Source organism: Actinomadura latina NBRC 106108, from assembly GCF_001552195.1.
GTDB lineage: Bacteria > Actinomycetota > Actinomycetes > Streptosporangiales > Streptosporangiaceae > Spirillospora > Spirillospora latina.
In genome coordinates, this window is the sequence record NZ_BCQS01000031.1 from 1 (window position 1) to 92,647 (window position 92,647).

At 74.5% G+C, this 92,647-nt stretch carries 87 protein-coding genes; 48 read left to right on the plus strand and 39 right to left on the minus strand.

Annotated features, from left to right (window positions below; all coding sequences use genetic code 11):
- Positions 1 to 87: 87 nt before the first annotated feature.
- The 4 genes from AL2_RS29755 to AL2_RS29770 all read right to left on the minus strand — a co-directional run bounded on the left by AL2_RS29755 (position 88) and on the right by AL2_RS29770 (position 3,850).
- A complete protein-coding gene (locus AL2_RS29755) occupies positions 88 to 1,281 on the minus strand; it encodes an acyl-CoA dehydrogenase family protein (RefSeq protein ID WP_067639460.1) in 1,194 nt (397 codons plus the stop codon).
- A gap of 143 nt (positions 1,282 to 1,424) precedes the next feature.
- Entirely contained in the window at positions 1,425 to 3,035 is a 1,611-nt protein-coding gene (gene mctP, locus AL2_RS29760; RefSeq protein WP_067639462.1) for a monocarboxylate uptake permease MctP, read from the minus strand.
- Between the two features lie 3 nt (positions 3,036 to 3,038).
- Positions 3,039 to 3,284 (minus strand): DUF3311 domain-containing protein, encoded by a 246-nt coding sequence (locus AL2_RS29765; RefSeq protein WP_067639463.1) that lies wholly within the window; start codon positions 3,282 to 3,284, stop codon positions 3,039 to 3,041.
- 266 nt (positions 3,285 to 3,550) lie between these two features.
- Positions 3,551 to 3,850 carry a VOC family protein gene (locus tag AL2_RS29770; protein WP_245667031.1) on the minus strand — a complete coding sequence of 100 codons (300 nt, stop codon included), beginning with the start codon at positions 3,848 to 3,850 and terminating at the stop codon, positions 3,551 to 3,553.
- 205 nt (positions 3,851 to 4,055) lie between these two features.
- Here AL2_RS29770 and AL2_RS29775 point away from each other — a divergent pair, with 205 nt between their 5' ends.
- The 4 genes from AL2_RS29775 to AL2_RS29785 all read left to right on the plus strand — a co-directional run bounded on the left by AL2_RS29775 (position 4,056) and on the right by AL2_RS29785 (position 8,117).
- On the plus strand, positions 4,056 to 6,236 hold the full coding sequence (locus AL2_RS29775) for an anthranilate synthase component I (RefSeq protein ID WP_083947024.1): 2,181 nt from the start codon (positions 4,056 to 4,058) through the stop codon (positions 6,234 to 6,236).
- A gap of 260 nt (positions 6,237 to 6,496) precedes the next feature.
- A complete protein-coding gene (locus tag AL2_RS38185; protein WP_165959128.1) occupies positions 6,497 to 6,643 on the plus strand; it encodes a GPGG-motif small membrane protein in 147 nt (48 codons plus the stop codon).
- 77 nt (positions 6,644 to 6,720) lie between these two features.
- Entirely contained in the window at positions 6,721 to 7,656 is a 936-nt protein-coding gene (locus tag AL2_RS29780; protein ID WP_067639465.1) for an SDR family oxidoreductase, read from the plus strand.
- Between the two features lie 56 nt (positions 7,657 to 7,712).
- Positions 7,713 to 8,117: a ChaB family protein gene (locus AL2_RS29785; RefSeq protein WP_067639467.1), complete on the plus strand. Its 405-nt coding sequence runs from the start codon at positions 7,713 to 7,715 to the stop codon at positions 8,115 to 8,117.
- On the opposite strand, the gene AL2_RS29790 is transcribed toward AL2_RS29785, so the two are convergent.
- On the minus strand, positions 8,114 to 9,097 hold the full coding sequence (locus AL2_RS29790; RefSeq protein WP_067639604.1) for a helix-turn-helix transcriptional regulator: 984 nt from the start codon (positions 9,095 to 9,097) through the stop codon (positions 8,114 to 8,116). The genes AL2_RS29785 and AL2_RS29790 overlap by 4 nt on opposite strands.
- A gap of 95 nt (positions 9,098 to 9,192) precedes the next feature.
- Between AL2_RS29790 and add the strand changes: the two genes are divergently transcribed.
- The gene (gene add / locus AL2_RS29795; protein ID WP_245667032.1) at positions 9,193 to 10,218 is read left to right on the plus strand and encodes an adenosine deaminase; all 1,026 of its coding nucleotides are present in this window, start codon (positions 9,193 to 9,195) and stop codon (positions 10,216 to 10,218) included.
- On the opposite strand, the gene AL2_RS29800 is transcribed toward add, so the two are convergent.
- A complete protein-coding gene (locus tag AL2_RS29800; protein WP_067639471.1) occupies positions 10,219 to 10,449 on the minus strand; it encodes a hypothetical protein in 231 nt (76 codons plus the stop codon).
- Positions 10,450 to 10,546: 97 nt separating this feature from the next.
- On the opposite strand from AL2_RS29800, the gene thyX reads away from it, so the two are divergent.
- Positions 10,547 to 11,278, plus strand: a complete 732-nt coding sequence (gene thyX / locus AL2_RS29805; protein WP_067639472.1) for an FAD-dependent thymidylate synthase — start codon at positions 10,547 to 10,549, stop codon at positions 11,276 to 11,278.
- A 598-nt stretch (positions 11,279 to 11,876) separates the two neighbouring features.
- Positions 11,877 to 12,218, plus strand: coding sequence for an LAGLIDADG family homing endonuclease (locus tag AL2_RS29810; RefSeq protein ID WP_157438443.1), 342 nt, complete (start codon positions 11,877 to 11,879; stop codon positions 12,216 to 12,218).
- Here AL2_RS29810 and AL2_RS29815 read toward each other — a convergent pair.
- Positions 12,209 to 12,589 (minus strand): VOC family protein, encoded by a 381-nt coding sequence (locus AL2_RS29815; RefSeq protein WP_067639476.1) that lies wholly within the window; start codon positions 12,587 to 12,589, stop codon positions 12,209 to 12,211. The two genes, AL2_RS29810 and AL2_RS29815, sit on opposite strands and share 10 nt — an antisense overlap.
- Positions 12,590 to 12,656: 67 nt before the next feature.
- Here AL2_RS29815 and AL2_RS29820 point away from each other — a divergent pair, with 67 nt between their 5' ends.
- Positions 12,657 to 13,379 carry a dienelactone hydrolase family protein gene (locus AL2_RS29820; protein ID WP_067639478.1) on the plus strand — a complete coding sequence of 241 codons (723 nt, stop codon included), beginning with the start codon at positions 12,657 to 12,659 and terminating at the stop codon, positions 13,377 to 13,379.
- A gap of 16 nt (positions 13,380 to 13,395) precedes the next feature.
- Here AL2_RS29820 and AL2_RS29825 read toward each other — a convergent pair whose 3' ends face one another.
- Positions 13,396 to 13,800 (minus strand): PaaI family thioesterase, encoded by a 405-nt coding sequence (locus tag AL2_RS29825; protein ID WP_067639480.1) that lies wholly within the window; start codon positions 13,798 to 13,800, stop codon positions 13,396 to 13,398.
- Between the two features lie 112 nt (positions 13,801 to 13,912).
- Here AL2_RS29825 and AL2_RS29830 point away from each other — a divergent pair, with 112 nt between their 5' ends.
- Positions 13,913 to 14,713 carry a helix-turn-helix domain-containing protein gene (locus AL2_RS29830; protein ID WP_067639482.1) on the plus strand — a complete coding sequence of 267 codons (801 nt, stop codon included), beginning with the start codon at positions 13,913 to 13,915 and terminating at the stop codon, positions 14,711 to 14,713.
- Here the strand turns inward: AL2_RS29830 and AL2_RS29835 are convergent.
- Complete coding sequence (locus AL2_RS29835; protein ID WP_083947032.1) at positions 14,628 to 15,827, minus strand: globin domain-containing protein; 1,200 nt, start codon at positions 15,825 to 15,827, stop codon at positions 14,628 to 14,630. The two genes, AL2_RS29830 and AL2_RS29835, sit on opposite strands and share 86 nt — an antisense overlap.
- A gap of 556 nt (positions 15,828 to 16,383) precedes the next feature.
- Here AL2_RS29835 and AL2_RS29840 point away from each other — a divergent pair.
- Together AL2_RS29840 and AL2_RS29845 are read left to right on the plus strand one after the other, a co-directional pair.
- Positions 16,384 to 17,133: a gamma-glutamyl-gamma-aminobutyrate hydrolase family protein gene (locus AL2_RS29840; RefSeq protein ID WP_067639486.1), complete on the plus strand. Its 750-nt coding sequence runs from the start codon at positions 16,384 to 16,386 to the stop codon at positions 17,131 to 17,133.
- Between the two features lie 72 nt (positions 17,134 to 17,205).
- On the plus strand, positions 17,206 to 18,180 hold the full coding sequence (locus tag AL2_RS29845; protein ID WP_067639488.1) for an alpha/beta hydrolase: 975 nt from the start codon (positions 17,206 to 17,208) through the stop codon (positions 18,178 to 18,180).
- Here the strand turns inward: AL2_RS29845 and AL2_RS29850 are convergent.
- Together AL2_RS29850 and AL2_RS29855 are read right to left on the minus strand one after the other, a co-directional pair.
- Entirely contained in the window at positions 18,138 to 18,572 is a 435-nt protein-coding gene (locus AL2_RS29850) for an SRPBCC family protein (RefSeq protein ID WP_067639490.1), read from the minus strand. The genes AL2_RS29845 and AL2_RS29850 overlap by 43 nt on opposite strands.
- Positions 18,573 to 18,728: 156 nt before the next feature.
- Positions 18,729 to 19,910 (minus strand): acyl-CoA dehydrogenase family protein, encoded by a 1,182-nt coding sequence (locus AL2_RS29855; RefSeq protein ID WP_067639491.1) that lies wholly within the window; start codon positions 19,908 to 19,910, stop codon positions 18,729 to 18,731.
- A 146-nt stretch (positions 19,911 to 20,056) separates the two neighbouring features.
- On the opposite strand from AL2_RS29855, the gene AL2_RS29860 reads away from it, so the two are divergent.
- A complete protein-coding gene (locus AL2_RS29860; RefSeq protein ID WP_218003725.1) occupies positions 20,057 to 21,490 on the plus strand; it encodes an aldehyde dehydrogenase family protein in 1,434 nt (477 codons plus the stop codon).
- A gap of 55 nt (positions 21,491 to 21,545) precedes the next feature.
- On the opposite strand, the gene AL2_RS29865 is transcribed toward AL2_RS29860, so the two are convergent.
- Together AL2_RS29865 and AL2_RS29870 are read right to left on the minus strand one after the other, a co-directional pair.
- A complete protein-coding gene (locus tag AL2_RS29865) occupies positions 21,546 to 22,139 on the minus strand; it encodes a TetR/AcrR family transcriptional regulator (RefSeq protein ID WP_067639493.1) in 594 nt (197 codons plus the stop codon).
- Positions 22,140 to 22,201: 62 nt separating this feature from the next.
- Complete coding sequence (locus tag AL2_RS29870) at positions 22,202 to 23,413, minus strand: ROK family transcriptional regulator (RefSeq protein ID WP_067639495.1); 1,212 nt, start codon at positions 23,411 to 23,413, stop codon at positions 22,202 to 22,204.
- A 121-nt stretch (positions 23,414 to 23,534) separates the two neighbouring features.
- Between AL2_RS29870 and AL2_RS29875 the strand changes: the two genes are divergently transcribed.
- From AL2_RS29875 to AL2_RS29895, 5 genes are all read left to right on the plus strand, one after another.
- Positions 23,535 to 24,887, plus strand: a complete 1,353-nt coding sequence (locus AL2_RS29875; RefSeq protein WP_210748686.1) for an ABC transporter substrate-binding protein — start codon at positions 23,535 to 23,537, stop codon at positions 24,885 to 24,887.
- A 4-nt stretch (positions 24,888 to 24,891) separates the two neighbouring features.
- A complete protein-coding gene (locus AL2_RS29880; RefSeq protein ID WP_067639497.1) occupies positions 24,892 to 25,890 on the plus strand; it encodes a carbohydrate ABC transporter permease in 999 nt (332 codons plus the stop codon).
- Positions 25,883 to 26,770, plus strand: coding sequence for a carbohydrate ABC transporter permease (locus AL2_RS29885; protein WP_067639498.1), 888 nt, complete (start codon positions 25,883 to 25,885; stop codon positions 26,768 to 26,770). Before AL2_RS29880 ends, AL2_RS29885 begins: the two co-directional genes overlap by 8 nt.
- A 28-nt stretch (positions 26,771 to 26,798) precedes the next feature.
- Entirely contained in the window at positions 26,799 to 28,175 is a 1,377-nt protein-coding gene (locus tag AL2_RS29890) for a GH1 family beta-glucosidase (RefSeq protein ID WP_245667033.1), read from the plus strand.
- 65 nt (positions 28,176 to 28,240) lie between these two features.
- Positions 28,241 to 31,453 carry an acetyl-CoA carboxylase family protein gene (locus AL2_RS29895; protein ID WP_067639500.1) on the plus strand — a complete coding sequence of 1,071 codons (3,213 nt, stop codon included), beginning with the start codon at positions 28,241 to 28,243 and terminating at the stop codon, positions 31,451 to 31,453.
- On the opposite strand, the gene AL2_RS29900 is transcribed toward AL2_RS29895, so the two are convergent.
- Entirely contained in the window at positions 31,386 to 32,249 is an 864-nt protein-coding gene (locus tag AL2_RS29900) for an ATP-binding cassette domain-containing protein (RefSeq protein WP_245667034.1), read from the minus strand. The genes AL2_RS29895 and AL2_RS29900 overlap by 68 nt on opposite strands.
- Positions 32,250 to 32,298: 49 nt before the next feature.
- Positions 32,299 to 33,066 (minus strand): SDR family NAD(P)-dependent oxidoreductase, encoded by a 768-nt coding sequence (locus tag AL2_RS29905; RefSeq protein ID WP_210748685.1) that lies wholly within the window; start codon positions 33,064 to 33,066, stop codon positions 32,299 to 32,301.
- 344 nt (positions 33,067 to 33,410) lie between these two features.
- Between AL2_RS29905 and AL2_RS38190 the strand changes: the two genes are divergently transcribed.
- On the plus strand, positions 33,411 to 33,614 hold the full coding sequence (locus AL2_RS38190; protein WP_067639506.1) for a hypothetical protein: 204 nt from the start codon (positions 33,411 to 33,413) through the stop codon (positions 33,612 to 33,614).
- A 22-nt stretch (positions 33,615 to 33,636) separates the two neighbouring features.
- Here AL2_RS38190 and AL2_RS29915 read toward each other — a convergent pair whose 3' ends face one another.
- A complete protein-coding gene (locus AL2_RS29915; RefSeq protein ID WP_067639510.1) occupies positions 33,637 to 34,230 on the minus strand; it encodes a TetR/AcrR family transcriptional regulator in 594 nt (197 codons plus the stop codon).
- 95 nt (positions 34,231 to 34,325) lie between these two features.
- Here AL2_RS29915 and AL2_RS29920 point away from each other — a divergent pair, with 95 nt between their 5' ends.
- The 3 genes from AL2_RS29920 (at position 34,326) to AL2_RS29930 (ending at position 37,127) form a co-directional block, all read left to right on the plus strand.
- Complete coding sequence (locus AL2_RS29920) at positions 34,326 to 34,736, plus strand: nuclear transport factor 2 family protein (protein ID WP_067639512.1); 411 nt, start codon at positions 34,326 to 34,328, stop codon at positions 34,734 to 34,736.
- 127 nt (positions 34,737 to 34,863) lie between these two features.
- Positions 34,864 to 36,057, plus strand: a complete 1,194-nt coding sequence (locus AL2_RS29925) for an acyl-CoA dehydrogenase family protein (RefSeq protein WP_067639514.1) — start codon at positions 34,864 to 34,866, stop codon at positions 36,055 to 36,057.
- Entirely contained in the window at positions 36,054 to 37,127 is a 1,074-nt protein-coding gene (locus AL2_RS29930; RefSeq protein ID WP_067639516.1) for an acyl-CoA dehydrogenase family protein, read from the plus strand. Before AL2_RS29925 ends, AL2_RS29930 begins: the two co-directional genes overlap by 4 nt.
- 39 nt (positions 37,128 to 37,166) lie before the next feature.
- On the opposite strand, the gene AL2_RS29935 is transcribed toward AL2_RS29930, so the two are convergent.
- Genes AL2_RS29935 through AL2_RS29945 form a run of 3 tightly spaced genes read right to left on the minus strand, consistent with a single transcriptional unit; the run spans position 37,167 to position 39,234 of the window.
- On the minus strand, positions 37,167 to 38,006 hold the full coding sequence (locus AL2_RS29935; protein WP_067639518.1) for a 1-aminocyclopropane-1-carboxylate deaminase/D-cysteine desulfhydrase: 840 nt from the start codon (positions 38,004 to 38,006) through the stop codon (positions 37,167 to 37,169).
- Positions 38,003 to 38,647 carry an adenylate kinase family protein gene (locus tag AL2_RS29940; RefSeq protein ID WP_067639520.1) on the minus strand — a complete coding sequence of 215 codons (645 nt, stop codon included), beginning with the start codon at positions 38,645 to 38,647 and terminating at the stop codon, positions 38,003 to 38,005. The genes AL2_RS29935 and AL2_RS29940 overlap by 4 nt, the downstream gene beginning before the upstream one ends.
- Positions 38,648 to 38,679: 32 nt before the next feature.
- Positions 38,680 to 39,234 carry a universal stress protein gene (locus tag AL2_RS29945; protein WP_168444828.1) on the minus strand — a complete coding sequence of 185 codons (555 nt, stop codon included), beginning with the start codon at positions 39,232 to 39,234 and terminating at the stop codon, positions 38,680 to 38,682.
- 139 nt (positions 39,235 to 39,373) lie between these two features.
- Between AL2_RS29945 and AL2_RS29950 the strand changes: the two genes are divergently transcribed.
- Both AL2_RS29950 and AL2_RS29955 read left to right on the plus strand, forming a co-directional pair.
- A complete protein-coding gene (locus AL2_RS29950; RefSeq protein ID WP_067639525.1) occupies positions 39,374 to 39,871 on the plus strand; it encodes an XdhC family protein in 498 nt (165 codons plus the stop codon).
- Entirely contained in the window at positions 39,871 to 40,965 is a 1,095-nt protein-coding gene (locus AL2_RS29955; protein ID WP_067639528.1) for a zinc-dependent alcohol dehydrogenase family protein, read from the plus strand. The genes AL2_RS29950 and AL2_RS29955 overlap by 1 nt, the downstream gene beginning before the upstream one ends.
- On the opposite strand, the gene AL2_RS29960 is transcribed toward AL2_RS29955, so the two are convergent.
- A complete protein-coding gene (locus AL2_RS29960) occupies positions 40,923 to 44,639 on the minus strand; it encodes an nSTAND1 domain-containing NTPase (RefSeq protein ID WP_083947026.1) in 3,717 nt (1,238 codons plus the stop codon). The genes AL2_RS29955 and AL2_RS29960 overlap by 43 nt on opposite strands.
- Before the next feature lie 272 nt (positions 44,640 to 44,911).
- Here AL2_RS29960 and AL2_RS29965 point away from each other — a divergent pair, with 272 nt between their 5' ends.
- The 10 genes from AL2_RS29965 (at position 44,912) to AL2_RS30010 (ending at position 57,361) form a co-directional block, all read left to right on the plus strand.
- On the plus strand, positions 44,912 to 49,429 hold the full coding sequence (locus tag AL2_RS29965) for a tetratricopeptide repeat protein (RefSeq protein ID WP_067639532.1): 4,518 nt from the start codon (positions 44,912 to 44,914) through the stop codon (positions 49,427 to 49,429).
- Positions 49,430 to 49,563: 134 nt separating this feature from the next.
- Positions 49,564 to 50,541 (plus strand): sigma-70 family RNA polymerase sigma factor, encoded by a 978-nt coding sequence (locus AL2_RS29970; RefSeq protein WP_067639612.1) that lies wholly within the window; start codon positions 49,564 to 49,566, stop codon positions 50,539 to 50,541.
- Between the two features lie 91 nt (positions 50,542 to 50,632).
- Positions 50,633 to 51,313, plus strand: a complete 681-nt coding sequence (gene pcaH, locus AL2_RS29975) for a protocatechuate 3,4-dioxygenase subunit beta (RefSeq protein ID WP_067639534.1) — start codon at positions 50,633 to 50,635, stop codon at positions 51,311 to 51,313.
- Entirely contained in the window at positions 51,313 to 51,876 is a 564-nt protein-coding gene (gene pcaG, locus AL2_RS29980; RefSeq protein WP_067639536.1) for a protocatechuate 3,4-dioxygenase subunit alpha, read from the plus strand. Before pcaH ends, pcaG begins: the two co-directional genes overlap by 1 nt.
- Entirely contained in the window at positions 51,866 to 53,041 is a 1,176-nt protein-coding gene (gene pcaB / locus AL2_RS29985) for a 3-carboxy-cis,cis-muconate cycloisomerase (RefSeq protein WP_067639538.1), read from the plus strand. Before pcaG ends, pcaB begins: the two co-directional genes overlap by 11 nt.
- Complete coding sequence (gene pcaD / locus AL2_RS38705) at positions 53,038 to 53,820, plus strand: 3-oxoadipate enol-lactonase (protein ID WP_067639540.1); 783 nt, start codon at positions 53,038 to 53,040, stop codon at positions 53,818 to 53,820. Before pcaB ends, pcaD begins: the two co-directional genes overlap by 4 nt.
- Positions 53,817 to 54,209, plus strand: a complete 393-nt coding sequence (pcaC, locus tag AL2_RS38710; RefSeq protein ID WP_067639542.1) for a 4-carboxymuconolactone decarboxylase — start codon at positions 53,817 to 53,819, stop codon at positions 54,207 to 54,209. Before pcaD ends, pcaC begins: the two co-directional genes overlap by 4 nt.
- A 39-nt stretch (positions 54,210 to 54,248) precedes the next feature.
- Entirely contained in the window at positions 54,249 to 55,049 is an 801-nt protein-coding gene (locus AL2_RS30000) for an IclR family transcriptional regulator (RefSeq protein ID WP_067639544.1), read from the plus strand.
- Positions 55,050 to 55,103: 54 nt separating this feature from the next.
- Entirely contained in the window at positions 55,104 to 56,261 is a 1,158-nt protein-coding gene (locus tag AL2_RS30005) for a 4-hydroxybenzoate 3-monooxygenase (RefSeq protein WP_067639546.1), read from the plus strand.
- A 269-nt stretch (positions 56,262 to 56,530) separates the two neighbouring features.
- A complete protein-coding gene (locus AL2_RS30010) occupies positions 56,531 to 57,361 on the plus strand; it encodes a phosphatase PAP2 family protein (RefSeq protein WP_067639548.1) in 831 nt (276 codons plus the stop codon).
- Here the strand turns inward: AL2_RS30010 and cphA are convergent.
- Together cphA and AL2_RS30020 are read right to left on the minus strand one after the other, a co-directional pair.
- Positions 57,358 to 59,997, minus strand: coding sequence for a cyanophycin synthetase (gene cphA, locus AL2_RS30015; protein WP_067639549.1), 2,640 nt, complete (start codon positions 59,995 to 59,997; stop codon positions 57,358 to 57,360). The genes AL2_RS30010 and cphA overlap by 4 nt on opposite strands.
- A gap of 3 nt (positions 59,998 to 60,000) precedes the next feature.
- Complete coding sequence (locus tag AL2_RS30020) at positions 60,001 to 60,837, minus strand: cyanophycinase (RefSeq protein ID WP_067639551.1); 837 nt, start codon at positions 60,835 to 60,837, stop codon at positions 60,001 to 60,003.
- 93 nt (positions 60,838 to 60,930) lie between these two features.
- Between AL2_RS30020 and AL2_RS30025 the strand changes: the two genes are divergently transcribed.
- Entirely contained in the window at positions 60,931 to 61,569 is a 639-nt protein-coding gene (locus AL2_RS30025) for a QsdR family transcriptional regulator (protein WP_083947028.1), read from the plus strand.
- Positions 61,570 to 61,661: 92 nt separating this feature from the next.
- Entirely contained in the window at positions 61,662 to 63,017 is a 1,356-nt protein-coding gene (locus tag AL2_RS30030) for an ABC1 kinase family protein (RefSeq protein WP_067639553.1), read from the plus strand.
- Between the two features lie 27 nt (positions 63,018 to 63,044).
- On the opposite strand, the gene AL2_RS30035 is transcribed toward AL2_RS30030, so the two are convergent.
- The gene (locus AL2_RS30035; RefSeq protein ID WP_067639555.1) at positions 63,045 to 63,890 is read right to left on the minus strand and encodes a siderophore-interacting protein; all 846 of its coding nucleotides are present in this window, start codon (positions 63,888 to 63,890) and stop codon (positions 63,045 to 63,047) included.
- Between the two features lie 140 nt (positions 63,891 to 64,030).
- Between AL2_RS30035 and AL2_RS30040 the strand changes: the two genes are divergently transcribed.
- The gene (locus AL2_RS30040) at positions 64,031 to 64,495 is read left to right on the plus strand and encodes a nuclear transport factor 2 family protein (protein WP_067639557.1); all 465 of its coding nucleotides are present in this window, start codon (positions 64,031 to 64,033) and stop codon (positions 64,493 to 64,495) included.
- Positions 64,496 to 64,498: 3 nt separating this feature from the next.
- Here AL2_RS30040 and AL2_RS30045 read toward each other — a convergent pair whose 3' ends face one another.
- Entirely contained in the window at positions 64,499 to 65,626 is a 1,128-nt protein-coding gene (locus AL2_RS30045; RefSeq protein WP_067639559.1) for a serine hydrolase domain-containing protein, read from the minus strand.
- A 219-nt stretch (positions 65,627 to 65,845) separates the two neighbouring features.
- Here AL2_RS30045 and AL2_RS30050 point away from each other — a divergent pair, with 219 nt between their 5' ends.
- From AL2_RS30050 to AL2_RS30070, 5 genes are all read left to right on the plus strand, one after another.
- Entirely contained in the window at positions 65,846 to 66,619 is a 774-nt protein-coding gene (locus tag AL2_RS30050; RefSeq protein WP_067639561.1) for a cyclase family protein, read from the plus strand.
- On the plus strand, positions 66,616 to 68,304 hold the full coding sequence (locus AL2_RS30055; RefSeq protein WP_067639563.1) for a thiamine pyrophosphate-binding protein: 1,689 nt from the start codon (positions 66,616 to 66,618) through the stop codon (positions 68,302 to 68,304). The genes AL2_RS30050 and AL2_RS30055 overlap by 4 nt, the downstream gene beginning before the upstream one ends.
- Before the next feature lie 195 nt (positions 68,305 to 68,499).
- Positions 68,500 to 69,345: an MIP/aquaporin family protein gene (locus AL2_RS30060; protein ID WP_067639565.1), complete on the plus strand. Its 846-nt coding sequence runs from the start codon at positions 68,500 to 68,502 to the stop codon at positions 69,343 to 69,345.
- A 35-nt stretch (positions 69,346 to 69,380) separates the two neighbouring features.
- The gene (gene glpK, locus AL2_RS30065) at positions 69,381 to 70,898 is read left to right on the plus strand and encodes a glycerol kinase GlpK (RefSeq protein WP_067639567.1); all 1,518 of its coding nucleotides are present in this window, start codon (positions 69,381 to 69,383) and stop codon (positions 70,896 to 70,898) included.
- A gap of 105 nt (positions 70,899 to 71,003) precedes the next feature.
- Complete coding sequence (locus AL2_RS30070; RefSeq protein ID WP_067639569.1) at positions 71,004 to 71,840, plus strand: trypsin-like serine peptidase; 837 nt, start codon at positions 71,004 to 71,006, stop codon at positions 71,838 to 71,840.
- 3 nt (positions 71,841 to 71,843) lie between these two features.
- Here the strand turns inward: AL2_RS30070 and AL2_RS30075 are convergent, their stop codons facing one another.
- Positions 71,844 to 72,629 (minus strand): SigB/SigF/SigG family RNA polymerase sigma factor, encoded by a 786-nt coding sequence (locus AL2_RS30075; protein ID WP_083947029.1) that lies wholly within the window; start codon positions 72,627 to 72,629, stop codon positions 71,844 to 71,846.
- Positions 72,630 to 72,790: 161 nt separating this feature from the next.
- On the opposite strand from AL2_RS30075, the gene AL2_RS30080 reads away from it, so the two are divergent.
- The 4 genes from AL2_RS30080 (at position 72,791) to AL2_RS30095 (ending at position 75,267) form a co-directional block, all read left to right on the plus strand.
- Positions 72,791 to 73,252 carry an SRPBCC family protein gene (locus AL2_RS30080; RefSeq protein WP_067639570.1) on the plus strand — a complete coding sequence of 154 codons (462 nt, stop codon included), beginning with the start codon at positions 72,791 to 72,793 and terminating at the stop codon, positions 73,250 to 73,252.
- A 22-nt stretch (positions 73,253 to 73,274) separates the two neighbouring features.
- Positions 73,275 to 73,751 carry a fluoride efflux transporter FluC gene (locus AL2_RS30085; RefSeq protein WP_067639572.1) on the plus strand — a complete coding sequence of 159 codons (477 nt, stop codon included), beginning with the start codon at positions 73,275 to 73,277 and terminating at the stop codon, positions 73,749 to 73,751.
- Positions 73,748 to 74,110 (plus strand): fluoride efflux transporter FluC, encoded by a 363-nt coding sequence (locus tag AL2_RS30090; protein WP_067639574.1) that lies wholly within the window; start codon positions 73,748 to 73,750, stop codon positions 74,108 to 74,110. The genes AL2_RS30085 and AL2_RS30090 overlap by 4 nt, the downstream gene beginning before the upstream one ends.
- A gap of 263 nt (positions 74,111 to 74,373) precedes the next feature.
- On the plus strand, positions 74,374 to 75,267 hold the full coding sequence (locus AL2_RS30095) for a polysaccharide pyruvyl transferase family protein (RefSeq protein ID WP_067639576.1): 894 nt from the start codon (positions 74,374 to 74,376) through the stop codon (positions 75,265 to 75,267).
- 52 nt (positions 75,268 to 75,319) lie between these two features.
- Here AL2_RS30095 and AL2_RS30100 read toward each other — a convergent pair whose 3' ends face one another.
- Genes AL2_RS30100 through AL2_RS30145 form a run of 10 tightly spaced genes read right to left on the minus strand, consistent with a single transcriptional unit; the run spans position 75,320 to position 86,270 of the window.
- Entirely contained in the window at positions 75,320 to 76,276 is a 957-nt protein-coding gene (locus AL2_RS30100; protein ID WP_067639578.1) for a UDP-glucuronic acid decarboxylase family protein, read from the minus strand.
- A gap of 9 nt (positions 76,277 to 76,285) precedes the next feature.
- Positions 76,286 to 77,245, minus strand: a complete 960-nt coding sequence (locus AL2_RS30105) for a glycosyltransferase family 9 protein (protein WP_245667035.1) — start codon at positions 77,243 to 77,245, stop codon at positions 76,286 to 76,288.
- Positions 77,236 to 77,913, minus strand: a complete 678-nt coding sequence (locus tag AL2_RS30110; RefSeq protein ID WP_067639580.1) for an SDR family NAD(P)-dependent oxidoreductase — start codon at positions 77,911 to 77,913, stop codon at positions 77,236 to 77,238. Before AL2_RS30110 ends, AL2_RS30105 begins: the two co-directional genes overlap by 10 nt.
- Positions 77,910 to 79,325: a PfkB family carbohydrate kinase gene (locus tag AL2_RS30115; RefSeq protein WP_067639582.1), complete on the minus strand. Its 1,416-nt coding sequence runs from the start codon at positions 79,323 to 79,325 to the stop codon at positions 77,910 to 77,912. Before AL2_RS30115 ends, AL2_RS30110 begins: the two co-directional genes overlap by 4 nt.
- Positions 79,322 to 79,921 (minus strand): D-sedoheptulose-7-phosphate isomerase, encoded by a 600-nt coding sequence (locus AL2_RS30120; protein WP_083947030.1) that lies wholly within the window; start codon positions 79,919 to 79,921, stop codon positions 79,322 to 79,324. The genes AL2_RS30115 and AL2_RS30120 overlap by 4 nt, the downstream gene beginning before the upstream one ends.
- Positions 79,918 to 81,138, minus strand: a complete 1,221-nt coding sequence (locus AL2_RS30125; protein WP_067639584.1) for a glycosyltransferase — start codon at positions 81,136 to 81,138, stop codon at positions 79,918 to 79,920. Before AL2_RS30125 ends, AL2_RS30120 begins: the two co-directional genes overlap by 4 nt.
- A complete protein-coding gene (locus AL2_RS30130) occupies positions 81,135 to 82,130 on the minus strand; it encodes a glycosyltransferase family 4 protein (RefSeq protein WP_067639586.1) in 996 nt (331 codons plus the stop codon). Before AL2_RS30130 ends, AL2_RS30125 begins: the two co-directional genes overlap by 4 nt.
- On the minus strand, positions 82,127 to 83,137 hold the full coding sequence (locus AL2_RS30135) for a glycosyltransferase family 9 protein (protein ID WP_067639588.1): 1,011 nt from the start codon (positions 83,135 to 83,137) through the stop codon (positions 82,127 to 82,129). Before AL2_RS30135 ends, AL2_RS30130 begins: the two co-directional genes overlap by 4 nt.
- Positions 83,134 to 84,633, minus strand: a complete 1,500-nt coding sequence (locus tag AL2_RS30140) for an HAD-IIIA family hydrolase (protein WP_067639590.1) — start codon at positions 84,631 to 84,633, stop codon at positions 83,134 to 83,136. The genes AL2_RS30135 and AL2_RS30140 overlap by 4 nt, the downstream gene beginning before the upstream one ends.
- On the minus strand, positions 84,633 to 86,270 hold the full coding sequence (locus AL2_RS30145; protein WP_067639592.1) for a carbamoyltransferase family protein: 1,638 nt from the start codon (positions 86,268 to 86,270) through the stop codon (positions 84,633 to 84,635). Before AL2_RS30145 ends, AL2_RS30140 begins: the two co-directional genes overlap by 1 nt.
- A 224-nt stretch (positions 86,271 to 86,494) precedes the next feature.
- Between AL2_RS30145 and AL2_RS30150 the strand changes: the two genes are divergently transcribed.
- Entirely contained in the window at positions 86,495 to 87,382 is an 888-nt protein-coding gene (locus tag AL2_RS30150) for a glycosyltransferase family 2 protein (RefSeq protein WP_067639594.1), read from the plus strand.
- An 8-nt stretch (positions 87,383 to 87,390) separates the two neighbouring features.
- The gene (locus AL2_RS30155) at positions 87,391 to 88,218 is read left to right on the plus strand and encodes a glycosyltransferase family 2 protein (protein ID WP_067639596.1); all 828 of its coding nucleotides are present in this window, start codon (positions 87,391 to 87,393) and stop codon (positions 88,216 to 88,218) included.
- 4 nt (positions 88,219 to 88,222) lie between these two features.
- On the opposite strand, the gene AL2_RS30160 is transcribed toward AL2_RS30155, so the two are convergent.
- Positions 88,223 to 89,662 carry an MFS transporter gene (locus AL2_RS30160; RefSeq protein ID WP_067639598.1) on the minus strand — a complete coding sequence of 480 codons (1,440 nt, stop codon included), beginning with the start codon at positions 89,660 to 89,662 and terminating at the stop codon, positions 88,223 to 88,225.
- 108 nt (positions 89,663 to 89,770) lie between these two features.
- On the opposite strand from AL2_RS30160, the gene AL2_RS30165 reads away from it, so the two are divergent.
- Complete coding sequence (locus AL2_RS30165) at positions 89,771 to 90,670, plus strand: helix-turn-helix transcriptional regulator (protein ID WP_067639621.1); 900 nt, start codon at positions 89,771 to 89,773, stop codon at positions 90,668 to 90,670.
- A gap of 3 nt (positions 90,671 to 90,673) precedes the next feature.
- Here AL2_RS30165 and AL2_RS38715 read toward each other — a convergent pair whose 3' ends face one another.
- From AL2_RS38715 to mgrA, 3 genes are read right to left on the minus strand one after another with little or no spacing between them, the layout of a single operon-like run.
- Entirely contained in the window at positions 90,674 to 91,003 is a 330-nt protein-coding gene (locus AL2_RS38715; protein ID WP_210748803.1) for a DUF6343 family protein, read from the minus strand.
- Between the two features lie 4 nt (positions 91,004 to 91,007).
- Positions 91,008 to 91,481 carry a YbhB/YbcL family Raf kinase inhibitor-like protein gene (locus AL2_RS30175; RefSeq protein WP_245667036.1) on the minus strand — a complete coding sequence of 158 codons (474 nt, stop codon included), beginning with the start codon at positions 91,479 to 91,481 and terminating at the stop codon, positions 91,008 to 91,010.
- 21 nt (positions 91,482 to 91,502) lie between these two features.
- Positions 91,503 to 92,528 carry an L-glyceraldehyde 3-phosphate reductase gene (gene mgrA, locus AL2_RS30180; protein ID WP_067639600.1) on the minus strand — a complete coding sequence of 342 codons (1,026 nt, stop codon included), beginning with the start codon at positions 92,526 to 92,528 and terminating at the stop codon, positions 91,503 to 91,505.
- Positions 92,529 to 92,647: the final 119 nt, after the last annotated feature.

Sequence of the window (92,647 nt, forward strand, 5' to 3'; positions counted from 1 at the left end):
CCCGGCCGCCCGCTGAGGAGGCGGCCGGGCCGCCGGCGGCCCGGGGCCGCTGGAGGAGGGTCCGGCGACCGCGGGCCGGCGCGCGGGTCAGCGCAGGCCGAACTCCCAGGTGCGGCCCTCGCCGTACTCCTTGAGGATGCGCCGGGCGGTCGTCGTCACGTGCACCTCGTCCGGGCCGTCGAAGATCCGCGCGGCGCGGGCGTGCCGGTACATGTCACCGAGCGGCGTGTCGTCGGTGAGGCCCTCGGCGCCGTGCACCTGGATGGCCCGGTCGAGGACGTTGTGCAGCATCCGCGCCGCGACCACCTTGATGACGCCGATCTCCACCCGCGCTTGGTCACCGGAGTCGATCTTGTGCGCGGCCTGGAGGGTGAGCAGGCGGGACGCCTGGATCTCGGCGTAGGAGTCGAACACGTGCTGCTGCAGGAGCTGCTTCTTGTGCAGCGGCTCGCCGAACGCCGTCCGGTCGTGCATCCGCGCGCACATCAGGTCGAACGCGCGCTGCGCCTGCCCGAGGAAGCGCATGCAGTGGAAGATGCGGCCCGGCCCGAGCCGCTCCTGCGCGATGACGAACCCGTGCCCGCGCGGGCCGAGCAGGTTCGACTCGGGGACGCGCACCTCGTCGTACAGCACCTCGCAGTGCCCGCCGTCCAGGCCGAGGACGGGAGTGTCGCGGACGATCGTGTACCCCGGCGTGTCCGTCGGCACGAGGATCATGCTGAACGACAGGTACGGCGAGGTGCCCTCGGGCTCCGTCCGGCACATCACGGTCGTGTAGGCGGCCCTGTCGGCGAGGGTGGTGAACCACTTGCGGCCCCGGACGACCCACTCGCCGTCCTCCAGCGTCGCGGTGGTGGTCAGCTGCGTGGGGTCGGAGCTGGAGATGCCCGGCTCGGTCATCGCGAAGCTCGGGTTGATCTCGGCCTGGACGAGCGGCTTGAGGAAGCGTTCGCGCTGTGCGTCGCTGGCGTGGCGGTGCAGCATCAGCGAGTCCTGGAGCGTGTAGGTGCCGAGCGCGGCCTGCCCGTACTCGCTGCGCCCCTGGACCTCGTTCACGTAGACGTAGTCGAGGAACGGCAGCCCGCCGCCGCCCAGCTCCGCCGGGTGCCCGAGCGCCCAGAGCCCCTCGGCCTTGGCCTCGCGCTGCAGGCCCGCCAGCAGCTCGGCCGCCTCGTCCCCGCCCGCGCGCAGCGCCGGCTCGGCGGGCTCGACGCGCTCGGTCATGAAGGCGTGGACGGCGTCGCGCACCGGGCGGACGGACGCGGGGACTTCGAAGCTCATGATCCCTCCCAGGTCACTAGAATCGCATTCTGTCGCGGAACGGGGACGGGTGCGCAAGGGCTTCGGGGCGGAAATCGCGCCGAAGCGGCCCGCGGCGGACGCTCGGGGAGCGCCGCCGCGGGCCGCCGCGGGACCCTGACGGATCAGGTGGTGCCGGTGAGGTCCAGCTCCTTGACCTTCGCGTCGCCCTCGTCGGCGAAGTAGTCGTCCGCGCGGGTGGCGTCCGCGCCGTCCGCCAGCTTGGCCGCCCGGCAGACCAGCGTGCCGATGACCGCGACCGCGGCGTTGACGGCCAGCGCCAGGATGCCGGTGTAGATCGTCATCTTCGTGTCGAGGCCGAGATCGCTCAGCGGGTACGCCGAGCCGCCGAAGTGCTCCTTGCCCTTCGCCGGGTTCGGGATCTGGTACAGCATCCACAGGCCCGCGACCATGCCGCCGGCCCAGCCCGCGATGAGCGCGCCGCGGTGGAACCAGCGCGTCATCAGGCCGAGCCCCACCGACGGGAGCGTCTGCAGGATGATGACGCCGCCGATGAGCTGCAGGTCGATGGAGAACTGCGGGTCCAGCGCCAGGATGCACGCCACCGCGCCGGCCTTGACGATCAGCGAGACCAGCTTGCTGACGGTGGCCTCCTGCTTCGCCGTGGCGTCCCGCTTCAGGTACTCCTTGTAGATGTTGCGGGTGAACAGGTTCGCCGCCGCGATCGACATGATCGCCGCGGGGACCAGCGCGCCGATGCCGACGGCGGCGAACGCCACGCCGGCGAACCAGTCCGGGAACATGTGGTCGAACAGCACCGGGACGGCGGTGTTGGCGTCCGGCTTGCCGTCGGTGGTGATCGGCTTCACCCCGGCCGCGATCGCCATGTAGCCGAGCAGCGCGATCAGGCCGAGGACGAAGCTGTAGGCGGGCAGCGCCGCCATGTTCCGCTTGATCACGTTGCGGTTCTTGCTGGCCAGCACGCCGGTGACGCTGTGCGGGTAGAGGAACAGCGCCATCGCCGAGCCGAGCGCGAGCATCGCGTAGTTCAGCTGCCCGGTGCCGGCGATCGTGATGCCGTCGCCCGGCGCGGGCGTCGCGTCGAACTTGGCCTTGGCCGCGTCGAAGATGTCGCCCCAGCCGCCGAGCTTCGCCGGGATGTACAGCACCGCGACGATGATGACCAGGTAGATCAGCGCGTCCTTGACGAAGGCGATCAGCGCCGGCGCCCGCAGCCCGGACTGGTAGGTGTAGGCCGCGAGGATCACGAACGCGATGATGAGCGGCCAGTGGCCGTTCACGCCCATCGCCTTCAGCACGGCCTCGATGCCGACGAGCTGCAGCGCGATGTAGGGCATCGTGGCGACGATGCCGGTGATCGCCACCAGCAGCGCCAGCGTCGGCGAGCCGAACCGGGCCCGGACGAAGTCGGCCGGCGTGACGAAGCCGTGCACGTGCGACACCGACCAGAGCCGGATCAGGAACAGGAACACCAGCGGGTACACGATGATCGTGTACGGGACGGCGAAGAAGCCCGCCGCGCCCGCGCCGAACACCAGCGCCGGGACGGCCACGAACGTGTAGGCGGTGTAGAGGTCGCCGCCGATGAGGAACCAGGTGACCCAGCTGCCGAAGCTGCGGCCGCCGAGGCCCCACTCGTCCAGGCTGTGCATGGTGTCCGGGCGCCGCCACCGGGCGGCGACGAAGCCCATCCCGCTGACCAGCAGGAAGAGCAGGGAGAAGACGACGATCTCGGTGATGTGGTCGCTCGCCACGGCTCAGCCCCGCTTCTTCGTCATCTGGTAGACGACGACCGTGCAGGCGACGCCGAGCGGGATGAAGGCGAGCTGGATCCAGTAGAAGGCGGGGAAGCCCGCCAGCCGCGGCGAGTCGCTGTTGAACACGAACGTCAGCAGCGGGACCGCGATGGGGACGATCAGCAGCCAGTTCCAGACGCTGCGGTCGGAGCGTGCGGCGGGCGGCGGTTCCGTCGAGGCCGGTTCCTTCGGGTTGTCGGGAGTCAAGGGGGTTCCTCCTCGTCGTGCGTCACGCGCACGGCCCGCGTCTGGGATGCCCTTCGGATCGCGAAACGGAGGCCGTGCCCGGTGGGCGGCCGGGTGAGAGTACACGTCCGATGATCACGACGTGATCTCGGTCACGGCACGACTCGGGTGGATCGTTCCAGTCCGGCGGGGAGCAGGTCAGGACCCATCCGACAGGGCGTCAGGGAACGGTCAGGCCGTCCGGTCGGCGGCGGTCCTCGGCTCGTGCCGGACGTCCGTCGGCAGGTTCAGCTCCCGCGTCCACGCCGCGAACTCCACCAGGATCCCGTCGGGGTCCTTGAAGTAGATGGACCGCACGACACGCCGCATGGCTCGGGCGCGTCCGGGAACCAGAAGAAGGCGAGGGCGTTGCCGCCGCCGCAGTCGAAGAAGAAGTGCTGGCCCCAGCCCATCGGCAGCTCGATGGTCTTGATCAGGGGCATGCCCAGCACGCCCTCGTAGAAGTCCACGGTCCGCTTCATGTCGCTGGAGACGAGCGCGAGATGGTTGACCCCGCGCAGTTCGAACTCGGTGTTCTTCCTGGTCATGGCCGCCGCTCCGGTGATGGTGGGCAAACCCCCGCGCCGGGGTCCATGGTAACCTCGCCGCATGCGAACCGCAGCCGCCCGGTGGTGGTGGCGCCGCTGAGGCGGCGCCGGTTCGTGCATGCTCTAGACCAGGCGACCGTCCTCACCGGCGGTCGCTTTCTCGTGTGCGCCGTCCGGTCGAGGGCCCGATAGAGGGGCCACCGCGGTGGAGACCGTCTCACAGCAGCCGCTGACCAGCGAGTTCGTCACGGCCGGGGGCGTACGGGTGACCCGTACCGCCGTCCCGGTCGACTCCGAGCGCAAGTCCGACGTGCTGAACGCCCTCGTCGCCGCCGTGGGCGAGCGGCGCGGCGGCGTGCTCAGCTCCGGCATGGAGTATCCGGGCCGCTACAGCCGCTGGCACATGGCCTACGTCGACCCGTGCCTGGAGATCGTCGCGCGGGGGCGGGCGGTCGCCGTGCGCGCCCTCAACGACCGCGGCCGGGTCGTCCTGCCCGCCGTCGCCGCCGTGCTCCGCGGCACCGGCGACGTCCGCGCGGACGAGGCCGGTCGCTTCGAGGTCTTCGTCCCGCCGGGGGAGGAGTTCTTCGCCGAGGAGGAGCGCAGCCGCCAGCCGACCGTCTTCACCGTCCTGCGCGCCGTCACCGGCCTGTTCGGCTGCGACGATCCGCACCTCGGCCTCTACGGGGCGTTCGGCTACGACCTGTCGCTGCAGTTCGAGCCGCTGCGGACCCGGCTGGAGCGGCCCGGCGACCAGCGCGACCTCGTCCTCCACCTCGCCGACGAGATGGTCGTCGTCGACCGCAAGCGGGAGACCTCGCACCGGATCTCCTACGAGTTCGAGGTGGAGGGCGGGGGGAGCACGGCCGGGCTGCCGCGCGCCACTGAGCCGACGCCCGTCCCGGCACGGGCGGCCGAACTGCCGGCGCAGCCCGTGCCCGGGGTGTACGCGCAGATGGTGCGGGACGCCAAGGAGAAGTTCGTCCGCGGCGACCTGTTCGAGGTCACGCCGGGCCACGCGATGTACGGGCGGTGCGACTCGCCCGCCGCGTTCTTCGAGCGGCTGCGGGAGAGCAACCCGGCCCCGTTCGAGTTCCTGTTCAACCTGGGCGACGGCGAGTACCTGGTCGGCGCGTCGCCCGAGATGTTCGTCCGGGTCACCGGCGACCGCGTCGAGACCTGCCCGATCGCCGGGACGATCAAGCGCGGCGACGACGCGCTGGAGGACGCCGAGCAGATCCGCACGATCCTGTCGTCCGCCAAGGACGAGTCCGAGCTGACCATGTGCACCGACGTCGACCGCAACGACAAGTCGCGCGTCTGCGTGCCCGGCAGCGTGCGCGTGCTCGGGCGCAGGCAGATCGAGATCTACTCACGGCTGATCCACACCGTCGACCACATCGAGGGCCGGCTGCGCCCCGGCTTCGACGCGCTCGACGCGTTCCTCACCCACATGTGGGCGGTCACCGTCACCGGTGCGCCGAAGGCGTGGGCGATGCAGTTCATCGAGGACCACGAGGACTCGCCGCGCCGCTGGTACGGAGGGGCCGTCGGCTGCGTCGGCTTCGACGGGTCGATGAACACCGGCCTGACGCTGCGGACGGCGCAGATCCGCGACGGCGTCGCGACCGTCCGGGCGGGGGCGACGCTGCTCTACGACTCCGACCCCGACGAGGAGGAGCGCGAGACGCACCTCAAGGCCAGCGCGCTGCTCGGCGCGCTCGCCGCGTCCCAGCAGGGCGCCGGCGCCGCGCCCGCGGAGGAGCCGCGGCCCGCGCCGCCCGGGGACGGCGTCAAGGTGCTGCTCGTCGACCACGAGGACTCGTTCGTCAACACGCTCGCCGACTACTTCCGCCAGGAGGGCGCCGCCGTGGTCACGCTCCGGCACGGGTTCCCGGTGCGGATGCTGGACGAGCACGCCCCCGACCTGGTGGTGCTGTCGCCCGGTCCCGGCCGTCCTGAGGATTTCGGAACCCGCGCGCTGCTGAGCGCCCTCGCCGAACGGGACCTCCCCGTCTTCGGCGTGTGCCTCGGCCTGCAGGCGATGGTGGAGCACGCCGGCGGTGAGCTGGCACTGCTGCCCGAGCCGTCCCATGGCAAGCCCGGCCAGGTGAAGGTCACGGCGCTCGAGCCGGGGGGAGGCCTGTTCGAGGGGCTCCCGGACGAGTTCACCGCGGCCCGCTACCACTCGCTGCACGCCACGCCGGACCGGGTGAAGGGCTTCCAGGTGACGGCGCTGACCGGTGACGTCGTGATGGCGATCGAGGACCCGGAGCGGCGGCGCTGGGCCGTCCAGTTCCACCCGGAGTCGATCCTCACCGCGGCGGGCGGCGCGGGCCGCCGGATCGTCGCCAACGTGCTCCGGTTGTGCCGTTCGCAGGGTTGAACCGTTCCGGATGCCGAGTGCCCCTACTTCCGAAGCACGAGGAACGGGCGCGCGGAACCGGCCCTGAGGCCGATGCCGCGGCCCGGCCGGGACGGAAGACTTGGTTCCGGCCACACCGCGCCGTGGCTTCCGCGACGTGGTGACCGCCGTTATCCAGGCGGAGAAGGAGAGACCTCTCCTTCTCCGCCCATAACGGAGATTTCGGTCACCCAAAACGAGATTGCGGTTTCTTGGCGTCCTGCGGGGGGAGGCCGGGGGTCATGATGACAATCCTGTGGCTTATCGCGGTGATTCTCGTGATCGCCGGTATCTACGTGATCCTCGCCCGTCGCGATCTCCTCTGGGGGATCGTCCTGATCGTCGTCGGGCTCCTGGTCGGCCCCGGCGGCGTGAGCATCTTCACCTGACCCCCCCGAAAACCCGCGCACGGCGGGGACGGAAACCCTGACGTGAGTTGTCAGGTTTCGGTGCCAGCATCGTCCCCATGAGCCGTGCACTGACAGCAAAGACCGCACTGACAGGAAAGACCGCACTGGTCGCGGGCGGCACACGCGGCGCGGGCCGCGGCATCGCCGTCGAGCTCGGCGCCGCGGGCGCGACCGTCTACGTGACGGGACGGTCCACCCGATCGCAGCGATCGGAAGTGGACCGTCCCGAGACCATCGAAGGGACCGCCGAGCTGGTGACGGCGGCGGGCGGCGAGGGCATCGCCGTCCGGGTCGACCACCTCGAACCCGGCCAGGTGGCCGCGCTCGTGCGCCGCATCGACGCCGAACGCGGCCGGCTGGACGTCCTCGTCAACGACGTCTGGGGATCGGACCACCTCTTCCAGTTCGGCAAGCGGCTGTGGGAGCAGTCCCTCGAGGACGGCCTGCGGATGTTCCGGCTGGCCCTCGACACCCACGCCGTCACCAGCCACCACGCCCTCCCGCTGCTGATCCGCGAGCCGGGCGGGCTCGTCGTCGAGATGACCGACGGGACCGCCGAGTACAACGCGAAGTACCGCAGGGAGTGCGGGTACTTCTACGACATCGTCAAGAACGCCGTGATCCGGATGGCGCTCGCCCAGGCCGAGGAGATCGCCCCGTTCGGGGCGACCGCCGTAGCGCTCACCCCGGGCTGGCTGCGCTCGGAGGCGATGCTGGAGCACTTCGGCGTCACCGAGGCCACCTGGCGGGACGGGGCCGCCAAGGACCCCCACTTCGCCATGTCCGAGTCGCCCGCCTTTGTGGGGCGTGCCGTCGCGGCCCTCGCCGCCGACCCGGACCGGGCCCGCTGGAACGGGCGGGCCCTCTCCAGCGGCGGGCTCGCCCAGGTCTACGGCTTCACCGACACCGACGGCAGCAGCCCCGACATGTGGCGCTACCTGACGGAGGTGGTGGACGCGGGCGGCCCGGCCGGCGTCACCGGTTACCGGTAGCGGTTTGGCGGCGCGCCGGCCGGTTATCGCGACCTCAGAGGCGAAAAGGAGGAGTCATGCCGAAGACGACCAAGAGCGGCAAACCGAAGAAGGACGAGCTTCCCGGCACGATCCAGCGCTCGCCGAAGGAGGCGCAGGAGACCTTCGCCAAGGCGCACGACTCGGCGGTCGAGACCTACGGCGAGGGCCAGCGCGCCCACCGCACCGCATACTCCGCGCTCAAGCACACGTTCGAGAAGCGCGGCGACCACTGGGAGCCGAAGGGGCGCAAGGGGCCGTCCGACCCGCGGGCCAAGAACCCCGACGCCCGCAAGGGCAAGGGCAGGAGCTTCGGCGGCGTGGACGTCGAGGGCAGCAGCAAGAAGGAGCTGTACGACCGCGCCGCCGGCCTCGACGTCCAGGGCCGCTCGAAGATGAGCAAGGAGGAGCTGGCCGAGGCGATCGCGCGCAAGCAGGACTAGGAGCCGCCGGCGGGCGGCGCGTACAACTCCGCCAGCCGGGCGGCGTCCCGCGCCATCCGCGCGCGCAGCTCCGGCGGGGCGAGGACCTCGGCCTCCGCGCCGAGCCGCATCAGCTGCGACGCCGCGACGTCCATCGACTCGACCGGCAGCGTCGTCACGACCCGGCCGTGCTCGTCGGGCTCCCCGGCGTCCTCGGCCGCCCGCCGGGCCGCGTGCGGCTCGACCGCGTGGCGCAGCAGCCGCACCCCGGCGGGCGAGAGGCGCACGGTGATCTCCTCGCGCAGCATCGAGCGCACGAACGCCGCCGCCTCCTCGCGCCAGTGCGCGGCGAGGTCGAACTCCTCGTCCCGGTCGAAGACGGTGCCGGTCGCGCGGATCCCGGCGACGCGGTCCGCGCGGTAGGTGCGGAAGCCGCCGCCGACCCGTGCGACCAGGTACCAGGCGCCGTTCTTCAGGACGAGCGCGTACGGCTCGGCCGTGCGCGTGACCTCGGTGTCCTTGCGGCGGTAGCGCAGCTCGACGGTCTCGTCCTGCCACACCGCGCGGGCCAGGTCGCGCAGCAGCGGCGGCGGGCCGGTCTCGCCGAACCAGCCCGGCGCGTCCAGCAGGAACCGCCGGCTCGCCCGCGCGGGCGCGTCCCGCAGCGCGGCGGGCAGCGCCGCGAGGACCTTCAGCTCGGCGGCGGCCAGCGCGCCGGCGCGGCCCATGTCCGCGGCCGGGCCGGGCAGCCCGGACAGGAACAGCGCCTCGGCCTCCTCGCGGGTGAGGCCGGTCAGCCGCGTCCGGTAACCGCCGACCAGGCGGTACCCGCCGCCGCGCCCCTGGTCGGCGTAGACCGGGACGCCGGCCGCCGACAGCGCCTCCATGTCCCGGTACACGGTCCGCTCCGAGACCTCCAGCTCGCGGGCCAGCTCGCCCGCCGTCATCGCCTCCCGCGACTGCAGGAGCAGGACCATGGAGATCAGCCGGGCCGCGCGCATGGACACCATCCTGCCGTCCCGTTCCTGACGTTTTCACGTTAGATTCGCCGTCTTCGCCTGTCATGGGGGGCGCGGTGGCTGTTAGCTTCGCGGACGTGCCTACCGAAACCACTGCGATCGGGGCGTTCATCGACGCCCTTCCGAAGGTCGAGCTGCACGTCCACCTCGTCGGCTCCGCCTCGGTCCCCACCGTCCTCGAACTCGCCCGCCGCCACCCGGACGGGCCCGTCCCCGCGGACGAGCGCGAGCTGCGCGCCTTCTACGCGTTCCGCGACTTCCCGCACTTCGCCGAGGTGTACGAGGCGGTGTCCGGCCTCGTCCGGACACCGGAGGACGTCGGCACGCTCGTCTTCGGCGTCGCCCGCGACCTCGCCGCGCAGAACGTCCGCTACGTCGAGCTGACCGTCACCCCGTACACCCACCAGCGGGCCGGGATGCCGATGCCCGCGATCACCGAGGCCCTGGACCACGCCGTGCGCGAGGCCCGCGACCGGCTCGGCATCCGCGTCGCCTACATCTTCGACATCCCCGGCGAGTTCGGCGCCGAGGGCGCGCGCGGCACCATCGACCACGCGCTCGCCCACCCGCCCGAGGCGCTCGTCGGGTTCGGCATCGGCGGCATCGAGCAGATGCGCCCGCCGCACCGGGACGCGTTCCGCGACGCGTTCGCCGCCGCCCGCGCCGCCGGGCTCCGCAGCCTCCCGCACGCCGGCGAGATGACCGGGCCGGAGACGATCTGGGAGGCCATCGAGGGCCTCGGCGCCGAGCGCATCGGGCACGGCATCAGCTGCCTGGACGACCCGCGCCTGATCGCGCACCTGCGCGAGACGCAGCTGCCCCTCGAAGTGTGCCCGACGTCCAACGTGTGCACGGGCCAGGTCTCCGACCTGTCCTCCCACCCCTTGCCGCGGATGCTGGAGGAGGGCCTGTTCGTCACGCTGAACAGCGACGACCCGCCGATGTTCGACACCACGCTGACCGGCGAGTACCGCGTCGCCGCCGAGGTGTTCGGGCTGGGCGCCGCCGACCTGGCGTCCCTGGCCCGCAACGCCGTGATCGCCTCGTCCCTGGACGAGGAGGGCCGCAAGGCGATCATCGCCGACATCGACGCCCTGTCTTGATCACCGGGCCCGGACGTGCACCGCCTGTGAGTCGAGCCCGGCCCGGATCTCGCCCGGCAGCGACGCGGCGCCCCGGTCGAGGGTGTCGAGGACCCTCTGCGCCTCGCCCAGATCCCCCGCGGCGGCGAGGGCCCGCGCGTACCCGGTCCCGGTGATCTCCAGCACGGTCCTGCTACCGGAATGAGTGGTGAGCGACGGTGTGACGCCGCTGATGTCGAGACAGGCGAGCAAGACGGGTCCGCTGCTCGCCGGCGTCCTCGACCGACGCTGTCGGCGGCCGAGACTAAGGTTGCGGAGGCGGCTCAGGCGACCTGAAGGGGGAGGCCCGATGACGGACGAAACGGCCATGGAGATCGAGTTCCGCAGCGACGTGGTGGTAGAGCTGATCAAGTCCGCCGCGTCGGACGCCGACGTGCTCTGGGCGGCACGCGTATCGACGAAGGGGGAGAACTCGCTCGCGGAACTGGAGGCCGACCCAGAACGCTCCAAAGGCCTCATCAACTACCTGATGCGCGACCGGCACGGCACCCCGTTCGAGCACTCGTCGATGACCTTTTACGTGAAGGCGCCGATCTTCGTGTTCCGCGAGCAGATGCGGCACCGGACGTTCTCCTTCAACGAGGAGAGCGGCCGCTACCGCAGGCTGGAACCGGTCTTCTACGTGCCTGGAGCAGATCGGAAGCTCGTCCAGGAGGGCAAGCCGGGCAAGTACGTGTTCGTGGACGGGACCCCCGAGCAGCGCAAGATCGTCGACGAGGTCACGAAGGAGAGTTACCGGCACGCCTACCGCGCCTACACCGAGATGCTGGACGCGGGCATCGCCCGTGAGGTGGCGAGGAGCGTCCTTCCGGTCGGGCTCTACTCCTCGATGTACGTGACCTGCAACGCACGTGCCTTGATGAACTTCCTCTCCCTGCGCGTCAAGAGGGAGGACGCCGCGTTCCCCTCGTTCCCGCAGCGGGAGATCGAGATGGTGGCCGAGCTGATGGAGGAGGAGTGGGCCAAGCTCATGCCGCTGACCCACGCCGCCTTCGAGGCCAACGGCCGCGTCTGCCCTTAGCGTCACCGCGACGCCCGCCCGCAGCCCCCGACGCGGGCGGGCCTGTTCTGTCGGCTCCCTGGGACGGACGTGCTGACGGCGGGCGGCTGGAAGCCATGGCCGCTGGTGGACGGGACGGAAACGTTCGCGACTGTCGACCCGTCCTCCGGCGTGCTGGGATACCGGGAGGCGACAGCCGTCCTTCACCGTGAGACCCGGGGCCCGATGTACAGGGTCAGGTCGGAGCAGATCGATCTGCTCGTCGGTATTGATCACCCGCTGTGGGTCCAACGGGTCGATACGCGCGCGGCACGCCGAGGGGAACAGCCGTTCGCGGTCGAAGCGCCGGGTGCGCTCGTGCACAAACGCATCCGCTACGCGAAGACGGCGCGGTGGCACTGCGGCACTGATGCGGACGTCCGGATCCCATCCACGATCCGGACCTGGACACGTCCCGACAATGGTGCCCAGTGCGTGCGCACTTATCCGGGCGCGGTCTTTCCGGCGTCTCCGGGCTTACCTGCCGGTCTCAAGCCACGGCTGCGTCCGAACCCAGTGCGTCGCGCTGCGGGACTTCCTGGCCGGGTTGGGGCGGGCGGTCGACAAGAGGTTGCCCCGAGTGGCGCATGGATGGACGCCGGAGATCATTCATCTCTTCATCGACGCGATGGTCGAAGGTGATGGCACCACGCACCCCAAGAACGGACACCGCGTGATCTACACCGCCTCGGCGGAGCTGGCCGGAGGTCTGCAGGTCCTCGCCATCAAGGCGGGGATCAGCGCCAACGTCCGTGTCGATGACCGGGTCGGGCTGTTGCGTGTGATGCCCAATGGGCAATCATTCCATAACCTTCGCCCGACATATGTCGTCTCATTGGTCGCCAAGCGCAACAGGCAAGGCCGTCATTTCGGGAGCGGCCCGCGTCTCGCGTGGCCGAACTCTGAGCGAGGTCACTCGTAGACGCTGAGTTCGATCAGGTTGTGGTCGGGGTCGCGGATGTAGACGCTCGTGATGGGCCCGGTGGCGCCGGTGCGCGCCACCGGGCCCTCCTCGACGTGGACGGCGTGCCGTTCCAGGTCGGCGAGCACCTCGTCCATGGAGCAGGCGGTGATCAGGCACAGGTCGGCGCTGCCCGGGGTCGGCCGCGCCGCCTTCGGTTCGAACTCGCGGCCGGCCTCGTGCAGGTTGATCTTGCCGGCGCCGAACGCCAGGGCGCGGCGGCCGGCGCCGAAGGTCACCGCCTCCATGCCGAGGACGCGCGTGTAGAACCAGATCGCGGCGTCGATGTCGGCGACGGTGAGGACGAGGTGGTCGAGGCGGTCGATGCGCATGCGACCACCGTAACCGCGCGGATCGGGGCTAGGCGTACGGTGTATGTCTGCGGCATTATTCGACGCTATGTCTGACATTGTGATTCCCGTGGGCGCGCGGGAGCTGCCGGGGTACCTCGCCGTTCCCGAGGGGGAGGGGCCCTGGCCGGGCGTCGTCATCCTGTTCGAGGCGATGGGCGCGAACGCCGACATGCGCGCCCAGGCCGACCGGTTCGCCGCGCAGGGGTACCTCGCCGTCCTGCCGGACCTCTACGGCGGAGCGCCGTGGGTGCGGTGCGTCACCAAGGCGATGCGCGACATGCGCGCTCAGCGCGGCCCTGCCTACGACCACATCGAGGCTGCGCGTGCGTGGCTCGCGGGACGCGATGACTGCACCGGTGACGTGGGCGTGTGCGGGTTCTGCATGGGCGGCGGGTTCGCGCTGGTCGCGGCGGCGAAGTACGACTTCAAGGCCGCCGCCGCCAACTACGGCATCCTGCCGCGGCGGCCGGAGGAGTCGCTGCGCGGCGCCTGCCCGATCGTCGGCAGCTACGGCGCCGCTGACCCGACGCTTCGCGGGGCGGCGGGCAAGCTGGAGCGCGCCCTGACGAGCGCCGGCGTCGCGCACGACGTGAAGGAGTACCCGGGGACCGGGCACGGTTTCCTCACCGGGCTCACGCCGCCGGCCCCGCTCGGCCCCCTAGCCAAGATCGTCTTCGGCCTGGGCAAGGGGCGCGAGAACGCCGCCGACGGCTGGGACCGGATCTTCGCCTTCTTCGGCGAGCACCTCACTAAGAAATCTACAACGTAAAGGCGACGGGGCCGGATCAAGGCCGCAGGACGGCCTGGGTCTGGGTCACCTGGGCCACGCGGCGGCCGGTCTCGTCGTAGAGGTCGGTCTGGACGACGATCGATGTGCGGCCGGTGTGCAGGGGGCGTGCGACGCCCCGGACGCAGCCCTCCTTGACGCCGCGGAAGAAGTTCGTCTTGGACTCCAGCGTCGTCGTGGACGTCCCCGCCGGCAGGTTGAGGAAGGCGCAGGCGGCGCCGAGGGTGTCGGCGAGCGCCATGAGGGCGCCGCCGTGCATCACGCCGCCGGCGGTGCAGCGCTCCGGGGCCCAGTCCAGCCGGCCGGTGACCTCGTCCGGTCCGGCGGTGTCGATGCGCACGCCGAGCGCGCGGGCGAACGGCATGGCGGCGGTCAGCTGGTCGGGGGTCGGCCCGGCGGTCATGGAGCCTCCTTGGTGGACGTCCTCGGGTCCACCCTGGCGGCCGGGCCCTCGCGGCGTCCATTACCCGGGACGTAATCGCGGGCGTGACCGGCGGGCCGGTAGCGTCCGGGACGTGACGACGGCGTTGAGCGATGTGCGGCCCATCGGGGACCAGCTGCGGGCCTGGCGGCAGCGGCGCAGGCTGAGCCAGCTGGAGCTGGCGTCGGAGGCGGACGTGTCGACCCGGCACCTGAGCTTCGTGGAGACGGGGCGGTCGGCGCCGAGCCGGGAGATGGTGCTGCGGCTCGCGGAGCACCTGGACGTGCCGCTGCGAGACCGCAACCTGCTGCTGGTGGCGGCGGGGTACGCGCCGGTCTTCGGCGAGACGCCGATCGAGGAGCCGAAGATGGACGCCGTCCGGGCGGCGCTGAAGCAGGTGCTGGCCGGGCACGAGCCGTATCCGGCCGTGGTCGTGGACCGGTTCTGGAACCTCATCGACGCCAACGAGGCCGCCGCGTTCTTCATGGAGGGCGCGCCGCCGGAGCTGCTGGAGCCGCCGCTGAACGTGCTGCGGCTGAGCATGCATCCGGACGGCATGGCGAAGAACATCCTGAACCTGGCCGAGTGGCGCGCCCACATGATCGACCGGGTGCGGCGGCACGTGGCGCTGACCGCGGACACCGCGCTCACCCAGCTCTACCGGGAGCTGCGGAGCTTCCCCGGGGACGTGGGGGAGGCGATGGCGCCGCCCGCGGACCACGACGTCTTCGTCCCGCTGCGGATGCGGGTGGACGGCCGCGAGCTGTCCTTCTTCAGCACGATCGCGACATTCGGCACGCCGGTCGACATCACGGTCGCGGAACTGGCGATCGAGTCGTTCTACCCGGCGGACGCGGCGACGACGGGGTTCCTGCGGGAGCGCGCGGGCTGGTGACCGGGTCGCCGGCGGTGAGCAGGTCGTGGTGGACGCGCCGCAGCGGCATGCCGAGCCGCTGCAGCGCGGTGACGGTTCCCCGGACGAGGGGGGCGGGCCCGGCGACGTAGGCGGTGAGGTCGCCGACGCCGTCCAGGAGGCCGGGCAGGACGTCGGGCACGCGACCGCTCAGCGCGCTGCTCCCCGGCGACCGCGACAGCACGGGCACGACGCGGAGGCGGGGGCAGGCCGTCTCCAGCAGCCGCAGGTCGGGCAGGTCGTAGAGGCCGCCGGCGGTGCGGGCGGCGACCAGCAGGCGGATGCCGCGGCCCGAGCCGGCGGCCTCCTCGGCCAGGGCCTTCATGGGAGCGAGCCCGGTGCCGCCGCCGATCAGGAGCAGGTCGCCGGAGCCGGGGTCGAGGGTCATGGCGCCCTCCGCCGGGCCGAGCAGCACGGTGTCGCCGGGGGCGGTGCCCCGGACCAGCGCGCCGCTCACCCACCCGCCGGGGCGGGCGCGCACGTGCAGGCGCAGCGTGCCGTCCGGGCGGGGCGCGTTCGCGATCGAGTAGCGGCGCCACACCCGCGGCCAGCGGGGGCTCTGCACGCTGACGTGCTGCCCGGCGGTGAACGGGAGCGGCCGCTCGGGGCGCAGCGTGAGCACCGCGAGGTCGGGGGCGCGGCGGTCGTGCCCGGCGACCTCCGCGGCCCACCACGGAGGGGCGTGCGCGGCGTCCCGCTCGGCGGCGCCGATCATGGCGTCGGCGGCGTGCCGGTAGGCGGCGGCCCACGCGTCCTCGGCCTCGGCCGTCCACAGCCCGGCGGCGTAGACGCGCAGCGTGGCGGTCAGCGCGGCGCCGACGGCGGCGTAGTGCTCGCGCCGCACCCCGTACTTGCGGTGGCCGCGGCCGAGCCGGGCGAGGTGCCCGGCGAGCTCGCCGGGGTTGTCCTGGCTCCACACGATCCGGACGAGCGCGTGGAAGAACCGGTCGTGCTGGTGCCCCATCGCGGGCGGGAAGAGGGCGCGCAACTGCGGCTCGGCCGCGAAGAGGCGGCCGTAGAAGTAGCTCATCGCGCCCGCCGGGTCGGCTTCGAGCCGGGCGAAGCACTCCTTGACGATGCGGGGTTCCGGTGACATCTGCCAGCTCACTCCCAGCCCATTCCCCGGCCTTGCGGGGGCCCGGCACCGGCGATCGCGGCAGGTCGGGTGCCCGGCTTTGTGAGATTCTCGCCCGTGAACCCTCAGGCCCTCAAGTCGGCCGCCGTGGGCGGTCGCCGAACGATGCACTCCGTGATCGGCCGCAAAGCATCGGTAACCGGTTGAGCTGCGGAAAGAGCACGCATACTGATCAGTATCGGAGCGGCCGGGCGGCTGGCGGACGCCGGCCGGACCGGGCATGGAGGAAGAAAGCACCCCCTGGTGGAAGATTTCGTGATTCTTCGAGGATTCCGCCCGGGGGACGCCCGAACCGGCGCGGCGGGACGCCGGCCGCCGGCGAAACGATCTGGGCGCTTCGGACTGCGAATATCCGTCACGTACGGCAAGCTGGCCGGGAGAGAGGCCGGGAGAGAGGCCGGGGGCGGGACGGCGCGAGGGGGCGGGTGAGGCACCGCGAGGTGCCGCCGGAAGCGGCAGATCACCCATATCGGCAGCCGTCCTGTGGCCAGTGCTCAGCAGAGGGGGAGACAGGCATATGTCAGAGGCCGTCCGCGGGGCTCCGGGCCCCGCCGCCGGGGGCGGCGCGCCGCCGCTCATCGGCATCACCACCTACCAGGAGCCCGCCCGCTGGGGGGTGTGGGTGCGCGAGGCCGCGCTCCTGCCGGTGCCGTACGTGCGCGCGGTGGAGCGCGCCGGCGGCGTCCCGCTGCTGCTGCCGCCGCCCGCGACCCTGCGCGGGCTGGAGGCCCTGGTCACGCGGCTGGACGGCATCGTCCTCGCCGGCGGCGGCGACCTCGATCCCGGCCTGTACGGCGCCGCCCGGCACTACGAGACCGGGCCGCCGCAGCCGCAGCGCGACCGGTTCGAGCTGGCGCTGGTCCGCGCGATCGTGGCCGCGGACCTGCCGTTCCTGGCGATCTGCCGGGGCATGCAGGTGCTGAACGTCGCGCGCGGCGGCGCCCTCATCCAGCATCTGCCGGAGGCCGTCGGGCACAGGGGCCACGCGCCGGAGACGGGCATCGTCGGCTCGCATCCGGTGCAGATCAGCGCGACCAGCCTGGTCGGCAAGATCCTGGGCGACGCGGCAGGCGTCCCGACCTACCACCACCAGGCGGTCGGGAGGCTCGGCAAGGGCCTGTCGGCCGTGGCCTGGGCCGAGGACCAGGTGGTGGAGGCAGTCGAGCTGCAGGGCCACCGCTTCGGCCTCGCCGTCCAGTGGCATCCCGAGGAGGGCGACGACCCGCGCCTGTTCGAGGCGCTGGTCGCGGAGGCCGCCGGCCGCTGACCGGGGATTGACGCCCCGGTTCCGGGGAAGCGATCTGGTGGAAACCACCGCATTCCTCCCGGAGGCCGCCGCATGCCCGTCCACCCGCAGACCGTGAGCTTCCTGGAGCTGCTCGCCGCCTGGACGGCCCCGCCGCCCGGGGAGGCGCCCGAGCCCACGATCGCGGAGATGCGGGAGCGGATCGGCGCGGCGTTCCCGGCCGTGCGGCGGGAGCTTCCGCGGGTCCGCGACATCGAGGTGCGCGGGCCCGGCGGGCCGGTGCCGGTGCGGCTGTACCGCCCGGAGCGGCCCGAGCGGGGGCCGCTGCCCGCGGTCGTCTACCTGCACGGCGGAGGCTGGGTGCTCGGCGGCGTCGACAACGTGGACGCGGCGTGCCGCGACCTCGCCGCGTCCGCCGGGTGCGTCGTCCTGAACGTCGGGTACCGGCTGGCTCCCGAGCACCCGTTCCCCGCGGCCGTGGACGACGCGTGGGCCGTCGTCGCGTCCGCGGCGCGGGAGCCGGGACGCTACGGCATCGTGCCCGGCGCCCTGGCGGTGGCCGGGGACAGCGCCGGCGGGAACATCGCCGCCGGCGTCGCGCTGCTGGCCCGGGACCGCGGGGTGGCGCTCGCCCACCAGCTGCTCGTCTACCCGGTGACCGACACGGCGATGGACACCCCGAGCTGGCGGGAGTACGGCACCGGGTACGGGCTGGACGCGGGCACGCTCGCCCGGTTCATGGAGCTGTACCGGGGCGGCGCCGACCCGTCCGACTTCCGGCTGGCCCCGCTGCGCGCCCCCCGCCTCGCGGGCGCCGCGCCCGCCACCGTCATCACCGCCGAGTGCGACATCCTGCGCGACGAGGCCGAGGCGTACGCCCGCCGGCTCGCCGCGGCCGGGGTGCCGGTCGAGCTGCGCCGCTACGACGGCGTCGTGCACTCCTTCTTCCTGCTGCCCGAGATCTTCGACGCCGGCGCCGAGGCGATGGAGTTCGCCGCGCGGCGGCTGCGCGCGGCGTTCGGCCGTCAGCCGAAGCGCTCGGCGAGGGCGCCGAGGCCCGTCGCGTAGATGCCCCGCGCGAGGGTCTTGGTCATCGCCTCCTCGTCGCCGGCGTCCGCGGAGAACTCGCCCCACCACTCGACGAACGCCTGGCCGGTCGCGGTGACCGGCGAGACGCGCAGGTGGCCGCGGGCGCCGCGCAGCGGCAGCGGGCACTCCATGATCTCGTAGGAGTAGCCGCGGCCGGCGTCGTCCAGCCCGGTGAGGCGCTCGCGGAACACCGAGTCGCCGGGGCCGATCAGCCGGCGGACGCAGCCGACGCGGTCGCCGGGGCCGCCGTCCTCGATCACGCCGGTCTCCACGCCCGGCATCCACTCGGCGAGGTTCCCGAAGTCCCGCAGGTAGGACCACACCTCGTCGGCGGTTGCGTCGAGCACGGCGCTGGCGTACGACCGGGGCATGGGCACTCCTCGCTGCGGGGCGGAAACCCTCATGCTGGCGTGCGCGGTGTGACCCGGGCAACAGGTCGACCGTCTCGAATGCAATTCGGGATGATCGGGTGGGCTGCGCGCCGCGCACGACCCGGGCACGGCGGTCCGCATCCCCGTGAGCGAGGGCTAGTACGACCTGGGCAGCCCCAGCTCGTGCTGCGCGATGTGGGCGAGGACGAGTTCCTCCGCGACCGGGATGTTCTTGGCGATGCGGGCGTCGCGGAACATCCGGGCGATCGGGTACTCCATCGAGTACGCCATGCCGCCGTAGGTCTGGAAGGCGCGGTCGGCCGCCTGCCAGGCCGCGTCCGCCGCGGTGAGCTTGGCGATGTTGGCCTCCGAGCCGCACGGGCGGCCCCGGTCCCACAGCCAGGCGGCCTTGTAGGCCATCAGCCGGGCCAGTTCCAGCTGCGCCTTGGCCTTGGCGAGCGGGAAGGCGATGGCCTGGTTCGACCCGATCGGCTTGCCGAACGGCGCCCGCTCGCCGGCGTACTCGCAGGCGAGCTTCAGCACGAGCCCGCCCGAGCCCACGCCGCCCGCCGCGGCCAGGATCCGCTCGGGGTTGAGGATGTCCCACAGGACGAGGAACCCCTGGTCGGCCTCGCCGAGGACCCGGTCCGCCGGGACGCGCACCTCGTCCAGGAACACCATGCTGGACGCGACGGTGTTGGTGCCCAGCTTCGGGATCGGCTGGTACGTGAGCGTGCCCTCGGCGACGGCCTGCCCGACGTCCACCAGCAGGACGGTGAAGCCGGACGTGCGGGGCCGCGCCTCGGACGCCGGGATCGTCCGGGTGACCAGCACGAGGAAGTCGGCGCGCTCGACGCCGGAGATCCAGATCTTCTGCCCGCTGACCAGGAAGTGGTCGCCGTCGCGGCGCGCCTGGGTGGAGATGTTGATGGCGTTGCTGCCCGCGTCCGGCTCGGTGATCGCGAAGCAGGTCTCGACCTCCCCGGACGCGATCTTCGGCAGGAACTCGCGCTTCTGCTCCGCGGTCCCGTGCCGGTCGATCGTGAGCCCGCCGAACGCGGGCGTCAGCAGGTACATGAACGACGCGGCGCCGCCCGCGCCGCCCTCGGCCAGCGCCTCCAGGGCCACCGCCAGCTCCAGCAGCCCCTGGCCGCCGCCGCCGTACTCCTCCGGGACCGCCAGCGCGTGCCAGCCGCCGGCGACCAGCTCCCGCCAGACCTCCTCGGGCCAGCGCTTCTCCGCGTCGCACCGGCCCCAGTACTCCTGGTCGTACTTCCCGGCGATCGCCAGCACGCCCTCGCGCACCGCCGCCGCGCTCTCCGGCAGGTCGAAGTCCACCGCGCCTCCCTCAATTCGCGTGCGCACCACGGTAGCCGACTTCAGTAAGTGGTCACTGACGCGGGGGCGCCGTCATTGAAGACCGCCTCACCGGGTAGGCGATCCGACGGACCCCGACACTGACGGCGACACGGGAGGGGGAGGCCATGCGGCCCCGGGACAGGTGGATGCTGGCCGGCGGACGGTGGAGCCAGGGCACCGGGGAGGACGTGTTCTCGGTGGACGATCCGGCGACCGGCGAGCCGCTGGGGGTGGTGGCGGTGTCCACGCGGGCGGACGTGGACGCGGCGGTGGCGGCGGCGTGCGACGCGGCGCCGGGCTGGGCGGCCACGCCGGCCGCCGGCCGGGGCGCGGCCCTGCACGCCGCCGCGCGGGCGGTCGAGGAGCGCATGGACGAGCTGGCCGCGCTGGTGACCGCCGAGATGGGCAAGCCTTCCGGCGACGCCCTCGGCGGCGTCGAGGCCGGGATCGGGACGCTGCGCCAGTACGCCGAGCTGGGCCCCCTGCACGGGGGCCGCAGCCTGCAGGGCGGCTGGGACGCCGCCGACTTCATGGTCCGCGAGCCGCGCGGCGTCGTCGCCGTGATCACGCCGTGGAACGACCCGGTCGCGATCGCCTGCGGGCTCATCGGCGCCGCCCTGGCCACCGGCAACACCGTCGTGCACAAGCCGTCCGAGCGGACCCCGCACACCGGCGCGCTGCTCGCCGAGCTGCTCGCGGGGTGCCTGCCCGACGGCGTCCTCAACATGGTCAGCGGCGGCGGCGAGACGGGCGAGGCCCTCGCCGGCAACCCGGACGCCGACGTCGTCGCGCACGTCGGCTCCACGGCGGCGGGGCGGCGCATCGCCGAACTGGCCCTGCGCACGGGTGCGAAGACCCTGCTGGAGAACGGCGGCTCCGACCCGCTGGTCGTCGACGCCGGCGTCGACCCGGTCTGGGCCGCCGGGCAGGCCGCCCTCGGCTGCTTCGCCAACGCCGGGCAGATCTGCACGTCCGTCGAGCGCGTCTACGTCCACGAGGCCGTGTCCGAGCCGTTCCTGGACGCGCTCGCCGATCGCGCCCGGAACCTGCGGATGGGGCCGGGCGCCGACGTGTCCACCGAGCTCGGCCCGCTCGTCGACGAGCGCCACCGTACCCACGTCCACCAGCAGGTCGAGAAGGCGATCGCGGACGGCGCGCGCCCCCTGGCGGGCGCGCAGATCCCCGGCGGCCCTGGCTCGTTCTACCCGGCGACCGTCCTCGCCGGCTGCACCGACCACATGCCGATCATGGCGGAGGAGGTCTTCGGGCCGGTCGCGCCCGTCCGCACCGCGCCGTCGTTCGACCAGGCCCTGGACGCGGCGCGCCGCTCCCGCTACGGCCTCGCCGCGACCGTCCTCACCCGCGACATGGCCCACGCGCAGGCGGCCTGGCGCACCCTGAACACCGGCACCGTGAAGATCAACGCCGTGTTCGGCGGCGCCCCGGGAGGCGCCGCCACCCCGCGCCGCGCCAGCGGCCACGGCTTCGGCTACGGCCCCGAGCTCCTGGACGAGATGACGACGGTGAAGGCCGTCCACGTCCAGACCGCCGTCCCCTGATGGAGGGAAGCGGCCGCGACGCCGGAAAGCCGGTGCCGGACCCGTCGCTCGCGGTTCACCCGGCGTCCGGGCCGGCGGTCCGCGCCGGGACCGACAGGTAGCGGGTCACCAGGCGGGCCACGAAGTGCGCGAACGCCTCCGGCGGGCCGGAGGGCAGCATGATGTGGCTCATCGTCAGCCGGACCGCGGCGTCGGCGACCTCGGTGAGCGCGTCGCGGTCGAGGTGCGGCCACTGCCGCAGCGCGTGCTCGGCGATGCGGGCGCTGGCGGTGAACAGCACCGGCTCGGCCTGCGTGGTGAGCAGCGGCAGCATCTCGTCGCCGCCCGCGCCGGTGAGCACCGCCTTCTTCAGCTGGTCGTCCGCCGACGTCTGCAGCGTGTACGTCACCGCGGCGACCACGGCGGAGTACACGTCGTCGTGCGCCGACAGGACCGCGTCGATGCCGTCGAGGTAGCGCTCGTTGTCGCGGACGACGACCGCCTGCGCCAGGCCCCACTTGTCGCCGAACTCGTTGTAGACGGTCTGCCGGCTCACCCCGGCGGCCTCCGCGACGTCCCGCATGCGGACGGCGCGGTAGCCGCGCTCCACGAGCAGGTCGGCGGCGGCGTCCAGCAGTGACTCGCGCACGGGACGTCCGGCGGTGCCCATGTGTCGTCGTTCCTCCGGGTGCTGGTCGGGCCTCCATTATCGCCCGTGCCCCGCCGGTACGGCTATCGCGCCGCCGGGCCGCCGCCGCTGTCGAGCAGGTGGGCGAGCGGGAGGGTGGCCGCGCCGACCGCGACCGCCTCCGGGCCGAGGTGGCAGAGTTCGATCGTGGTCTGCGCGAACGGCTGGCGCAGCGCGTACGCGGCGGTCGCCGCGACGATCCGGTCCAGCATCCGGCCGCCGATCAGCAGCCCCGCCCACCCGCCGATGATGATCTTCTCGGGGCTGAACAGGTTGACCAGGTCGGCGATGCCCGCGCCCAGGTACTCGGCGGTCTCGTCCCGCAGGTCCGCCGCCGCGCCGGACGGGTCGGCGAGCAGCCCGGCGAGGGCCGCCTCCTCGTCCGTCCCGGCCGGGCCGCCCGCCGCCCGGTACCGCTCCAGCAGCGCGGTCGCGCCGACGTAGGACTCCAGGCAGCCGCGCGACCCGCAGCGGCACCGCGCGCCGCCGACCCGCACCGTCGTGTGCCCCCACTCGCCGGCGCTGCCGGCCGCGCCCCGGTACGGCGAGCCGTCGATCATCACGGCGGCGCCGACGCCGGAGCCGATGAGGGCGACGACGGCGTTGCGGTTCCCGCGCCCCGCGCCGAACCACATCTCGGCCTGCCCGAGCGAGGTGGCGCCGTTGTCGACGAACAGCGGCAGCCCGGTGCCCGCGCGCAGCATCCGCTCCAGCGGCACGGCATCCCAGCCGACGGTCTGGCAGTGCACCACCGCCTCCGGGCCGTGCTCGGTCACGCTGTGCTCGACGACGCCGGGGACGCCCACGCCGACGCCGATGATGGACGCCGGGTCGACCGATGCGCCCTCGATGACGGCGGGCAGCCCGGCCAGGATGTACCGGACGACGGCGTGCTCGTCGTGGCCGCCGTCCCCGAGCGGGAAGTCGGCCTTGGCGAGCTGGGTCAACTCCAGGTCGAACAGCTCGACCATCACCCGCGTCTCGCCGACGTCCACCCCGATGAGGTGGCCGTAACCGGCCGCCGTCTTCAGCAGCACCCGCGGGCGGCCCCCGTCGGAGTCGACGCTGCCCGCCTCCACGACGAGCCCCGCCTCGATCAGCTCGGTGACCACGTTGCTGACCGACGCGGGGCTGAGGCCGGTCTCCCTGGCCAGGTCCTGGCGGCTGAGCGGCCCGTCGAAGTACAGCCGCCGCAGCAGCACCGACCGGTTGGTGCGGCGCAGGTCGCGCACGGTCCTCCGGCGCCGTTCCGGCATCGGGCCCCCTTCTCCCGCGGCCGCCGCGCGGCCGCGTCCCCCGCGGTTCTCAGGTCTTGACCCGGCCATTATGTCACTGCTTAGATCACGTCGTGAAATAAGGTGTGATCAAACTCGTGGAGTGACCCCCGTCACTCAGGACCGGAAGGCCGAGCCGATGCGCCAAACCACGTTCGCAGGACGGGCCGCGGCCGTCCTCACGGCAGGACTGCTGGTGACCACCGCGGCGGCGTGCGGCGGCGGCACCGCGTCCGGCGGCGGGGACGGCGACCCGAAGACGCTGACCTACTGGGCCAGCAACCAGGGCACCGACATCGCCGCCGACAAGAAGGTGCTGAAGCCGGAGCTGGCCAAGTTCGAGCAGCAGACCGGCATCAAGGTCGAGCTGGAGGTCGTCCCCTGGACCGACCTGCTCAACCGGATCCTCGCAGCCACCACCTCCGGCCAGGGACCGGACGTCCTCAACATCGGCAACACCTGGTCGGCGTCGCTGCAGGCGACCGGCGGGCTGCTGCCGTTCGACGACGCCGCCATGGCCGAGGTCGGCGGCGCCGGCCGGTTCGTGCCCGCCGCGCTCGCCTCCGCCGGAGCGAAGGGCAGGCCCCCGGCCGCGGTGCCGCTCTACTCCCTCGCCTACGGCCTCTACTACAACAAGAAGATGTTCGCGGACGCGAACCTGGAGCCGCCCAAGACCTGGCAGAAGATGATCGACGCCGGGCGCAGGCTCACCAAGGACGGCAAGCACGGCATCGCCGTCGAGGGCGCCAGCATCCCCGAGAACGTCCACGCGGCGTTCAACCTCGGCCAGATGTACGGGGCCGACTTCTTCACCGCCGACGGCAAGCCCCAGTTCGCCACCCCGCAGGCGGTGAAGGCGGTCAAGTCCTACGTCGACCTCATCGCCGCGGAGAAGATCGCCGCACCCGGCAACGCCGAGTACTCGGCGAACCAGTCGCTGAACGACTTCGCCACCGGCAAGGCCGCGATGCTGATGTGGCAGGCGACCACCAGCGGCCTGACCAACCTCGGCATGAAGCCGGGCGACTGGGGCGTCGTCCCGCTGCCGAAGCCGTCCCCGGCGCCGCCCGGCGGGCGCGACGTCACCTCGATGGTCGCCGGGATCAACATCGCGGTCTTCAAGAACTCGGGCAACCGCGCCGGCGCGCTGAAGTTCGTGAAGTTCATGACCGGCGACGCGGAGCAGAAGATCCTCAACAAGGCGTACGGGTCGCTGCCGGCCGTCACCGCCGCGCAGAACGACCCGGCGTTCGACACCGCCGACCTCAAGGTCTTCAAGAGCATCCTCGCCACCAGCGCGGCGCCGCTGCCGCAGGTCCCGGAGGAGAGCCAGTTCGAGACGGCCGTCGGCACCGCGATGAAGGAGCTGTTCGCCGACGCCGCCGCGGGCAAGCCGATCACGGAGGAGAAGGTCGGGGAGAAGCTCGCCGCCGCCCAGGAACAGATGGGCAAGTAGGCGGATGGCGACTGCGGACGTCTCGGCCGCCCGTGCGGGCGGCACCGAGAGGCCCCGGCCGGGACCCGCCGGCGCCCGGCCGGGGAGGCGGCCGCGCCTGCCGCCGAAGGCGCTGCCCTACCTGCTGCTGGCGCCGGCGGTCGTCGCGGAGCTGATCGTGCACCTGGTGCCGATCGCCGTCGGGATCTGGATGAGCTTCAAGGAGCTGACGCTCTTCTACATCCGCGAATGGTCGAAGGCGCCCGGCAACGGGGTCGAGAACTACCGGGTCGCGGTCGACTTCGACGGCGCGATCGGGGCGGGGCTGCTGCGCTCGTTCCTCGTCACGGTCGCCGTCACGGTGCTGGCGGTGGGCCTGTCGTGGCTGCTCGGCACCGCCGCCGCCGTCCTGATGCAGGAGCGGTTCCGGGGGCGCGGGCCGCTGCGCGCGATCTTCCTCGTCCCGTACGCGCTGCCCGTCTACACCGCGGTGATGACGTGGGCGTTCATGTTCCAGCGCGACACCGGCATGGTCAACCACATCCTCGCCGACCAGCTGCACGTCACCGGCGGCGACCGCCCGTTCTGGCTGATCGGCGACAACAGCTTCTGGGCCCTGGTCACCGTCATCGTGTGGCGGTCGTGGCCGTTCGCGTTCCTGGTGCTGATGGCGGGGCTGCAGAACATCTCCCGCGACCTGTACGAGGCGTCCGCGCTGGACGGCGCCGGGGTGTGGCAGCAGATCCGGCACATCACGCTGCCCGCGCTGCGGCCCATCAACCAGGTGCTCGTGCTGGTGCTGTTCCTGTGGACGTTCAACGACTTCAACACGCCGTTCGTCCTGTTCGGCAAGGCGGCGCCGGACGGCGGCGACCTGATCTCGGTGCACATCTACCACGCGTCGTTCGTCACCTGGAACTTCGGGACGGGCTCGGCGATGTCGGTGCTGCTCCTGCTGTTCCTGCTGCTGGTCACGGCGGCGTACCTGCTCGCCACGTCGAGGCGGAGGCCCGCGCATGGCTGAGGCCCGCACGTCCCGGCGAGGGGCCTCCCGGAGGGGGCCGGCCGGCCCGCCGAAGTCGTTCGTGTGGACGCGGCGCATCGTGCTGACGCTGCTGACCGTGTTCACCCTCCTGCCCGTCTACGCGATGGTCAGCTCGTCGCTGAAGCCGCTGCGGGACGTCCAGGGCGCGTTCCGGTGGATCCCGTCCGAGCCGACGATCCGGCCCTACATCGACATGTGGTCGACCGTCCCGCTGGCGCGGTACTTCGTGAACAGCGTGGTCGTCGCGGGCGGCGCCACGCTCGCGTCCGTCGCGATCGCGATCGGCGCGGCGTACGCGGTGAGCCGGTACCGGTTCGCCGGGCGCCGGGTGTTCACCGTGACGGTGCTGTCCACGCAGATGTTCCCGGGCATCCTGTTCCTGCTCCCGCTGTTCCTGATCTTCGTCAACGCCGGGAACGCGACCGGGATCGCCCTGTACGGCAGCCGCGGCGCGCTCATCCTGACGTACCTGACGTTCTCGCTGCCGTTCTCGATCTGGATGCTCGCCGGCTACTTCGAGTCGATCCCGCGCGAGCTGGACGAGGCGGCCCGGGTGGACGGCTGCGGCCCGATGGGCGCGCTGCTGCGGGTGATCGTCCCGGCGGCGCTGCCCGGCATCGTCGCGGTGACCGTCTACGCGTTCATGACCGCCTGGGGCGAGGTCCTGTTCGCCTCCGTCATGACCAACGACCAGACCCGGACCCTGGCGATCGGGCTGCAGGGCTACTCCACCCAGCACGAGGTCTACTGGAACCAGGTGATGGCCGCCTCCCTCGTGGTGAGCGTCCCCGTCGTCGCCGGGTTCCTGCTGCTCCAGCGCTTCCTGGTGGCCGGCCTGACCGCCGGCTCCGTCAAATGACCCGTCTCGACGACCCAGAGGGAGACCCGTGCCCATCGACGACGACCTGACCGCGTTCGGACCCGGCTTCGCCTGGGGGGCGGCGACCTCGGCCTACCAGGTGGAGGGGGCCGCCGCGGAGGACGGCCGCGGCCCCTCCATCTGGGACGCGTTCTGCCGCGTCCCGGGCGCGGTCGCCGGGGGCGACACCGGCGACGTCGCCTGCGACCACTACCACCGCTGGCCCGAGGACGTGGCGCTGATGAAGGCGCTCGGCCTGCGCGCCTACCGGTTCTCGATCGCGTGGCCCAGGGTGCTTCCCGCCGGGGACGGCCCGGTCAACCCGGCCGGCCTGGCGTTCTACGACCGGCTCGTGGACGCGCTGCTGGAGGCGGGTATCGAGCCGCACGCGACCCTCTACCACTGGGACCTCCCGCAGGCGCTCCAGGACCGGGGCGGCTGGCCGTCCCGCGACACCGCCGAGCGGTTCGCCGACTACGCGTCCGTCGTGGCCGGGGCGCTCGGCGACCGCGTCGCCTCGTGGGCGACGCTGAACGAGCCGATCTGCGCGGCGTGGATCGGCCACCTGCAGGGGACGATGGCGCCGGGCGTCGCCGACATCCGGGCGGCCGTGCCCGCGTCGTACCACCTGATGCTGGCCCACGGGCTCGGTCTGCGGGCCATCCGGGCGGCGGTCCCGGACGCCCGCGCCGGCATCGTCCACCTGCTCACCGACTGCGAGCCCGGCGGCGACCGGGACGAGGACGCCGCGGCGGCGCGCCGCGAGGACGGCCACCACAACCGCTGGTGGCTCGACCCGCTCTTCGGCCGCGGCCTGCCCGCCGACATGGTCGAGGAGTACGGGGTGGAGCCGCCGGTGCGGCCCGGCGACCTGGAGGCGATCGCCGCGCCGCTCGACTGGCTCGGCGTCAACTACTACCGCCGCTCGGTGAACGTCGCCGACCCCGGCGGGCCGCCGCCGCGCACCCGGCAGATCACCCCGGCGGGGACGCCGCGCACCGGCATGGACTGGGAGATCCACCCGGACCGGCTGGAGAAGGTCCTCCTGCGCGTCACGCGGGAGTACGCGCCGCCCAGCATCATGGTCACCGAGAACGGCTCCGCCTACGCCGACACGGTGACGCCCGGCGGCGCCGTCCACGACGCCGAGCGCACCGCCTACCTGGAGGCGCACCTGTCGGCGTGCGCGTCCGCGATCCGCGCGGGCGTCCCCCTGGACGGCTACTTCGCCTGGTCGCTGCTGGACAACTTCGAGTGGGCGTACGGGTACGCGCAGCGGTTCGGGCTCGTCCACGTCGACTTCGCCACCCAGAAGCGCGTCGTCAAGGACAGCGGCCACCGCTACGCCGAGATCATCCGCGCGCACCGGGACCTCGCGGCGGGCGCGGTCGCGACCGGCACGTAGGGCGGCGCGCACGCCCGCAGCCCGGCTCTCTAGAGTGTCGGCCAAGGCGAGGTGAGGAGGGCCGGGTGGGCGGGATCCTGGTGGCCAACCGGGGAGAGGTCGCGCTGCGGATCGTGCGGGCCGCGGCCGAGCTGGGCCTGCGGACGGTCGCCGTCCACACCCGCGACGACGCCGCCTCGGCGCACCTGCGCCGCGCCGACGAGGTGCGCGCGCTGCCCGGCGAGGGCGTCGCCGGCTACCTCGACGCGGACGCGCTGCTCGCCGCCGCGAAGGACGCCGGCGCCACCGCCGTCCACCCCGGCTACGGCTTCCTGAGCGAGAACGCCGGGTTCGCCGCGCGCTGCGCCGCCGCCGGGCTGGCGTTCGCCGGCCCGCGCCCCGAGCTGCTGGAGCTGTTCAGCGACAAGGCGCGGTCGCGGGAACTGGCGCGCGAGGCCGGCGTGCCGGTGACGCCCGGCACGGGCGGCGCGGTGAGCCCGGCCGGCGCCGAGGAGTTCGCCCGCGAGCACGGCCCCGTCATGCTCAAGGCGGTCGCGGGCGGCGGCGGTCGGGGCATGCGCGTCGTCGCGGATCCGGCGGAGACGGCCGCCGCGTACGAGCGCTGCCGGTCGGAGGCGCTCGCCTCGTTCGGCAGCGGCGACCTGTACGCCGAGAAGTACGTGCCGCGCGCCCGCCACATCGAGGTCCAGGCCGCCGGGGACGGGTCCGGCGCCGTCACGCACCTGTGGGAGCGCGACTGCAGCGTCCAGCGGCGCCACCAGAAGCTCATCGAGATCGCGCCCGCGCCCGCGCTGCCGGGCGGCGTCCGGGACGCGCTGCTGGACGCGGCGCTCCGCATGGCCGCCCGCGTCCGCTACGACAGCCTCGGCACGTTCGAGTTCCTCGTGGCCGGGGACGAGTTCTGGTTCCTGGAGGCCAACCCGCGGCTCCAGGTCGAGCACACCGTGACCGAGGAGATCACCGGCGTCGACCTGGTGAAGGCGCAGATCAGGCTCGCGCTGGGGGAGGACCTCGCCGGGGTGGGCCTGGCCGCGCCGCCGGCCGCGTCCGGCTGCGCCGTGCAGGTGCGGGTGAACACCGAGACGATCGACGCCGACGGCACGCCCCGGCCCCGCGCCGGGACGCTGACCGCGTTCGCGCCGCCGTCCGGCCCCGGCGTCCGCGTCGACACCTGCGGATACGCCGGATACCGCACCGGCCTGCGCTACGACCCGCTGCTCGCCAAGGTCATCGCCCGCGCGGAGGACCTGCCGTCCGCGGCCGCGCGGGCGCACGGCGCGCTCGGCGAGTTCGAGATCGCGGGCGTGGCCACGAGCATCCCGCTGCTCCAGGGCATCCTGCGGCATCCGGAGTTCACGTCCGGCGGCGTCGACACGTCCTTCATCGCCGACCACCTGCCCGAGCTCCTGGAGAGCGAGCACCGCCGCTACTACCCCGAGACCGCGCACGCGACGGAGCCGGAGGCCGCCGCCGCGGTGGACGCGCCGCCCGGCACCGTCGCGGTCGCCGCGCCCGTGCAGGGCACGGTCGTGAGCGTCGAGGCGGCCGAGGGCGACCTGGTCGGGACCGGTGCGCCGGTGCTGATCCTCGAGGCGATGAAGATGGAACACGTCGTCCGCGCCGGCCAGGCGGGCGTCGTCCGCGCCGTGGCCGCCGCGCCCGGCGACACCGTCGCCGAGGGCGCGCCGCTGCTGTTCGTCGAGCCCGCCGAGGCCGGCGGGGACCACGCCGCCGAGGAGGACGAGACCGACCTCGACGCGATCCGCGCCGACCTCGCCGAGACGCTGCGGCGGCACGGGACCGGGCTCGACGCGGCCCGTCCCGAGGCGGTCGCCAAGCGGCACGCGCGCGGCCACCGCACCGCCCGCGAGAACATCGCCGACCTGTGCGACCCCGGCACGTTCGCCGAGTACGGCGCCCTCGCCATCGCGGCGCAGCGGCAGCGGCGGTCCCTGGACGACCTCATCGAGCGCACCCCCGCCGACGGCATGGTGTGCGGCATCGGGGACGTGAACGGCGAGAAGGCCGTCGTCATGTCCTACGACTACATGGTCCTGGCCGGGACGCAGGGCCACCAGAACCACCGCAAGACCGACCGGATGCTCGACATCGCCCATCGCCGCCGCCTGCCGCTCGTCCTGTTCGCCGAGGGCGGCGGGGGACGGCCCGGCGACACCGACACCTCCTCGATCTCCGGCCTGGACGTGCCGACGTTCCACGCGATGGGGCGGCTCAGCGGCGTCGTCCCGTCCGTCGGGATCGCGTCCGGGCGCTGCTTCGCCGGGAACGCGGCCCTCCTCGGCTGCTGCGACGTCATCATCGCCACCCGCGACGCCAACATCGGGATGGGCGGGCCCGCCATGATCGAGGGCGGCGGCCTCGGCGTGTTCGCGCCCGAGGAGATCGGCCCGATCGGCGACCAGGAGCCCAACGGCGTCGTCGACATCGTCGTCGCGGACGAGGCGGAGGCCGTCGGCGCCGCCCGCCGCTACCTCTCCTATTTCCAGGGTCCGCGGGACGACTGGACGTGCGACGACCAGCGCGTCCTCCGCCATGTCGTCCCCGAGAACCGGATGCGCGCCTACGACGTCCGGCGCGCCGTCGCCCACCTCGCCGACACCGGGTCGGTGCTGGAGCTGCGCCGCGCCTTCGGGATCGGGATCATCACCGCGCTGGTGCGGATCGAGGGCCGCCCGATGGGCCTCATCGCCAGCAACCCGGCGCATCTCGGCGGCGCGATCGACCGCGACGCCGCCGACAAGGCCGCCCGGTTCCTGCAGCTGTGCGACGCTCACGGCCTGCCCGTGGTGTCCCTGTGCGACACCCCCGGGTTCATGGTCGGCCCGGACGCCGAGCGGACCGCGACCGTCCGGCACTTCAGCCGGCTGTTCGTCATCGGCGCGAACCTGCGCGTCCCGGTCATCACGATCGTGCTGCGCAAGGGCTACGGGCTCGGCGCGCAGGCCATGGCCGGCGGCGGGTTCAAGGCGCCGCTCGCGACCGTCGCGTGGCCCACCGGCGAGATCGGCGGCATGGGGCTGGAGGGCGCCGTCCGGCTCGGGTTCCGCAAGGAGCTGGCCGCCGCCGAGGACCCCGAGGCGCTGTTCGAGCGGATGGTCGCCGCCGCCTACGAGTACGGCAAGGCCCTGCACGCCGCCACGGTGTTCGAGCTGGACGACGTCATCGACCCCGCGGACACCCGCCGCTGGATCACCACGGTGTTCGCCGGAGCCCCGCCCGTCGAGGACCGCCCCCGGCCGTGGATCGACACGTGGTGACGCCCAGGTAGGCGGCGCGCACCCGGGGATCGGCGCGAACCTCCGCGGGCGCGCCCGCCGCTATCACCCTGCCGCCGTCCAGGACGTGCAGGACGTCGCAGACCCCCAGCACCGGCTCCAGCTCCCGCTCGACCACCAGCACCGCGAGCCCGTCGGCGGCCAGGTCGCGCAGCAGCACCTCCAGGGCGCGGGCCTGCCGCTCCAGGAGGCCCGCCCACGGCTCGTCCAGCACCAGCACCGCCGGTTCGGCGATGAGGGCCCGCGCCAGGCCGGTCAGCAGCGCCACACCGGGCGGCGCCGACCGCGCGCACCGCTCCGCGTACTCCTCGATGCCGACGCGGGCGATGGCCTCGTCGGCCCGGCGGGCCGCGGCCCGCCGGGCGTCGAGGCGGCGGCGCCACCGGTCCCGCGCCGTCCGGCCCGGCTGCTCCCGGGTCAGCGCGTGCCGCGCGGCGGCGGCCCGCACGGCCTCCCGCACGGTGCGCGAACCGGCCGGCCCGGGGATGGTGCGGGCGATGCCGCGCCGGGCCCGCTCGCGCGCCGCCTCGCCGGTCAGGTCGGCGTCGCCGAGGTGGACGGTGCCCGCCGCCGGGCGGCGCAGCCCGGTGATCACGTCGCACAGCGTCGTCTTGCCCGCGCCGTCCGGGCCGATGAGCCCGGTCACCGCGCCGGGCGGGGCGGTGAGCGCGGCGCCGTCCACGGCCGTCAGCCGGCCGAACCGGACCGTCACGTCGCGGACCCGGAGACCTGCTGGAGCGGCCATCGGCACCTCGCGGCTCACTGTGACGCGGATCACTGCGGATCCACACCCTACTGACGCGCGGGAAGGGCGGCAACGCCTCCGGTCAGGGGGCCGACCGGTCGCGGGCCCACTCCTTGACGCCGGCGATGAACGCGTCCACGTCGGCGGCCTTGCCGGACGCCATCTCGTCGAACCAGCCCGGCACGTACTGCTCGAACCTCCCGCTCTCCAGGACCTCCAGGAGGGCGTCGGCGACCTGCTGCGGCGGCAGCGCGTCGGACACGTCGCTCAGCGGCGGCTCGTTGCCGGGCAGCGTGAACAGCTCGGTGCCCGCGATGAGCGCGGGCTGGATCACGTGGACGCGCACGCCCGTGCCGTCCAGGTCGACCGCCATGCTCTCCCAGAACGCGGTCAGCGCCGCCTTGGACGCGCCGTAGGCGCCCTCGTGCGGCGGGCCCAGCCGCGCCGCGACCGACCCGACCGCCACCAGGTGACCGCGCCCCCGCTCGATCATGCCGGGCAGCAGCGCCAGCGTGAGCCGCACCGGGGAGGCGTAGTTCAGCCGCATGACGTCCTCGGCCTCGGCGGGGGACAGGTCCTGGACGCGGCGCCGCTTCGGCATCCCCGCGTTGTTGACCAGCACGTCCACGCCGCCGAACTCGCGCTCCACCGCCGCCGCCAGCTCGCCGATCCCGTCGAGCTCGCCGAGGTCGGCCGTCCACATCGCCGAACCGGGGGAGTGCTCGCGGCACCGGGCGAGGACCTGTTCGAGCCTGTCCTTGCGGCGCGCCACCAGCCCCACGCGGGCGCCGGCGGCGGCGAGGGCCTCCGCCACCACCGCGCCGATGCCGGACGACGCTCCCGTGACCAACGCGGACCGTCCCGTTAAAGACACCATGCGGCCCAACGTCACACACCCCCGCCCGGCCCGGCAAGGCGAAGCGCCGCCGGCCCTCCGCTCCGGCCGGTAAGGTTGTGGGTTTCGCCCTCACCCACCTCTCGCTGCCGGAGGTCTGCCCGCATGCCCGCCGAAGCCGGCGAACCGGAGATACTCGCCGCCGAACGCGCCCACCTCGCCGAGTCCCGCGCCGCGCTGCGCCGCATGCGCGAGCACGCCGAGCGCCTGTCCGCCGACGCCGCCGCCGGGAGCGGCTGTCGCGGTCCGGCGTCCTCATCGTCGGCCCGAACCGGGCGTTCCTCGCCTACATCTCGGCGGTGCTGCCCGCGCTCGGCGAGGTCAGGGTCGAGCAGGCCACCATCGACGACCTGCTCGGCGCGCCGCTGGGGGAGGAGCCCGCGGCGGTCTCCGCCGCCGAGGCGCGCGGTCTCGCCCGCCTGTACGTCGCGCTGACCCGCGCCGTGACGTCGCTGACCGTCCTGCACCGCGACGACCTTCCCGCCGAACTGGCGCTGCCGTAGCCGGTGGGGGCTGCTGAGCGCACTACCCGCGCGCGGCGGCCTGATCCCGGCAGGTGTGCGGGCGCAGCCCGTCCAGGGCGATCCGGAGGACGTCCTCGCGGGCCCCGGCGCGCCCGGCGGCGTAGGACATGCCGGCCAGCAGCGCCATGACCTCGCCCGCTCCGACGTCGGCGCGGACGGCCCCGGCCTCCTGCGCCCGCCGGAGGAGGACGCCCAGGGCCGCCTTCAGGCCGGGCCCGGCGCGCCCGGTGGCCTCGCGGGCGTCGATGCCGGCCTCTGCCAGCGCCTCGGTGACGGCCTGCTTCGCCGCCGCCTGCGAGACGACCCGCGAGAAGAACCCGAAGAACGCCTCGCCCGGGTCGGCGGCCGACCGCAACTCCTCCGCCTCGCCGGCCAGCCGCTCCAGCAGCGCGACGAGCACCGCCTCCAGCAGCGACTCCTTGGTCGGGAAGTGGCGGAACACCGTGCCGATCCCGACGCCCGCCTTCCGCGCGACCTCCTCGGTGGAGGCCGAGGTCCCCTGGACGGCGAAGACCTCCTCGGCCGCGGCGAGGACCTTGGCCCGGTTGCGGAGGGCGTCGGCGCGCAGCGGCCGGCCGGACGCGGGCGAGGTCATCGCGGCCTTTCCGTTGACGAGTGTCCGTTGACAAGTGGAGTCGTGACTCCGTATTTTCTCATACGGAGCACGGACTCCGATTGTAGGGGAGTGTCATGTCCGAGTTCGCCAGCCCCCGGGCCGTCTTCCAGCGGCTGCTCGACGGGGTCACCGAGCGGCGCCCCGAGGTGCTGCCGCGGCTGTACGCCGAGAACGCGGTGGTCGTCCACCCGTTCGCCCATCCCGCCTCGCGCCTGGAGGGCCGCGAGGCGCTGCGCGAGCACTTCGCCCGCCTGGAGACGCTGCCGCTGGAGATGAAGGCGCGCAACGTCGTCGTCCACCAGACCCCCGACCCGGAGGTGATCATCGCGGAGTACGAGTACGAGGGCCGCAACACCGAGACCGGGCGCGCGTTCGTCGTGCCCAACATCGTCGTCCTGCGCGTCCGCGACGGCCACATCGTCGAGTCCCGCGACTACCACGACCACGGGGGGCTCGCCCGCGCGCTGGGCGGCGCGGACGGGTGAGCCGGCGCGGGGGCGCTTGACCCGGCGTCCCGCCGGTTTCTAGGCTGGACCTGCCATACCGACCGGTTGGTATGTTCCGAGCGGGCGGCCCGGCCGCCGCCCGCTGCCCCGCGCGGAGGTTCGCCCTGTGAGCACAGCACCGCCCGACGCCGACGAGCTGAGCAGGCGGGTCGGCGAGTTCCTCGCCGCACACGACCCCTCGGCCATGGAGCCCCTGGAGTTCCTCCGCGCCCGGTTCGACGCCGGGCTCGCCTGGGTCCACTACCCCGCGGGCCTGGGCGGGCTCGGTGCCCCGCGGCACCTGCAACCCGCCGTCGACCGGGCGTTCGCCGAGGCCGGCGCGCCGACCAACCACCCCGAGCGCAACGGCATCGGGCTGGGCATGGCCGCGCCGACGATCCTGGCGTTCGGCACCGAGGAGCAGAAGCGCCGCTTCCTGCGCCCGCTGTGGACGGGCGAGGAGCTGTGGTGCCAGCTGTTCAGCGAGCCCGGCGCCGGCTCCGACCTCGCCGCGCTCGCCACCCGCGCCGTCCGCGACGGCGACGCCTGGACGGTCAACGGCCAGAAGGTCTGGACGTCCATGGCCCACGAGGCGCGCTGGGCGATCCTCGTCACCCGCACCGACCCGGACGTCCCCAAGCACCGCGGCATGACCTACTTCGTCTGCGACATGACCGCGCCGGGCGTCGAGGTCCGGCCGCTGCGGCAGATCACCGGCGAGGCCGAGTTCAACGAGGTGTTCCTCACCGACGTGCGGATCCCCGACGAGCACCGGCTCGGCGAGGTCGGGCAGGGCTGGCGGGTCTCCACCACCACGCTGATGAACGAGCGGGTCGCGATCGGCGGCAGCGCCGCGCCGCGCGAGAGCGGCATGATCGGCGTCGTCGCCGCGCTCTGGCGGGACCGTCCCGAACTGCGCACCCCCGGCCTGCACGACGCGCTGCTGCGCGCGTGGGTGCAGACCGAGGCGGCCCGGCTCACCGGGGCGCGGCTGCGCCAGCAGCTCACCGCCGGGCAGCCCGGCCCCGAGGGCTCCGGCGCCAAGCTCGCCTTCGCCCAGCTCAACCAGGAGGTCTCCGGCCTGGAACTGGAGATCCTCGGCGAGGATGGCCTGCGCTACGACGACTGGACGATGCGCCGCCCCACCGAGGTCGACTTCACCCGCCGCTCGCCCGGCTACCGCTACCTGCGCGCCAAGGGCAACTCCATCGAGGGCGGCACCTCGGAGATCCTGCGCAACATCATCGCCGAGCGCGTCCTCGGCCTGCCCGGTGAGATCCGCGTCGACAAGGACGTGGCGTGGAAGGACCTGCCCAAGTGAGCGACCTGCTGTACTCCGAGATCGAGAACGACCTGCGGGCGGGCGTCCGCGCGCTGCTCGACGACAAGGCGCCCTGGACCTCGGTCCTCGCGGGGACCGAGAAGGACGAGCCGTACGACGCGGGCCTGTGGCGGGCCGTCGCCGTCCAGCTCGGCTGCGCGGGGCTGCCCGTGCCCGAGGACCTCGGCGGCGCCGGCGCCACCTGGCGGGAGACCGCCGTGGTCATGGAGGAGCTGGGCCGGTCCGCCGCGCCCGTCCCCTTCCTGACCAGCTCGGTGGTCGCGACGGCCGCGCTGCTGGCCGCCGGGGAGCGCGACCTGCTCGCGGAACTGGCCGCCGGAGCGAAGATCGCGGTCCTGGCGGTGCCGTTCAGCGCCGGTCCCGGGGACGCGGCCCCGGCCGTGCGGGCCGCGGACGGGACGCTGACCGGCGAGGTCACCAGCGTCGCCGACGGCATGGCCGCGGACGTGCTCCTCGTCCCGGCGTCCGGCGCCCTGTACGCGGTGGACGCCGCCGACGCCCGGCGCACCGCCGTGACCTCGCTCGACATGACCCGGCGGCTCGCCGACGTCGCCTTCACCGGCGCGCCCGCCCGGCGCGTCGCCGAGGGGACGGACGCCGTCCGCGCCGCCCTGCTGACGGGTGCGGCGATGCTGGCGTCCGAGCAGCTCGGGCTGGCCGAACGCTGCCTGGACGACACCGTCGCCTACGTGAAGACGCGCTACCAGTTCGGCCGCCCGGTCGGCTCCTACCAGGGGCTCAAGCACCGCCTCGCCGACCTGTGGACGTCCATCACCCAGGCCCGCGCCGTGGCCCGGCACGCGGCGTCCTGCGTCGCGGCCGGCGACGACGACACGCCGATCGCGGTGGCCGTCGCGCAGGTGCACTGCTCGGCCGTCGCGGTCAAGGCCGCCGAGGAGTGCGTGCAGATGCACGGCGGCATCGGCTTCACCTGGGAGCACCCCGCGCACCTCTACCTGAAGCGCGCCAAGGCCGACTCGATCGCGCTCGGCACGCCCGGCCGGCACCGGGCCGCCCTCGCGACCCTGGTCGACCTGCCTCCGGCCTGACGCCCGCGCGGACGGCCCCGGATGCGCGGGGCCGTCCGGTCAGCCGGTGATGACGGCCAGGATCCGCGCGCCCTTAGAGAAGGCGCCTTGCTCGGCCAGCGCGAAGATGCCGAACATCATCTTCGCCGTGTAGATCCGGTCGAGGACGATGCCGTGCCGGTCGGCGAAATCGTCGATGAAGGCGTCCAGTTCCGGGGTGCGCCTGGCGTAGCCGCCGAAGTGGAAGCCGTTCTCGACACGCCAGCTTCCCCGGCGTTCGCCATAGGTTTCGCGCTGGAGCCGCTCTGCTTCGCCGTCCATGAAGTCGCCCTTGAGCGCGGAGAACCCGAGAGCCCGCTGACTCGGGGCCAGGCCCGCCGCCAGGCCGGCGAGCGTCCCGCCCGTCCCGCAGGGGCAGCAGATCACGTCGAAGCCCGGTACCTCCGCGCCCAGCTCCTCGCACCCCTTGACGGCCAGTGCGTTGCTGCCGCCCTCTGGCACCAGGTAGAAGTCGCCCCATCGCCCGTGCAGGGCGTCGATGACCTCGGGCTCGTTCTTGCGCCGGTACGTCGTGCGGTCCATGTAGGTGAGGCGCATGCCCATCCGCTCGGCGTAGGCCAGCGAATCGTTCAGCGGCCGGTGCTCCTCGCCCCTGATCACGCCGATCGTCCCGAACCCGAAGATCTTCCCGGCCGCCGCCGCCGCACGGATGTGGTTGGAGTAGGCCCCGCCGAACGTGAGGAGCGTCCCGTGCGCGCGGGCCGGTTCCAGGTTGTGCTTGAGCTTGCGCCACTTGTTGCCGGGCAGCTCCGGATGGATCAGGTCGTCCCGCTTCAGGAACAGCTCCAGACCCCGGCGCGCCGCACGGTCGTCGGCCAGGGCCACCACGGGGGACGTCATCGCGGCATCGGCAGGCCGAGCTTCCCGCGGAGCGTCCGCTGCACCTCGTCGATGCCCGGCCGCGCGTCCACGGTCACCACGTACTCCTTGCGGCTGAACAGCTCCAGGATGGGGTCGGTCTTCTCGTGGTAGTCGCGCAGCCGCTCGGCGAGCGCCTCCTCGGTGTCGTCCTCCCGGGTCACCAGCTCGCCGCCGCACACGTCGCAGCGGCCCTCCTGCGTGGGACGGTCCGCGATCAGGTTGTAGTCCATCCCGCACCGGGAGCAGAGCCGCCGGCCCAGCACCCGGCGGCGGACCTCCGCGTCCGGCAGGTCGAGGTGGATCACCCCGTCGATGTCGTAGCTCTCCAGGAAGAACTCGGTCTGCCGCCGGCTGCGCGGGAACCCGTCGACGACGAACCCGTAGTTCCAGTCGTGCTGGTCGAGGCGCTCCCGGACGACGTTCTCCGCGAGATCGTCGCCGACCAGCTCGCCGGCCGCCATGATCCGCCGCACCTGCGCGCCCAGCTTGGTGTGGTTCTTGACGTGCCAGCGGAAGACGTCGCCGACGCTGATGTGCACGATGTCCAGATCCCGCGCGAGCAGTCCCGACTGGGTCCCCTTGCCGCTGCCGATGGCCCCGATGATGACGTACTTGCGCATACCGCAAGCCTAAGCGGGACGAGCGGGGACGGTCAGAGCGGGAGCCGCAGCCGCCGCCCCAGCCTGCGGAAACGGGAGTCCGGGACGTGCTCGGGCGACTCGTCCCGGACGGCGAGGCCCTCCATCAGCGTCTCGAACGAGGGCTGCCGGACGCACACCAGCGTGGCGCGGGCCCGCCGGGCGCAGTGCAGCCGCACCGACGGCCGCAGCAGCCGGGAGAACGGGCCGCGCGTCCCGTGCCCGACGACCAGGATGTCGTCGTCGCCCGCCAGCCGCACCAGCGTGGCGCCCGGCTCCCCGACCAGCGCCAGCGCGGTCAGCCGCACCCCGTCCGGCGGGCCGCCGGACACCTCGGTGAGCAGCCGCGCGATGAGCTCGGCGCCGGAACCGCGCAGCGCCTCGGTGATGCCGCAGCCGAGCTGCCCGGCCGCCGACACGTGCGGCGGCAGCGGCGCCGCGTGCGCGACCAGCAGCGGCAGCCGGCGCAGCCGCGCCGCGCCGATCGCCCAGGAGAGCGCGCAGCGGGCGCCCGCGGAGTCGTCCACTCCCACCACCACGCGGGGGCCGCCCTCCGGTCTCGCGATCACGATCCCTCCTGTGCCGCCGGGTGCCAGGTAGTTTAGGCATACCCTTTCCGCGACGGGAGTGCCACGTTTGGGAAACCCCGGTTTCCGATAAAGGCGTGGCCCCTGGACCGGCCGCCGCCGCACGCGGCACACTTCGGATATGGCCGCACCGCACGAGACAGACCCGTCCTGCGCCGTCGCGCACGGCGACGCCCCGCCCGCCGCGGCGGAGCGCACGCTGGTCGCGGTGTTCGCCGGCGCGGTCGCCGACCACCTGCTGCGCTACGGCGCGGACCTCGGCTACCGGACGTTCCTCGTCGACCCCGACAAGGACCGCGCGGGCGCCGCCGACCTGCCGCCCCTCGACGGCACCGCGGACGTCGTCGTCACCGACCACCACCGTCCCGAACTGGGGCCGGTCCTGCGCGACGTGCTGACCCAGCCCGTCCGGTGGGTCGGCGTCATGGGCAACCCGCGGCACCCCGCCCCGCACATCCCGGCGCTCACCGAACTCGGCGTCCCCGCGAGCGAGATCGCCCGGGTGCACCGCCCCATCGGGCTGAACATCGGGTCCAGGTCCCCGGCGGAGATCGCCATCGCCGCCCTCGCCGGGCTGATCGCCGACCGCAACGGCCGTCCCGGCGGCTTCGAGTTCTAGTGCGGGCCGTCGCCTACGACGCCTTCGGGGCGCCGCCGTCCGTCCGCGAGCTGCCCGACCCGCCGGTCCCGCCGGCCGGCGCGGTGATCCGCGTCGAGGCCACCGGCGTCTGCCGCAGCGACTGGCACGGCTGGCAGGGCCATGACCCCGACATCCGCGTCTTCCCGCACGTCCCCGGCCACGAGCTGGCCGGCACGATCGAGGAGACCGGCGCCGGCGTCACCCGCCACCGCCCCGGCGACCGCGTGACCGTCCCGTTCGTCTGCGCGTGCGGCCGCTGCCCGTCGTGCGCCGCCGGACAGCAGCAGGTGTGCGAGGCCCAGACGCAGCCGGGCTTCACCCACTGGGGCTCGTTCGCCGACTACGTGGCGATCGAGAACGCCGACGTCAACCTGGTCGCCCTCCCGGACGAGATGTCGTACACGACCGCCGCCGGGCTCGGCTGCCGGTTCGCCACCGCGTTCCGGGCCGTCACGGCGCGGGGCGGCATCACCGCCGGCCAGTGGGCCGCCGTGCACGGCTGCGGCGGCGTCGGGCTGTCCGCCGTCATGATCGCCGCGGCGGCCGGCGCCCGCGTCGTCGCGGTCGACGTCTCACCGCAGGCCCTGGAGCTGGCGCGGCGCTGCGGCGCGTCCGCCGTCGTCGACGCGTCCGGCCACGAGGACGTCGCCGCGGCCGTCCGCGACGCCGCCGGCGGCGGCGCGCACGTCTCGCTGGACGCGCTCGGCAGCCCGGCGACCGCGCGCGCCTCGATCGAGTCGCTGCGCCGCCGCGGCCGGCACGTCCAAGTCGGCCTGCTGCCGCCCGGCGCGGGCCGCGCCGACCTCCCGATGGACCGGGTGATCGCCTGGGAACTGGAGATCGCCGGCAGCCACGGGATGGCCGCGCACGCCTACGGCCCGATGATGGAACTGGTCCGCGCCGGCGCCCTGCGCCCCGAGCTGCTGGTCGGCCGCGTCCTCACCCTCGACGACGCCCCCGCCGCCCTCACGGGGACGACCGGCCCCGGCATCACCATGATCGAACCCCGCCGCCGGGCCGCGCCGAAGCCTCAGGAGCGGCAGGGCGGGGCGAACGTGGTGGACGGGAGGTAGCGGCGCCATTCGGGCTCGGTGATCGGGGTGCCCGTGGTGGCGCAGATGTGGGCGGCCACCTCGTCCGGGTCCAGGTCCCACAGCTTGACCTCGCCTCCCACGCCGGCGGTGACGAGGAGGGGGCGGCTCTGGACGGCGACGTCGATATAGAGGGCCTCCCCGGAGCCCGTGAGGGTCGCCAGGGTTCGCGGATCGGACGGTGCGGACGTGTCCCACAGCCAGATGCTCCCGTCGCCGCCGGTCGCCGCGAGGACGCCGTCGGGGCCGTAGGCGAGGGAGTAGATGTAGTTGGCCGGCCCGCTCAGGCGGCGGGGCAGCGGACGCGGGTGCGCCCGGTCGCGGAGGTCCCACAGGATCACCGTGTTGTCGGCGCCGGCGGTGGCCAGCGTCTCGCCGTCCGCGCTGAACGCCACGGCGAACACGTAGCTGCCGTGACCGGTGAGCGGCGGGCCGAGCCTGGCCGGGTGCCGGGGGTCGGTGACGTCCCAGAGGAGGACGGTCTTGTCGGCGGTCCCGTAGGCGAGCGTCCGGCCGTCCGGGCTGAACGCGGCCTGGTAGGCGTAGTTGGTCGCGCCGGTGAGCTCGGTGACGCGCGCCGGGCGGTGCGGGTCGCTCACGTCCCACAGCCAGACCTTCTTGTCGTCGCCCGCGACCGCGAGGAGGCGGCCGTCCGGGCTGAACGTGAGCCCTTCGACGAGGGCGCCGGGGCCGGTGAGCCGGGCGGGGATCGCGACGGGACGCCCGGGGGAGCGGACGTCCCACAGCTGCGTCGCGCCGTCGGTGGCGCCGATCGCGAGCGCCCCGCCGTCCGGGCTCAGCGCGGCGGCCCCCGACGCCGTGCCGGGGCCCGCCGCCCGCTCGATCACCGGGCCGAGCGGGGACGGGCGGCGGGGGTCCGCCACCGACCACAGCCGCGCGGTGCCGCCGGCGCCCGCCAGCGCCAGGACCCGGCCGTCCCGGCTCAGCCCGGCGGCGAAGATCCCGCCGCCCGGCCCCTCGATGACCGGGCCGGGAACGTCCCATATCCGCGCCGCGCCGTCGGATGCGGCGGTCGCGAGCGTGCCCGGGCGCGGGAACGCCACGGCCGTCACCGGGCCCGGATGCGGCAGGGTCGCGGTGAGCGCCCGCGTTCCGATGTCCCAGATCCGGACCTTGCCGTCGGAGCTCGCCGCGGCGACCGACCGGCCGCCGGGCGCGAACGCCACCCCGTTGACCCAACTCTTCGGCCCGGTGAGGGGCTTGCCGGCGGGGGACCGGTCGGCCGTCCGCCAGAGCCGGACCTTCCCGTCGGCGCCGCCCGCCGCGAGCATCCGGCCGTCCGGGCTGAACACCAGCGCGTAGACGGTCCGCTCCCCGGCCGCGAGTGGACGGCCGAGCCGCTCGCGGCGGGCCGTGTCCACGAGCTGGATCGTTCCGTCGGCGAAGCCCACGGCGAGCGTCGAGCCGTCCGGGCTGAACGCCGCGCTGTGCGCGGGAACGGAGCCCTTGACCAGCACCCGGCCGCCCGCCTGCGGGGACGCGGTGTCCCAGGCACGGACGGTGTTGTCCGCGCTCGCCGCGACGAGCGTCCGGCCGTCGGGGCCGAACGCCACCGCGTAGACGGTGCTCTCCGGCCCGGCCAGCGCGCGCGGAGCCCCGCCGGGCGGCCACACCAGCACCGTGCCCCCGCCGCTCCCGGCGGCCAGCGTCCGGCCGTCCGGGCTGATCGCGACGCTGTACACGGTGTCGGGGAATCCGCGCACCGGTGCGCCGATCGGCACCGGACGGCCGCGGTCGGCGATGTTCCACAGCCGCACGGCCCGGTCGGCGCCGCCGGTGGCGAGCGTGCGGCCGTCCCCGCTCACGGCGACCGCCTGCAGCCCGCCCCGCGCGCTCGCGATCCGGGTCGCGGCGGGGCCCGAGTAGGCCTCCAGCAGGCTGGAGCGGGCCTCCGGAGTGCGCGCCACCCGGTACGCGGCCAGCGCGGTCTGCCCCGCGAGCGCGACGTCCTTGCCGCGCAGCTTCCCCGACTCGATCGCGACCTGCCGCGACACCGCGAGGTCGCGCTGCGTGTCGGCGGTGTGCCGCTGGTGCAGCGTGACCGACGCCAGCCCGAGCGCCAGCAGGGACACCGCCGACAGGACGGCGATCAGCCGCCGGCCGCGCCGGACCAGCCGCCGCGTCGCCCGCGCCTCGGCGTCCCGCTGCCGCACCGACGCGTCCAGGAACCGCCGTTCCTGCTCGTTCAGGGCGGCGCCCCGCCGCGGGTCGGCGGCCAGGTCCTCGGCCTCCGCGAGCCACGCCCCGCGCAGCAGCGCGCCGGGGTCGCGGCCCGACTCCTCCCACGCCCCGGCGCCCGCGGTGAGCCGTCGGTGCGTGCGCAGCCCCGCCCGGTCGGCGTCCAGCCAGGCGCGCAGCCTCGGCCAGGCGAACAGCAGCGCCTCGTGGGCGATCTCGACGCCGTCGGCGCGGGCGGTGACGAGGCGCTGCCCGACGAAGAGGTCGAGGACATCCCGGGCCTCGTCGCCGAACTCCCGCTCCGCCACCCGGCGCCGGGTCACGCCCGTGTCGTCGGCGATGTGCACGAGCCGCCCGAACAGCCGCCGGGCGACGAGTCGCTCCTCCTCGTCCAGCCCCTGGTACACCTCCTCGGCCGTGGTGCGCACCGCGCCCTCGATCCCGCCGCTCTCGCGGTAGCCGGCGATGGTGAGCACGCCCTGCCGCTGCCGCTCCCACGTCGACAGCAGCGCGTGCGACAGCAGCGGCAGCGTGCCCGTCTCGTGGGCGGCGCCGGGCCGCGCGTCCGGTGCCGGGCTCATCTCGCGCAGCAGCAGGTCGGCGAGGCCGGGTTCCAGCTCCAGCCCGGCGCGCTGAGCGGGCGCGACGATCGCGCGCCGCAGCTCGTCCTCGTTCATGGGGGTGACCACGACCTGGCCCGTCTGCAGGACCTCGGCGAGCCCCGGGTTCCGCAGCGCCCGCCCGTAGAAGTCGGCGCGCAGGGCGAGCACCACGGCGGCGGGCAGGCCCAGCAGAGCGGCGATGAGCTCCTCGCCGTCCGCCTCGGAACGGCCCGTGAAGACCTCCTCGAACTGGTCGACGATCACGACCGCGGGTCCGGCCCCGCAGAGCCCCGCGGCGTCGGCGGCCCGGATCTCGCCGGCCGTGCGGAGGACGACCTCGGCCTCCCCGCGCAGCGCCGGGACGAGACCGGCGCGCAGCAGCGACGACTTGCCCGCCCCGGACGGCCCGGCGACCACCAGCGCGCCCCGCCCCCCGAGGGCCCGCACGCGGCCGGCCAGCGCCGCGGTCAGCTCCTCCCGGCCGAAGTACCAGGCGGCGTCCTCCTGCTCGAAGCGGGCCAGCCCCCGGTACGGGACGACCGCGGGGCGGCGCCCGGGGCTCCGGCGGACCCGGCGCAGCGCCTCCAGCCACAGCGCGACCGTCCCGGCGTCGGTGACCCCGCACGCGCGCAGCAGCTCCGGCAGCCGCGGCGGCCGGAGCGGCGGGAGGTGCCGGCCGGCGAAGTAGTCGCCGGCGCTGCCGTCCGGCATGCCGGCCCTCCGCGCGACCTGCCGGACGGTCAGGTTCGCGCTCTCCCGCAGCAGCGTCAGCTCCCGCGCGAAGTCCTGCCGCGTGACGATCCGGTGCGGATCCGGCATCTCCGCACCATTACCGGACGGTTCGCTCAGTGCCATCTGAACCCCCCACACGTGCCCGAGGTCGTCTGACACTCCGAGTCAGGCACGTGATGACCGCGCTGAAAAGGTCAAATGACATAAATGCGGAGAATCCCGCCGATTCCCGGGTTTCCCCGGAGCTCCTCACCGTCCGTCGCGGTGCCGTGCCGCAGCGGGATCGAACGTGCGTACGGCCTTGTACGGGCATTGGACGGGCCGTTGCGCCGGCCCCCGCCCGGGGGTCTGCTGGGGAGGACCCCGATCATGACAGGTGAAGGCGGCACCCGGCCATGACGAGAGACGACCCATTCGGCGGAGAGGCGATCGGCGGGGACGCCGGTCCCGGCGGCGCGGCGCGTCCGGCCCGGCGCCGGCCGGTGGACCAGGCGGCGGCGCACTTCCACAACCCGGTGCACGCCGACGGCGACATCGTCGCCGGAGACAAGATCGTCCACCATGCGGCGGCCCGGTTCGCCCCGCCCGTCCGGCAGCTGCCCGCGGCGCCCCGCGACTTCGTCGGGCGGGAGCGGGAGCTCGCGGCGATGGACGCGGCGCTGGACGAGGTGACGGACGAGGCGACGGACGCGGCGACGGACGGGGCGCTCGGCTCGTCCGGCCGCCGCGGCTCGGCGACCGTGGTGCAGATCCACGGCATGGCCGGCGTCGGCAAGACGTCGCTGGTCCTGCACTGGGCCCACCGGAACGCGAGCCGTTTCGACGAGCACATCTTCCTCGACCTGCACGGCCTGTCCAGGCGGAACGCGGCGACGCCCGCGCAGGCGCTGTTCTCGCTGCTCGGCGACCTCGGCCTGGCGGCCGGCGACATCCCCGCCGACGAGGCCCGCCGCGCCGGGCTGTTCCGCTCCCTGGTCGCCGAGCGCCGCGTCCTCGTCGTGCTCGACAACGCCGCGGACGCCGGCCAGATCGTCCCGCTGGTGCCGGGCGGCCCCGGCTGCCTGGTCGTGGTGACCGGGCGCACCCGGCTGGAGGGCCTCGTCGCCCGGTTCGGCGCGGTCTCGATCCCCGTCGACCCGCTCACCACGGACGAGTCGTGCGAGCTCGTCGTGCGGCTGCTCGGCGGCGAGCGCGGCGCGCGGGAGCCGCAGGCGGTCGCCGACCTCGCCGACTCGTGCGCGCGGCTGCCGCTCGCCATCCGCATCGCGACGGTCGGGCTCGCCGCGGGGTCGTTCGACTCGGTGGCCGCCGTGGTGGACGAGCTGACCTGCGGCGGCAGGCTCGACGTGCTCGCCCTCGACGGCGACGCGGGCCTCGCCATCCGGCCCGCCTTCGACCTGTCCTACGACGGCCTGGCCCCGGCCGAGCAGGGCGTCTTCCGGATGCTCGGCCTCCTGCACGGCTACGACTTCGGCGCCGGGAGCCTCGCCGCGCTGCTCGGCGTGCCGGTCCCGGAGGCCCGCCGGCTGCTGCGCGGCCTCGTCCGCCGGCACCTCGTCGAACCGGGGACCGTCGGCCGGTTCCGCCTCCACGAGCTGCTCAGCGAGTACGCGGCGGAGCGGCTCGCCCGCGAGGACGGCGCGGCGGCCGGCGCGGCGGCCCGGCGGCTGCTCGGCTGGTACCTGACCCGCGTCCGCGAGGCGGCGGCGGCGATCGCGCCGTCGGCGACCGGGCCCGCGCGCGGGACGGCGCCGCTCTCCCCGGGCACCGCCGAGCGGGCCCTCGGCTGGTTCGAGGCAGAGCGGGCCGCCGTGGTCGCGGTGGCGCGGCAGGCGGCCGAGCGCGGCGAGCCCGCGCTCGCCTGGCGGTTCGCCGACGCCCTGTTCCACCTGCTCAGGCGGGACAAGCACGGCGCCGACAACCTGGAGGTCCACCGGCTCGGCCTCGCCGCCGCGCGGGCCATGGGCGACCGGCACTCCGAGGCGCTGATGCTCGACCAGCTCGCCGTCGTGCACTGCGACCGCGGCAACCACGCCGAGGCCGGCACGGAGGCGAAGGCCGCGTACGAGATCTTCACCGAGCTCGGCGACCACCGCATGGCGGGCTGGGCGCTCAACACGCGCTCGCGCGTGGAGCGGCTGTGCTGCCGCAACCAGGAGGCCCTCGAGTTCGGGGAGCACGCGCTGGAGATCCTCACCCGGGAGTGCGACCGGCACGGCGCCGGGCAGGCGCTGGAGCAGATCGCGCAGGCCCGCTGGAGGCTCGCGCACTACCGCACCGCGCTGCACTACGCGCGCGAGTCGCTGCGCGTGCACCGGGAGCTGCGGGGCGGCGCCGGGGAGGCCGACGCGCTGGAGATGATCTCCCGGATCCTGCGCCGCCTCGGCCACGTCGGCAAGGCCCTGCACTACGCGGGGCGGGCGCTCGCCGTCCGGGAGCGGCTCGGCGACCGGCGCGGGCAGGGCGAGGTCCTCGACGGCATGTCCCGCACGCTGCGGCGCAGCGGCCGGCTCGACGCGGCGCTCGGCCGCGCGGAGGACGCGCTGCGCATCCGCGAGGACATCGGCGACCTCACCGGCGTCGCCGCCAGCCTGATCAGCCGGGCGCGCGTCCTGGAGAACCTCGGCGACTGCCCGGCCGCCTTCGACGACGCCACCCGGGCCCTGCGGATCTGCCGGGAGTCCGGCGACCGGTACCGGGAGGCGGAGGCGCTGTGCACCATCGCCCAGTTCCACCACGACTCCGGGCAGTACGAGCTCGCCATCCGGCACGCGCGGCTCGCCCTGGCCATCAGGGAGCGGACCGGGGACGAGCACGGCGTGGCGTCGACGCTGAACCTCATCGCGCTGGTGGAGCGGCGGCTCGGCCGGCACGCCGACGCCCGCCGCGACGTCGAGCGGGCCCTCGCCCTCCAGTACAGGATGAAGGCCGGGTACGGCCTCGGCAGGACGCTGACCAACCTGGCCGAGATCGAGCGCAGCGCCGGCCGGTACGGCGAGGCGCTCGGCCACGCACTCGCCGCCCTCACCAGCCACGCCAGGGCCGGCGTCGGCGGCGGCGAGCGGATCGCCCAGGGCGCGAGCCTCGCCACCATCGCCAGGATCCAGTGCAGGATGGGCGACCACGGGGCGGCGCTGCGGCACGCCGGCGAGGCGCTGCGCCTCCAGCGGGAGACCGGCGACCGGCCCGGCCAGGGCGTCACCCTGGACGTCCTCGCCCGCCTCTGCATCCGCACGAGCCGCTACCGGGAGGCGGCCGGCCGCGCCGAGGAGTCGCTGCGGATCCGCCGGGAGATCGGCGACCGCCGCGGGGTCGCCGAGAGCATCGCCAAGCTCGCGCTCGTCCGCTGGCACCAGAGCCGCTACGACGAGGCCCTCACCCGCGCGCAGGAGGCCCTCGCGATCCAGCGGGAGATCGGCGACCTCGCGGGGGCCAGCGGCGCCCTGTACGTCCTCGCCCGCATCCACGCGCGGACCGCCCGCTACGCGCGGGCCCGGGACTGCGCCCAGGAGTCCCTGGAGATCTGCCGCCGGACCGGGGACCGGCACGGCGAGACCGACGACCTGCTCACGCTCGCGCACCTCGACCGCAGGCAGGCCCGGTACGGCCGGGCGCTGCGGACGGCCCTCGCCGTCCTGGAGGCCAAGCGGGAGATGGACGACCGGACGGGCGAGGCCGAGGCGCTCACCCTCATCGGGCGGCTGCACGGCGAGCTGGGCCGGCACGACGCGGCGCTCGCCCAGCTGGCCGAGGCCCTCCGGCTGCGGCGGGCGACCGGCGACCGCTACGGCGAGGCCGAGACGCTGGAGGCGATCGGGCAGGTCCGCCGCCGGCTGGCCCGGTACCCGGCGGCCCGGCGCGTCCTGAAGGAGGCGCTGCGCATCGAGCGGGAGATCGGCGACCTCGCCGCGGAGGGCCGCACCCGGACGCTGCTCGCGGAGGTCTGCGGCCACCAGGCCGCGTTCCGCGCCGCCGTCCGGCACGCCCGCAAGGCCATCGCGATCCTGCGGGAGATCGGCGACCTCGACGGCGAGAGCGCGGCCCGCGACAACCTCGCGCGCATCTGCTACTACATGGCCCGCTACCGCAAGGCGCTCCGGCACGCCGGCGCGGCGCTGCGCATCCGCACCGAGACCGACGACCGGCAGGGCCAGGCCCAGAGCCTGGACACGCTGTCGCGCAACCACCGCAGGCTCGGCCGCAACGAGGTCGCCGTCGGCCTCGCCGAGCGGTCGCTGGCCCTGTACCGGGAGATCGGCGACCGGCGCGGCGAGGCCGACAGCCTCGGCACCCTCGCGCACGCGCGGTGGCGGCTCGGCGACGAGCGGGCCGCGCTCGACGCGGGGCTGGCGGCGCTGCGGATCCACCGGGAGACCGCCGACCGGTACGGGGAGGGCGAGATCCTCGACCTGCTCGCCCGCGTCCACCGCAACGCCGGGCGCTGCGCCGAGGCGCTCGGGCTCGTCACGCAGGCCCTCGCGCTGCGCCGCGAGATCGGCGACCGGCGCGGCGAGGGCGACAGCCTGAACACCCTGTCGCGCCTGATGCGGCGGCTCGGGGAGACGGCCGAGGCGCTGGACCACGGCCGCCGGGCGCTCGGCATCCGGCACGAGATCGACGACCGCCGCGGCAGGGCCGACACCCTCGACAACCTCGCCCGCGTGCACCTCCTCGCCGGCGACCACGAGGAGGCCCTGCGGCACGCGTCCGGCGCGCTGGAGATCCAGGCCGGGATCGGCGACCGGTGGGGACGCGGCCGGAGCCTGCTGCTGCTCGGCGAGATCCGGCTCGCGCTCGGCCGGCCGGACCAGGCGCGGGCGCACCTGGCGCGGGCGGCGGCCGTCTGCGCGAAGACCGGCGACCGGGAGTCCGCGGACACCGCCCGCGACCTGCTGGCGGCCCTGCCCGGGTGAGGGCGGCCGGGGCGGCGGGCGCGTAGGATCCGGAGTGCAGGCGTTCTGTCGGTGGGGTCTCCTACGGTCGGGGGCGACGGGGCCCGTCGGCCGGGCCGACGGAGCGATGCCGCCGAGCAGAGGTGACCACCACCATGGCGAACAGCACGATCGAATCAGACCGCGACTTCCAGGAACTCGCCGATCCGTACCGGCGGGAGCTGCTGGCGCACTGCTACCGGATGCTCGGGTCCATCCACGACGCCGAGGACCTGGTGCAGGAGACCTTCCTGCGGGCCTGGCGCTCGTACGGCGACTTCGAGGGCCGGTCGTCGCTGCGGACGTGGCTGTACCGGATCGCGACGAACGCGTGCCTCACCGCGATCGACCAGCGCGGCAGGCGGCCGATGCCGTCGGGCCTCGGCGCGCCGAGCGACGAGCCGGAGCGGCCCGTGGTGGCCTCGCCGGAGGTGCCGTGGCTGGAGCCGGCCCCCGACCCGGTGCTCGGCGCCGACGCCGCCGACCCGGCCACGATCGTCGCGGCCCGGGAGAGCACCCGGCTGGCGTTCGTCGCGGCGCTGCAGCACCTGCCCGCCAAGCAGCGGGTCGTGCTGATCCTGCGGGACGTCCTGAAGTGGCGGGCCGCCGAGGTCGCCGAACTGCTCGGCACCTCGACGGCGGCGGTCAACAGCGCGCTGCAGCGGGCGCGGGCCCAGCTGGAGCGGGACGCGCCCCTGCGGGACGAACTGGTCGAGCCGACCGACCCGGATCAGCGCGAGCTGCTGGAGCAGTACGCGAAGGCGTTCGAGGACGCCGACATCACCGGGCTCATCGAGCTGTTCAAGAAGGACGTCGTCTGGGAGATGCCGCCGTTCCCCGAGTGGTTCGTCGGCGCCGACGCCGTCGTCCGGCTCATCCTCGCCCAGTGCGGGCCCGCGCCGGGCGACATCCGGATGGTCCCGGCGGCCGCCAACGGGCAGCCGGCGTTCGGGCTCTACATGCGGGACGAGGAGGGCGTGCACCGCGCCTACCAGCTGCAGGTCCTGAGCGTCACGGGGGACGGCGTCGCGCACGTCTCGGCGTTCTTCGACACGAGCCTGTTCCCGCTGTTCGGGCTGGCCGGGCACCTCTGACCGTCCTCCCGGTTTTCCACTGGACGGAAAGTCGCCTTCGATCCGCCGGGCACGGCTGCCAGGGTGGTGGGGAGTGTCCGCAGACGTGGGAATGAGGGAAGAGCGCATGACGCACCCCCCGTACCTGTACCCGGGCTACAAGAGCACCGTGCTCAGGGCTCCGGCGCAGGAACTGATCATGCCGAAGCTCGGCCCGGACAGCGTCGAGCTGACCTCGCCGGTCTTCGGCCATCAGGAGCTCGGCCGGCTGGACGAGGACCTCACCGTCCAGCACTCCGGGGAGCCGCAGGGGCAGCGGATCATCGTGACCGGGCGGGTGCTGGACGGCGGCGGCCGGCCGGTGCGGGGCGCGCTCGTGGAGGTCTGGCAGGCGAACGCGGCCGGCCGGTACAACCACCTCGGCGACATCCACCCGGCGCCGCTCGACCCGAACTTCACCGGCGCCGGACGCTGCCTCACCGGCGACGACGGCCGCTACCGGTTCATCACGATCAAGCCGGGCGCCTACCCGTGGGGCAACCACTACAACGCGTGGCGGCCCGCGCACATCCACTTCTCGGTGTTCGGCACCGCGTTCACCCAGCGGCTCGTCACCCAGATGTACTTCCCCGGCGACCCGCTGTTCGCGTTCGACCCGATCTTCCAGTCGATCCCGGACGAGAGGGACCGCGAGAAGCTGATCTCCCGGTTCGACATGGACACCACCAAGCCGGAATGGGCGCTCGGCTACCAGTGGGACATCGTTCTCGGCGACACCCCGATGGAGACCTGATGAGCACTCCCTCACCCGCCCCGTCACCTGCTACGCCGTCCCAGACGGTCGGCCCGTTCTTCGGCTACGCGCTGCCGTACGCCGCCGGCCCGGAGGTCGTCCCGCCGTGGCGGCCGGACGCGATCGAGGTGCGCGGCCGGGTCCTGGACGGCGCCGGCGAGCCGGTGCCGGACGCCCTGCTGGAGATCTGGCAGCCCGACGGGGACGGCGAGATCGCGCGGCGTCCCGGCGGGCGCGTCCGGGCCGGGCACGGGTTCTCCGGATTCGGCCGGTGCGGCACCGACGCGGACGGCGGCTACTGGTTCAGCACGGTCAAGCCCGGCGCGGCCGGCGGCGGCGCCCCCTACATCGCCGTGCTCGTCTTCGCCCGCGGCCTGCTCAAGCCCGTCTTCACCCGGCTGTACTTCCCCGAGGACGAGGCCGCGCACGCCGCCGACCCGCTGCTCGCGGAGGTCCCGGCCGCGCGGCGCGGGACGCTGATCGCCGAGCGCGAGGGCGAGCGCGGGTACCGGTTCGACGTCCGGCTGCAGGGGGAGGGGGAGACGGTCTTCCTTGCCTTCTGACGAGCCGAGCCCGGACGCGGGCCTGCTGTCCCCCGTCCGGGCGGGGACGGAGGCGGAGGCCGCCACGAGCGACCTCGCCTACCTGACCGCGATGCTGGACGCCGAGGCGGCGCTCGCCCGCGCGCAGGCCCGCCTCGGCATCGTGCCCGCGGCGGCGGCCGAGGCGATCGCGGCCGCCGCGGACGCCGGCCGGTTCGACCTCGCCGCGGTCGCCCGCCGGGCCCGCGGCTCCGGCAACCCCGTCGTGCCGCTGGTCGCCGACCTGCGCGGCCTCGCCGGAGACGCCGGCGAGCACGTGCACAAGGGCGCCACCAGCCAGGACATCGCCGACACCGGCGCCATGCTCGTCGCGGCCCGGACCAGGCGCGGCGTCCTCGCCCATCTCGACCGGGCCCTGGACGCGCTGGCCGGGCTCGCGGCGCGGTACCGCGACACCCCGATGGCGGCCCGCACCCTGGGCCGGCAGGCGCTGCCGACCACGTTCGGCGCCAAGGCCGCGAACTGGCTGCTGGGCTGCCTGGAGGCCCGCGACGGCCTGGCCGCGGTGCCGCTGCCCGTCCAGCTCGGCGGCCCCGCCGGGACCCTGGACGCCTTCGGCGACCGGGCGCTCGACCTCGTCGCCGCCTACGCGGAGGAGACGGGGCTGGAGCGTCCGGTCCTGCCCTGGCACACCCGCCGCGCGCCCGTCGCGAGGCTGGCGGCGGCGCTGGCGGTGACCGCCGGCGCCCTCGGCAAGATCGCCACCGACGTGTGGCTGCTGTCTCAGAGCGAGGTCGGCGAGGTCGCCGAGGCGGCGGGCGCCGGCCGGGGCGGCTCGTCGTCGATGCCGCACAAGCGCAACCCCGCGCTGTCCACCCTGATCCGCTCGGCCGCGCTGCAGGTCCCGGCGCAGGCCCAGGTGGTCTTCGCCGCGCAGGCCGCGCCGCATGAGCGGCCGGCGGGGGAGTGGCACGCCGAGTGGCAGCCGCTGCGCGAATGCCTGCGCCTCACCGGCGGCGCCGCCGAGACGGCCGCCGAGCTGCTGGCCGGCCTGGAGGTGTCCACCGAGCTGATGCAGGCCGACCTCGACGACCTGCTGGACATGCTCGGCGACGACCCCGGGCCCGGCAACGCCGCCGTCCTCGTGGATCAGGCCCTCGACGCCTACCGGGGGAGCCGCCCGTGACGCGGACGCGGACCACGCCGCAGTACCGCCTGGACGGCCCCGAGGGCGCGCCGGTCGTCGTCCTCGGCCCGTCCCTCGGCACGTCCATGGACCTGTGGCTGCCGCAGCTGCCCGCGCTGGCCCGCGGCTGGCGCGTCCTGCGCTACGACCTGCCCGGCCACGGCGGCGCACCCGCGCCGGACGGGCCCTTCACCGTCGGCGACCTCGCCGGCGGCGTCATCGCCCTGCTGGACGATCTCGGCGTCGGACGGGCCGCCTACGCCGGCGTGTCGCTCGGCGGCGCCATCGGCACCGCGCTCGCGCTCCGCGCCCCGGACCGCGTCGGCAGCCTGATCCTGTGCTGCACGTCCGCCCGCTTCGGCGACCCGGGGCCGTGGCGGGAGCGGGCCGCGCTCGTCCGCCGCGAGGGCGTCGGCCCGGTGGCCGGCTCGGCCGCCGGACGCTGGTTCACCCCCGCCTTCGCGCACGCGGACGCGTACGTGGCGATGCTCCGCGCGACCGCCCCCGGGGGCTACGCGGCCTGCTGCGACGCCCTCGCCGGGTTCGACGCCACCGGGCGGCTCGGCGAGATCACCGCGCCCACCCTGGTGATCGCCGGCGCGCAGGACGGCCCCACGCCGCCGCGGGGCCACGCCGACCGGCTGGCGGCCGGCATCCCCGGCGCCCGGCTGACCGTCATCGAGGGCGCCGGTCACCTGGCCAACGCCGAACGGCCCGTCGCCGTCACCAGGGAGATCACCGCGCACCTCGACCGGACCTGGAAGGGACACGACCGATGAGCGGGGAGCGCGGGAGCGATGAGGAGCGGCACGCGCAGGGCATGGCGACGCGCCGCGAGGTGCTCGGCGACGCGCACGTCGACCGCGCCGAGGCCCGCAAGGACGACTTCACCGCCGACTTCCAGGACATGATCACCCGGTACGCGTGGGGCGAGATCTGGAGCCGTCCCGGCCTGGACCGCAGGACCCGCAGCTGCATCACGCTCACCGCCATGGTCGCCGGCGGCCACCTGGACGAGCTGGCCATGCACGTGCGCGCCGCCGTCCGCAACGGGCTGACGCGCGAGGAGATCAAGGAGGTCCTCCTGCAGACGGCGATCTATTGTGGAGTGCCCGCGGCGAACTCGGCCTTCGCCGTCGCCCAGCGGGTCCTCGGCGAGCCGGAGTGACCGGGCGGAGTGACCGAGGGAGCGACCGGGCGGAGTGATATGGCGGAGCGCGCGCGGCCGGTGAGCGTGGCGGGCAAGGTGATGGCCATCCTGAACGCGGTCGCGCAGGGCGGTGTCCGCCTCAACCTCAGCGAGATCTGCCGCCGCTCCGGGCTGCCGCTGGCGACCGGGCACCGGCTCGTCGGCGAGCTGGCCGCGGGCGGGTTCCTGGAGCGGGTCCCGGACGGCACGTACCGCATCGGCACCCGGCTGTGGCGGATCGGCAGCCAGGCCCCGGCCGTCACCGGGCTGCGCGAGCTGGCCCTGCCGCACATGGAGGACCTCTACGAGGCCACGCACGACAACGTGCAGCTGGGCGTGCTGCGCGAGGACCGCGTGCTGATCGTCGAGCGGCTGCGCGGCACCCGCTCGGTGCCCGTCGTCACGCAGGTCGGGGCGATGCTGCCGCTGCACGCCACCGGTGTCGGCAAGGTGCTGCTGGCGTACGCGCCGCCGGACGTCCGGGAGACGGTCCTGGCCGGCGAGCTGGCCCGGCACACGGTGCGGTCCATCACCGATCCGGCGAAGCTGCGGCGGAACCTGGAGCAGGTCCGCCGCAACGGCTACGCGCTCACCCGGGACGAGATGACGCTGGGCGCCTCGTCGGTCGGCGCCCCGGTGCGGGACGGCGCGGGCGACGTCGTCGCGGCCGTCTCGCTGGTGGCGGGCACCCGCGGCGCCGACCTGCGGCGGCTGCTGCCGCCGCTGAAGACGGCGGTACGCGCCCTGTCCCGGGACGTGGCGGCGCACTGGCGCGGCGATCCCGACGCTTTTTCCGGTGAGCGGAAGACCGGCGCTTGAACCTGCGGCGATGCGCGCCAGCATCGCCGGTTGAACCGATGACGAGGAGGCTCGATGCGTACCCAGGTCGCGATCATCGGCGGAGGCCCCGCCGGACTGCTGCTGTCCCACCTGCTGCACCTGCAGGGGATCGACTCGGTGGTCCTGGAGAGCCGGGACCGCGACTATGTGGAGCACCGGCAGCGGGCCGGGATGCTGGAGCAGGGCACGACCGACGTGCTGCGCGAGAGCGGCGTGGGCGAGCGGCTCGACCGGGAGGGCCTCGTCCACCACGGGCTGGAGCTGCGGTTCGGCGGCGCGGGCCACCGCGTCCCGCTGACCGACCTCACCGGCCGGACGGTCACCGTCTACGCGCAGACCGAGATCGTCAAGGACCTCGTCGCGCGGCGGCTGGCGGACGGCGGCGACGTCCGGTTCGAGGCGGAGGTCGTGAGCCTGGACGCGTCCGCGCCCGCCGTCACCTTCCGCAGCGGCGGCGAGACGCACACCCTCGACTGCGACTACATCGCGGGCTGCGACGGGTTCCACGGCGTCAGCCGCCCGGCGGTGCCCGGCCTGCGGACGTTCGAGCGGGAGTACCCGTTCGCCTGGCTCGGCATCCTCGCCGACGTCGCGCCGTCCACCGAGGAGCTGATCTACGCCAACCACGACCGCGGCTTCGCGCTGCACAGCCTGCGGTCCCCGCACGTCAGCCGCCTCTACCTGCAGGTCTCGCCGGACGAGGACCTCGCCGGGTGGTCCGACGCCCGGATCTGGGACGAGCTGGCGGCCCGGTTCGCCACCGACGACGGCTGGAAGCTGCACGAGGGCCCCATCACCGACAGGTCGATCACGCCGATGCGCAGTTTCGTGGCGGAGCCGCTGCGGCACGACCGCCTGTTCCTCGCCGGGGACGCCGGGCACATCGTCCCGCCGACCGGGGCGAAGGGCCTCAACCTGGCCGTCTCGGACGTGATCGTCCTGGCGCGGGCGCTCACCGAGCGGTACGCCTCGGGCTCGGAGACGCTGCTGGACGGCTACTCCGACGCGTGCCTGCGGCGGGTCTGGCGGGCCGAGCACTTCTCCTACTGGATGACGACGCTGCTGCACGTGGACCCGGCCGCGAGCGACTTCGAGCTGCGGCTCCAGCGCTCCCACCTGGACTACGTGGCCGCGTCCGAGGCGGCCAAGACGTCGCTCGCGGAGAACTACACCGGCCTCCCGATCTTCTAGGGTCCCGCCGACCCGGCGGCGCGGCCGGACGGACGCCGCACGAATTGGCGGCGTCTGAAATTTTGCCGCATGGGCAAATTTGGTTTAGCGTGGGCGGTTCCCCACGCGGACGTGGAAGGTGAGAGGCTTCGGCATCTGCTCGGCCGCGCCGAGGGACGCGCCGGCGAGCGGGAGCCCGCCTAGGCCCGGACCTGACCGGCCCGAACCGAAGGACAGCGGAGGGAACCAGTGGCCGATCACCACCAGCCCGCGCCCGGCGCGTCCGGCACATGACAGAGCGCACACGCACGCGTACGGAGAATGCGGGTCGTGCGCCGGCGAGCTTAGGCACCGGACCGTCCCGGCCGCGCTGGCTCCCATTCCGGCCCGGGCGGCGGGACGCGGGCGGCGGCGGCCGGCCCGGCGGCCGGCCCCGCGCAGTCCGCGAGCTGCTGCTCATCACCGTCCTGTTCACGTTCTACAAGCTCGGCCGGCTGCTGGCCAGCGGCCGGGTCGCCGAGGCGTTCGACAACGCCCATCGCGTGTGGCACCTGGAGCGCCTCCTCGACCTGCCGAGCGAGACCGGCGTCCAGCACGGGCTGCTGCAGAGCCAGTTCCTCGTGCAGGCGGCCAACTGCTACTACGCGTACGTGCACTTCCCGGCGGCGATCATGTTCCTGCTGTGGATCTACCTGCGGCGGCCCGTCCACTACCGGTGGGTCCGCCGGGTCATGGTCGCGCTGACCGCCGTCGCGCTCGTCCTGCACCTGCTCGTCCCGCTGGCCCCGCCGCGGATGCTGCCGCACACGGGGCTCATCGACACCGCGGCGCGGTTCGGCCCCGCCGTGTACGGGCCGCCGCAGGCCGACACGGTCGCCAACCAGTACGCGGCGATGCCGTCGCTGCACATCGGGTGGGCGGCGGTCATCGCGCTCGGCCTGATCGTCACGTCCCGGACGCGGTGGCGCTGGCTGTGGGTGCTGCACCCGGCGATGACGATCGCGGTCGTGGTCAGCACCGCCAACCACTACTGGCTGGACGGCATCGTGGTGCTCGTGCTGCTGGCCGCCGGCGTCCTCCTCCTCCGGCCGCCCGGCGCCCCGCAGGCGGCGTCCGGTTAGCCGGCCGGCTCCGCGCCCAGCGTCTCCAGCAGCTCGGTGACCGGCTGCAGCTTCTCGTACAGCAGCAGGACGGGCTCGCCCGGCTCGGCCAGGTCCAGCGCCGACGCCAGCGCGCCCTTCAGGTCGCCGGCCGGGTGGTGGCACACGTCCGGCCGCGCCTCCCGCAGCCCCTGGACGATCAGCCGGGTCATCTCGCCCGAGCGGCGGCCGCGCAGGTCCTCGTCCTCGTAGACGACGACGCGGCCGAACGCCGCGGCCACGGCGCGCGCGGTCTCGGCAACCAGCTCGTCGGACCGGTCGCCCGGCAGCGTCACCGCGGCGACGCCCCCGGCCCCCCAGCGCCGCTCGACGAACGCGCCCATCGCCTCGACCGCCGCCGGGTTGTGCGCGTAGTCCACCAGGACCGGGTTGCCGCCGACCTGGTACACGCAGCCCCGGCCGGGGTTGCGGGTGTGGGGGTCGAACGAGCGCAGCGCGCGCGCCAGCACGTCCACCGGGACGCCGAGGGCGCGGGCGGCGGCGGACGCGGCCAGCGCGTTCGCCAGGACGTGCGCGGCGTGCCCGCCGAACGAGCCCCCCACCTCGCCGGCCGGCAGGATCCGGGTGCGGCGGTCGCCGCGCGCCTCGGTCAGCCAGCCGTCCGCCAGGTAGTAGCCGAGGCCGCCGCCGCGCAGGTGCGCCGCGAGGACGGGCGCGTCCGGCGACAGCGAGAAGAAGCGCAGCACCGGGTCGCGGCGCCGGACGGCGGGACGCCCGGCGAGGCTCGCCGACGGCTCGTCCTCGGCGTTCAGGACGAGGTGCCCGCCGCGCCGGATCTCCTCGGCGACCAGCGCCTTGATGTCGAGCAGGTCGTCCAGGGACTCGGTGTCGTCCATGCCGAGATGGTCGCGGGTGACGTTGGTGACGACCGCGACATCGGCGCGCTCGTAGCCGAGGCCGCGCCGGACGATGCCGCCGCGCGCCGTCTCCAGCACGGCGGCGTCCACCGACCGGTCGCCCAGCACCATCTCCGCCGAGCGGGGACCGGACGCGTCCGACGTGTGGACGAGCCGCCCGCCCACGTGCACGCCCTCGGTGCTGGTCATGCCGGTCCGCCGGCCGTCCAGCTCCAGCATGTGCGCGATCATCCGGACGGTCGTGGTCTTCCCGTTGGTGCCGGTCACCGACACGACCGGCACCCGCGACGGCGTCCCCGCCGGGTACATCAGGTCGAGGACCTCGCCGGCGACGTCCCGTCCCGCCCCCTCGTGCGGCGCGAGGTGCATGCGCAGGCCCGGCGCGGCGTTGACCTCCAGGATCCCGGCGGCGCCGCGCTCGGCGGGCGGCGGCGAGCCGATGTCGGGCAGCCGCAGGTCGATGCCGCACACGTCCATGCCGACGGCCGCGGCGGCCCGCACGCACATGGCCGCGATGTCGGGGTGCACGTCGTCGGTCACGTCCCGGCTGGTGCCGCCCGTGGACAGGTTCGCGTTGCGGCGCAGCCACACCCGCTCCCCGTCGCCGGGCACCGAGTCGGGGCCGTGGCCCTGCCGGGCCGCCAGCGCCAGCTCGGTCGGGCCGAGCGTCAGCCGGGTCAGCGGCCGGTCGTGGCCCTCGCCGCGGGCCGGGTCGGCGTTGACCCGCTCCACGAGCGCCGTCACCGTCGCCGCCCCGTCGCCGGTCACGCACGCGGCGGTCAGCTCGGCCGCCGCCGCGACCCGGCCGCCGACCACGAGGACCCGGTAGTCGCCGCCCGGGATGTAGGACTCCACGAGCACCTCGCCCTCGTCCCCCGCCGCGGCGGCGTACGCGGCCACGACCTCCGGGGGCTCGGTCAGCTCGATGTGGACGTTCTCGCCCTGGTGCCCGGCGAGCGGCTTGACGACCACCGGACCGGCGATGTCGCGGAGCGCTTCGAGGGCCTCCGCCGCCGACGCCGCGACCCGCCCCTCAGGTACGGGCAGGCCCGCGTCCGAGAGCACCCGGTGCGCGAGCCGCTTGTCGCCCGCGACCTCCATCCCGATCGCGGACGTGGCGTCGGTCATCGCCGCCCACACGGTCCGCCGGTACCGCCCGTACCCGAGCCGCAGCAGGTTGAGGCCGCCGACGCGGCGGACCGGCACGCCCCGCTCCCGCGCCGCCCGCGCCAGCGCCGCCGTGCTCACCCCGAGCCGCTCGCACTCGTGCACGGCGGCCACCTCGGCGAGGTCGCCGGACATGTCGGGAACCGCCCCGGTGATCGCCCCCGTCACGATCCGCACGGCGAGCGTGATCAGCCGCTCGACCACCGGGCTCCCGGGCGGCTCGTCCCGGGGGCATTCCAGGATCACGTCGTACTCGGCGGGGCCGCCCGCCCGGACGGTCCGCCCGAAGAACACCTCGCGGCCGATGCTCCCGGACAGCTCCAGCGTGACGTGCTCGGTGACGTGGCCGAAATAGGTTCCGCGCGCCATCGCGTCCAGCAGCCCGCCGGGACGGCCCGCCGAGCAGTGGTGCTCTGCCAGGCCCGGCAGCGCCGCCACCAGCCGCCCGGCGAAGCCGGGATGGTCGGTCGTCTCGTGGCCGGCCAGGCCCTGCAGGTCGAGGCGCGCGATCGCGACGGGACGGGACAGATAGGTGTTCGGGCCGCTCAGGCGGCGCACATGGTCGAGCCGCACGGCTCAGTCCTCCTCGTCCGGGCCGCGCATGTTGCCGATCGCGGGCAGCTTGTCGTTCATCTGGAACGTGCAGCCGGCCGGCAGCAGGTGCAGCGACACGTCGAACATCGCCATCGGCTCGTCGTCGGAGGCGGCGTAGGCGATGGTGGACTGCCCGGCGTCCACGACCGTGACCACCCCCGTCCCGACGACGTCGAAATGGCCGTCGCCCACCACGATCGCCGTGTCCTCGTCTATCCCGACGCCCAGCAGGCGGGTGTCCAGCGCTATGCCGCTCATCAGCCGCGGCAGCCGCCCCCGCTCGTTGAAATGCATGTCGATCAGCACGTTGTCGAGCAGGCCGAGCCCGGGGCCGACCTTCACGCTGGACGCGGCGACCTCGTGGCCGTGCCCGCCCAGGATCATCCAGTGGCCCATCGCGGTCGCGCCCGCGCTCGTCCCGGCGATGACGAGGCCCTCCTGGTCCAGCCGCCGCTTGAGCAGCTCGTTGGTCCGCGACCCGACCAGCGTCCGGATCCGCGACTGGTCGCCGCCGCTGAACAGCACGCCCGTCGCGGCGTCCAGCGCCCGCAGCGTCGCCGGGTCGTCGGCCGCGGCCCGGCCGAGCAGCCGCAGCTCCCGGACCGACGGCACGCCGAGCCGCCCGAACACCGCCGTGTACTGCTCGGCGACCTCCTCCGGCACCTCCGTCGCCGTCGTCACGACCACGATCCGCGCGTCCTCGGCGCCGGCCAGCTCGACGAACGTCTCCAGCGGCCCCGACCCGCAGGTCCGGTTCTCCGCCCCACCGATGATCAGCAGCCGGCCCTTGCGTCCGGCACCCCCATGTTTGTCCTTCACACCACTCGACTACCCTTTGATCACCCTGGGTAGTCGCGCGATCGCGAGGAGCCCCCGGCCGGTCCGGTCCCGCCGCTGTGCCATGCTGTGCGGATGAGCGGCAGCCCCGTTCCCCCGGACGTCCCGGGCCGGCCCCCGGCCGGGCCTTCCGCCGCGCTCGCCGCCGCGTCCGCGCACTACCTGCGGGGCGAGCCGATCGACATGTCGGCGCTGGCCGCCGAGCTCGGCGTCGGCCGCGCGACCCTCTACCGGTGGGTCGGCAGCCGCGAGCAGCTCCTCGGATCCGTCCTCGCGGAGATGACCGAGCGCACGTACCAGGTGGCGGTGCGCGACGTCGGCGGAAGCGGGGCGGCGCGGATCCTCACCGTCCTCGAGCGGTTCATGCGCGCCGTCGTCGACGCGGCGCCGCTGAAGGCGTTCACCGAGCGCGAGCCGCGGCTGTTCATCCGGCTGGCCACCATGCCCGGCACCATCGAGGACCGCGCGACCGAGCTGCTGACCGGGGAGCTGCAGGCGGAGATCGACCGCGGCGCGCTGCGCGTCCCGCTGCCGACCCGGACGCTCGCCCAGGCGATCGTCCGGGTCGCCGACTCGTTCATGTACGCCCACTACCTGGGCGGGAACCGGCCGGAGATCGACCAGGCCCTGGAGGTCGTCGAGCTGCTGCTGCGCCCGTGCGCGCCCGGCGCGGGGACGGGCGGCCGGGAATCTTCCGGTCCGGCCGAACGCTGAATCTTTCACGGGGAATGACCACTTTGTGGCATTCGCTCGCCATGAGAGGCTTAATCGTTGGACGCATCGTCGAAAAGAGGGACGGCCGGGCCGTGAGCGACATCCCCCGCCGCGCGGTGACGCGCACCGCCAAGCTGGCGACCCTCCCGCTGGGGTTCGCCGGCCGCACCGCGCTCGGGTTCGGGAAGCGGACCCTCGGCCGCCCCGCCGAGGCCGTCGCGCTGGAGGTCCAGCGCCGCACCGCCGAGCAGCTGTTCGCCGTGCTCGGCGAGCTGAAGGGCGGCGCGATGAAGGTCGGCCAGCTGCTGTCGATCTTCGAGGCAGGGCTGCCCGAGGAGATCGCCGGGCCGTTCCGCGCCAGCCTCACCCGCCTCCAGGAGTCGGCGCCGCCGATGCCCGCCGCCACGACCCACAAGGTGCTCGCCGAGGGCCTCGGGGAGGACTGGCGCGACCACTTCGCCGAGTTCGACGACCGGCCGGCCGCCGCCGCGTCCATCGGGCAGGTCCACAAGGCCGTCTGGCACGACGGCCGCACGGTCGCCGTGAAGGTCCAGTACCCCGGCGCCGCGCAGGCCCTGATGAGCGACTTCAACCAGATCTCCCGGCTCAGCAGGCTCTTCACGCCGCTGTTCCCCGGCGTCGAGGTCAAGCCGGTCATCGCCGACCTCAAGCGCCGTCTGGAGAAGGAGCTCGACTACGTCGACGAGGCGCGCGCGCAGACCGCCTTCCACGACGCCTACGACGGCGACCCCGACTTCGCCGTCCCCGCCGTCGTCGCCCAGGCCGGGAACGTGCTGGTCACCGAGTGGCTGGACGGCACCCCGCTCGCCAAGGTCATCGCCGCGGGCGACCAGGAGGCCCGTGACCGCGCGGGGCTGCTGCTGTTCCGCTTCCTGCTGTCCGGCCCGGCCCGCTGCGAGATGATCCACATCGACCCGCACCCGGGCAACTTCCGCCTGCTGGACGACGGGCGCCTCGGCGTCCTGGACTTCGGCGGCGCCGCCCGCGTCCCGGCCGAGCTGCAGTGGTCGATCGGCCGGCTGCTGCGCATCGGCACCCTCGGCGACCCCGACGAGATCGTCGACGCCCTCTGCGACGAGGGCTTCCTCGTCCCCGAGGCCGAGGTCGACCCCGAGGAGATCGCCGCCCTCGTCGCCCCGCACGCCGCCCCGTTCGCCGTGGAGCGCTTCCGCTACTCCCGCGAATGGCTCCGCGAGCAGACCGCCCGCGGCCTCGGCCTCGCCTCCGACCTGCGCCCCGGCGCGCTCGCCCGCGCCTTCCGGCTGCCGCCCCAGTACCTCGCCGTCAGCCGCGCCCTGTCCGGCTGCGGCGGCGTCCTCTGCCAGCTGGAGGCCGAGGGGGCCTTCCGCGCCGAGGCCGAACGCTGGCTCCCCGGCTTCGCCGACGACGACCCGCCCCTGGACGACCAGACCGAAGCCACCGCCTAGCAGGACGCACCGCCTAGCGGGTCCGGGTCAGGAGAGGGCGGCGGCCTCCTCCCGTTCCACCTCGCGGTTCCAGTCCCGCTTGCTCGACTGCCAGCCGTCCTCGTCGCGGCCGCGGCGCCAGTAGCCGGAGATCGACAGCTGCGCCAGCGGCAGGCCGCGCTCGACACGGAGGTGGCGGCGGAGCTCCTTGACGAAGCCGGCCTCGCCGTGGACGAAGGCGTGCACCTCGCCGTCCGGGAAGTCCAGCTTCTGGACGGCCTCGGCCACCAGGTCGCCGACCCGGCCGCCGCCGCGGTGCAGCCAGCCGATCTCGGCGCCGTCCGGAGCCTGGAGCTTCTGCTCCTCCGCGGGTCCGGCGACCTCGATGAAGACGCGGGCGGGAACGCCGTCCGGGACGCGTTCGAGGGCGGCGGCGATCGCCGGGAGGGCGCTCTCGTCGCCGGCCAGCAGGTGCCAGCCGGCGCCGGCGCGGGGCGCGTAGGCGCCGCCGGGGCCGGTGAAGAGGATCTCCTCGCCCGGCCGGGCGTTCGCCGCCCACGGGCCGGCGAGTCCCTTGTCGCCGTGGTGCACGAAGTCGATCGTCAGCTCGCGCGCCCGCTCGTCCCACGCGCGGACGGTGTAGGTGCGGGTGCTCGGCCACTGCTCGCGCGGCAGCTCGGCGCGCACCCGCTCCATGTCGAACGGCTCGGGGTAGGCGACGTCCGGGCGCGGGAACAGCAGCTTCACGTAGTGGTCGGTGAACTCGCCCGCGCCGAAGCCCGAGAGCCCGGCACCGCCGAGGACCACGCGGATCATGTGCGGGGTGAGGCGCCCGGTGCGCAGCACCGTCCCCCGGTGGAGCCTGCGTCCCTTGCGCGCCGGTTCCGTCGCCATGCAGTCCTCCGATGATGCGGATCACAGTGCTTAGGCAAGCCTAACCTCCTGGGACGCCCGATTTGTTCCAGGCTCTCGATCGGGAGCGGGCGCCGGGTTACCGTCTGGTGGGCGGCCCGGCGACGCGGACGGTGATGAGGTTGGCGCTCAGCAGGCAGACGATGACGGACGAGCAGCGCAAGTCGGTGGCGCTGGAGTACCTCAAGGGATTCGACAACGGCGGTGTGACGTCGGACGGCGCTCCGCTTCTGGACCTGTTCGCGAGCGACGCGCAGGTGTACTTCCCGAAATGGGGGCTCGCGACCGGCAGGGACGAGATCGGCCGGCTGTTCGGCGACGTCGGCGCGACGATCAAGGCCATCCGGCACCACTACGCCTCGTTCAACTGGATCTCCTCGGGCGGCGACATGCTGGTGTGCGAGGGCACCAGCCACGGCGAGCACCGGGACGGGCCGTGGCGGGCGGGCGTCCCGGAGTGGGGCGCCGGCCGGTGGTGCGACGTCTTCGAGATCCGCGACTGGAAGATCCAGCGCGTGTTCATCTACCTCGATCCCGACTACGCCGGCGCCGACACCGGCCGGTACCCCTGGCTCGCGGACGAGTGACGGTCAGGCGCGGGTCCGGGCGACCTCGGCGGCCAGCGCCTCGAACGCGGCGTCGGTCTCCTCGCCGGCGGCGAGGGTGGCGAGCGTCGACTTCACGATGACGACGCCGCGGCCGGGCGCGACCCAGATGAGCTGGCCGCCCAGCCCGTTGGCGGAGAAGCCGCCGTCGTCGCCGAGCCACCACTGCAGGCCGTAGCCCTGGTTGAAGGGCGCGGACGGGCGCGTGGACTCCGCCACCCACGAGGCGGGGACGACCTGCCGCCCGTTCGCCTTCCCGCCGTTCAGGTAGAGCAGGCCGAATCGCGCGAAGTCGCGGTCGGTGGCGTAGTAGCAGCAGTACCCCATGCCGTTGCCGTTGGAGTCGTTGCCGAGGTACGCCTTGGACGCCATCCCCGCCGGCCCCCAGATCTTCTTCTGGACGTAGGAGTGGTAGGGCGTCCCGGTCGCCTCGGCCACGACCCAGGAGAGCACGAACGAGTTCATGCTCGTGTACTCGAACCGCGTCCCGGGTTCCCAGCCGCGCTTCCGCTGCTTCGCGAGCTCGGTCAGCGGGTACCCGAGGCTGGCGGCGACGTGCACGAACGGGACGTCGTACGTCTCCGTCCATGCGATGCCCGACGCCATCCGCAGCAGGTTCCGCAGGGAGACGCCGTCGTATCCGGAGCCCTTGAGCTCGGGGACGTACTTGGTGACGGGGTCGTCGATCGAGTCGATGAAGCCCTCGCCGAGCGCGATGCCGACCGCCGCGGAGGTGAACGACTTCGCCATCGACCACGATTGGAAGAGGGTGTCGCGGTCGGTGGTGACGTAGCGTTCGAAGACGATGTCGCGGCCGTCCAGGACGACGAATCCCTGTGTCCCCGTCCGGGCGAGGTAGTCCTCGAGCGTGTGCTTCCGCCCTTCGTAGGTGTAGGTGACCGACAGCGGTCGGTACGCCTCGCGCAGCTCGACCGGGTCGGACGAGGGGAGCAGCGGGTCGAAGCCGGCCGCGTTCCCGGTGACCGCGGCGGGCGGCGCGGGCGGCGCCGCGTTCGCCGGAGTCCCCGCGGGCGGGGCGGCGAGCGCCGGGGGAGCGGCGAGGACGGCGGTGGTGGCGAGTGCGAGGGTGAGCGTCCAGCGTCTGCGGCGCATCTGATCTCCGTGGGGGGCGGGAGCGGCCGGGGTTCCGCCCCCGATGGTGAGCGAGCCGCCGCCGCGCGTCCATGGAGCCGGCGACGAAAAAACGCGACCCGGCATGAGGATGGGCGAACGGTCCGGCGGCCTGGGCCGGGCGACCCTCCGAACAGGGCCATCTGCGATACGTTCGAGGCACCCCCCGCGACCCCCCAGCCGCCCGTGCCCGGAGGAACGATGTCCGTGCTCGCCCAGTTGCTCACCGCCGTCGCCGACGGCTCGGTGGAGATCGTCGACCTGACCGCGCCGCTGTCGGAGCGGACGCCGATCCTCCGGCTGCCCGAGCCGTTCGCCAACACCGCGCCGTTCCGGCTGAAGGAGATCAGCCGGTACGACGACCGCGGGCCCGCCTGGTACTGGAACGACATAGAGACCGGCGAGCACGTCGGCACCCACTTCGACGCGCCCGTGCACTGGGCCACCGGCCGCGGCGGCGAGGACGTCTCGCAGGTCCCGCCCGGCCGCCTCGTCGCCCCCGCCGTGGTGCTGGACGCGTCCGAGCGGGTGGCGGGCGACCCCGACTTCCTGCTGGAGATCGACCACGTCCGCGACTGGGAGAAGACGCACGGCCCGCTCCCGGACGGCGGCTGGCTGCTCTACCGGACGGGCTGGGACGTCCGGTCCGGAGACCAGGACACGTTCCTCAACGCCGACGAGGACGGCCCGCACACGCCGGGGATCTCCGCCGAGTGCGCCCGGTGGCTGGCCGAGGAGACCCCCGTCCTCGGTCTCGGCGTCGAGACCGTCGGCACCGACGCGGGCGGCGCGCACGGGTTCGACCCGCCGTTCCCCTGCCACTCCTACTTCCTCGGCGCGGGCAAGTACGGCCTCACGCAGCTGCGGAACCTGGAGCGGCTGCCGGCCCGCGGCGCCGTGCTGCTCGCCTCGCCGCTGCCGATCGTCGGCGGCTCCGGCAGCCCCGCACGCGTCCTCGCGCTGATCGAGCGATGAACGTCGCGGAGGCCGTCGGGCAGGCCCTCGCGCGGTTCGGCGCCGGCACCGTGTTCGGGGTCGTCGGCAGCGGCAACTTCCACGTCACCAACGCGATGATCGCGAACGGCGCCCGGTTCGTCGCCGCCCGGCACGAGGGCGGCGCCGCCACGATGGCGGACGCCTACGCGCGGGTGAGCGGCGGCCTCGGCGTCCTCAGCGTCCACCAGGGGCCCGGCCTCACCAACGCCGTCACCGGCATCGCCGAGGCCGCCAAGAGCCGCACGCCGCTGCTGGTCGTCGCGGGCGAGGTGGCCGCCGGCGCGGTCCGCTCCAACTTCCGGATCGACCAGGCCGCGATCGCCGCGGCCGTCGGCGCCGTCCCCGAGCGGGTCCACTCGCCGCAGACCGCGCTCGACGACGTGGCGCGCGCCTGCCGGACCGCGGTCGCCGAGCGCCGCACGGTGCTGCTCGGCCTGCCGCTGGACGTGCAGGGCGCCGCGCTGCCGGACGAGGCGGAGCGCCGGGCCGCCGCGCCGCGGCCCGGCCGGTCCCAGATCCCGCCGCTGCCGGTGCCGCCGCCGGCGGCGGTCGCCCGGCTCGCCGACGTGCTGCAGGCGGCGCGGCGGCCGGTGTTCGTCGCCGGGCGGGGCGCCCGGCTGGCCGGCGCCCGCCAGCCGCTCGTCGAGCTGGCCGGGCGCTGCGGCGCGCTGCCCGCGACGTCCGCCGTCGCCCGCGGCCTGTTCGCCGGCGACCCGTTCGCGCTGGACGTCAGCGGCGGGTTCGCCACCCCGGCCGCCGCGGCGCTGATCCGCGGCGCCGACCTCGTTGTCGGCTGGGGCTGCTCGCTGAACATGTGGACGACGCGGCACGGCGCCCTCATCGGCCCCGGCGCGAAGGTCGTGCAGGTCGACGTCGACGCCCGCGCCCTCGGCGCGCACCGCCAGGTCGACCTCGGCCTGATCGGCGACGCCGCCGAGACCGCGCGGGCCGTGCTCGCCGAACTGGAGGCGCGCGGGCACCGGGCCACCGGCTACCGGACGCCCGGGGCGGCGGAGCGGCTCGCGCGCGAGGGCCGCTGGCAGGACGTCCCGTACGAGGAGCACCCGGCCGCCAAGGACGACGCCGACGGCCCCCGCATCGACCCCCGGACCCTGACGATCGCGCTGGACGCGATGCTGCCCCGCGAGCGCACGGTCGCCGTCGACTCGGGCAACTTCATGGGCTACCCCGCGATGTTCCTGGACGTCCCGGACGGCGACGGGCTCGTGTTCACCCAGGCGTTCCAGTCGGTCGGGCTCGGCCTCGCCACCGCGATCGGCGCCGCCGTGGCCCGCCCGGACCGGCTCGCCGTCGCCGCGCTCGGCGACGGCGGCGCGCTGATGGCGGCCCCGGAACTGGAGACCGCCGTCCGGCTCGGGCTCGGGCTGCTCGTGGTCGTCTACGACGACGAGGCGTACGGCGCGGAGGTGCACCACTTCGGTCCCGGCGGCCATCCGCTGGACACGGTGACGTTCCCGCCGGCGGATCTGGCCGCCATCGGACGCGGCTTCGGCTGCGCGGCGGCGACCGTCCGCCGCGCCGGCGACCTCGCCCCGGTCGGCGACTGGCTGGCGGGCCCGCGGGACCGGCCGATGGTCGTGGACGCCAAGGTCACGAAGGGCCGGCCGGCCTGGTGGCTGGAGGAGGCGTTCCGCGGGCACTGACCGCGGACCGGTCCGTGTACCGGGCCCTCTTCTGGGAACGATCACGCCATCGCGGGCATGGGCCGGGGGGACCGGGGGTGTGATGGACGGCGCAGGGTGTCGACATTGTCGTCAAGTACCCGTTGACCGATCTTGCCGGGCGTATTTACGTTCGCGACGGCTGTGCTCTACGTCACACACCCTTGAGGAGGAGCGATGACGCGACGGCCGTGGGCCCCCGAGCTCGTCCGGGAGATGATCGCGGAGTTCGTCGGCACGATGATCCTGATCCTGTTCGGCGTCGGCGTCGTCGCACAGGTCGTCGCGGGGAGCGGGCTCGGCGCCCCGCAGAGCCTCGGCGGCCACGACGCCATCACCTGGGCGTGGGGCTTCGGGGTGACGCTGGGCGTCTACGCCTGCGCGCGGATCAGCGGCGGGCACATCAACCCGGCCGTGACCGTCGCGTTCGCCGCCTTCTGGGGCTTCCCGTGGCGCAAGGTGCTGCCGTACTGCTTCGCGCAGACGCTCGGCGCCTTCGTGGGCGCGCTGATCGTCCGGTGGAACTACACCGAGATCCTGCACAAGTTCGACCCCGGCCTGACGGCCAAGACGCAGTTCGTGTTCTCCACGATGCCCGGCAACGGGTCGCTGCCGATCCACACCTGGGGCGCCTTCCGCGACCAGATCATCGGCACCGCCATCCTGCTCTTCCTCGTCCTCGCCCTCGTCGATCTGCGCAACGCGCCGCCGCTGGCCAACCTGGCCCCGCTCATCATCGGGTTCATCGTGGTGGCGATCGGGATGGCGTTCGGCTCCGCCGCCGGGTACGCGATCAACCCGGCCCGCGACCTCGGTCCCCGGCTCGCCCAGTACCTCACCGGGTACGGGAGCGCATGGCGGGACCAGTACGGGGACTTGTACTTCTGGGTGCCCATCGCCGCGCCGTTGATCGGCGGCCTTCTCGGCGCCGGCCTCTACGTCCTGCTCATCGGGCGCAACATCCCGGACGAGGAGGAAGTGACCGAGTCGCTCGAGCCGCCCTTGGACAAAGACGTTTCCTGACGGGGTCACGCCCCCGCCGGCAGAAAGGGAGAGTCATGGCCGACTTCGTCGGAGCGCTCGACCAGGGCACCACCAGCACCCGCTTCATGATCTTCGACCACGGCGGCAACGAGGTCGCCCGCCACCAGCTGGAGCACGAGCAGGTCCTGCCGCGCGCCGGCTGGGTCGAGCACGACCCGACCGAGATCTGGGAGCGGACCCGCGCGGTCATCCAGTCCGGTCTCAACAAGGCGAACCTGAGCCACGCCGACCTGGCCGCCTTCGGCATCACCAACCAGCGCGAGACGGCCGTGGTGTGGAACCGGCGCACCGGACGCCCGTACTACAACGCGATCGTCTGGCAGGACACCCGCACCGACCGCATCGCGTCCGCGCTCGAACGCGACGGGCGGGGCGAGACGATCCGGCACCGCGCCGGGCTGCCGCCGGCGACCTACTTCTCCGCCGGCAAGGTCCAGTGGATCCTGGAGAACGTCGACGGGGTCCGTGAGGCCGCCGAGAACGGCGACGCGATCTTCGGGAACATGGACACGTGGGTGCTGTGGAACCTCACCGGCGGACGCGACGGCGGTGTCCACGTGACCGACCCGACCAACGCCAGCCGCACCATGCTGATGGACCTGGAGACCCTCGACTGGGACGACCAGCTCCTGTCGTTCTTCGGCATCCCCCGCTCGATGCTGCCGGAGATCAAGCCGTCCTCCGCCCCCGAGCCGTACGGGACGACCACCGCGGACGGCCCGGTCGGCGGCGAGGTGCCGCTGACCGGCATCCTCGGCGACCAGCAGGCCGCGACGGTCGGGCAGGTGTGCTTCGCGCCCGGCGAGGCCAAGAACACCTACGGCACCGGCAACTTCCTGCTGCTGAACACCGGTGAGGAGCTCGTCCGGTCCAAGGCCGGGATGCTCACGACGGTCTGCTACAAGTTCGGCGACCACCCGGCCGTGTACGCGCTGGAGGGGTCGATCGCGGTGACGGGGTCGGCGGTGCAGTGGCTGCGCGACCAGCTGGGCATCATCTCCGGCGCCGCGCAGAGCGAGTCGCTGGCCCGGCAGGTCGACGACAACGGCGGCGTCTACTTCGTCCCGGCGTTCTCGGGCCTGTTCGCCCCGTACTGGCGGTCGGACGCGCGCGGCGCCATCGTCGGGCTGTCGCGGTTCAACACCAACGCCCACGTGGCCCGCGCGACCCTCGAGGCCATCTGCTACCAGTCCCGCGACGTCGTCGAGGCGATGCGCGAGGACTCCGGCGTCTCCCTGGACGTCCTCAAGGTCGACGGCGGCGTCACGGCCAACGAGCTGTGCATGCAGATGCAGGCCGACATCCTGGGCGTCCCGGTCTCCCGCCCGGTCGTCGCCGAGACCACCGCGCTCGGCGCCGCCTACGCCGCCGGCCTGGCCGTCGGATTCTGGAACACCACCGACGAACTCCGCCAGAACTGGAACGAGGACAAGCGCTGGGAACCCACCTGGACCGACGACCAGCGCCAGACCGGCTACGCCGGCTGGAAGAAGGCCGTCGAGCGCACCTACGGGTGGGTGGACGTCGACTGACACGGCGGTCCTTCTCATCGGGCGGAGGATGATCTAGCATCCGGCCGGTGACCATCCCGTCACCGACCGGAGTGCGCTCCGGGCCCGCCGAATAGAGGATGCCGCATGCCCCGACGCCCCGCCGCAGCCGTCCTCGCCGCCGTCGCGGCGGCCGGGGCGCTCACCGCGGGCACCGCGCAGGCCGCTCCCGCCCCGCACCGGGGTACCGCCGCGGTCGACTTCACCGGGATCGTCGCGCTCGGCAACTGCTCGGGCTCGCTCGTGCGGGGGCCGCGCTCCCGCGACACCGACGCGGCGCTGGTCCTGACCAACGGCCACTGCCTGGAGTCGGGGATGCCCGAGCCCGGCGAGGTCATCGTGGACCGGCCGTCGTCCAGGACGTTCAGGCTCCTCGACCGGACGGGCCGCGGCGACCTCGGCACCCTCCGGGCAACACGGGTCGAGTACGCCACGATGACCGGTACCGACGTGACCGTCTACCGGCTGAACAGCAGCTACGCCGCGATCCGGAGGCGGTACGGCGTCCCCGCCCTGCCGCTGTCGGCGGCCGGGCCGCGCGCGGGCACGGAGATCCGGGTCGTGTCCGGCTACTGGCGGAGGATCTATGGTTGCGAGATCGACGCGGTCGTGTACCGGCTGCGCGAGGCCGGCTGGACGTGGCGGGACTCCCTCCGGTACACGCCGCAGTGCGAGACGGTCCACGGCACGTCCGGCTCACCGATCATCGACGCCCGCACGCGCCGGGTCGTCGGCGTCAACAACACCGGCAACGACGACGGTGAGCGCTGCACGCTCAACAACCCCTGCGAGGTCGACCGCCAGGGCCGGATCACCGTCCGCCATGGCATCCACTACGGGCAGCAGACCTACCTGCTCGCCCGCTGCCTGGGCGCGGGCAACGACGTGGTGCTGGGCAGGACGTGCGCGCTCCCGAGGCCCTGACTCTCAGCCCTCCGCCAGCAGGCCCATGCGGAGCCGGTCGAGGGTGGCGCGGAGCAGGCGGGAGACGTGCATCTGGGACAGACCGATCTGCTCGGCGATCTGCGTCTGGGTCTTGTTGCCGAAGAACCGCAGCAGCAGGATCGTGCGCTCGCGTTCGGGCAGGTCGTCTATCAGCGGGGCGAGGGCGTGGCCGTCGATGAAGGCGTCCAGCGCCGGGTCGTCCGAGCCGAGGTACTCGCCGACCGTGCCGTTCTCGCCGCTCGGCGACCCGTCCGCCGGTGCCTCCAGGGACAGCGGGCGGTAGGCGTCGCAGGCGATGATGACCTCGACGGTCTCCTCCTGGGTGATGTCCATGAGCGAGGAGATCTCCGCGGTCGTGGGGGAGCGGCCGTGCTCGCGGGTGAACTCCTGCATGGTGCGCTGGAGGATCGGCCGCAGCTCCTGGATGCGGCGCGACACCCGGATGCCCCATGTCTTGTCGCGGAAGTGCCGCTTCACCTCGCCCGTCACCACGGGGTAGGCGTAGGTGACGAAGCGGTCGCCGATCCCCGGGTCGAACCGGTTGATGGCCTTGACCAGCCCCAGGTAGGGGACCTGCTGGAGGTCGTCCAGGGGCTCCCCGCGATTGGCGTACCGGCGCGCCACGCCACGGACCAGCGGGGCGTGCATGTCGACGATGCGCGCCCGCAGCCGCTCCCGCCGGGGATCGTCCTCCCCGAGCGTCTTCATCTCCGCGAGCAGGATCTCGGTCTGGCCGTCGTTGAACCGGTTCGTCTGCGCCGACGTCATGCGGATGCTTCCCCTTTCGGACGAGGCCGGCGAGGGCAGGGGGCTGTCGCTCGGTGCGGTCCCCCTACCCGGCAGAAAAGTGATCACACGGTCCGGCCGGCATCGCGCGGATAGACGCACGTCAGGCGGGTAACCGGGCGGTGAGGCAGGAGGTGGGAGCCGTGAGCACGATCACCGAATCGGTCAACGTCACCGTCCCGATCCGCGCCGCCTACGACCAGTGGACGCAGTTCGAGACGTTCCCGCGGTTCATGGACGGCATCGAGGAGATCCGCCGGCTCGACGACACGACCCTGCACTGGACGACGCGGATCGCCGGCGTCACCCGCGAGTTCGACGCGCGCATCACCGAGCAGCTGCCCGACGAGCGCGTCGCCTGGAAGTCCCTGGACGGGCCGACCCACGCCGGCGTCGTGACGTTCCACCGCCTGGACGAGACCACCACCCGCATCACCGCGCAGCTGGAGATCGACCCCGAGGGCTTCGCGGAGAAGGCCGGGGACCGGCTCGGCGCCCTGACGCACCGCGTGCGGGGAGACCTGCGGCGGTTCAAGACCTTCATCGAGGCGCGCGGCGTCCAGACCGGCGGCCGGCGGGGCCGGGCCGACCGCCCCGAACCCTGACCGGGGGGTAGATTGGGGCGCCATGCCCGCACCTCCCGTGGACCCCGATGTCGATCTGCACGTCCCGCAGCAGCGCGCCGAGCTGCGGCAGGCGCCCTGGGAGACGCTGGGGGCGATCTCGGCGGGCGGCGTCCTCGGCGCGCTCGCGCGGTACGGGCTGAGCAGCGCGTTCCCGTACGGCCCGGGGGAGTTCCCGTGGCCGGTCTTCTGGATCAACGTCTCGGGCTGCCTGCTGATCGGCGCGCTGATGGTGCTGATCACCGAGGTGCGCCGCGCGCACCGGCTCGTCCGGCCGTTCCTCGGCGTGGGAGTGCTCGGCGGGTTCACCACGTTCTCGACCTACACGGTCGACGTCCAGCGGGCGGTGGCGCACGGCGCGCCGCGGATCGGGCTCGCCTACCTCGCGCTGACGCTCGCCGCCGCGCTCGCCGCCGTCCTCGCCGGGGTGCGGCTGACCAGGTCGCTGATCCGCCGCCGGGCCGCGGAGGCCGGCGAGTGACGATCCTGCTGATCGCGCTGGGCGCCGCGTTCGGCGCTCCGCTGCGCTACCTGACCGACCGCGCGGTCCAGGCACGGCACGACTCGGTGTTCCCCTGGGGGACGTTCACCGTCAACGTCGCGGGATCGTTCCTGCTGGGCCTCCTCGCGGCGCTGCCGGCGGACGGCGGCGTGATGGCCTTCGCCGGGACGGGCTTCTGCGGCGCCCTGAGCACGTACTCCACGTTCGGTTTCGAGACGCTGCGGCTGGCCGAGACCGGGGCCCGCTCCTACGCGGTGCTCAACGCCGCGGCGAGCATCGCGGCGGGGCTGGGCGCCGCCTACTGCGGCATGGTCGTGGCCCAGGCGCTGCCGGGGTGAAACGTGGTGCGGCCCATGCTCGTAGTTCGGGGCACTTGGCTCCGAGCTCGCGAGTGGGCCGCGAGGTGACTCTCCCCATAAGGCCGTGTCCGTAAACCGGAAGGTGTCTGAAGTGTCGCCCGAGGGGCAGGTCAACGTGCCGGGCGCGGCACGCCCACGGCGCGGCCGGGCCGCCGGCCGGGCGGTACATGGGACGGACGGCCACGGGTAGCAGCCAGGAGAAGCATCTGGCCAGGGTCAAGGTGGCGCAGGGAGGCTAGCGGATGCGGGTCCTGGTGGCAGGGTGGCCGAGATTCCTCCACGGTGAGGCGACGGCGGGCGACGTCCTCGCCATGGAGGCCGTGCGGCGGGGCCTGGCCGCCGCGCAGGTCGAGTGCGACCTCGCGTGGAGCCCGGTCTTCCGGCCGGGCGGCCTGGACCTGGACCGCGCCCACCCCGCCTCCTACACGCACCTGGTGTTCGCGTGCGGGCCGCTGCACGGACCGCAGATCGAGGAGCTGCACCACCGGTACGCGCGCTGCACCCGCGTCGCCGTGGGCGTCTCGGTCATCGACCCGGACGACCCGGCGGTCACCGGGTTCGACGCCGTCCTGGCGCGCGACGCACCGGGGGAGGCGCCGCGGCACGACCTGGCGGCGCAGCCGGCGACCCCGCCGGTGCCGGTCGTCGGCGTCGTCCTCGCGCCCGGCCAGCGGGAGTACGGCGGGCGGCGGCTGCACGACCGGATCCAGCGGGAGCTGACGGACTGGCTCGCCGCGCGCGAGTGCGCGCGGCTGCCCCTGGACACGCGGCTCGATCCGCGCGACTGGCGCCTGTTCGGCACGGCGGCCGAACTGGAGTCGGTGCTGCGCAGGCTCGATCTGGTGGTGACGACCCGGCTGCACGGGCTCGTCCTGGCGCTGAAGAACGGCGTGCCCCCGCTGGCCGTGGACCCGGTGGGCGGCGGCGCGAAGGTCACCGCGCAGGCGCGGGCGTGGTCGTGGCCCGCCGTCGTGACCGTGCCGGGGGACCGGCGGGACGAGCCGCTGCTGGACGCGGCCGAGCTCGACCGGTGGTGGGACTGGGCGCTGTCGCCCGGGGGAGCCGGGAGGGCGCCCGCGGTCGCGGCGGACGGCGCGGTGATCGGCGAGCTGCTGGACGTGCTCGGCGCGCGCTGAACGCGCGGCGGCCGCGATGAGGCTCATCGCGGCCGCCGCGTCGTGTCGCAGGTCAGGCGGTGCGGGCGACGAGCAGCTCCCTGCCGAACCACTCGATGGTGCTGCGCAGGCCCTCCTCGACCGTGATGCGGGGACGCCAGCCGAGCACGTCCTCGGCCAGGCGGGTGTCCGGGCGCCGGACGCGCGGGTCGTCCTCGGGACGGCCGATGAACCGGATCCCGGACGGCGAGCCGGTCAGCTCGATGATCAGCTGCGCGAGGTCCGCCATGGAGATCTCGTACGGGCTGCCGATGTTGACCGGCCCCGGGTGGCCGGCCAGGGCGAGGGCGAGGATGCCGCGGACGGTGTCGTCCACGTGGCAGATCGAGCGCGTCTGCGAGCCGTCCCCGGTCACCGTGAGGTCCTCGCCGGTCAGCGCCTGCCGCAGGAACGTCGGGATGGCGCGGCCGTCGTCGGGGCGCATCCGCGGCCCGTAGGTGTTGAAGATCCGCACGATCGCCGCGTCGAGGCCGCGGGAGTGCCGGAACGCCGACGTCAGCGCCTCGCCGAACCGCTTGGCCTCGTCGTACACGCTGCGCGGCCCGACCGGGTTCACGTTGCCCCAGTACGACTCGGGCTGCGGGTGCACCAGCGGGTCCCCGTACACCTCGGAGGTGGAGGCGAGGACGAACCGGGCGCCCTTGGCCTCGGCCAGTTCGAGCGCGTTGCGGGTACCCTGGCTGCCGACCTCCAGCGTCTGGATCGGGTACCGCAGGTAGTCGGCCGGCGACGCGGCCGACGCGAGGTGGAAGACGCAGCCGACGTCGCCCGGCACGCTCACCGGCTCGGTGAGGTCGCGCTTCAGGAAGGTGAAGTCCCGCCGGCCGGTCAGGTGCGCGATGTTGCGGGACGTCCCCGTCAGCAGGTTGTCCATGCACACCACCGAGATCCCCTCGGCGAGGAGCGCCTCGCACAGGTGCGAGCCGAGGAAGCCGGACCCTCCGGTGACGACGGCGCGTGGATGTCTCATCGTTCCCCCTCATCGTTTCTCGTGGGTGAGCACCGTCCCGGCGGCCTCGACGGCCTGGTCCGCGGATATCTCCAGCAGGCCGGGACAGGGCTCGCGCCCGTGCGGGTCGCCGTGGCGGCCCGCCCACAGGACGCGGTGCTCGGCGCGGTCGGGCGGTCCCCAGCGGCCGGGCGGCGTCGGGCCGAACAGCAGCACCGACGGTGTGCGGAAGGCGGTCGCGAGGTGCGCGACGCCGGTGTCGCCGCACACCACCAGCCGGGCCGCCGCGACGAGCGCGGCGAGCTCCGGCAGGGGAGTGCGGCCGGAGAGGTCGGCGGACTCGTCCAGCCCGGCGAGGTCCACGACGCGGCGGGCGAGGCCCGTCTCGCCGGGGCCGCCGGTCACGACGACGCGCTCGCCGCGGTCCCGCAGCGCCGCCGCGACCGCCGCGAACCGCTCGGCGGGCCAGCGGCGCGCGGGGAACGCGGCGCCCGGATGGACGACGGCGGCGCCCGGCGCGGGCGACGCGGCCGCGGGGACCGGCAGGTCCAGGTCGGCGGGGTCGGCGTCGAACCCGTAGAAGGCGGTGAGCCGGCACCAGCGCGCGACCTCGTGCTCGCCGGGGTCCCACTCCGGCCCGCCGGTGTGCGGCGCGGCGGGGCAGGCGAAGGCCAGCAGCCGGCCCGGCCGCGGGGCCGCGAGGAGCCGGTGGCTCCGCGGCCCGGATCCGTGCAGGTTGACGGCGACGTCCACCGGCCCGGCGGCGGGAAGCGGAGCGTCCAGGCCGTCCGCCGGGAGGACGCCGTCGACCGCGCCGGTCGCGCGGGCCAGCGGGGCGAGCTCCGCCGGCGCGGCCAGCGTGATCCGGGCGTCCGGCAGCCCCCGCCGCAGCGCCCGCAACGCCGGGACGGCGGTCAGCAGGTCCCCGAGCCCCAGCGCGCGCAGCACCAGCACGCGCGAGGCCGGGACGAGGCGGGATGTCACGGCCACGAAGGCTCATGGGAGGGGCAGACGACGAGTTCGCGCACCTCGCAGCCGGCCGGCTGGGCGAGCGCGAACGCGACGGCCGCCGCCACGTCCTCGGGCCGGTTCAGCTCGGCGTCCGCGCCGGGCTTGTACTGGTCGGGGCGGTCGTCGAAGAACGCGGTGTCCATCCCGCCGGGCACGATCATCGTGACGCCGACCTTCCCGGCCATCTCGGCGGCGAACGCCCGGGTGAAGCCGACGACGCCGAACTTGGAGGCGCAGTACGCGGTCGCGTCGCTCAGCGCGCGGAACCCGAGCGTGGACGCGACGGTCACGATCCGCCCGTGCGGCTCGTTCTCCAGGTAGGGGAGCGCGGCGCGGACGACGGCGGCGGTGCCGAGCAGGTTCACCTGGATCACCCGCTCCCAGTCCTCGGCGGGGACCTCGCAGAGCGTCCCGCAGGCGTCGATGCCGGCGGCGGTGACGACGGCGTTCAGCCCCCCGGCGGCGCGCGCCAGGCCGTGCACGGCGCGTTCGGCGCACCGCCGGTCGGCCAGGTCGGCCTGCATGTGCTCGAAGTCGTCCTTCGGCGGGTGCCGGTCGAGGACGAGCGGACGTCCGCCGTCGTCGGCGACCCTGCGTGCGACGGCCGCGCCGAGACCGGAGGAGCCACCGGTGATGAGGACGTTCATGACGCACTTCCCTTCGTGGTCCGCGTTGTCCGCGTGGTCGAGAGCAGGCGCGTGGTGGAGCGCCCTTCCAGCAGGGGCAGCAGGACGATCTCGCCGTTGTGGGCCCGGACCGTGTCGGCCTCGGGCAGCGTGGTCCCGGCGTAGTCGGCGCCCTTCACCCACACGTCGGGGCGCAGCCGCTCCAGCAGCGGCGCCGGGGTGTCGTCGTCGAACACCACCGCGGCGTCGACGTCGCTGAGCGCCTCCAGCACCCGCACGCGGTCGGCGGCGGGCGTCACCGGGCGGGTCGGCCCCTTGCGCCGCCGGATGGACGCGTCGGAGTTGACGCAGACGATCAGGCAGTCGCCGAGCCGCCGCGCCTGCTGCAGCAGGCTCACGTGCCCGGCGTGCAGGAGGTCGAAGCAGCCGCCGGTCGCCACCACCGTCCCGCCCGCGCGCCGGGTCCGCTCGACGATGTCCCAGGCGTCCTCCCCGCGCTCGGGGACGAGCCGGGCGGTGCCGGTCTCGGCGAGCTGCGCCGACAGCGCCGCGGCGGCCCCGGCGCGGACGAACTCCGACGCCTGGTGGACGCCCTCGGTGACGGCCGCGGTGAGCGCCGCGCCGTCGGCGAGCGCGCCGACCGCGCCGGCGGCGAAGCTGTCGCCCGCGCCGCACGAGTCGCCCCGCGCCGGCTCGGCGGGCGCGAGGAACGGCGCCTCGGACCCGCCGCACAGCAGCGCGCCCTCGGCGCCGAGCGTGATCGCGACGCCCTCGATGCCCCAGGCGCGGCCGAGGTGCCGGCCGCGCCGGCCGGCGGCCGACAGCCCGAACCCGCTGATGTCGGCGCCGTCGGCGGCGGCGAGGCGGGCGGCCTCCTGCTCGTTCGGGGTCAGCAGCCGGACCCCGGGGACGGGCGGCTCGCCGCGCGGATGCGGATCCCACACGACGGGCACGCTCGCGGGCAGCTCCCCGAGCAGGGAGCGGACGGCGCGGTGCCGGGTGACGCCGCGGCCGTAGTCGGAGACCAGCACGGCGCCGGCCCCCGCGATGGCGTCGGTGACGCGCGGACCGACGGGCCCGTCGAGGGCCCGCCCTTCCCCGGCGTCCAGGCGCGCCACCGACTGTCCTCCGGAGCGGATGCGCAGCTTGCAGGGGGTGCCGCCGTGCAGGTGGAACGCGGCCACCTCCAGGTGCTTCTCCAGCATCGCGCGCAGCCGCCGGCCCGGCTCGTCGTCGGCGAGCGCGGTGACGAGCACCACCTCGCGCCCGGCCGCCGCCGCCAGCAGTGCCGCGAGGCCCGCGCCGCCGGGGCGGGGCCGCTCCTCGGCCTGCTCGACGACGGGGACGGGCGCGTCCGGGCACAGCCGGCTGCTGGTGCCGACGATGTCGATGTCGAGCAGGACGTCGCCGACCACGACGAGCGGTGCGGTCATGTCACCCCCAGTGCTTCGTCGACCACCCCGCACAGCAGGTGGATCGCGGCGAGGTGGATCTCCTGGACGGTCGAGGTGGTCCCGGCCGCCACGGTGATCGCGTCGTCGCACGCCTCGGCGAGCGGGTTCGGGCCCGGCCCGGTGACCGCCCAGGCCGCCAGCCCGATCCGCCGGGCGCGGTGCGCCGCCGCGATCACGTTGGGGCTGCGGCCGCTGGCCGACAGGCACACCAGCACGTCCCCGGGACGGCCGTGCGCCTGGACCTGCCGCTCGAACACGGTGACCGGGCCGTAGTCGTTGCCGATCGCGGTGACCGAGGAGGTGTCGCCGTGCAGCGGGATCGCCGACAGCGGGCACCGCTCGCTCTCGAACCGGCCGACGAGCTCGGCGGTCAGGTGCTGCGCCTCGGCGGCGCTGCCGCCGTTGCCGCAGGCGAGCAGGCGCCCCCCGCCCTGCAGCACGCGGGCGAGGCGCCGGCCCCAGCCCTCGATCGTCGGAACCTGGTCGCGGAACCGCAGGGCCGCCTCGGCGAGCGCCTCCAGCCGCCGGTCGTGGACGGTGGACGTGCGGGTCCGGACACCGGTCTGCGCGGTCATGCGGCCACCTCGCTCAGCGCGGCGGCATGCGCGTAGACCTCGGCGGTGCCGGCGGCCACGTGCGCCCACGAGTAGCGCTCGCGGGCCCGGCCGCCGGCCGCGGCCCCCATCGCCTCGCGCTTCGCGGGGTCGTCGAGCAGCGCCCGGATCGCGCCGGCCGCCGCCCCGGGGTCGCGCGGCGGGACGAGCGTCCCGGTGACGCCGTCCACGACCGTGTCGAGGTGCCCGCCGACGGCGCTCGCCACCACGGGCACGCCGCAGGCCATGGCCTCCAGCGGCACCATGCCGAACGGCTCGTACCAGGGGAGCGTGACGACGAGGCTCGCCGAGTGCAGTAGCGGCGGCACCTCGGCGCGGCCGAGCCGGCCGAGGAACTCGACCCGCCCGGAGACGCCGGCGTCCCGCGCGACCCGGCGCAGCCGGCGCACCTCGGGGTCGGCGCCGAGGCCGCCGCGCGGCGGCCCGCCGGCGACGGCCAGTTCGGCGCCCGGCAGGTGCGCGAGCGCGCGGATGGCGGTGTCGACGCCCTTGCGCTCGACGAGCCTGGACAGCACCACGATGCGGTGCGGCCGCCCGTCCCCCGGCGCGGCGCGGCCGGCCGGGGCGAACAGGCTCAGGTCGACCCCGCACGGCACCACCCGGACGCGGTCGCGGGGGACGCCCATCGCCGCCAGCTCGGCGACCTCGTCGGAGCAGGTCGCGATGACGGTGTCGGCGCCGCGCCCGATCGCGCGCTCCAGCCGGACGCGCGAGGCGGGGCTGGTGTCCTTGCCGCCCTGGTGGCGGCGCTTGACGGTGCCGAGCGCGTGGTAGGTCTGCACGACCGGCACGCGCCGCGCGCCCGCCGCCTGCGCGGCCTGGATCGCGGCGAGCCCGCTCATCCAGAAGTGGGCGTGCGCGACGTCGGGCGGGTCGGCGGCCCAGCGCCGCTCCAGGTACCTCCCGAAGTCGTGCATCCAGGGCAGCAGGTCGTCCTTGGCGATGTGCTCGGGCGGTCCCGCCGGGACGTGCTCGACGGTCACGCGGGGCGCCAGCCGCACCCGGACGGGCAGCACGGGGGCGTCGCGCCGCGTGTAGACGGTGACGTGGTTGCCCTGGCGGCCGAGCTCGGTGGCCAGTTCCGCGACGAACACGTTCTGCCCGCCGCCGTCCGCCCCGCCCAGCCCTCCCTTGGCGGCGAGGGGGCTGGCGTGCTCGGAGATCATGGCTATTCTCATCGCGTTACCTCCTGGAGAGTTCGCCGCCAGTCGCGCAGGAAGCGCGGCAGCCCGTACCGGTCGACGGCGTGGGCCCGTGCCTCCTTGCCCATCTGGCGCGCACGCGGCGGGTCGGCGGCCAGGGTCCGCGCGGCGTCGGCCAGCGTGGCGACGCGCGTGGACAGCACCCCGGCCTCCGGCGGCACCGCCTCGACCGCCTCGGTGGTGGCGAGCGCCACCACCGGCAGGCCGAGCATCATGGCCTCGATCAGCGCGAGGCCGAGCGACGTCCACCGGTAGGGGTGGACGTAGACGCGGCGGCGGGCGAGTTCCTCGTGCATCCTCGCCTGCGGCAGGTCCTCGAAGGTCCACAGCGACTCGGGGGGGATGCCGAGCCGCTCGGGCGCCCCGGTGACGTTCATGCCGAACAGGTCGAGGGGGACGGCCGCCGCGAGTTCGGGGAGCAGGTCGGTGCCGGCGACGCGGCCGCGCCGCAGCGGGTCGTTGATGACGACGCCGGCGCGCGGCATGTCGGCGGTGTACCGGTAGCCGGGGTCGACGATGCCGTGCTCGATGACGGTGGTCGGGGCGCGGCCGCAGTTCCAGAACAGCTGGTTGAAGTGGGTGACGTGCACGACGGGGATGTCGGAGCGGTCGTGCAGCAGGTGCCGGCTGTCGGGCACGACCTCCTCGGGGAGCCCGACGTCGGACGGGGTCCGGCGCGGCGTGTCGTGCTCGACGTAGACGGCGGGGACGTCGCGTCCGGGGCGCCTGCCGAGCCATTCCTCCGCCAGCAGCAGTTCATGGGGGCGCTGCAGGACGACCACGTCCACGTGCTCGTCGCGGAGCCGCTCCGGCGGCACTTCGACCGCGCGGCCGGGCCAGGCGAAGGTGTCGGGCCGCCCCTTGCCGTCCGGTCCGCGGCCGGGGGTGACGGGGACGAGCGTGGTCTGCGGGCCGTGGACGAACGACGTCGCCCACGAGCCGTGCACGTGCCACATCAGGACTCTCATCGGGTGGGAACCTCCTCCACCGACGCCAGGATCTCCACGGCCGCGGCGACCTCGTCGGCGCTGACGGACGACAGGCAGGGGTGGCCGTCGACCGGGCACTCGCGGGCTCGGCTGTCCTTGCAGGGCGCCTGCTGGTCGCCGAGCAGCGCCAGCGGCACCCCGAACGGCGCCCACCGGGCGGCGGGCACGGTCGGCGCGAACAGCGACACGACCGGGGTGCCCACGGCCGCCGCGAGGTGCGCGGGGCCGGTGTTGCCGGCGACGACGGCGGACCCGCCCGCCAGCACCGACGCCAGCTCCGGCAGGGACGTGCGCCCGCCGAGGTCGAGGCCGTCCTCGCCGGCGACGAACGCGGTCAGCTCCTTCTCGTCCCCGTGGCCGGTGACGACCACGCGGTGCCCGGCCGCCCGCAGCAGCCGGACCGCCTCCGCGCAGCGTCCCGGCGGCCAGGCGCGCGCGGGCACGGACGTCCCCGGATGCACCACCACGTAGCCCGGCCGCCCGGTGAGGTGGTCGGTGTCCGGCAGCGGCTCGCGGACCCGCAGCCGGGTGTCGGCGGGAGAGGGGAACCCGGCGTCCTCGGCCAGCGCGAGCATGCGCAGCGGCTCGGGGACGTCGCTGTCGGGCCGGTGCCGCAGGTCGAGCAGCGACCCCGGGTAGTCCTCGCTGATGCCCCCGATCCACGGCGTCCCGGCGAGCCGGAGCAGCAGGGCGAGCGGCAGCGGCGACTGGTGGAACGAGGTGAGGATCAGCGCCCGGTCGAACCCGCGCAGCTCCCGGACGATCCGGTCGATCGCGGCCCGCTCGACGGGCACGTGGTCGGGGTCGATCCAGGGGGCGCGCCACTCGATGACGCGGTCCACGCCCGGCAGCATGTCGGCGGCGGCCCGGCCGCGGGGCCCGCACAGCAGCGCGACCTCGCCGGCGCGTCCGGCGACCGCCCGCACGGCGGGCCCGGCGAGCAGCACGTCGCCGATGTTGTCCTGGCGTGCGACGAGGACTCTCATGGCCGCCGCCTTCCGCCGAGGACCAGGTCGACGGCGGCGTCCAGCGTCGGCGCCGTCTCCGGCGCCCGCGCGATCTCCGCCGGCCGGGTCCGCCCGGTCGGCACGAGGATGCCGCGCGCGCCCGCCGCGGCGGCGGCCTCGATGTCGCCGCCGATGTCGCCGATGACGGCGCAGTCGGACGGCAGGACGCCGAGCCGCTCCGCGGCCCGCTCGATCATGCCGGGCTCGGGTTTGCGGCACTCGCAGCCGTCGCCGTCGCCGTGCGGGCAGAACTCCCACACGTCGATCCGGCCGAGCATCTCCTCGACGCGGGCGTTGACGCGCCGCACGTCGCCGGTGCCGATGAGCCCCTTGGCGACCCCGGACTGGTTGGACACGACGCCGATGCGGACGCCGTGCCGGCGGAGCCGGTCGAGGGCGCGGCGCGCGCCCGGCATCGGCTCGACCCGCGCCGGGTCCCCGTTGTACGGGACGTCCCGGATGAGGGTGTCGTCGCGGTCGAACAGCACGACGCGGGGCCCGCCCCAGTCCCGCGCCCGCCGGTGGGCGGCGAGGCCCCGGATCCGGTGCCAGATCGCGGCGGGCGGGATCGCGGCGCTGGTGGCCAGCATCTTCGTCACCTCGCCGGGCGTCCTCGGGCCCGGCCGGATCCGCTCGTAGGCGAACCGCGCCGTCAGCGCGGCCCACGCGCCGCCGGCGGCCGCGGCGGCGCGGCGGCTCCTCGGAGCGGCCGCGAGCGCGGCGAGCCCGGCCGCGGTCGTGAGCGCGTGCCGGCCGAGGAGGCCGCGGCCCTCCCCGGCGCGGGCCCGCCAGGAGGGCCCGTGGACGCGCCACATGAGGATGTCGTCGGCGTTGCCGGCCTGCGCCCGCACCGACGCCCAGAACCCGGCGGGCCGGACGGGGTGCGTGACGCGCCGGTCGCCGAGGACGAGGCCGTGCCCGGCGTTCAGCGCGCGCAGCGCCAGGTCGGCGTCCTCCCGGTAGGCGCGGCGGAACCGCTCGTCGAAGCCGCCCAGTTCGGCGAGGACGCCGCGCCGGTACGCCATGTCGGCGGTGATCCAGTCGGCGCCCGCGAGCCCGGCCGTGTTCCGCTCCCAGTCCGTCGGCGCCCGGCCGTCCGGTGCCGGGACGGTGACGCGGCCCTGCGACCCGCCGACCGAGGGCGGCAGGTCCGCCAGGTCGGCGGCCAGCCGGGCGGGCCAGCCGGGCTCGGGCTCGACGTCGTCGTCCAGGAACGCCACCCACTCGGTCGCGGCGGCGCGCCAGCCCGCGTTGCGCGCGGCGGCGGGCCCGCGGCCCCCGGACCTGATCACCCGTATCTCCGGCCCGGCCGTCGCCGGCAGCGGCAGCGGCGCGCCGGGCGCGGGCCGGTCGTCCACCACGATGATCTCGTGCGGTCCCGGGCCGGGATCGCCGTCCGGCCCGGCGAGCAGCGCGTGCAGCGTGACGCGCAGGCTCTCCCGGCCGACGGTCGGGATGACGACGGTGCAGCCCATCAGGCGTGCACCTCCCGGCGGCGCACCACGAACGGCCCGATGGCGAGCAGGTCGACCGGTGCGGAGCCGAAGCACTCCAGCGCGTCGCGCGGGTCGTCGACCATCGGGCGGCCGGCGGTGTTCAGGCTGGTGTTGACGAGGACGGGCAGCCCGGTCCGGCGGCGGAACTCCTCCAGCAGGCGCGCCACGAGCGGCTCGCCGCCGGCCGCGACCGTCTGGATGCGGGCGGTGCCGTCCACGTGCACGACGGCCGGGATCCGCTCGCGCCACTCCGGCCGGACCCGGTGCACGAACAGCATGTACGGGCTGGGGATCGGGCCTTCGAAGATCTCGGCGGCGTGCTCCAGCGCCACCATCGGCGCGATCGGCCGGAACTGCTCGCGGCCCTTGACGTCGTTGAGCCGCTCCACGTTGCCGGCGTGGCCGGGGTGGGCGAGCAGGGAGCGGTGCCCCAGCGCGCGCGGCCCGAACTCCGAGCGGCCCTGGAACCACGCCACGATCTCGTTGCGGGCGAGCGCCTCGGCCACGGTGGCGGCCAGGTCGTCCGGCCGCTCGTAGGGGATCTTGGCGGTGCCGAGGCGCGCGGCGATCTCCCGGTCGTCCCACCGGCGGCCGAGGTCCGCGCCGGGCATGCCGGTCAGCGGGTCCCCGCCGTCCCGGGCCAGGTGGAGCGCGGCGCCGAGCGCGGTGCCGGCGTCGCCCGCCGCGGGCTGCACCCACAGGTCGTCGTAGGGGCCGGCCTCGGCCAGCCGGGAGTTGGCGACGCAGTTGAGCGCGACGCCGCCGGCGAGCATCAGCCGGCGGGAACCGGTCTCGCCGTGCAGCCAGGCCGCCAGGTCCAGCAGCACTTCTTCGAGGCGGGCCTGGACGCTGGCGGCGAGGTCGGCGTGGTCGCGGGTCCACTCGCCGCCGGCCTTCCGCGCCTTGGCGAGCGAGCCCCAGTCGACGCCGGCGACCGCGAAGCCGCCGTCGCCGGTCGCGCGGATGTGCCCGCGCAGCTCGCCGAGGAAGCGCGGCTCCCCGTAGGACGCGAGCGCCATCACCTTGTACTCGTCGCTGGAGCGCAGGAACCCGAGGTGCTCGGTGAGGTCCTCGTACATGAGCCCGAGCGAGTGGGGGAGGCGCTGGGCGTGCAGCGGCGTCAGCAGTCCGTCCTGGTACGTCCCGGCCAGGTGCGAGTGCGACTCGCCCCGGCCGTCCAGGACGAGCACGTCGCCGTCGCCGGGTCCCGGCGCGGCCAGCGCGGCGGACGCGGCGTGCGCCACATGGTGGGGGACGAACCGGACGATCCCCGGGTCGAGCCCGGGCAGCGCGGTCGCGAGGAAGTTCGGGGCGCGCTGCGCGTACAGGGTGCGCAGCCGCTCCCACTGGGCGTCGTGCCCGTCGAGCCCCGGCTCGACGAGGGCGGGGTCGTAGGAGTAGGCGACGGCGTCGAGGTCGCCGGGCTCCAGCCCGGCCTCCTCGAGGCACCAGCGGGCGGCGTTCTCCGGCAGTTCCCAGCCGGAGAAGGCGACCGGCCGCTTCCCGTGCTTGCGGCGGCTGAAGCGCTCCTCCTCCGCCGCCGCGACGACCCTGCCGTCCGCGACGAGCGCGGCGGCCGGGTCGTGAAAGATCGCGTTGATTCCGAGCACGCGCATGTGAGCCCCGTTTCGGCGCAGGATTCGATGGCGTGCCGATGACGTCGTCTTAGACATCGGCTCTTGGCGGGTTCCGCCGGGAGCAAATCCCCTATAGGTGATTTGGCATTGCCGATAGCGGTGGACCTAAACGCGAAGGTCGGGAAAGTCGCTGGTGAACTAAAGTGCCAGGTGGTGACGGATGTGCGTACATAGAGGGTAGGAAGCCGGGTACGTGCGGGTTCATGCGCTTCACCGTCGTCGTCATCACCCGCGACAGGCGGGAGTCCCTTCTCGCCACCCTCGCGCACGTGCGGGAACTGTCCGAGGAAGCCCCGGTCATCGTGGTGGACAACGCCTCGCGGGACGGCACCGCCGAAGCCGTCGCGGCCGAATTCCCCGAGGTCACCCTGATCCGGTCGCCGGGCAATCTCGGCGCCGTCGGCCGCAATCTCGCGGTCGACCACGTCCGCACCCCGTACGTCGCGTTCTGCGACGACGACACCTGGTGGGACCCGGACGCCCCGTCCCGCGCCGCCGGCCTGCTCGACGCCCACCCGCGGCTCGCGGTCGTCACCGGGCGGATCCTGGTGGAGCCCGGCGGGCGCGAGGACCCGATCGTCCCCGAGCTGCGGGACTCGCCCGTCCCCGGGCCGGCGTGGCTGCCCGGCCCCGCGCTCGGCTCGTTCCTGGCCGGGGCCTCCATGGTCAGGACGGAGGCGTTCCGCGCGGCCGGCGGCTTCTCCTCGCGGCTGTGGCTCGGCGGTGAGGAGGAGCTGCTCAGCGCAGACCTCATGGCGCGCGGCTGGCACCTCTGCTACGCCGAGGACGTCGTCGTCCACCACGAGCCGTCCCGCCTTCGCGAAGCGCACCTGCGGCGCCGCCACGGCATCCGCAACACGCTGTGGTTCACCTGGCTGCGCCGCCCGCTGCCGGTCGCGGTCCGCCGCACCGCCGGGCTGCTGCGCACGCTGCCGCGCGACCGCGTCACCGCCGGCGCCCTCGCCGAGGCCGCCGCCGGGCTCGGCTGGGTGGCCCGCGAGCGGCGCACCCTGCCGCCGGACGTCGAGGACCGGCTGCGCAGCCTGGAGACGGCCCAGCGGGAATCCGCGGCCCGCCGCTACGTGAGCTGAGGGAGCACATGCCCGACGTGACCATCGTGGTGGCGACCCGCGACCGCGCTCCCGAGCTGCGCCGCAGCCTCGGCCACCACACCGCACCGGTCATCGTGGCCGACAACGCCTCCGCCGACGACACCGCCGCCGTCGCCGAGGCCGCCGGCGCCACCGTCCTGCGGCTGCCCCGCAACCGGGGCGCCGCCGCCCGCAACGCCGGCGCCGAGCGCGCCGCCACCCGCTACGTCGCGTTCGCCGACGACGACTCGTGGTGGGCGCCCGGCGCGCTGGAACGGGCCGTGGAGATCCTCGACGCCCACCCGCGCACGGCCCTGCTCGCCGCCCGCGTCCTCATCGGCGCGGAGGAGCGGCTCGAACCGGTCTCCGCGCAGATGGCCGCGTCGCCGCTCGGCCGGCCCGGGTGGCTCCCCGGACCGGCCGTCCTCGGCTTCCTCGCCTGCTCGGTCATCGTGCGCCGGGACGCCTTCCTCGACGCCGGCGGCTTCTCCGACGTCCTGCACTTCGCGGGCGAGGAGGAACTGCTCGCGCTCGACCTGGCCGCCGCCGGGTGGGGACTCGCCTACGTGCCGGAGCTCGTCGTCCACCACCACCCGTCCGCGGCGGGCCGCGACCCGGCCGGGCGGCGCCGCCGGGAGGTCCGCAACCGGCTGCTCACCGCGTGGCTGCGGCGCCCGCTCCCGGCGGTCGCCCGCACCGCCGCGTCCGCGCTGACCAGCCGGGACGGCCGCGCCGGCCTCGCCGCCGCGGTCCGCGCCCTGCCCTCCGTGGCCGGCGCCCGCCGCCCCGTCCCGCCCGCCGTCGAGGCGGCCCGGGCCCGGCTGTCGGAGTACTGAGCGGTCAGGCCCGGGCCGCGGTCCGGCCGCGGGCCAGCGAGAGGGCGAAGACGGCGCCGAGCAGGGTGGCGGCGGCGAGCGCCCAGCCGGTGCCGTACTCGGCGTGCCGGGTGGAGCCGCCCGACTCGGCCAGGGTGAGGAACAGGGTGCCGGCCGTGGCGATGCCGATCACCTGGGCCAGCTGCATGAGGGTGAGCAGCAGCCCGCTGGCGTCGCTGGCGTCCTCGGCGGGGACGTGCTGCAGCGCGGTCATCATGATGATCGGCATCACGCCGAGGCCGAACCCGATGACCACGGTCAGCGCCTCGTAGGCCGCGCCGCCGCCGGCGAGCGGGCCGACGCACAGGTAGCCGGCGGACGCGATCGCGAACCCGGCCGGGATGACCGGGCGGTGCCAGCGCGCGGGGAGCCGCTGCCAGTTCAGCCCGACCACGGCGAACGCCGTCACGCAGGGGATGAACGCCAGGCCCGACTCCAGCGGCGACATCCGCAGGTCGCCCTGCAGGTGCAGGGTGGTGGTGAACAGGAACGCCCCCCAGCTGCCCGGCCCGAACAGTATCGCCACGCAGGCCGGCACGAGCAGCGGCGCGCGCAGCACCCGCGCCGAGATCAGCGGCCGCCCGCCCGCGGCGGCCGCGCGGCGCTCCACGGCGACGAACGCGGCCAGGAGCACGGCGCTGGCGGCCAGCGACGCCCAGCCCCACCGCGGCCAGTCCAGCTCGTGCCCCATGATCAGCGGGACGACGAACAGCAGCACGGCGCCGGCGAGGGTCAGCAGTCCCGGCAGGTCCAGCTGCGCGCGCAGGTTCCGGAGGCCGGGCACGCCCTCGTCGCGGGGCAGGACGCGCGGCCCGGCGAGCAGCAGCGCCACCCCGATCGGCACGTTGACGAGGAAGACCGTCCGCCAGCCGGTACCGAACAGGTCGGCGCTGACCAGCAGGCCCCCGGCCGCCTGCCCGACCACGATGCCGCCCGCGATCACGGCCGAGTACAAGCTCAGCGCGCGGGCCCGGGCCGCGCCGGTGAAGTTCCGCTGGATCATGGACATGACCTGCGGGGTCAGCAGCGCGGCGGCGGCGCCCTGCAGGAAGCGGAATGCCACCAGCGTGCCGGTGGACGGCGCCAGCCCGCACGCCAGCGACGCCACCGTGAAGGCGGCGAGGCCGAGGTGGAACATGCGGCGGTGGCCCGCGAGGGCGCCGAGCCGCGCCCCGGTGATCAGCAGGACGGCGTAGGAGATGATGTATCCGGCCACGACGAGCTGCAGCCCGGCCCCGGAGGCGTGCAGGTCCGCCCGCATCGTCGGGAGCGCGACGTTGACGATGCTCGTGTCGAGGATGCCCATGAACTGGCCGAGCAGGATGACGGCGAGCAGCGGGCCGCCGGCTCCGTTCCGCGACCCCCGTTCGGGAACAATCCCGCGCAGATCGGTTGTCTGTGTCATGTGTTCAAGCGTGCGGCTGCGCCGGTACCCGTAACGAGAGCCTGGTGATACTGGTACTGGCAGCACCTGGAAGGCGCCGCCGACCGGAGGCAGGCTGGGGGAGTGACGATGACGACTGCCGAGACCATCACCGGGAAGGCCCCGGCCCGCAACGGCGCGGGGCCGCGCCGCCGCAGCGAGCTGGCCGCGTTCCTGCGCAGCCGGCGCGAGCGGATCACACCCGAGGACGTGGGGATGCCGCCGGGACTCCGGCGCCGCACGCCGGGCCTGCGCCGGGAGGAGGTCGCGCAGCTCGCCGGGGTCGGCGTGACCTGGTACACGTGGCTGGAGCAGGGCCGCCCCATCAACGCGAGCACGCAGGTGCTGGACGCGGTGGCCCGCACGCTGCGGCTGGACGGCGCCGAACGCGAGCACCTGTACCGGCTCGCCGACGTCCCCGACGCCGTGGTGGACGAGGAGACGGGGAACCTGCCCGAGGACGTCCAGACGGTGCTGGACGCGCTCGTTCCGATTCCCGCCTCGGTCGCCAACGGCCGGTCCGACATCCTCGCCTGGAACGCCGCCTACGCGGCGATCTTCCCGGCGGTCGAGGCGGCCCGGCCTTGCGAGCGGAACTCGATGTGGATGGCGTTCACGCTGCCGCCGTGCTGCAACCCGGTCGCGAACCTCATGGAGACGGCGCCCGGGCTCGTCGCGGCGTTCCGGCACCGCTACAGCCGGCATCTGGACGAGCCCGGCTGGAAGGACATCGTCCGGCGGCTGCAGGCGGTCAGCCCGGAGTTCGCGCGGCTGTGGGCGTCCCACGACGTCGCGCTGGCGGGATCGAGCACCAAGACCTTCCGGCACCACGCGGCGGGGGAGATCCGGACCAGGGCACTGCAGATGGACATCAGCGCCGCGCCGGGCGCGCGGCTGGTCACCTACACGCCCACCGACGAGGAGAGCCGCGGGCGGATCGCCTGGCTGCTCGCCCACCCGGAGGCCGCCGCCGCGGACCACCGCCACTGAGGCTCAGGTCCGGGCGCGCCTCGCGATCACGACGAGGTCGATCGCGGCGATCACGGCGACGGCCGCGCAGATGCCGGCGGCCGCCCACGACCCGTCCCCCTGCGCCCCGACCGCGAAGACGATCGCCGCCGCGACGGCGATGACCAGCGCGATCCCGGACAGGACCGCCCGCAGCCGCAGCGGGCTGCGGGCGTTCAGCGGCTCGCTGCCGCGCGGCTGCTCGTGCCGGTAGGGCCCGTGCGAGCCCGGACCGTGGAACTCCGGGCCGTACGGCTCGGGGCCGCGGCCCTCGGGGTCGAGCCGGTCGGGATCCGGCCGGTCGGGGGAGCCCATCGGATCACCTCGCGAATGTGCCGACGAGGGTGCCGGACGCCACGACCTTCTCCTCCAGGGCGTCCCGCAGATCCTCCGCGGTGAAGCCGTCCCGCAGCCCGGACGGCTCCGACAGCCCGTAGAGCCGGAAGAAGTACCGGTGCGGGTCGTCGCCGGCCGGCGGCTTCGGCCCGCCGTACCCGTCGGACCCGAAGTCGTTGCGGCCGGCGACGGCCTCCGGCGGCCGCTCCCCGGCGTCCAGGCCCGTGGACACCGGGTCGATCCCGGCGAGCAGCCAGTGCGCGAACGTGCCGGCCGGCGCGTCCGGGTCCTCGCAGGCCAGCGCGAGCTCGACGACCTCCTCGGGGGCCGGCGACCACTCCAGCGGGGGCGAGACGTCCCCGCTGTCGTGCGAATAGTCCGACGGCATCAGCGTGTGATCGTTGAACGCGGCGCTGCGCAGCATCATCTCTTCCATGTGCTGCTCGTGCCCGGTCACGCCCCGTCGATGCACACCTGATCAGCCCGCGCTGGAGGCCGCCCAGATGTTGATGCCCGCCTCGACGGCGTCCCGGTCGATGGCGGCCAGCTCGTCCGCCGTGAAGTCGAGCCGGTCCAGGGCCGCGAGGTTCTCCTCCAGCTGGGCGACGCTGCTCGCGCCGATCAGCGCGGAGGTGACCCGCCCGTCCCGCAGCGACCAGGCCAGCGCCAGCTGCGCGAGCGACTGCCCGCGCTCCCGGGCGATCTCGTTGAGCGTCCGGACGTGCCGCACGTTCTCCTCGCTGAGCAGGCTGGACGCGAACGACGTGCCCTTGCTGGCCCGCGACCCCGCCGGGATCCCGTCGAGGTACTTGTCGGTCAGCATCCCCTGCGCGAGCGGCGAGAACGCGATGCAGCCGGCGCCCTCGCGGCCGAGCGTGTCGAGCAGCCCGCCCTCGATCCAGCGGTTGAGCATCGAGTAGGACGGCTGGTGGATCAGCAGCGGCGTCCCCATCTCCCGCAGGATCGCCGCCGCCTCGGCCGTCCGCTCGGGGGAGTACGACGAGATGCCCGCGTACAGCGCCTTACCGGACCGGACGGCCCGGTCCAGCGCCCCCATCGTCTCCTCCAGCGGCGTCTCCGGGTCGAACCGGTGGCTGTAGAAGATGTCGACGTAGTCGACTCCCATCCGGCGCAGCGACTGGTCGAGGCTGGCGAGCAGGTACTTGCGCGACCCCCACTCACCGTACGGGCCGGGCCACATGTCGTACCCGGCCTTGGTCGAGATGATGATCTCGTCCCGGTAGGGCGCGAGGTCCTCCCGCATGATCCGCCCGAAGTTGATCTCGGCGGACCCGTACGGCGGCCCGTAGTTGTTGGCGAGGTCGAAATGCGTCACGCCGAGGTCGAACGCGCGCCGCAGGATCGCCCGCTGGACGTCCAGCGGCCGGTCGTCGCCGAAGTTGTGCCACAGCCCCAGCGAGATCGCCGGGAGCCGCAGCCCGCTGCGCCCGCACCGCCGGTAGGCGATCCGCTCGTACCGCTCACTGTCCGCAACATAGGTCATGCCGCGAGTATTTCAGCAGTTTTCTAGTGCGCTGACCCGGAATGATCACCGGGTCGGGTGACACGCCGTCGGGCTTGCCCGGTTCTGCCGGGTCTTGGTCCCACACTCGGTGAGGACGG

Bases quoted from the DNA above. Each gene is read 5' to 3' on its own strand.
- AL2_RS29770 (WP_245667031.1), bottom strand. From the start codon at position 3,850: ATGACCAGGAAGAACACCGAGTTCGAACTGCGCGGGGTCAACCATCTC.
- mgrA (WP_067639600.1), bottom strand. From the start codon at position 92,528: ATGACCTATGTTGCGGACAGTGAGCGGTACGAGCGGATCGCCTACCGG.
- AL2_RS29960 (WP_083947026.1), bottom strand. From the start codon at position 44,639: ATGGCACTGAGCGAACCGTCCGGTAATGGTGCGGAGATGCCGGATCCG.
- AL2_RS38715 (WP_210748803.1), bottom strand. From the start codon at position 91,003: ATGGGCTCCCCCGACCGGCCGGATCCCGACCGGCTCGACCCCGAGGGC.
- AL2_RS29825 (WP_067639480.1), bottom strand. From the start codon at position 13,800: ATGACCGCCGGGCCGACCCCCGACCAGCTGACCGCCGCCATGCCGTTC.
- AL2_RS30140 (WP_067639590.1), bottom strand. From the start codon at position 84,633: ATGGGCTGCACCGTCGTCATCCCGACCGTCGGCCGGGAGAGCCTGCGC.
- AL2_RS30115 (WP_067639582.1), bottom strand. From the start codon at position 79,325: ATGACCGCACCGCTCGTCGTGGTCGGCGACGTCCTGCTCGACATCGAC.
- AL2_RS30000 (WP_067639544.1), top strand. From the start codon at position 54,249: ATGGCGGAGCGCGCGCGGCCGGTGAGCGTGGCGGGCAAGGTGATGGCC.
- AL2_RS30100 (WP_067639578.1), bottom strand. From the start codon at position 76,276: ATGAGACATCCACGCGCCGTCGTCACCGGAGGGTCCGGCTTCCTCGGC.
- AL2_RS30135 (WP_067639588.1), bottom strand. From the start codon at position 83,137: ATGAGAGTCCTCGTCGCACGCCAGGACAACATCGGCGACGTGCTGCTC.
- AL2_RS29885 (WP_067639498.1), top strand. From the start codon at position 25,883: ATGGCTGAGGCCCGCACGTCCCGGCGAGGGGCCTCCCGGAGGGGGCCG.
- AL2_RS30125 (WP_067639584.1), bottom strand. From the start codon at position 81,138: ATGAGAATAGCCATGATCTCCGAGCACGCCAGCCCCCTCGCCGCCAAG.
- AL2_RS30145 (WP_067639592.1), bottom strand. From the start codon at position 86,270: ATGCGCGTGCTCGGAATCAACGCGATCTTTCACGACCCGGCCGCCGCG.
- AL2_RS30060 (WP_067639565.1), top strand. From the start codon at position 68,500: ATGACGCGACGGCCGTGGGCCCCCGAGCTCGTCCGGGAGATGATCGCG.
- pcaH (WP_067639534.1), top strand. From the start codon at position 50,633: ATGAGGGAAGAGCGCATGACGCACCCCCCGTACCTGTACCCGGGCTAC.
- AL2_RS30075 (WP_083947029.1), bottom strand. From the start codon at position 72,629: ATGACGTCGGCGCAGACGAACCGGTTCAACGACGGCCAGACCGAGATC.
- AL2_RS29790 (WP_067639604.1), bottom strand. From the start codon at position 9,097: ATGCGCGCGGCCCGGCTGATCTCCATGGTCCTGCTCCTGCAGTCGCGG.
- AL2_RS30165 (WP_067639621.1), top strand. From the start codon at position 89,771: ATGACGACTGCCGAGACCATCACCGGGAAGGCCCCGGCCCGCAACGGC.
- AL2_RS29785 (WP_067639467.1), top strand. From the start codon at position 7,713: ATGCCGAAGACGACCAAGAGCGGCAAACCGAAGAAGGACGAGCTTCCC.
- AL2_RS29820 (WP_067639478.1), top strand. From the start codon at position 12,657: ATGTCTGACATTGTGATTCCCGTGGGCGCGCGGGAGCTGCCGGGGTAC.
- AL2_RS29815 (WP_067639476.1), bottom strand. From the start codon at position 12,589: ATGCGCATCGACCGCCTCGACCACCTCGTCCTCACCGTCGCCGACATC.
- AL2_RS30085 (WP_067639572.1), top strand. From the start codon at position 73,275: ATGCCCGCACCTCCCGTGGACCCCGATGTCGATCTGCACGTCCCGCAG.
- glpK (WP_067639567.1), top strand. From the start codon at position 69,381: ATGGCCGACTTCGTCGGAGCGCTCGACCAGGGCACCACCAGCACCCGC.
- AL2_RS29850 (WP_067639490.1), bottom strand. From the start codon at position 18,572: ATGCCCCGGTCGTACGCCAGCGCCGTGCTCGACGCAACCGCCGACGAG.
- AL2_RS30045 (WP_067639559.1), bottom strand. From the start codon at position 65,626: ATGCGCCGCAGACGCTGGACGCTCACCCTCGCACTCGCCACCACCGCC.
- AL2_RS29845 (WP_067639488.1), top strand. From the start codon at position 17,206: ATGCCCGTCCACCCGCAGACCGTGAGCTTCCTGGAGCTGCTCGCCGCC.
- AL2_RS29755 (WP_067639460.1), bottom strand. From the start codon at position 1,281: ATGAGCTTCGAAGTCCCCGCGTCCGTCCGCCCGGTGCGCGACGCCGTC.
- AL2_RS29950 (WP_067639525.1), top strand. From the start codon at position 39,374: ATGGCCGCACCGCACGAGACAGACCCGTCCTGCGCCGTCGCGCACGGC.
- AL2_RS30070 (WP_067639569.1), top strand. From the start codon at position 71,004: ATGCCCCGACGCCCCGCCGCAGCCGTCCTCGCCGCCGTCGCGGCGGCC.
- AL2_RS30025 (WP_083947028.1), top strand. From the start codon at position 60,931: ATGAGCGGCAGCCCCGTTCCCCCGGACGTCCCGGGCCGGCCCCCGGCC.
- AL2_RS30155 (WP_067639596.1), top strand. From the start codon at position 87,391: ATGCCCGACGTGACCATCGTGGTGGCGACCCGCGACCGCGCTCCCGAG.
- AL2_RS29780 (WP_067639465.1), top strand. From the start codon at position 6,721: ATGAGCCGTGCACTGACAGCAAAGACCGCACTGACAGGAAAGACCGCA.
- AL2_RS29920 (WP_067639512.1), top strand. From the start codon at position 34,326: ATGTCCGAGTTCGCCAGCCCCCGGGCCGTCTTCCAGCGGCTGCTCGAC.
- pcaC (WP_067639542.1), top strand. From the start codon at position 53,817: ATGAGCGGGGAGCGCGGGAGCGATGAGGAGCGGCACGCGCAGGGCATG.
- pcaG (WP_067639536.1), top strand. From the start codon at position 51,313: ATGAGCACTCCCTCACCCGCCCCGTCACCTGCTACGCCGTCCCAGACG.
- AL2_RS30010 (WP_067639548.1), top strand. From the start codon at position 56,531: ATGACAGAGCGCACACGCACGCGTACGGAGAATGCGGGTCGTGCGCCG.
- AL2_RS30130 (WP_067639586.1), bottom strand. From the start codon at position 82,130: ATGAGAGTCCTGATGTGGCACGTGCACGGCTCGTGGGCGACGTCGTTC.
- AL2_RS29835 (WP_083947032.1), bottom strand. From the start codon at position 15,827: ATGTCACCGGAACCCCGCATCGTCAAGGAGTGCTTCGCCCGGCTCGAA.
- AL2_RS29940 (WP_067639520.1), bottom strand. From the start codon at position 38,647: ATGCGCAAGTACGTCATCATCGGGGCCATCGGCAGCGGCAAGGGGACC.
- AL2_RS29880 (WP_067639497.1), top strand. From the start codon at position 24,892: ATGGCGACTGCGGACGTCTCGGCCGCCCGTGCGGGCGGCACCGAGAGG.
- AL2_RS30120 (WP_083947030.1), bottom strand. From the start codon at position 79,921: ATGACCGCGCAGACCGGTGTCCGGACCCGCACGTCCACCGTCCACGAC.
- AL2_RS30055 (WP_067639563.1), top strand. From the start codon at position 66,616: ATGAACGTCGCGGAGGCCGTCGGGCAGGCCCTCGCGCGGTTCGGCGCC.
- thyX (WP_067639472.1), top strand. From the start codon at position 10,547: ATGACGGACGAAACGGCCATGGAGATCGAGTTCCGCAGCGACGTGGTG.
- AL2_RS30095 (WP_067639576.1), top strand. From the start codon at position 74,374: ATGCGGGTCCTGGTGGCAGGGTGGCCGAGATTCCTCCACGGTGAGGCG.
- AL2_RS30110 (WP_067639580.1), bottom strand. From the start codon at position 77,913: ATGAACGTCCTCATCACCGGTGGCTCCTCCGGTCTCGGCGCGGCCGTC.
- AL2_RS38185 (WP_165959128.1), top strand. From the start codon at position 6,497: ATGATGACAATCCTGTGGCTTATCGCGGTGATTCTCGTGATCGCCGGT.
- AL2_RS29915 (WP_067639510.1), bottom strand. From the start codon at position 34,230: ATGACCTCGCCCGCGTCCGGCCGGCCGCTGCGCGCCGACGCCCTCCGC.
- AL2_RS29965 (WP_067639532.1), top strand. From the start codon at position 44,912: ATGACGAGAGACGACCCATTCGGCGGAGAGGCGATCGGCGGGGACGCC.
- AL2_RS30050 (WP_067639561.1), top strand. From the start codon at position 65,846: ATGTCCGTGCTCGCCCAGTTGCTCACCGCCGTCGCCGACGGCTCGGTG.
- AL2_RS30150 (WP_067639594.1), top strand. From the start codon at position 86,495: ATGCGCTTCACCGTCGTCGTCATCACCCGCGACAGGCGGGAGTCCCTT.
- AL2_RS29865 (WP_067639493.1), bottom strand. From the start codon at position 22,139: ATGGGCACCGCCGGACGTCCCGTGCGCGAGTCACTGCTGGACGCCGCC.
- AL2_RS29870 (WP_067639495.1), bottom strand. From the start codon at position 23,413: ATGCCGGAACGGCGCCGGAGGACCGTGCGCGACCTGCGCCGCACCAAC.
- AL2_RS30035 (WP_067639555.1), bottom strand. From the start codon at position 63,890: ATGGCGACGGAACCGGCGCGCAAGGGACGCAGGCTCCACCGGGGGACG.
- AL2_RS29840 (WP_067639486.1), top strand. From the start codon at position 16,384: ATGTCAGAGGCCGTCCGCGGGGCTCCGGGCCCCGCCGCCGGGGGCGGC.
- AL2_RS29935 (WP_067639518.1), bottom strand. From the start codon at position 38,006: ATGACGTCCCCCGTGGTGGCCCTGGCCGACGACCGTGCGGCGCGCCGG.
- AL2_RS29970 (WP_067639612.1), top strand. From the start codon at position 49,564: ATGGCGAACAGCACGATCGAATCAGACCGCGACTTCCAGGAACTCGCC.
- AL2_RS30160 (WP_067639598.1), bottom strand. From the start codon at position 89,662: ATGACACAGACAACCGATCTGCGCGGGATTGTTCCCGAACGGGGGTCG.
- AL2_RS29860 (WP_218003725.1), top strand. From the start codon at position 20,057: ATGCGGCCCCGGGACAGGTGGATGCTGGCCGGCGGACGGTGGAGCCAG.
- AL2_RS30005 (WP_067639546.1), top strand. From the start codon at position 55,104: ATGCGTACCCAGGTCGCGATCATCGGCGGAGGCCCCGCCGGACTGCTG.